Origin of the sequence: Devosia sp. WQ 349K1 (genome assembly GCF_016595685.1) — a bacterium.
Taxonomy (GTDB): domain Bacteria; phylum Pseudomonadota; class Alphaproteobacteria; order Rhizobiales; family Devosiaceae; genus Devosia.
The window spans coordinates 1-113,867 of sequence record NZ_JAENGO010000002.1; the positions used below are offsets into that span (position 1 = coordinate 1).

Genomic DNA, 113,867 nt, shown 5'->3' on the forward strand with positions numbered 1-113,867 from the left:
CCCGCCCCCCCCTCCCCCCCGGGGGGGGGGGGGGGGGGCGGCGCGCGGGCCGGGGGGGGGCCCCCCCCCCTTCCACATCCCCATCCACATCCCCCACAGCAACTCTCCCCCTCGTCTCCGCATTCATCTACGATACATCTTGGCTCCGCCATAAAGAGCGAAACCAAGCACACGAGGATTGCCCATGTTGCGTCGTACTGCCGTTACACTCAGCCTTCTTCTCGCCACTACGTCTCTTGCCGTCGCCCAATCGGACCTCGACGAAGCCATCGCCCAATTTACCGGGGCCAATGGTTTCTCGCTCGTCGACACTGAAACGCTTGAAGCAACTCTCCTCAGCTATTGGCTCGATACCAATGCTGCCACCCCAGGCGGCACCGTCGGCCCGATCGAGAAAGCCCTGCTCATTGCCGATGACGCCATCGAGAGCACGCGCACCCGCACCGAGCTTTCCTATGGCGAAATGATCGACAGCGCAGAGGACGGATCTTCCGCCCCTGTGAGCTTTATTGAAGTTCGCCACTTCAACTTGGGCCCAACCATCCGCGCTGAACTGGCAGCGGACCTCGGGGAAGAAAACGTCGCCGACGCAGCCGAGTTCGGCACTGGCGAACACCGCGCTTGGCGCTTCGTCTTCACCCCGACCATGAACAATCAGGCGATCCTTCTCCAAGCCTCGACCAAGGAAATCTCGGCCAAAGAGGCTTCAAAGCAGGATTGCCAGGGCACCCCCTGCCTCGACAGCTATCGTGACTTCCAAGACATGGCGGATTGGACCGAAGTAGAGGGCGAGCAGCCCGATTGGCCCCTGCTCTATGCGGACGTCGCTGACGAAGTCGCGATCCCTGCCTATGCCGCCGCGCGCCTCGCCACTCTAGGCTATTGGGCCAATGCCGAAAGCGGCGAGTATCAGTGGACCTATGGCGAGCACCCTGAAGGCGTGGAGCGTTACGAAATGTACCGCTTCCTTTCCATGGACCGTAATCTCGGCAATGAAATCGGGCTGGATGCCGTCTGGCACGAAACCAAGCTCAACGACGATGCCGTCACCGACCTCTGGTATCGCTTCGCCGATGTCGCCGGCTTCCACACGGTGTTTACCGCCAGCGCAGGCCGCTAGAAGCGCTGAAACACCATCAATCCGGTCGCGCGCCAAAGGCCAATCGCCAGCGCGAGCGACCGGACTGCCATCGCAATTGCAGCCCCTACCGCGGCGCCGATCAGCCCAAATTGAGGGGTGAGCGCCGCGATAAGCACCACGCTGGCCGTGACGCTAACAAGGTTGACGACGATCCCCGTCCTCTGTTTGCCCAGCACGATCAGCGCCTCTTGCGCCTGACCGCTGAGCGATTTGGCGACCATGCCTGCCCCAAGCACCGCCACCAGCGGCCACCCGGCCTCATAGGCCTCGCCGAACGCGCGCAACAGCAGTGGCGCGGCGATAATCGTCACAGCGACTGCCGCCGTCGTAAGCCCCACCGTCAGCATTGTCCCGCGCGAAATACTGCGCTGAAGTTGCTCGTTCGATGCACCAGCAAAATCGAGCGCATAGCGCCGCCCTGCTACGAGCGTCATCGCATAGGCGACAAATCCCCCCAGCGCCAAACACCGCGCCGCCGCAAAATATACCGCCACCTCTTCCGGTCCCGCCAACAGCGCCAGCATCAGCACGTCGGCATATCCGGTCAAATCCTCGAGCCCCGACAGCACCAACAGCGGCAACGAGGCCGTCAGCCAAACCCGCTTTTGTCGCGCGCTCACCGCGCCCGTCACGCCGAGCCTGCGCACCCGCTGTCCCACCACCAGCGCCAGCGAACCACTGATCACCGCCATAGCCGTGATGAACACGCCGCCCACCACCGGAAGGGTCAATTCAACCCCGCCCCCGTGCAGCAGCAAAACCGCGCCAATAACCAGCAGTGGCCGCACCACATAGACAGGCACCGCTGCCAAGCGGAACCAGCCAAAGCTGCGCGCGACCCCTTCGATGAAATACTCAAGTGCAATAAAGGGCAGCCCCAGCGCCACCAAAACTATGACGAGCCCAGCGCCCCCTTGCGGCCCTAGGCCCATGCCGAGGGCAACGCCCGCTACGCCGAGCGCCACACTGATCCCGCCCACAAGGCGCAAGCCAAACCGCCAATAGCCGAACAGCTTCACCCGCTTATCGCGCAACTGATACCGCGGCAAAAATCGCACACTGGATTCGGCAAAGCCCAGCGCCGCAAAGCTCCCGAGCGCAAGGATCCAGCTCCACAGCGTCACGAACCCGCCGTAGTAATCGGCGGGCATCAGCCGCGCCAAAACCACCTGCATGGCGAACACAAGACCCGCCCCGGCAACGCGAATGGCTATGGCAATCGCCGCATCGGCAAAACTGCTTTGACCGTCAGACATACAGCAGCAAACACACGCTACCTTGTAGGAAGTTCGTCCATTTCTGCATCAGTACGGGCAGCCGTTCATAGTGCCGCTTCACAAACGGCCGAACGGTCGGCAACCAGTATCCGGTATAGACCCGACCCTTCCACGATAGCGGCTTGGCCCGCGTCGCCACGGCATGCGCGCTATTGGTCCAGCTGTTTTTATAATCGGCCGGATTGACCAAGAGATCATAGGCGCGCGCCCCCTGCTCGATCAGCCAGCCCACCGTCATTTCCATCTGCACCTTGCCCGGAGACAGCTCGCGCAAGCTCAAGTCAAAGCTGCCGATATAGGCGTAGTAATGCCGGTAATGCAGAAAACCGAGTTCTAGCGCCACGACCCTGTCGCCGACGCGCAGCACGGAAATACAGGCGCCAGAGCGCTGATCACTATCTCCAGGCAGCCGCTTGAGGAACGCGGCATAGCCCTGGGCCGAAAACCCCACACTCCGCCGCCCTGTCTGCGCCAGCCATTCGCGCTTCCAATTCACCGCCTGCTCAACGAGCCCATCAAAGCCCGCATCGTCTGGAAAGACCATCTCGAAAGACAAGTCGCCCAAACGCGCCAGATGATTGCGCCGCCGATTGCGGTTCCGCTTCTGCAGCTTTCCCAAGCGCTCGAAATAAGCATCAGCGCTCACATAGGGCGTCAGATCGAGGACCGAGCTCTGATTAGGTTCTTCGCGGACCCGAGCAATAGTGGCGATCATACGATCAAGCGCCGACCCTTCGATGACACAACGCTGTACCCAAACGTCAGTCTTCGAGGCGCGCACGGCTAAGCGCAGAGCCTCAACGACCTCAGGGTCACTCGTTGCGCCCGCCAAGGCCAGAGCACCACAATATTGCGCGTGTGCCTCGCCCAGCGTCACGAGCCGCGCGATCCCGCCCCTACGGGTCACCACCAGCGGCACGATGGCCAGCAAGACTTCGTCGCGCCACAGCGTAATCACATAGGGCTCGGTCGCTTCAGTGCAGAATTCCGCAACCCACGACCGGCACCAGTCAAACGATTGGAAATAGCTCATCGGGTCGGAGCATCGCTGCTCCAACGCCCGCCAGTGCTGTTCATTCGCATCAATATCGTGGAGCGACGCAAGAATTCGCGTTGTCACCCCGGATTTTACCGCCCGCAAAATGTGATCTCCCATCGTCACATTCGAACACAATGAGATGACCGACCGAATATGGAAACAGTAAAGTATTCTTACGGTAAATACTTATTAGTCTTTGAAAAACGTATCGACCGCTGAGATGGCGTTTTCAATGTCATCATCGCCGATATCAATATGGGTGACCCAGCGATGCTCCCCATAGCCGCCGCCGAATGCAATACCCATGCTTTCCAGATGCGCTGTCAGCGCTCCAGAGACTTCACGCTCTGCCTTTGCCCAGACGATATTGGTGTCCGGCATGGTCACACTCAATTGCGGATGCCGCGCCAGACCCTCGGCCAAACGCTTGGCGCGCTTATGATCGTCGGCAAGTCGTTCAACATTATGGTCCAGCGCATAGAGTGCCGCCGCCGCCAGAATGCCCGACTGGCGCAATCCGCCACCCACCATTTTGCGATAGCGCCGGGCTTTGCCGATCAGCTCACCGCGCCCAACAAGCACCGAGCCCACGGGCGCACCCAAGCCCTTAGAGAGGCAGATCGAAACCGTATCAAACCTTTTGCCCAGCGTCGCAATATCGATGCCCAATGCCAGCGCCGCGTTGAACCCGCGCGCCCCATCCAGATGCAACCCCAGTCCATGGCGCTCCGCCACATCGGCAACGGCATCCATATAGCCCATCGGCAGCGCCCGCCCACCAAAGGTGTTTTCGAGCGCGATCAGCCGCGTCCGCGCATAATGACTGTCGTCAGGCTTAATGGCGTTTTCAATGTCATCGATGGCCATCGTTCCGTCGGCCTGATGCGCAATAGGCTGCGGCTGGATCGATCCCAGAACCGCCGCGCCACCGGCCTCATGCGCATAGCAATGCGCGTCCTGCCCCGCGATATATTCGTCGCCACGCTCACAATGGGCCAGCAATGCCAAAAGGTTAGACATTGTGCCGGAAGGCACAAACATCGCCGCCTCTTTGTCCATCATGCCGGCAATGCGCTGTTCCAGCAGGTTGACCGTCGGATCGTCGCCGTAAACGTCGTCCCCCACCTCCGCCTCTGCCATTGCTGCCCGCATCCCATCGCTGGGACGCGTGACAGTGTCAGAGCGAAAATCGTGGCGGATGGTATTCATGGTCATCTCCAGAGCTATCGCACCTTTATGACCAAGTTCGGCGAGCGCCGCTAGGCAGCGACGTCACCATCCATGCCGACATCATTGGCGGCCGTCATACTATGTTGCGGCTTTTGCGCCACGACCAAGATCCCGATAATCGGAGCGCCACGATCCATGCGCAATTCGGCGGTTTCATAACGCAAAATGCTGAACCCAGCGGCCACCAGCGCCGTGCGCGTCGCCTCAATGCCATGGGCATAGCGCAGGCTTGGGCGCAAAAACACCGCTTCAGGGCCGTCATGCGCTTCCAGCGAAAAGGCGACGAGCCCCCCCGGCTGCAAAGCGGGCATCATCGCGCTCAGAACTGGCTCTATCGCGCCGCAATAAATCAACACGTCTGCTGCCGTCAGCAGGTCCGTGTCGCGGTCGCACCGATTGAGTGCTTCAACCAGCTCGGCCTTTTCCAGTTTATCGTAAATGCCCTTACGGGCCGTCTCTGCAATCATCGCGGCGGAAATATCAACGCCCTCAAGATGATCAACCTTGCCGCGCAAGCGCTGGCCCATCAAGCCTGTGCCACAGCCCAGATCAATCGCGCGGCCAAACCGCTCAATGCCAAGGCGTGCCATCTCTTGATTGACAATGTCGTCGAGCAGTTCGGGCACTTTATAGCCCAGTTTACCGACCAGAGATTGCTCGAATTTGGCAGCATATTGGTCAAACAGGGCTTCGACATAGCCCACTGCCGTCCCCTGACCTGCAGCACCGGCATTATGCGCTGCCAGTTTTAATCTAGCCCCGAAAACACCGTGGTCATCGAGAGCTTCAAGCCGCCGCCAAGCGCCTATAGCCGCGGAAATATTGCCAGCTTTTTCGTGGTAGTTGCCGAGCAGGTCCCAACCGGCAGCCCATTCGGGGGCCAATTCCAGAGCCTGCTCCATCAGCTCTGAGGCTGCAGCGGGATCACCACTTTGGTCCAGCTGCCGCGCATAGTCGGCACGCCGATCGGCGAATACATCGCCGGAAGAATAAATCGCCTTGCTCAAGACGGTACGCTTTCGAGAGGACACGGCCATGCTGACCGCGACTGCGAATTAGCCGGAAAAACCGTACACGCGCAAGGAGAATACAGGGCACGATTGAGGCACCGACCCGCGTGAAAATTTCGCCCCAGATTCCGCCGAAATCGGCACGAATTTTCACGATAATGCACGCGAAGGGCAATTGCCTTTTCAGAAATTGCTTCCGGCAAACAACTGACCACTCACGAGAACTGTCGTTATTTATCGAAAGCACCCCCATCAACACACGAGATATTGATGCAATCGTTTTTTCAGGTTAGGTTCCGCCCATCGAATACTGCGGCCGACTGACCTAAAGACGCGAATTGCCATTCGCCATTGCTGTCATCATCTTCCGATAGTTCGATATCAACTAGGGGGCCTGATCAGGTGCATGATCAGAACCTCATTTAGCAGAGACGTCACGAGGGATAGCGCATTATGGCAACGGGCACCGTTAAGTGGTTCAACGGCCAAAAAGGTTATGGTTTCATCCAGCCAGACGAGGGTGGCGCAGATGTGTTCGTTCACATTTCTGCTGTCCAGCGTTCGGGCCTGAACGGCTTGGATGAAGGCCAAAAAGTGAACTACGAAATCGTCAAGGACAAGCGCACGGGTAAGTCCGCCGCTGACAATTTGACGACGTCGTAATCACGAACCTGGCTTATTGGATTGGGGCGTGCCCTAGGCGCGCCCTTTTCTCTTGCCCACGCTCTTTGCTACTTTTCAAGTGTCCTTGGGTGTGCGCTGCGCGGTTTGGCCTAGTTTCAACGGCTTGACCGCGAGCGAACCTCCGGGCAAGGTCAAATCTTCCCCAGATCCTTATTCGCGACGCATGAGCCGACCGACCGGCTGGGGTAAACTATTTGGGGCCACGCTGGCTTCAAACCAGATCAACGACTAAGCAGCGCGGCCGGCAAACGTTGGCGGCGCGCTCATTACTATTTTGCCGAGCCGATTGGAGGCAGCAGGAATGGACAAGATCCCAATGACGGTGCAGGGCCAAAAGGACCTAGCCGCAGAATTTGAGCACCGCACAAGCAATGAGCGCCGTCGCATTATCGACGCCATCGCGGAAGCGCGCGCTCACGGTGATCTGTCTGAAAATGCAGAATATTCCGCTGCCAAAGAACAACAGGCACTGAACGAGGGCCGGATCAAGGAACTCGAGACCATTCTCGCCTTGGCCGATGTCATCGACGTCAGCAAGCTTTCCGGGACGACCGTAAAGTTTGGCGCGACCGTCACCTTCATTGATGACGACACCGAAGTCGAAAAGACCTACCAGATCGTTGGCGATCCAGAAGCCGACGCTTCGGGCGGCCGCATCTCGATTTCCTCCCCGATTGCCCGCGCCATGATTGGCAAGGAAGAAGGCGATTCGTTCGAAGTCGCTGCTCCGGGCGGTTCGCGTGGCTACGAAATTCTCAAGATTCGCTATGTGTAATCCGCAAGTCTGCGGATAAATCCACAATAGCTGTGGTTTTCTGTATACTCCCGCGTGGTTTCACTGCGCGGGAGTTTCTTTGCCTTGAAACCACCCCGGTTCGCACCTTAACTAGAGCAAGAGGGAGCATTCCGTCTTTTAGGAGCGACATCGCGATGCACGCAAAAGTCATCATCATTGGCTCGGGTCCAGCTGGCTACAGCGCCGCGATCTATGCTGCACGCGCAATGCTCGAACCGGTCATGATCCAGGGCCTTCAGCCCGGCGGCCAGCTCACCATCACCACCGATGTGGAAAACTATCCCGGCTTTGCTGATGTCATTCAGGGTCCATGGCTCATGGACCAGATGAAGGCGCAGGCCGAGCACGTCGGCACGCGCATGGTCAACGACATCATCACCGATGTGAATTTCGACGTGCGCCCCTTCGTCCTCACCGGCGATAGCGGCGACGTCTACACCGCAGATTCCATCATCATCGCCACTGGCGCTCAGGCCAAATGGCTTGGCCTGCCGTCCGAGCAGAAGTTCCAAGGCTTTGGTGTCTCCGCTTGCGCCACCTGCGATGGTTTCTTCTATCGCGGCAAGGAAGTGCTCGTTGTCGGCGGCGGCAATACCGCTGTTGAAGAAGCGCTCTTCCTCACCAACTTCGCCGAAAAGGTGATCGTTATTCACCGCCGCGACGAATTCCGCGCCGAACGCATTCTTCAGGATCGCCTTTTCAAGAACCCGAAGATTGAAGTGCGCTGGAACACCGAAATTGTCGAAGTTGCTGGCTCCGAAATGCCACCTTCGGTCAATGCCGTCATGCTGCGCAATCGCGCCACCAACGAAGTTTATGAGCAGAAGATCGACGGCGTTTTCGTCGCCATTGGTCACGCTCCAGCCACCTCCATCTTCTCGGGCAAGCTCGACATGAAGGCTGGTGGCTATCTGCAAGTTAAGCCAGGCACCACGCAAACCAATGTTCCGGGCGTCTTCGCTGCGGGCGACGTCACCGACGACGTCTACCGTCAGGCGATCACTGCTGCCGGCATGGGCTGCATGGCCGCGCTCGATGCCGAGCGTTTCCTGGCAGAACACGAATTGGCCGAAGCGGCGGAATGAGGGTGACTGCCGTGAAACTCTTGCCTCACGCTAGAAGGAGCCGCCTCGGTCGGCTTTTCTGCAGCAGCAAGACAAGCGTTCGCCCCGGCTGATCAACATAGAAGGCGTCACGAGAAATGCTCGACTGGGACAAGCTCCGGATATTCCATACCGCCGCAGAGTCGGGCAGCTTCACGCATGCCGCCGAAAAACTAGGGATGAGCCAGTCGGCCGTGAGCCGTCAGATCTCCGCCCTAGAAGATGACCTGGGCTTCAAGCTCTTCATCCGCCACGCTCGTGGCCTCGTGCTCACCGAAGTCGGCGAGCAGCTCTTCCGCACAGCGCACCGCATGCATTGGGAACTCCAGCAAGTGGAGACCCAGATGTCGGAAAGCCAAGACGTGCCAACCGGCCCGCTGGTGGTCACCACCACCGTGGGCATTGGCTCCACCTGGCTCTCATCGCGCCTCGACGAGTTCCTCAAACTCTATCCGCTGATCCAGCTCGAAATCCGCCTCAACGACGCTGAGCTCGATCTGGCCATGCGCGAAGCCGACGTCGCCATTCGTCTGCACCGCCCGAACCAGTCGGAAATGATTCAGCGCAAGCTGTTCACGGTGCACAACCACTTCTATGCCTCGGATGCCTACATCTCCGAATACGGCATGCCCAAGTCGCCCGAAGATTTGGACAATCACCGCATCATCAGCTTCGGCGAACCTGTCCCCTCCTATCTCGGCGACATCAACTATCTCGAACGCATGGGCCGCCCAGACTCCAGCCCGCGCCGCGCCGTACTCAAGGTCAACGCCATCTATGGCATGATGAACGCGGCCCGCGCTGGCATCGGCATCGCCATGCTCCCCGCCTATGTGGTCGAGAAGGCCGACGGCCTGGTGCAGGTGCTGCCCGAAGTCGAGCTGCCAGCCTATGAGGCCTACTTCGTTTATCCACCCGCTCTGAAGAATTCAAAGCGCGTTGGCGTCTTCCGTGACTTCCTCGTCTCTAAAGCCCGCGAGTGGAGTTTCTAGGCGTCGAACCGGCCGAAAGCCAATCGCCCGTATTCTTTCTTACCTCGCCCCTACGGGGAGAGGTCGGCAGGCAGTGCCGGGTGAGGGGGCCTTCCTCCGCTTACGAACGAGGGGGCCTCCTTCCACGCATCGCCCCGCCCCTGCTCGGCCACGTCCAAAAGCCCCAAAACGCCCCTCGCGCGCCCTTGCTAAGGCCCACAAGTGCCAGCAAGATGCCACATAAATGCCCCAGAACGACCCGCCTAGGTGAACCATGGCTCGCATCACCACCATCGCCCTCGATGCTGACGATACCCTCTGGGAAAACGAGCAGTTTTTCCGCCTCACAGAGGAGCGTTTCACCACGCTTTTGCGCGACCACACCGATAGCGCAGACCTCAATGATCGCCTGATCAGCGCCACCATGCGCAATTTGGCCTTCTATGGTTTTGGCGCCAAAGGCTTCACCCTCTCGATGATCGAGACGGCCCTCGAACTCACCGAACACCGCGTCCCCGGCCCCGTCATCGCTGAAATTTTGGCCGCCGGTCGCGAGCTTCTCACCTATCCGGTCGAGACCCTGCCCTATGTCGACGAAGCGCTCGAAGCGCTTGAAAAGAAATATCGTTTGGTCCTCATCACCAAGGGCGATGTGATCGACCAAGAGCGCAAGCTTGCCGCCTCGGGCCTTGCTGAATATTTTGCGGCTGTGGAAATCGTCCAGGATAAAACCACTGCGGTCTACGAGCGCATTTTTGCTCAGCACACCGAAGGCGCAGGCCACACTGTCATGGTCGGCAACTCAATGAAGTCCGATATCTTGCCCGCGCTTGAAGCCGGAGCCTTCGCCGTCTACGTCCCCCATCGCTTAACATGGGTTTCCGAACAGGCCGATGAGCCAAAAAATCATCCGCGATGGGCAAAAATAGAGCATCTCGGTCAGCTCCTGACCGTCCTCGACACCTTCGCCACCCAGGCATCACACCCGTAAAAAACCGAACGTTTCTGGGCGATTCCGTACGGGAGTTTCTGCGCCAACCGTTGATTGTGAACGTTTTTTGGCAGTTACATGCGTACGGCGCATGGCTGACATGCCCATTAACCCATTCCTCATCTTCGAGGATCAACCTATATACCGCGACATCACAGCGGGTGTTTCTCCTCCCTCCCTTGCGCCCGCTGCGTTCCCTCCTTAGTGAGCCGTCAGGCTTACTACTCCTTAGGCTCCGCTCTCCCCTCGAGCGGGGCCTTTCTTTTGTCTGCAATTCTGTGGACCGATGCATAAATGCATGGCTGACATGTGTTTTCCGGGATTGCCTACTAAACCAGTAGAGTACATAAAGGCCTCGTTGCTGAGGCGCGCTCCGATCTCCTCCTCCCTTCGGACCGTGTATCGCAACACTGAGCTGCGGATCGTAACCTCCTCCCTCGATCCAATGTTCTGGCAGAGCAGCATACTCCTCCTCCCTTGCTCCTCTGCCTTTCACTTTCGATTTGGCCTCTGGCCCAGTCATCGGCCCCATCTTCGGATGGGGCCTTTTTTTTCTGCCCACCGCAACCCGGTGAGCCTCCCTCCCCGCGCACGCAGATCGACCTCCCTCCCCTTGAGGGGAAGGGATTGAGGATGGGGTGACGAAGCGCAGGACCAGCAATCCTCTCACGCCAGCCCGCTGGTCATCTCCCACAGAAACGCAAACCCCACCAGCCACTTGCCACGCTGCCGCGCCGCTTCATCCATACAAGCTGCACATTAAATGGACAGTTTGTCGCTGTGCCTAATGCATAGCTGGCATGACGAACCATGCATTGTTGTGGGGGCCAGAAACGCCTAGGTTGTGTGTGTCGACGGGACGCCGCTCCGTATCCTCCTCCCACGGACCCGCGTTGTCGACACCCGGATTGGAACCGTTTCCTCCTCCCTCGGTTCTGGTCCACATGGTCTGACGCATATCCTCCTCCCATGCGCTCAGACCAACACTTTCGATTTGGCTTCGGCCCTATCATCAGGCTCCAACTTCGGTTGGAGCCTCTTTTTTTGCCCGCACAAGACTGCAGCAAGGTGACGCGTAGATTTTGCATGGCAGCATTACGAAATTGGCGCTTTTCTAGGCAGTGCCGCCGATTGATAATGCCCTCAACGCAGCGCTCGTGGTGACGCTGCCCTCCAAGGTCTACGGTCCGCCGTGACCCTTAAGACCCTGCCCCTCCCCTCGGGCAGGGTCTTTTTTTTAGGCAATCAAACGTCGGGCAATTCGCGCAGCGGCGTATCATCATGCAGCGGCACGGTCTGGCGCTCGATCATGCGATGCACCCTCGGCGGTTCTGTCAACTGGTGCAGGGCCCGCAGGGCCAGCGTATTTTCCGCATCAGCCTTTGTCCGGCGCATGTTGTGCCGCAAATAATCATCCCAGGTGGGCACATGGTAGCTTTCCACCCAGAGATCGGGTTCCTGCAAATCGCGGAGCACCGCCCATTGCCGCGCCCCGTCACGAATGCGGATACGGCGGCGATCAGCCATAAGTTCCAAAAACTTAGGGATGTCGTTCTGCGCGATACGATAGTCGATCATCACGAGGATCGGCCCAGAGCGTGGCCGCAGATCGAGCCGCAAAGCGGGCTCATTAAACGTGTCGAGCGGGTTGAGGTCGCGCGAGCTAAAGGCCGGCAACGGCAAGCGTACTCCCACAGCGCCGCAAAACACCAAGACGAGAGCCGCGCACAACAGGGCCAGCTGCGGCCCGCCAATATCCGCGAATAGCCCCCAAACCCAGCTCCCCAGAGCCATGCCGCCAAATGTAGCGGTCTGGTAGAGCGCTAGCGCCCGGCCAACCACCCAACGCGGGGTCGAGAGCTGCACCGACACATTGAACAGCGAAAGCGCGAGCACCCAGCAAGCCCCCGCCGGGATCAACACCGCATGGCTCAGCCACACCTCGCGACTGAGCCCTAAGCCAACGCAGCACAAAGCGAAAATGGCGCAGGCGATCCGAACGATCACCTCATTGCTAAAGCGCTCCCGCACGCGACCATTGAGGAATGCGCCACCAATAGCGCCGAACCCGAAGCAGCCGAGCAATGTGCCATACACAAAGGCCCCACCACCCACATAGTCATTGGCCACCGATGGCAGCAGCGCCAGAATGACGACAGCCGCTAGGCCAAAGAGAAAGCCGCGGAACAACACTGTCGTCAAATGCGGCGACAACGACACATAGCGGATGCCCGCATACATGGCCGAGCCGAATTTTTCGCGCGGCAACTGGCTCTTGACCCGCACCGGCTTCCACCGCCAAAGCGCAAAGATCAGGGCGATATAGGACACCGCATTGAGCGCAAATGCGGCAGCGGCACCGGCTGTGGCCACAATCAGCCCACCAACCGCCGGACCAACGCTGCGCATGAGGTTGAAACCCATAGAGTTGAGCGTCACCGCACCGGGCAGGTCTTCGCGCGGCACCACATCGCCCATCGAGGCCTGCCAGCTTGGATTAAACAGCGCCGTGCCGCACCCAATAAGGAAAGTGAAGCCAAGCAATAGCCAAGGCGTCAACAGGCCGAAAACCGTCAGTATCGCCAGAAGGATAGAGACCACCATCAGACCGATCTGAGCGACCAGCATGACGATACGTCGATCAAAATTGTCAGCGAGAGCCCCGGCCGCGAGCGAAAACAGCATGATGGGAAGCGTCGTCGATGCCTGCACCAGCGCCACCATATTGTGGGAGCTCGACAGCGTGGTCATCATCCACCCGGCACCCACTGATTGCACCAATCCTCCCAGATTGGAAAACAGCGTTGCCAGCCACAGCATTCGGAATGTCTCATGCCGAAAGGGGGCCAACATCGATTTACGCTCAGACATTACAGCTCCGAAGTATAGCACGGCGCAAAAGTGACGCGCCGCGCACCGCTACGATAGGCCGAGTTGGTTCACGCCGTCCTACCGATTCTCACTCTGGACCCAACGAAACTGCAAAGTCTCGAGTTCACACCCAACTGACCAGAATAAGTTCTTGCCCGGCAGTTTTTACCGCCACCCCGAATTGCTCCCAATGCGCGTCTGATTTCATTCAAAAATATCCGGCACGCCCATTGCATGACTTATGGCAGAAGCTCGGGAGACACCCACATGGTCACCGTTACAGCGACTACCCCCTACTCGGCCTATCGCGATTACCGCGCCAGTACTGAACCGCAAGCCACCGCCGCAACAGAGCGTCAAGAGGCCGAAAGCACTGTCGATCGGCCTGCCACGACGATTACCTTATCTGCCGAGGCGCAGGCCGCCCTAGCGGAGCGTGACTACGCCACAATCGTCAAAGACGCCGAGAGTAAACTCCTCACTCTCCTCACCGAGGCTCGCCGCTCCTCTCCCCTTCAAAACGGCAGTCTCGCGCTCGACTTATCCTCGCTCGATAATCGAGAATTATACTCCATGGCCAATGACGACACGTTCAACTCTGAGGAGAAGCAAGCGGCAGGTTTGGAGATGGAGCGGCGCTTTCGGGCCGCACTGGCAGGTCCTGCTGCCATTGCCAAGGTAACGGGCAGTTATTTGGCGCTTTATCAAACCGCTGCCAACTATCTATCCGGTCTAGGCACCGAAGAGAAAAGTTCGGCAGATTGGCAGGCGGGACGCGATGCTGTCCTCAAAGGCATTGAAGGCCTAAAGCTCACGCCCGGCACCCTCCCTGCGCCTGATAGTGCCGATCCGGTGCGCGCCTTTCTCGCCCTCAATGAAACGCCTGAGGCCACCACAACGCCGATTGCCAACCTCGCTTCTAACGCCCGCGCGGCGCTTGATCAGCTCTACGCCCAGGCCGACGCCAATGGCAAGTTTCCGAGCTTTAATCGCCAGACTAAAATCGGACAATATATTGATGTATCAGCGTTTTCTAGCCGAACACTATCGTCAATGGTTATCAATAGGGATGCGCTTTTTACGTCTGAAGAGGCATTCGCCGCTAAAACTGTGCTGACCGCACGGAGCGGCGCGACGCTCTCCGAGAGCTTTTCGAGTGCCAGCAGCTCTGGCGACCCTACCGCCTTCAGCCGCAATATTATTGCCGCTTACTCATCATTGAGCGCCGAAGAGCGGCTGGCAGTCGGCTGGAGCGACAAGCTCTATCAGGCCGCGGTACAAAGCTATGCCTCAACCACAAAGATCATGAACACTTTAAACCAAACGGCCGGCTCTACCGCTTCCGATAGGCCGACCGTTTTGTCATTCTTAGGCCGCTAGTGGCTTATTTGATACCAGCGCAGAAGGTCTGAATACGGCTGACCGCATCGGCCAGCTGTTCGTCGCTTGCGGCATAGGACAGGCGGAAATGCCCGGCGAGACCAAAGGCCGAGCCATGCACTAAAGCCACGCCGGTTTCATCAAGCAGCGCCATGACGAAATCTTCGTCTGTATTCAACACAGTACCGCCCGCCGAGGTCTTGCCCAGGAGACGCGCGCAGGATGGGAACACGTAGAACGCGCCTTCTGGCGTCAGGCAATCGAGCCCGGTGTTAGCGTTGAGCCCAGCGACAACCATGTCACGGCGCTTTTGGAAAACCGCGCGCCATTCAGACAAAAACTCCTGCGGACCATTGAGCGCTTCCACGGCAGCCCACTGCGAAATCGAGGACGGGTTTGTGGTCGACTGCCCCTGCAGCTTGGTCATCGCCGCCAAAAGCGGTTTTGGGCCAGTGCAATAGCCAATACGCCAGCCCGTCATTGCGTGCGACTTGGACACGCCATTCATGGTCAGCGTCCGCGCCTGCAGTGCCGGTTCAACCTGCGCGATCGTCGCAAAGGTCTTGCCGTCATAGACCAGCACTTCATAGATATCGTCGGTCAGAATATGCACATGCGGGTGGCGCAGCAGCACGTCAGCCAAGCCGCGCAATTCTTCTGCCGTATAGGCCGCGCCGGTCGGGTTCGATGGCGTATTGAGCAGCAGCCACTTGGTCTTAGGCGAGATCGCCTTTTCCAAAACCTCCGGCGATAGCTTGAAACCGGTTGTGGCATCGGCCACCGCAAACACCGGCTCTGCGCCGCACAAGCGCACGATTTCCGGGTAGCTCACCCAATAAGGTACTGGCACCACAACCTCGTCGCCGGGGTTGAGTGTCGCCATCAGCGCGTTGAAAATGATCTGCTTGCCGCCCGAGGACACAAAGCAATCGGCTGCGGTAACATCGAGCCCATTGTCGCGCTTGAACTTGGCCGCAACGGCTTGTTTCAGCTCAATAATGCCGTCGACATTGGTGTAACGGGTCTGGCCTTCGTCCATGGCGCGCTTTGCAGCATCGCGCACGTTTTCCGGCGTGTTGAAATCTGGCTCACCCGCAGAAAGCGCGATGATGTCGCGACCTTCCTGCGCCAGAACACGCGCCTTCTGACTGATAGCAACGGTCGCCGACGGCGCAACACGAGAGAGCGCGTCTGACAGAAAACCCATTTGAACCTCCAAGCTTAGCCGCACCCTCTTTAGCGCAGCCCAGTGTTCCTGAGAACCACAACCATCCGCCAATGCGTAAGATTGCCCCTCTGCCAAAACCATTTTTACCAAGAGCACCCGCTCTCGTTCACGACTTCGTTCTCGCCTTTGCCACAGTTTCGCCCCCAACAAATCGCCACTTGCCCCAATCACCCCCTACTCACACCGCAATCTCATGGTGAATTGAGTACAGTTCAGTAAAGTGTAAGACGTCGATCCCATGCAAAAGTCCGCGTCCCCCAAGTCGAAGAACCGTCGTGTTTTCACGCTTACCGGCATCTCCTTGCTCTCCATAGCTGCAGTCGCAGCCATCACTGTCTCGGGTGTATCACCCGCCAATGCCGCCAACTTGGCCCAACAGGCTGACACACAGATCGCTGTGTTCCTCATTCCAGTCGCGCTTCTCATGGCCGTGATGCTTTATGAAGCGGCTCGCTTCGTCATGGCCGGCCCCCTTCCAGCGCGCGTCACCGCCCCCAAGCGTCCAGCGCGACGCACCAATTGGGCCGATAGCGACCGCTAACCCTCTCCCCTGACCTCCCAAGACTTCAAGGCCGGCCCCCCGGCCTTTTTTTTTTATTTGAGTGCAATCAACCCCGCCTCGGTTGGCGCAAACCCGCACGCGGCATAAAAGCTTTTATATTGAAGCTCGAAGTCAACATGCAGCCACGCTGCACCCCGAGCCTCCTCGAACCTTACCAACCTCTCCATATCTTCATCGCACCGCAATGACCGGACAAGATGGTTCACTCTATCGTCCAATCGGTACCAGCCAATGGTACCTCCCATGCAAAGGATGACACGATGAAGACCCTCCCCGCAGCCATTCTCGCAACGTTGATGACGACCACGCTTGCGCTCGGCATCATCGTCCCCACATCGGCCCAAGATGCGCCTGCTTCTGCCCCAATGGCCCAACCCCATCACGGCGGAAAAGACTTTGGGCATTTCGCCCGTCCAATGCAGCGCGGTAATGGCGACTTCCTGAACGTTCAGCGCGGCGCCGAGGCCGTCGAAGTCGGCCTCGTACGTCTCGCACATCGCCTAGATCTCACCGATGACCAAAAGCCCTTGCTTGACGCCCTAAAGGCCGCTGCACTGACGGCAGCCACTGATTTTGAGGCTGTTAGCAAGGATTTGCGCCCTACTCCACCGACACCTCCAACTGATGCCTCCAGCGCTGAAGCCCCACCGGCACCAGACCTCAGCAAAAACCTCGATACCCGCATTGCCATCGGCAAGGCCAATGTCACCGCACTTGAAACGATCAAGCCCAGCTATGATGCTTTCTTCGGCTCTTTGACCGACGACCAAAAGGCCAAGCTGACCGAACGCCCTGATAACGCCCACTCCAGCGGCGACCGCGGCCACCGCCCCGGCTTCGATCGCAAATAAGCGCCTCTCTCCTCTCCCCCTTAAACAAGGGGGAGGCCCCTTTCCCTTACCTCTCCCTTTGGGGGAGAGGTCGGCCCTCTTGGGCCGGGTGAGGGGGCCTTCCTCAATCCCCTTCCTCAAGCCCCTCCCCAACACCGCCCCCTCTCAGGGAGGCCGGGTGGGGGTCCTCACCAACCCCCTATTGCATTTGTATGGCAGTCAATTACCGTCGTCTCACCTCTCACGAACGACATGACTATGACCCAACTGCCACTCGATCCTGCCCGCGTCCGCGCGTTGTTCCCCACCTTCTCCGAGCCTAGCCTGCAAGGTCAGGCCTTCTTTGAAAACGCAGGCGGCTCCTACACCGCCAAACACACGCTCGACCTGCTAGATCGGTACTATCGCCAGACCAAGGTGCAACCCTATGGCACCAGCCCGGCGTCAATCGCCGCGGGCAAGGCCATGGACCATGCCTATGAGCGGATCGCCCAAGCGCTCAATGTTTCCGCCGATTGGATCCATTTCGGTCCATCCACCTCGGCCAACACCTATATGCTCGGCAATACCTTTGGGCAGTTTCTCAATCCCGGCGATGCCATCATCGTCACCAATCAGGACCACGAAGCCAATACGGGCGCATGGCGTCGCCTTGAGACCCGCGGCATCGAAGTGCGCGAATGGGCCGTCGACGAAACCGGTCGCCTCAACCTCTCCGATCTCGACTCGCTACTCGACGGAAAAGTAAAACTCGTCGCCGCGCCGCACTGCTCCAACATTGTTGCGCACATCAATCCTGTCGCAGAGATCGCCGCGCGCGCCCATGCGGTTGGCGCTTATTGCGCCATTGATGGTGTCAGCTACACCCCACACGGCTTACCCGATCTCGCTGCCCTAGGCGCAGACATCTATTTGTTCTCAGCCTACAAGGTTTATGGCCCCCATCAGGGCATCATGGCCATTCGCCCGGCTCTCGCCGAAAAGCTTCCCAACCAAGGCCATTTCTTCAACGATATCAAACCGCGCTATCGCCTGACCCCAGCCGGTCCCGATCACGCCCAAATCGCCGCCTGCGCGGGCGTTGCGGATTACCTCGAAGAAGTCGGCAATATGGTCTCCGGCACAATTGCTGGCGAAAACGCCTTCCGCCGCGCTCATACGGCCATGCGCAATCAGGAAATCGCACTGGCAGCGCCACTGCTCGATTACCTGCGCTCGCGCAATGACATTCGCCTGCTCGGGCCAGACGATCCCGTCGAGCGCGCGCCAACCATCGCCTTCGCCCACACCGACCCTGCCGTCGCCGTTGCCCAGCGCCTGACCAAACATGGCCTCATGGTCGGCGGCAGCCACTTCTACAGCTACCGCCTTCTCAAAGCCTTGGGCATTGATCCCGATCATGGTGTTGTGCGTCTCTCCTTCGTCCACTACACCACGCCCGACGAAATCCAGCAGGCCATCAAAGCGCTCGACGCCGAGCTCTAGGCCGCTGCCGTATGCCCCTTCTAAAAGGGCCATAACTGGCCCTTTTTCTTTGCGAGTAATCATGTCCCGCCCCATCGCTACTCTGATGCTTCTCATCTGCACCATGTTCTGGGGCTTTGCCTTTATTGCGCAAAAATCGGCCATGGACATGATGGGGCCGCTGACCTTCGCAGGCGTGCGCTACATTTTGGGCGGTCTGCTCATCCTGCCGCTGGCGATCTGGGAATATCGCCGCAAAGCCCCAAAGCTCACCACAAAGCACTGGCTTTTTATCCTGACAATGAGCTGCGCCTTCTTCTTCGGCTCATGGCTCCAACAGGCCGGTTTGAGAACCACGACCGCCACTAACGGCGGCTTCCTCACGGGGCTCTACGTTTTCTTCGTGCCGATCTTGGTCTTCGTCCTCTTCCGTACGAAACCCCACCCGATCCTCTATGCCGCTGTTCCGACGGCACTTATCGGCATCTACTTCCTGAACGGTGGCGGCCTCGACAGCTTTAATTCGGGCGATTGGACCATTGTAGGCAGCGCCGTGTTCTGGGCGGTTCATGTGATCCTTCTGGGTCACTGCGCTCGCATCACTGGCCTACCGATCTTTGTTTCGGCCGTCAGCTTCCTCTTCGCAGGCGTCATCGCCTCTGGCATTGCACTCGGCACGGAGGCCCCCTCCCTCGAGGCGATCAGTGCTGGCTGGGTCGAAATCGCCTATGCCGCCATTTGCTCGACAGCCATTGGCTTCACCTTCCAGGCCATCGGCCAGCAGCACGTGCCACCGGCCAATGCTGCCATCATACTCTCGGCCGAAAGTCTGTTCGCGGCCCTGGGCGGCGCTCTGCTCTTGGGCGAGCGCTTGCCGACAGTAGGCTATTTCGGCGCGGCACTGCTCTTCGCCGCGATCATTCTGGTTGAAGCACTCCCCCCGCTCTGGAACCGGCGCAAGGCGCACAGCGAGCGGACGACCAACTAGGCTGCATTCGCTTCCGCTGAACGACCTCCCTCCCCTTGAAAGGGGAGGGATTGAGGGTGGGGTGCCTCATACAGAACAAGACCCTACCCGTTATAACGATACATCTCGTAAGACTTACAGAACACCGCCAGCACGCAGCCTTGCAGCGTGATCTGGTTCTCGTTCACCTGCGTGATCGTGCCTGCCGCCTTGTGGCCATAGAGGTTGAGTTGCCCCTTCCATTCGCCCGGTCGGGTTTGCTTGGCCTCGTTGATAATCAACTGATTGAGATAGGGGATATTTTCCGGCTGCTGCTCAGCGCCATTACCCAGCCAGATCAATCGAACGCAAAGTTGAGTGCCATCGCCACACATCGTCGCCTCATAGCGACTGTCGCGCATTTCAATTTCCCACGTGCCGACCGGCGACGCAAAAGCAGGGGTGGCCGCAGCAAGCGCTAGGCCAACACCCAAGGCGTATCGAGCAAATCGGTTCATCTCACACTCCAAAATCATTGGCTTAGCTCTAGTGCGCCACGGCTGAACTGAAACTGAACATCTGGGAAATTGATCTCGTTCCCCCTCGACCCGCTATTCACTTGGCCGATCCAGCCCCATGGTGATCGTGATACAGGGCGAGCCCATCTCACTGCCCGGCTCATTGTAAAGCTCGACCCAGCCGCGCCGGAGATAGAATTGACGCGCCCTGTCGTTGAATTCGCGGACTTCCAGCCGACGCGCCCCACGCCGTTCGGCATCTGACATCATCAGCCGCCCCACTCCGGTTCCCAGATGGTTGACCGCAACATGGATGGCATGGAGAAACCCGTCCTCAAGGTGATAGACCCCGACCAGCGCCCCGTCCCGCTCAGCCACGGTGAACTTGGTCCAATACTGGCGAGCATAGCTATCCCCCGGACGTCCAAGCAAAAACGTCTGACGCGAGGTCACACTCACATGCGGCCCCCAGTGGGCTATCCACGAGCGGAAGAATAATTTGTACAAGTCCGGAAGGTCATCCTCCCGCGCCGCCCGTAAAATCAGCCTCTCCATCGCTCTCCCACTCACCTGTTGAAGCCAGCACTCTTAGGCTTTCGCCCAGCCGCCCTGAGGTCTATCGCTATCCCAATCAGGGCCGCAGCAGGACTCGAAACATGGCTAAGCTTTATTTCTCCTATGCGGCGATGAACGCGGGCAAGTCTACCCTCCTCTTGCAGGCGGCGTATAACTACCGTGAACGCGGCATGAATCCGCTGCTCTACACATCCGCACTTTACGCCGATGGCGGCGAAGGCTTGATCTCGTCCCGCATCGGCATTTCCGAACCTGCTCAGCTCTACGCGGCGCAGGACGATGTCTACCAATCGGTCAAAGATCAGCACGAAGCGGCCAAAGTCGATTGCGTCTTCGTCGATGAAGCGCAATTCCTGACCCGCGATCAAGTTTGGCAGTTGGCGCGGGTCTCGGACCGGCTGAAAATCCCGGTCATGTGCTATGGCCTGCGCACCGATTTCCAAGGCAAGCTTTTCCCCGGCTCGATGGAGCTGCTCGCCATCGCCGATATCCTGCGCGAAATCCGCACCATTTGCACCTGCGGCGCCAAGGCGACCATGGTCGTGCGCCAGGACATGTCCGGCCGCGTCCTCACCGCAGGCGACCAAGTGTCTATTGAAAAATCTGTCTATCTCTCCTTATGTCGTAAGCATTGGGAGGAAGCCGTCGGCCGTTGGCCGCCTAAAGGTCCTTAAGAATATGAATGACTCTGCCACTCAGCCTACGGGAACGCTCACAATCCGCACTTTGGCCATGCCAGCGGATACTAATCCTGCTGGCGATATTTTCGGCGGATGGGTCATGAGCCAAATGGACATTGCCGGTGCTATCGCTGCGGTCGAACGGGTCCGCGGGCGCGTCGTGACTGTTGCGGTCGAAGCGATGACATTTATTGCGCCAATCAAGGTCGGCGATGTCCTGTGCGTCTACTCCACAGTCGAACGCGTTGGCCGCACCTCGATCACAATCGCGCTGGAAGCATGGGTGCGCCGCGAACGCCACGAAGACCGCCAGAAGGTCACCGAAGCGCGCTTTGTCTATGTCGCACTTGATGAAAATGGCGAGAAGCGCGCCATTCCTGCTGAATAATCAAAGCCATGAAACGCTGCGAAAGTGCCGTTTCATGGTTTCTGGCTTGCGCGCTGGGTTTTGATGGCATGAAACCCATCTCAATCCGGCTCGCTGGCATCCTACCCGCATTTCTTCTCACGCTGCTCGCAAACAGCGCCAATGCAGCAGAGATGGTCGCCGTGCATTCCGGCCCCGGCCGGGACCACGCTATTCTTGAGTTCATCAGCACCAGCGACCGCATAGATGATCGTCAATGCACCCAGCAATGGTGCGCCGTCCGCATTGGCACGCTCGCAGGCTGGATATATGAACCAGATCTGCAGTCTCTCGCCAACGCGCTGAACGATAAAGGCAATCCCGGCGCTCCCCCGGCGCGCATCCCCGCGCCTCACCCGTTGGACCGCCCGACTGCGCCTGAACCTCACGTGCTCGAGGCCCCACCGGAACGGATGTAAGGCGCTTCTCGCCAACAGACGATTGTCTTTGCCGATTCTTGCCGGTCTCTCGAAAAATTCGAGAATTGCTAAGTAAAAATAATAAAGATCTGAATTACGGTGAAACCGCAAAGTTGAACACGGCGTTCAGCTAGCGTTCAGACGCATTACTGTTATCTGTTCCACATAACGAGTCTCCGCAGACTTCGTCACAGCAGTCACAAAATCGTCGGAACCCTCCGAAGGCCGATCCGTTTGGTGACCAAACAATATTAAGCAGAGCCGGACCAATGGGCTTTGTAAGGGGATAGTCACTATGCACAGCAAGACTCGTAAGAGCCTCCTCAACTTCGTCACGGGCATCGCCATTGCCGCCGCAGCCGTCGTTGTCTTCATGCCTGATGCCCAGGCCGCCCCAGGCACTGTCACAACCAATGTAAACGTGCGCAGCGGTCCAGGCACAAACTACGGCGTGGTTGCCGTGGCAGTTCAGGGCCAGCGCGTGGATGTGCAGCAGTGTGAACGCTCGTGGTGCTACATCAATACCGGCCGCACCTCTGGTTGGGTCTCTGCCCAATATTTGCAGCCAACAGGTGGCAACAACACGCCAAACCGCCCGAATAACAATAACCAGCCAGGCTTTAATTTCGACATCACCATTCCTGGCGGTCCATCCATCAGCATTGGCAATGGCAATCAGCGGCCACAGCCGCCGGTCGTTCGCCCAGAACCGCCGCGCCCAATGCCGGTGCCTCCGCCGCGTCCTCCGCGCCCACAGCCGATGCCACAGCCAGTTGCTGACGACATCTGCTTCTTTGATCGCACGCAGTTTCGTGGCGACAGCTTCTGTCTGCAGCCGGGTGATGCGCAGCGCGATCTGCGTGGCTGGACCGATCGGATTTCCTCGATCGACAATCCTGGCCGCTACACGATTGAAGTCTGTTCGGAACGCAATTTCCGGGGCTGCCGCACCTATACGACCAGCGCCTCTTCTCTGGGTGATTTTGACGATTACATCGCCTCAATCCGGATCCGCTGATTTCCCAAATCAAACGCCGTCCCTCGGGGCGGCGTTTCCCTTTTCAGACCAATCGTTTCCAGATAAGGTGACGAAAATCAATCCGGATCTATAGTCCTAATGCGCTCTGTTTACGCTGTTGCATTTGCTGTTTTCGCGAGCTTGCTTGCGGCCACCCCAAGCTCCGCCCACTCACTTTCGGGTAGCCATGCGTGGAGTAAATCAACACTGGAGCTGCGTACTGGTCCGGGTACGAAATACGCCATCACCGGGGAAATCGCCGGTATCGCGCCGATCAAAGTTCTCCGCTGCCAAAAGCACTGGTGCGTGGTCGACGGTCCTTCCGGTCGGGGTTGGACCAACATCGGCAAGATCGATTTCGGCACGACCACACGCGATGTGGCACTCAATGTGCCCGCCAAGGAGCTCTCGGACGGCGAAATGTGCTTTTACGAAGGCGCCAATTACACCGGAGCCTATTTCTGCCTGTCGTCGGGCAACACCGTGCGCGATCTCGCGCTCTCCGGTTGGGACAATCGGGTGACCTCCGTACGCGTCACCCTACCAACCAGCGCCGCACTGTGCCGGGATCGCACATTCCAATCCTATTGTGAGCGCATCACCGAGAGCCAACCGCGTCTTAGCCGCTATCTGGCACGCAACCTCTCCTCGCTCCGCGTCTATTAAGTGCCTCGTTCAGAACCAAACCGATGAGCGCACCGAGGGCGCGCTTTTTTTCTGACCTGAGCGCCCGCACACCCCAAAATATCTCCCCTCCCGTCGTTACCATTTCTAGGGTGGGGCGTTCTGTCCTTACCGCCTTCGCAACTTCGACGTCGCGACGGCCAAACAACACGGAGGATTACGATGGGTTTCTTTGACGCCATTAAAGAGAAGATTTTTGGTGCCCCTAAGACCGAACAAGCCAGCGCACCCCAGGGCCTAGACCCCAAGGCCACGCATCACGGCAGCGTCGTCGGCACCACAGATTCTACACCTGTCGCGCCAACACCAACCCGCGAAAACCTCGCAGCAGGCACCGCCCATGCGAATGCAGCGCCACCAGCATCAGGTGCATCCGCACCAGCGTCCGGCGCAGCTCCGCAGGCCAACGTTGATGTTGCCGCTATTCTCGACGCGGCAGTGGCTAAGTCTGGCCAGCAGCTGAATTGGAAGACGTCCATCGTCGACCTCATGAAGGCCCTTGGCATCGATAGCTCGCTGACCGCTCGTAAGGAGCTTGCCGACGAACTTGGCTACACCGGCGACAAGTCCGACAGCGCCACCATGAACATCTGGCTCCACAAGCAGGTGATCAGCCAGCTCAAGGCCAATGGCGGTACAGTCCCAGCCAATTTGCTGGATTAATCTCTCCATAGGATGCCTGCTACGGCAGGCATTCTCCCAATACCAATCCAGAAATATCCGTATATCCCAGCCCTTTGCGCCGCACTACGCTTGCGCGGCGACGCATCGAACAATCGGGCGTGCACAGGGAGGATATAAATTGCCGTTGGTATCTCAGCATTACTTCCGCATAGCCGTCATATTTCTCATCATTGGCATCTGCTTTGGCCTTTATATGTCGATCAGCACCGACCATCGCTTCACCGGCGCCCACGCGCACTTGAACTTGGTGGGCTGGGTCACTTCAGCACTATTCGGCATCTATTTTGCGCTCAATCCGAGCAAAGCCACTGGCCAACTGGTGCGCGCTCAATTCTGGATCTTCGTCATCGGCGTCGTGATCATGACGTTGGCCCTCGCCCTTTTGCTGGCAGGCAATGCGGCCATGGTCCCACTCGTAGCGGGCGGATCAATGATCACCTTCGTCGGCGTGCTGCTATTCTCATACATCGTCTGGAGGAACTGACGGCGCCAGGACGGTTCGACCAATAGAAAACGGGTACCGATCATTGATCGGTACCCGTTGAAGCTTCTCATTATTGGCGATTAGAACTGCGCTTTAATCTTAGCTGACGCTCCGACGCCACGGGCCCCAGCCGCAGTTGCGTTGCCATCTAGGCCGAGCACCACTTTGAAGCCCCCATCGCTAACCAGTTCGGTGCCAATCCCGCCCTGGATCATCTGGCTCCACGCACCGTTGGTTCCAACCATGCCCAGATCGAGACTTACATGCGGGGTCAGAACCCAATTTTCGCCCGCGTCAAAGCTGTGCTCAATCCGGCCACCGGCACTCGCGGTCAACTGTTGCTGCACGTTTGCATCGACGTTCTGGGTGGTGCCTGCGCCGTTTGAAACGGTGTAACCAGCAATATTCTCGCGCATATAGAACAGCGTAGTGTTCGGACGGAAGCGCGTGCCCTCACCCAATTCGACATTGCCGCGAAGTTCGGCACGGGCAAGCACACGGTCCGTCGAAAAGTCACCGCTGAAATCATCGAATTTGAGCGTGTTCCAGCTCTTCCCATAGAGCGCCGCTACGTCAAAAAAGACGTTTGGCGTAACTTCAGCGGAAGCATAAGGGCCCACGAGGAAGCCGGCCCCTGTCGTGTTCTGGCTATCGGATTTGTCGTGCATCCAGTCGCCGTAGAGCACGCTACCAACCAGAAGGTTTTTGTCGACCAACACGTCAACACCGGCCCCAACAAGCCCGGCCTGACCCCACTGAGCCCCGCCGCCATTGTCACGGGCGTACAGGTTCATATCCCCGTCGATCCAGAAATTAGCGCCCTGATCATCGACAACCATGGTCTGCCCCAGCTCAGTCACCGCCTGCGAAGCCGCAGTCATCGCCAGTGTGCTAGCAGCAAAATTCATTGCCACACCACTGCCTGCAGGATTGATTGAGATTGTGCCGGGTGTCCGCGCTGACGACATTTGTCGGCGCTGCTGCAACATCCCGCTAAACAGCCCAGCGTGAAGCTGACGTCCCCGCGCCTGCACCATGTCCGTGCTGATCTGCTCTGCCGTTTCGGCATTATCTGTGGGGCTTACTGGTCGCTGAAGCACGGTAATGCTAACATCGAACGAACCACCGTCACCATGGGTAAAAGTATAAGTGTAAGAACCAGGATCAGAAACACTTAATGTAAAAGTAATAACACTACTATTACTAGCGCCATCACCTACAACACCGATATCACCGGAAACAGACCACCCATCAAGATCGGCGAAATACACATTATTTGTTGAAGCCGATATAACTGTCGTGCCAGTATAAATCGGATCAGGACTAATAATATCTAAAACCGCTATAGATGCCGCAGCTGGGCCTACGAACATCAAGCCAGAGACCAGTACGCCCAACGTCACTTGAGCGAGACTCCGTGCAAATGCGCGGACCACTTTGTTCTCGCGACGATCGCGAGTTTGGAACTGTGGCATGTGTAAAATCGCTCCCCTCAGCAGGCAAAAAATCGCGAGCTCCCGCAGAAACTGCAGGCACTCACGAGATCAAATCGTTGTTATGAAATAGAAATATCTTTACATTCAACGCGCGAGCGGAACATTTCAGGCGCAGATAACGCGACAAGACTTGGCATCGGATGGTATATACTTCCTCATCCGCACTGCCCCTACTCGCCCCATAACTGCGCCAATTCGTGAACTGTCACCCTGGTGACATGTACTGAGCCATATCCATCTATGGGCTCACCTCCCCCCAGCTTGCTCATGAAATACAAGGCCCGTATGGCCGTGAGGCTTTGGGAGAGGCCAATTGCAAAGACGGCGAGGCAAAGGCAGCCGAGACGGCTGGCGGATCAATGATCACCTTCGTCGGCGTGCTGCTATTCTCATACATCGTCTGGAAGAACTGACGGCGGCACCGCCGTAGCGGGCACCGCCTCACCCAGTCCAATGCGCGAGCTTACACTCGCGCATTGTCATCGTTTTGAGACCTATTGGCCGTTGGACACCGGCTCCCCCAGAACGCTTCGCACGGCCTGCGAAGCCATATCCGCTGTCGCCAGAAGCCGTTCCAACCCATGCCCGTTGCGCGCACTTGCCGATAGACCCGCCAGCGTCGTGGTCATGAAGTCGGTTAATTGCTCAGCTTTGCTAGGAACTGCTTGCTGCAGGTGATCGGCAATTGTCTGGCGCGCAGCAGCTTGCATTTTCTGGGCCGCGTCTCTGGCAGCAACATCGCTGCAATGCATGCCTTCGAGCACCATACAGCCCGCCACACCATGCGTGTCTGCATAGTGTTGTGCTGCACTTTTTAAAATTGCGCCCAATCCGTCGCCAACCGACGGTGCCTCCTCCAGCAGCGCGCCGAATGGCACGCCTTGCGTTTGGGAATATCGGTGCAAGGCGTCTGTATATAGACCTAACTTACTCCCAAAAGCCGCGTAGAGGCTCGGCGGATTGATCTCCAAAACTTTCCCGAGTTCCGCCACGTTCACGGCGTCATAGCCACGCTGATGAAACACAGCCTGCGCCTTTGCAACAGCCTCGTCCCGATCGAATTCGCGCGGCCGCCCTCGGCTTCGCTCTTTTTTTGTAGTGGTCATTACAAAATACCTTTGACAATGCCGTTTGATCTATTATGTAACGATCATTACAAAAACCAGCAAGGTATTGAATATGAGCATTTCAGGGTCCAAAAAAGTTCTCGTCCTCGGGGGTAGCCGCGGCATTGGTGCTGCCATTGTTCGCCGCTTCGCCAAAGAAGGCGCCGACGTTACATTCACTTACGCTAAGTCCCCCGATGCCGCCCTGGCTTTGGCCGCTGAAACAGGCGCCAAAGCGATCCATGCAGACAGCGCTGACCGCCAAGCGGTCATCGAAACCACAGCCAGCATGGGCGCAATCGACGTTCTTGTCGTCAATTCCGCCATCGGCGTTTTCGGCGATGTCTTCGAACTCGCTGCCGACGATATCGACAAGATGCTCCAGATCAACGTCAACACGCCTTATCACGCCTCGGTCGAAGCCGCGCGCCGCATGCCTGCAGGCGGACGCATTATCATCCTCGGATCGGTCAATGGCGATCGCATTCCAGTTCCGGGCATGGCCGCCTATGCGCTGAGTAAATCGGCAATGCAGGGTATGGCACGTGGTCTTGCACGCGACTTCGGCCCGCGCGGCATCACCATTAACGTCGTCCAGCCTGGGCCCATAGATACCGATGCCAATCCGCACGACGGCCCGATGGCCGAGACCCTACACAGCTTCATGGCGATCAAGCGCCACGCCCACCCCGATGAAGTCGCACACATGGTCTCGTGGCTGGCCGGTCCAGAAACCGGATTCATCACCGGTGCGATGCACACGATTGACGGCGGTTTCGCCGCTTAAATTTCAACGGAGGGTTTTCGAGCCCTCCGTCCCCTTTCATCGGAAATCTATCGTGACCAAAGAAACCATTGGCATCATCGGCGCAGGCGAAGTCGGCACTCAGATTGCACGTGCCGCTATTCTCGCTGGCTATTCCATCGTCATTGCCAACTCGCGCGGCCCTGAAACCCTGCGCAGCCTCGTCACGGCGCTTGGCCCCAACGCTCGCGCGTCCACCGCTGCTGGTGCCGCCGCAGCAGGCGATTTTGTCATGATCGCCGCGCCGCTCAAGCTAGACAACAAGCTACCAGTCACTGAGTTGGCGGGTAAAATCGTCCTCGACACCAACAATTACATGCTCTGGCGTGATGGCGATTACCCGCAGGTGACATCCGGCGCTATGACCATCCACGAGTTGCGCCAACAGCAGTTGCCGCTCTCCCGTGTCGCTTCCGCCTTCACGCATGTGCAAGCCCCGCGCCTGCTCGGTCTCGCCAGCCCCGAAGGCACACCCAATCGCCACGCCTTGGCGGTCTCCAGTAACTTCCGTGATGCCGTCAGTCTCGTCACCCGCCTCTATAATGATTTGGGTTTTGATGCTGTCGACAACAGCCCACTGTTCCAATCTTGGCGTGTCGGCCCCGGGCAGCCAGCTTGGGAAGCCCACGCCCATCAAACGCGCACCGAACTGATAGCCAACATTGCCCGCGCCGATAAAGCCAATCAGCGCTAAGTGCGCAGGGGAGCCACAAGCTTCCCCTGCCTCACTCATATTTCATCAAACCCGTTAGAACTGACCAAACAGCCCCGCACGGATCGACTGAGAGAAGCCCGCGCCTGACATCTGCCCAGCATAACTCAGCTGTGCATTCAGCTCCGGCGCCACTTCCCAGCTCACACCCGCATCAAAGGTCAGGCTGCCGCCCGACACACCCGCACCAGCCACCGCAAAACCTTTACCGCCAATGCTTTGTGATGTCGCGGGCGCATCCCCAAAGCTTTGCTGCCAGCCGATGCCACCGCTCAGCCCAAGCTTGGCGCCGTTTTCGAGCGCAATATCCTGCTTGGCCCGCACACCGACACTCGTCACTAGCGCCTCATTACTGCCCGTATTCACACTCAGCGCCGCTGCGCCACCTTGCTCGGAAAATCCAAATGTGTCGTGCCGCACATAGGCCGCGCCGACGTAAGGCGACACAGTCACGTCGCCCAGGTCCACATTAGTGCTCGCCTCGACAAACACCTGCGAGGTTGCGCCATTATAGTCCGAGGTCAAGCGGTCGGAGCCGACACTGCGGTTCACCGAAGTGCCGTGCCAGGAGACACTCGCCCCACCGCGCAGCTTATATCCCGAAAATTCGGTGCCACCATAAAGCCCCGCAGTCACGTCTGCGCTCTTTGCGTCCGCCTTGCGCACGCCGGCATCAAACCCACCCATGCCCGAAGCCAACATGCCGCCAACCCGACCACCACCAACATCACTGTCGAACCCAACAGCAAAACCGCCCGCAGCGGAGCCCAGGCTCGGGCCATTGCCGTCGCCCGCACCATAGCGTGCCTGACCATAGGCATCGGCCCAAAAACCCACTTCGTCCTTCAACAGACGCTCATTCATCATCTGCCGATAAAGGCCAGCATTCTGCATCTGCGCGCCGACGATCCCTGCATGAATATCGCCGGAAAGCTGCTCAAGCCGTACTCGAAGAGCCGCGTCCGTCATCGGTATCAATGAGTCATAGACCGTGTTCCCAATACCCAAGGCATCCAGTACCGCCCCAATAGCTTTCTGATTTGAGGTTACGCCGAGATCAGACAGAACAGCGTTGTTGCGTACCAGCACGATCTTGCCGACGCCATTGGACACGCTAAATCGCGGCATCAGCAGGGCTAGGTTACTGGTGACATTGTCGAAAGCCCCATTAAAGCTCTGCCCCTGCAAAAAGATAATCTCGCTGCCGTGCGCAAGATTAGCGCCCGCATCGACAATAAAGTGCAGCGTTCCGGCGAGCGTGACTGCACCCGTCGCAATCACCTTGTCGAAGTCGGTCGCTGACACAATCTCTATTTCCAGCTTCGACCCAGGCTGGAGCACCAGCGCCCCATCAACGTTCAGCGTGCCGGTCGAATTGCCCGGTGCCAAAATACCGCCACTGGCTATCGTGACTTTGCCTACAGTGCCACTGCCACCAAGCGTCGCGCCCGATTCCACGGTCACCCCGGACGTCGATGCCAAGCTGCCATTCACCGCCAAGCGCCCAGAGCTAACAGTCGTCGCTCCAGAGAAACTACTGTTGCCAGTCAAATTCAGCGTATTAGTCCCCTTATAAACCAAGTTGCCAGCGCCACTGAGCACGCCAGAATAGGTATGCAGGGCACTACCAGAAAAGGCTAAAGTCGCGCCGGAGTTCGTGGTGATATTGCCACTAAGGGTCTGCGCACTCGATGGCGCAAACTCTAGAGATCCTGAGAGCAATTGAATGGTACCGGTGTTGGACGATTGTCCCGTCAGAACCAGTGTTCCAACGCCCAACTTTTCGAAGCTGCCCGCCCCGCTTAGCCCCGAAGCAAGCGTAAAATGACTGTCGTTCGACAGTTTCAGTGAACCTGACGCCAAGTGAATGTTCCCAACAACGCTTGCGCCGCTGTTGAGCGTCAGCGTGTTTGCCCCTCCGGTAAATTCAAATGCATAGGCCCGCCGTATACTATCGGCCTCCAAACCACCGCTCACCGTGTTGTTAAGACTCACGGTCAAGTTCGACCCGAGCACCCCCACCCCGGCTTTGCCATGCACGGCCACACCATTTACGCCTTGCCCCCCACGCCCGGCGTTGCCACCGCCGACAGTCCCATAGATGTTCAGCGTGGTCTCGGGGCCTGCCAAAACGGCAATGACACCCGCGCCACCATCGCCACCATCGCCAGCGTAATAACCGTTACCACCTGAGCCCCCGTTGCCGCCTAGGAAGCTTAAATTGGAGGGCAAGATCCACTGTGCGCTGTGCCCCCTTGCGTCGAGCACCAGCCCGGCTGCACCAGCTCCGCCACCACCGCCGCTACTGGAAACGTAGCCATCGCCGCCATCACCGCCATCGCCACCAATCATATCCTTAATAAATTCAATCGGAACAGTGCTGTCTCGATCTAACGGAGACAAATAGCCAAAAGCGCCGCCGCCGCCGCCGCCGCCGCCGGCGAGTTCCGTATCGGAGCTTGCCCCATTGCCCCCGTGTCTGCCCTCATAGCTGCCGTGAACTCCGCCAACTCCGCCAGCAGAAGCAGTACCACCGCTGGTTTGCCCAACGCCGCCCGCGCCACCGTCGGAACCAGCACCACCACCGCCGGCACCCGTGCCACCGTAGCCGGACCCGCCAGCTATGCCGTCGGTACCGGTCCCACCCGTGCCCTGATACGCTGTATTATCCACACCGGCCGGTGTGCTGCTGCCGCCCCCCCCTCCACCCGCGCCGCCATTTGCTAAAACGATCGGCGCCAAGCACAAGCTGGAGCTAAGGATCGTCGATACAAGCAGGGTCGAGCGCAGGAAAAAGTAACGAGACAAAGGCAAAGATCTAGCTCACAACAATTCTTAAAAAATTTTTAACACCCACCTATAGGAGTTTTTCTTAACTGACTACCATTCATGATAAATTGCCTTTTACTTCCGCCCTCACGGCCCGCTTCCTCTTCCCCGCATCCGCGCTTTCCCTCCCCGCCACAAAACTGCTACAAACCGTGAACTGTCACCCTCCTGACATTTGCTGACGCCATACCCATCTATGGCTTCACATCCCCCAGTTTGTGCAAGAAGACCGTCCGCTATGGCTCCGAAATCTCCTCGCCCCGGTAAAGCTGAATTCTCCATCGATGAGTTTTTCGCCGAGATCGAAAAGGCCGAAGACATTGCCGCCAGCAAGCCGCTTTATGCCGAGCGCATGAAGAACAAGGTCCGCATGGACCGTGAGGCTTTGGCTGAGGCCGACAAAAAGGACGCTGCAGCTAAGGCCGCTGCCAAGGAAGCCGAAAAGGCCGAAAAAGCCGCCGCCAAAAAGCTTACTGCCCTAGAGAAGCGCCGCACCACCAAGGCCAGTCACGACACCGCTACCGGCATGTCGAAAAAGACGTCTAAGACGAAGATCAACGCCGTTGATCGTGTCGACTTCTCGGGGCTTGGGGAAGCCGCACAGGCGGGCTTTAATCACATGCCCGCCAACATGCCCGCGAATGAGGAAGCGACAGAAAATATCCGCGCTCAGCTCAACGCCTCGGTCAAAAAGAACAAGGCCCGCAACAACGAAGACGTCTCCAATGCGACCACCGTCGGCGTCACCGCCACGGTGAAGGCGCTGGAGCAGATCATTCTGCATGGCCGTAAAGAAGTGGAAGGCTCGGCCCCCTGGATGCCGCATCGGCCCGAGCGTCCGGCCAAACGCGGCGCCTCCCTGCCCTTCCGCCTCGACACCACCTATACGCCCTCCGGCGACCAGCCCACGGCGATTGCCGAACTGGTGGAAGGCATTGAGAACGGCGAAACCGATCAGGTTCTGCTCGGCGTCACCGGGTCGGGCAAAACCTTCACGGCTGCTCAGGTCATTGCCCGCACTCAGCGCCCCGCACTGATCCTTGCCCCCAACAAGACCTTGGCCGCCCAGCTCTATTCCGAGTTCAAAGGCTTCTTCCCGGACAACGCCGTCGAGTATTTCGTTTCCTACTACGACTACTACCAGCCGGAAGCCTACGTCCCGCGCACCGACACCTATATCGAAAAAGAGTCGACCATTAACGAGCAGATCGACCGCATGCGCCACTCGGCGACCCGCGCGATCCTCGAACGCGATGACGTGATCATCGTCGCGTCGGTCTCCTGCATCTATGGTATTGGCTCGGTGGAAGACTACACCGCCATGACCATCGACGTGCAGAAGGGCGAACAGATTGACCAGCGCCAGCTGCTCGCCAAGCTCGTCGCCCTTCAATACAAGCGTGGCGACACCGGCTTCGTCCGCGGCACGTTTCGCGTGCGCGGCGATACGGTCGAAATCTTCCCAGCCCACTATGAAGCTGCCGCCTGGCGCGTCTCCCTCTTCGGCAATGAGGTCGAGGCGATCACCGAGTTTGATCCCCTGACGGGCAAAAAATCTGCCGACCTGACCTTCATCCGCGTCTACGCCAATTCCCACCACGTCACCCCGCGCACGACGATGAACATGGCGATCAAGCAGATCAAAGCCGATCTCGCCGCGCGCCTGCAGGAGCTCAACGGCGCCGGCCGCTTCCTCGAAGCGCAACGCCTCGAACAGCGCTCGCTCTTCGATCTCGAAATGATGGAAGCCACTGGCTCCTGCGCAGGCATTGAAAACTATTCGCGCTACTTCTCCGGCCGCAAGCCGGGCGAGCCGCCACCGACCCTCTTCGAATACCTGCCCGATAATTCCCTTGTCTTCGTCGACGAAAGCCACGTCACCATCGGCCAGCTCGGCGCCATGTATCGCGGCGACTTGCGCCGCAAGGCGACCCTTGCCGAATACGGCTTCCGCCTGCCCTCCTGCATGGACAATCGCCCGCTCCGCTTCGAGGAGTGGAACGCCATGCGCCCGCAGTCGGTCTATGTTTCGGCCACCCCAGGCTCCTGGGAAATGGACCAGACCGGCGGCGTTTTCGCCGAACAGGTCATTCGCCCGACGGGCCTCATCGATCCCCCAGTGGAAATCCGTCCGGCGACCCATCAGGTAGACGATGTCATCGACGAAATCCGCAAAACCATCAAAACCGGCTACCGCACACTCTGTACGGTTCTCACCAAGAAGATGGCGGAAGACCTCACCGAGTACATGCACGAGCAGGGCATTCGCGTCCGCTATATGCACTCGGACGTCGACACCATCGAGCGCATTGAAATCATTCGCGATCTCCGTCTTGGTGCCTTTGACGTTCTGGTTGGCATCAACCTGCTCCGCGAAGGTCTCGACATTCCCGAATGCGGTCTCGTCGCCATTCTCGACGCCGATAAAGAAGGCTTCCTCCGCTCGGAAACCTCGCTGATCCAGACCATCGGCCGCGCCGCACGTAACGTCGACGGCCGCGTGGTTCTCTACGCGGATAAGGTGACGGGTTCGATGGAACGGGCCTTGGCCGAAACCAATCGTCGTCGCGAAAAGCAGGTCGCATACAACCTCGCCAACGGCATCACGCCGCAGTCGGTCAAGGCACGCATCAACGACATCACCGACAGCGTCGCCGACCGCGACCACGTCACGATCTCGATTGGCAAGACCAAGGACGGCAAGGAAAAGATCGTCACCGGCGACAACCTCGCGACGGTCATCAAAGACCTCGAAAAAGAAATGCGCGAAGCCGCCACCAACCTCGAATTCGAGAAGGCAGCAAGGCTCCGCGACGAAGTCAAACGCCTGCGTGAAATGGAACTGGACACGCTGGACGGCGAGATCAGCTGACGCCCTAACCCACCTTCGTCATTATCGGGCTCGTCCTGTGGTCGCCACCACTATCGCAACACCCCCGATGCAGTCCCTCCCCCTATCAGTGGGAGGCTAGGTGGGGGTACCAAGCACACGGCACATCACACTGAAGACACCTTCAGGGCTCTCGCAAACCTCAACATTGGTGAACCGCAGCACGGTGAAACCTTGGCGTTCGAGATAAACTGTCCGCGCCGCGTCGTGCGCAAGCTCCGCCTCGGTTGAGTGGCTATCGCCATCAATCTCAACAACCAGCATCATCCGCTTACAGCAGAAATCGACTACATATGGACCGATAGGTGCTTGGCGTCGCCAGTGTATGCCCTGCTCACGCCACGGATAAAGCAGCGCCCAAAACTTGCGTTCAGCGTCGGTCTGGTTGCGCCGTAAAGTTTGCGCAAACTTGATCTGGTCACGCATAGTCTCCCCCACCCAACCTCCCCCGCAAGCGAGGGAGGGGCGCTCCTGCGTTCGTCACGACAATCGCGACAATGACGGCGTATTCCCTCTGATCTCCCCACAGCTAAGAGTGCGGATAAATTACGCACCCAAAGTCGATCAGAATACGTCTGTCACCCCTCCCTTAAAACCTGAGCCATTTGCCGCGTCAGCGCGGCGATATCCGTCGGCCAGGTGGTGCTAAAAATCGCATTGAGCTGTTCCGTCACCCAATCAGGGCGATAGCGCAATTGATCATCGCTGAAGCGGACCACGCGATAGCCGCGCGCCGCGAGCCGGGCATTGCGCACACTGTCCTCGGCCCCGGCATTGGCGTCTCCATCGGAAGCACCGACAATGTCGAACACCACCTTGCCCCGCTTACACACCACGTCTGCCACAAATGGCCCGACCGTGCCCTGACGGCGAAAGTGCCAACCACTCACACGCCAAGGATACAGCAGCGCCCAGAAGCGCCGCTCGGCCATTGTTTGATAGCGCCTCACAACCTGTGCAGGCTTGCCCCCATCACTCATGTCGCCCCCCTGCAACATTGCCCCCCTACCCTCTGCCGTTTGCAAAGATCCGACAAGACAGATTTTTCCGGACAGGCAGCGCGGTATGCACACTGCCATCCCTGTGTGTGGGAACGACGTGCAACCGCTGGAGCACCGAACCGTTGGCCCCTCCTAACGAGGAGACAGAAATGGTCAAAGAACACCACGACAACGAGAAAACCCCTCAGGAAGTCGCTGATCGCATTTGGGAACTGGCAGGCAAGATCGACATCTGCATGTTCACCACTTGGGACGGGGAACGCCAGCGCTCGCGCCCGCTTTCCGCCCGCGTTAAACGCGAGGAAGATGCGATTTATTTCCTCGTCGATGTGAGCGGCGAGAAGAACCACCAGATCGAAAAATACCCGTTTGTGTCTTTGGCTTGGGCCGATAATGGCGGACATCGCTATGCGGTGATGTCCGGCAAAGCCTCGGTGAGCAATGATCGCGCCAAAATCACCGATCTGTGGAGCGATTGGGATAAGGCTTGGTGGGAAGATGCCAATGATCCAAGCATTCGCTTGATCACCGTATCGCCCGAAGATGGCGAGCTCTGGGATAGCCCCAATGCCGCTGTGGCGCTGGTCAAGATGGCGGCCGCTGCCGTCACCGGCAAAGCGCCAGACATGGGTGAAAACCAGAAGGTTGAACTCTAGCCACCTCAGATGCGTTGTTTGACCAGCAAAGGGGAAAGCCAATCTTTTCCCCGCCACAATCTGCGCGCAGAGACTGGTTTTTCTGCGCGCCAGACGGAGTTTGAGAGATGAAGCGGACCATTGTTGGTGTGGCAGCAGCCGTATTGGCGAGCGCCACTTTGATCGCCCCGACTTTCGCCCTGACCATTACCGCCCGCGTCTCGGGCGGCAATATCGCAGTCTACGATCAACCCCGCGAAGGCGCGCGGATCGTTGCGCGCCTGATGGATGGACAGGAAATACCGGTCGACGAATGCACCCAGAACGATAGCGATAGCTATTGGGGCTCATTTGGCGATGCCGGTCACCGACTGCGCGGCAAGTTTGCGCGTCAGTATTGTCACATTCCAGAGCTGGGTTGGGTCGACCGCAGCTGGATCGTCGGCAAGGGTCTCGTCAACGTGACACCCCCCGATTTCCACGGCGCCGGCTGGTAATTCCGCCCTCAAGTCTAGCCAACAAAAAACCCTCCCAGCCTAGGCTGAGAGGGTTTTAATTTGTCTGGCGCTAGGCTTAGAGCCAGCCCATCAATTCGCGGCGAACCATCGCTTCGATCATGTCCATGCCTTCATCCGAAGCATTCAGACATGGGATATAGGCATAGTTCTCGCCGCCCGCTTCAAGGAAGGTTTCCTTGCCGCCGATAGCGATCTCTTCGAGGGTCTCGATACAGTCCGCCGAAAAGGCTGGGGCCAGGATCGCGACCTTCTTGATGCCCTTCTTGGGCAGTTCTTCCAGTGTCGTGTCGGTGTAAGGCTGCAGCCATTCCGTCGGCCCAAATCGGCTCTGGAACGTCACCATCAGCTTCTCTTTTGACCAGCCGAGATATTCGCGCACCAGACGCGTCGTCTTGAAACACTGGCAGTGGTACGGGTCGCCGTTCTTGAGATATTCGACCGGCATGCCGTGATACGACGTGATCACAAGATCCGGCTCAAAATCGAGCTTGGCGACGCCATCGCGGATCGAGTTACCAAGGGTCTCGATATATTTTGGATCTTCAAAATACGCCGGAGCGGTGCGCACAGCTGGCTGCCAGCGCATGGTCTTGAGCGCGTCGAAAGCCTTGTCGTTTGCGGTCGCAGTCGTCGTTGCAGAATATTGCGGGTAGAGCGGCACCAGAAGGATCTTCTGGCAACCAGCGGCCTGCATCTTCTCCAGGACGGACTTGGTCGATGGATTGCCATAGCGCATGGCGTATTCAACCATAACGCCGTCGCCAACCATACGCTCGGCCAGCGCTTCGCTCTGGGCACGCGTGATCACGCGCAGAGGGCTCTCATTGCGCTTCTTGTCCCAAACCATATCATACGCATGCCCGGCCTTTTGCGGGCGGAAGCTGAGGATGACCAGGTTGAGGATCGGCCACCACTTCCACTTCGGCGTTTCGATAACGCGCGGATCGGACAAAAATTCCTTCAGATAACGTCGAACGCTCCAATAATCGGTAGCGTCGGGCGTCCCGAGGTTCAGCAACAGAACCCCAATCTTCTGCTGGGGAACGGTCGGGTGATCTTTGGGCAAAACTTGGGACATGAGAGCCAGTTTAGAAGGGTTCCACTTTTGGACGGAACATAAGGGTTTAATTCAACCTCGCAAGGCGGCGATGGGTCGCGCTTCGATCAAATACTCGCAACCAACAACAATATACCAAATACGAGCACAAAAACGGCCCCCAACAGTTCAGCCCACCACAGCAACGCCACAGCCAACCGACTGTCAGCGCCGCCGATCTTGCCAGCGAAACTCTTGGCCGTCACGGCCAAAGCAGCCAGCGTGCTCACTGTGATTGCCGTACCTGCTGCCATCAAGAGCACAGAAAAGATACCTGCCGCCAGCAAGCCCTGCGACAAGGCGAAAACCATCACCACCAAAGCACCAGAACAGGGGCGAAGTCCGACAGCCAAAACCACACTGAGTTTTTCTGTCCACGACGCGTTTAATTTCTGCGGGCCGACCGCGTGGTGCATGTGCTCTGAATGACTGTGGTCATTGTTGTGATGGTGATCGTGGGAATGACCATGGTCATGATGACCGTGACCATGCGCATGACCGTGATCATGTGCGTGCTCGTGGTGATGGGCATCTGAAGCGTCGTCCCAGCGGATTTTCTGCCTCGGCTCATGCGCGGCGCCGTGGCGATGGTGATGATGCCCCCAGCCAAACACTTTGCGCGCCACGAGCCACAGGCCAAGCAATGCCACCAGCCCGTAGGAAACAACGCCAACCCAATGAGCCGCATCGGACAAGGCCGTGCTCGTGAAATTCAGTATCCCTGCCAGCACCAAAACAAAGGCGATCGCGACCACTGCCTGCATCAGGGCCGAAATCGTGCTCAGAAAAATCCCTTGCCGCAGCTGCTGTTCGTTCGCCAGCATGTAAGACGAGATAACCACCTTGCCATGCCCCGGCCCCGCAGCGTGGAACACGCCGTAGAGGAAGCTCAGCCCCCCAAGAACCCAGAAAGCGGTCCAATCGGTGCGCATGCTGTCGAGCGCCGCAGTCATCGCGCCATAAAAATCGCGCTGGGTGTTCTGCAGCCAGCCGAAAAATCCTGTGCGCGGAAGATTAAGACCAACCTCGGCAGGCGGTCCGGCAAACGGAACCGTTGCGCGCGGCTCGGCCATCTGCTCAGTCGCATCCAGCGCCGTTTCAGGCACTGGGATTGCGCCGCCACTGCACGACACAATGGTTACGCCTTGAGTGCCTCGCATCGCTGCAGCCAAGTCTGGCGGCAGCTCCAGCACTTCCGGTCCCAGCGCATAAATCCGCTCTTCAATGTCCCGCGACATTGCCTTGGGCGGCTCCACCCGCGCTGTGCAACTCGCTGGCGCATTCGAGAGTGTGACGTCCGCCACCGAAGCCGTGGTGATGGCCACGTAATACTCAGGATCGTAGACGCCCAGCTCAAAATGGGGGCCCGGCACCTGCGGGCGAACGGCGGCCAACGTATAATCGAGCGTCACTCGATTATCCTCATAGCGCATGGCTTGGTCCCCTGCCGGAACCCACTCCATGCCCTCCCCTGCGACCGTGTAAAAACCGAACTCAGCGAGACCAATCATGTTCTCGTCGGCCAGCTCTTGCAGCTCAGCGCTGGTGGTCACCCCATCACCATCGGTGTCGAGGCCCTGCACCATCCACACGGAAAATGCGCTGTCGAATGTCCAGCTATGTTTGAGGGTGGCAATGCGCCCCGCCGCATCAAAACCGATGTCGACTTTGGCATCGATGAAGATATGCGGATGCGCCTGTGCCCCATGCGTTAGGCCAAACAAACCGAGTGCTGCACCAAACAGCGGGGCACGCCAATGTTTCAAGAGTTCGTCCTAGTGGATGGGGTGAACGGCGAACCAGTCCACCAGATGGTCGATCAAGGCGCGGACCTTGCCAGCAAGGTGTCGACGATGCGGATACACAGCCTGCAAAGTCTGCCCAGTGGGCAAAAACTCAGCCAACACCGGCACCAGCTCGCCAGTCGCACAACTTGGCTCTGCCAAATAAGAGGGCAATACGACAAAACCGAGACCAGCCTTGGCAGCACTCATCGCTGCCAAAGGAGAATTCACACGGACTGGGCCATTAACCGGGACTGATATGGTTTTACCGTCTTCGGTAAAGCGCCAGTTCGATTGCCCCTGCAGGTTGACGTCCACAATACAGGGCAGATGGCGCAAATCTTCTGGATGCTTCGGCACGCCATGGGCGGCGATAAACTCGGGAGCAGCGCCCACCACCACATGCATATCGGCAATCTTACGGGCGATCAGCGAGCTATCGGCCAAAGTCGAAATGCGCAGGGCAACGTCGATACCTTCGTCGATCAGATCGACATAACGATCCTCAAGGCGCAGATCGAGCTGCACTTTTGGGTGTTGTAGGAGGAAATCAAAAATCGCGGGCGCGAGTGTAGTCTCCCCGAAATTGCGGGGCGCTGAGACGCGCAACAACCCACGGGGTTCGGTCGTCTGTTCAGCAATCGTTGCGTCCAGATCATCCAGTTGCAACAGGAGGCTCGAGGCTTCGCGATAATAGGCCTCGCCCGCCTCTGTCAGACTCAGCTTGCGCGTCGTGCGGTTCATCAAACGAACCCCGAGGTAGTCCTCAAGATCGGTGACATACTTCGATAGCAACGCTTTGGACCGCCCATGCTGACGGGCTGCGGCAGAAAATCCACCCGCGTCGAACACTTGGACGAATGCACGTATGCGGGCAAGATCCTGCGTCATAGCAACCGTTCCATCCGTTTCCGGGTTAAAGCCCACGCATAGCTCATCCGCTGTGAGTGAACAATAAGACCCCTTGGTCGTCTGTAGATTAACGATAGAATGCAAGGTGCATCGACCAAAGAAGGAGTTCGGATTATTTTCCCCCTCATGTCCAAACCTTCTTCCCGTTCAACGCTGTATAAACTCATCGAGGCCGGTCAGCTCGCTCACAAGGCGCTGGTTGTCCCCCTCTATGAAAAAGGCCTCGAAGCGGGAGATGACGCCGTTCTGTTCGCTCTCGGCAAAAAAGGCTCCACTGAGACCAGTATTGCCAATGATTTTGGTATAACCACCGAGATGCTCCAGCCCCGCCTGCAGCGTCTGGTCGACCGCGATATTATCGCGCGCCAGGCTGTCGGGCCCCATTTAGAGCCTGGGATTGTGCTCACGGATCGCGGTCTTCGCCTCCGCAACAGTCTCGCGGATAATTGGGCTCAATTGGAAGAAGCGCTCATGGGTGAGCTCAAGCCAAAGCACCGCAAAAGGCTCGGCGACGCCCTCACCCGCTTTATCAATCTCCTGCGTCTCTAGCGGGCTTTTTGAACGCGAAAAACTTCCTAAACGCACCATTCAGCTTGGGTTCATCCGTAATGGTGTTTGTTGTGATCACAGGCTGCAAAGCCGCCGCAACACACAGGGAGTGTCAAATGACCTTCAAAAAGAAACTGCTCACAGCCGGTATGGCCGCACTGGCCATCTTCGCCACTGCCGGAGCTGCGTCGGCAGCCTCCGCAGTCGCAACCGCAAACGTCAACGTCCGCACCGGTCCCGGTACTGGCTATGGCGTGATCGGGACCCTCTTCCAGGGCGAACGCGTCAATGTCGATCAGTGCCGAGGCTCTTGGTGCTACATTGAACGTCGTGGCCGCGAAGGCTGGGTGTCCTCCAGCTATCTGAGCACTCGCTCAGGCTGGGACAATGGCTGGGATAACGGGTGGGAACGCCCACGTCCTCCGCGCCCGCCACAGTGGAACCCGGCACCACGCCCGCCACACTGGAATCCAGGCCCACCACCACGCCCACCCCATTGGAACCCACGTCCACCGCGTCCAGAACCGATCTACCCGATCAATCCCGGTGGTCCGAACGCAAGCTTCTGCTTTAACGGCCCGAATGGCTACTTCTGCGCCGGAAGCTAAGGTCAAATAACAAACGCCGCCCTCTGGGGCGGCGTTTTCATTACATCACTTGCAATCGATCCACATCGATCCCGCGCTTTTCGAGCGGCGCCTTGGCCGTACGACTGAGGTAAACACTCGTGCCATAGCCGACGAGCGCCCCCACCGCACCACTCGCCAAAAATGCTACCCAGCCTTCTTGGCTCCCAAGAGCCGCCGCAATTATCACGGTCACAAGACCAATCCCGGTCACCGCCAGATTGCGACGCTGCTCGGCAACTTTGAGGTTCGTTGCCCCCGCGTGCAGCAGGTCCCGCAACTCACTGTCGCTCATGGCCGCCAGCTCGGCGTTTTTCCGCTCACGACGAATGGTTTCGATATAGGCGTCCACACGCCGCAAGGTCAGCGCCTCACGCTTGGCATTGCGCTTATTGCGATTGAGATAGGTCCAGCCGCCGCCGACCACCAAAAGCACAATGGCGATTTCGATCAAAATCAGCATGTGGCTAGCCCTCCTAATTCAGAACACATGTAGAGCGTGAGCCCCAAGGTCAAGACCGCTTCATGCTCTCACGCGCCATCACCACCAGTCCGGCCCCCACAACGATGGCCGCGCCGACGAGGGTCAACGGATCAATGTGCTCGCCAAAAACGAAATATCCAATGCAGATCGCCCATGGGATCGCCAGATAATTGAACGGCTGAATGACACTCGCTGGAGCCAGCTTGAGCGCATAGGTCATCAGCCCGTGCCCGGCGATCGTCGTACCCATGATCGTCACGATAATGGCCAGATGCCACCATCCCATCGGCTGCCAGAAAAACACCCCGACGGCACTCGATAGCACCAAGCCAACCACCGCTGTGTAAAGCATAGAGGTCGACGCACTATCGACGCGCGTCACCTTGCGGGTGATGACGATATACACCGCATAGAGCGCGGCACTGGCCAAGAGGAACATCGTGCCCGTGCCGACCGGGACCATGCCCGGACGCACAATGATCAAAGTCCCAATCAACCCCGCTCCCACGGCAAAAAAGCGGAATGGACCAACTTTTTCACCCAAAACCGGGATCGCAATCAGCGTCACCAGCAGCGGGTATATGGATGCAATCGCCTGCGCTTCGGCAATACCAACGGAAACCAACCCGAACGCAAAGCACCAAATATCAGCGATGAGAAACACGCCGCGCGCAATCTGCCATTTCGGCGTTTTCGATTGGAAAGCTTTGCGCAGCGGCGCCTGCCGCGACACCAGCCACAGCGCAAACAAGGCAAAGCCCCAGTAGCGCATCATGGCCACTTGGAAGGGCGAATAGTCCTGCACCATCAGCTTGAAGAGCGCGTCTTGAACCCCGAAAACCAAAACGCAGAAGATCGTCAGGAAGATGCCGCGCCCGATCTGATCGGTGCGCGAAAAGTCTGCAGAAATGGTCATAGTCTGTACGCTCAAGAAAAAGCGTTCTGCCCCGGTCTACCGCAGAACGCTAAACATCATTATCTCAAGCAAGTGACGCAGACCACAGACGAAACCAACTGCCACACGTTGACACACCTGCTCACTATGCACCTGATGCGTTGAACTGAATCGCCGATCCGACCTATTGTGCCGTTGATGTCAAACACACCCGCTGCTTCGCTCTCGCAAAATCCCGTCGCTCTGGTCACCGGTGCCAATGATCGCATTGGCGCGTGTCTGGCCAAGACGCTCGCCGCGTCAGGCTATGCCGTCATCGTGCATTACCGCTCTGATCCGGAGGGAGCCAATCGCGTTAAGTCGGAGATTGTCGCCGCCGGCGGTCGTGCCGAAGTCCTGCAGGCCAATCTCGCCGATCGCGCTCAGCGCAGCCAGGTGATCGCCAAGGCAGGCGAACCCTTTGGCCCGTTGACCCTGCTCATCAACAACGCATCGATTTTCGAGCGCGATAGTATTTTCGATGTGTCCGAAGAGCTTTGGGACAAGCATTTCGCCATCCACGCCGAAGTGCCGGTCTTTCTCTCGCGCGACTTTGCCGCCCAGCTGCCCGCAGGGGCATCGGGCAATATCATCAACATTCTCGATGAGCGCGTACTCCACCCGACCCCGGGCTATTTCAGCTATTACCTTTCCAAAGCTGTTCTCTGGACCGCAACCCAGACCATGGCGCAAAGCTTGGCTCCCGCTATCCGCGTCAACGCCATTGGCCCCGGTCCCGTCCTCCCCAATGCCCGCCAGACGCAAGCGGAGTTCGAAGAATCGCTCTTGCGCCTTCCCCTTCACACCAGTGCTGGCCCCCAAGAAATCGCTGAGGGCGTGCTCGCGATCCTCTCGATGCGCTCCTATACCGGTCAAATGCTGGCTCTCGATGGCGGCGAACACTTAAGCTACTTGCCCGAAAGTGGGCTCACGCGACGCAAATGAGCACCGACCAGACACCTCAGGCGGGCCCGGAAGTCATCAAGGCTTTCGTGCGGACGCTGCCTTCTGCACCCGGCGTCTATCGCATGCTCGATGCCGAAGGCGCTGTCATGTATGTGGGCAAAGCGCGCTCGCTAAAGTCGCGCGTCACCAATTACACGCGGCCTGAGGCCCTGCCCGTTCGTCTGCAGCGCATGATCGCCGCGACCGTCAGCATGGAGTTCGTCCGAACCGAAACCGAGTCTGAGGCCCTTCTGCTTGAAGCCAATATGGTCAAGCGCCTGCGCCCTCGGTACAACGTGCTGCTGCGCGACGACAAGAGCTTCCCCTACATCATGATCGCCACCGATCATGAAGCGCCCGAGCTGACCAAACACCGCGGGGCCAGACGACGGAAGGGGCACTACTTTGGCCCCTTTGCCTCGGCCAGCGCTGTTAACCGCACCATAGCCAGCCTCCAGCGCGCCTTTTTGCTGCGCAATTGCTCTGACAGTTTTTACGCCGGGCGCACACGTCCGTGCCTGCAGTACCAAATCAAGCGCTGCGCCGGTCCCTGCACCCGTGAGATTAGCCTTGAGGGCTATGCCGGTCTCGTTGAAGACGCGCGCCTCTTTCTCACCGGCAAGTCACGCGCCGTGCAGGACCACTTGCAAAAAGACATGGCACAAGCTGCCGAAGACCTCGATTTTGAGCGTGCCGCCGTCATCCGCGACCGCTTATCGGCCTTGGCGCTGATCCAGTCGCAGGGCGACTCAACCGCCCAATCGGTTGAAGAAGCTGACGTCTTTGCCATCCACCATGAAGGTGGTCAGTTCTGCGTGCAGGTGTTCTTCTTCCGCGCCTTCCAAAACTGGGGCAATTATCCCTACCGCCCCAAGGCGGACATCACCCTCACGGACGAGGAAGTCTTGGAAAGCTTCCTCATCCAGTTCTACGAGGACCGCCCGCCGCCGCGACTGATCCTGCTCAGCCACAATTTGGCCGAGACAGAACTGCTCGAAGAAGCTCTCGCCACGCGTGCGGGCCGCAAGGTTCGTATCGAAGTACCTCAACGCGGTGAGAAAAAAGATCTCGTCAATCACGCCCTGCAAAACGCCAAGGAAGCCCTCAGCCGCCAACTCGCCGAGGGTGCCTCAAATCGCAGCCTGCTCGAAGGCGTGGCCGAAGCCTTTGGTCTTGAACGCGTTCCCCGCCGCATCGAAACCTATGACAACTCCCATATTTCGGGCACCAATCAGGTCGGCGCTATGGTCGTTGCAGGTGAAGATGGCTTTTCCAAAAAGCACTATCGCACCTTCAACATCAAATCCGACATCGCGCCGGGCGACGACTTCGGCATGATGCGCGAAGTGCTCACCCGTCGCTTCTCTCGTCTCGCCGCTGAAAGCGAAACGGACGCTGAGGACGATGCCACCGGCATGCCAGATTGGCCCGATGTGGTCTTCATCGACGGTGGTGCGGGCCAGCTGAACGCCGTCAAGGAAGTGATCGCTACGCTCAACCTGCCCAAGGAAGTGACCTTTATTGGCATCGCCAAGGGTGAAGACCGCGACGCTGGACGCGAAAAATTCCACATGGAAGGCCGCGAGGCTTTCATGCTGCCCCACCGCGATCCGGTCCTCTACTATGTGCAGCGTATCCGCGACGAGGCTCACCGCTTCGCCATCGGGACTCACCGCGCCAAGCGCAAGAAAGATCAGATCAAAAATCCGCTCGACGAAATCGACCGCATTGGTCCCACCCGCAAGCGTGCCTTGCTCAATCATTTCGGCTCAGCCAAGGCAGTTTCCCGGGCATCGCTTGCAGATTTACAAGCCGTGCCAACGATTTCCGCAGCCATCGCCCAGCTGGTTTACGACCATTTCAACCAAGCCTAGGCCTTATACCAAAGCCGTAATCCGGCGCGGCGTTTAGGACTCGACAAACCCGCCGCGCCTCATCTACAAATTGTGCCATGATCAACGCAGCAACCTTTTACTGGTACTTTAGCTATCCGCTCCCGGCGGAGGCTATCGCGCGCGCATCCTGATCAGACAAAATCAGTAAGCAAATCGCAAGCCAGCCGCCCGAACCCGAGGCGGCTTTTTTCTTGGCCGCCTTGATACAAAATCAAGAGACGCCAAATGCTTAAATCGACAGACGACCTTCGCATCACCAATATCCAGCCGCTAACCACGCCAATCGAGGTTATGCGCCAGCATCCGCGCACCGACGCGGCGACGCGCACGGTTCTCGCGGCCCGTCACGACTTCCACAACATCCTGACCGGTCAAGACGACCGTTTGGCTGTTGTTGTTGGCCCCTGCTCGATCCATGATCCGAAGGCCGCGATCGAATACGCAAAGCTGCTCGCTCCTCTGCGTGAAAAGCTCGGCGATCGTCTCGAAATCATCATGCGTGTCTATTTCGAAAAGCCGCGTACCACTGTGGGCTGGAAGGGTCTCATCAACGATCCAGACCTCGACGGTAGCTTCAACATCAATCAGGGCCTGCACACCGCCCGCGCGCTGCTTCTCGAAGTAAACAACCTCGGCCTGCCTGCCGCTTGCGAATTCCTCGACATGACCACCCCGCAATACATTGCGGACCTGGTGTCCTGGGCTGCAATCGGTGCACGCACCACAGAAAGCCAGATCCACCGCGAACTGTCGTCCGGCCTCTCCTGCCCCGTCGGCTTCAAGAACGGCACCGATGGCAACGTCAAGATCGCCCTCGATGCAGTTCTCTCCGCCTCCCAGCCACACCATTTCCTGGCCGTGACGAAGGATGGCCGTTCCGCCATCGCAGCAACTGCTGGCAACGAAGACTGCCACATCATTCTACGCGGCGGCAAAACCACCAATTACGATGCTGACAGCGTCAACGCTGCCGCAGAGCTGGCCAAGAAGAACGGCGTCAACCCGGCGATCATGATCGACGCGAGCCACGCCAACTCCTCCAAAAAGCCGGAAAACCAGCCACTGGTTCTCGGCGAGATCGGCACGCAGGTCGCCTCCGGTGACAAGCGCATCATCGGTGTGATGATCGAGTCCAACCTCGTCGCCGGTCGTCAGGATTTGGTTGAAGGTCAGGACCTCGTCTACGGCCAGTCGATCACCGACGGCTGCATTGATTGGGCAACCACCGTCACCACCCTCGAAGCTCTGGCCGAATCCGTCACCCAGCGCCGCGCCCTCAACTCCCAAGCCGTGGCATAAGCGCCTCGTAGAGGCCCCCACCTACCCCTCTTTCTTACCTCTCCCCTTGGGGGAGAGGTCGGCCGCAGGCCGGGTGAGGGGGCCTTCCCCATGAGCCCCGCCCCACCCAAAAAACGCGATCCCATCCCTCCCCCTACCAGGGGGAGGCTAGGTGGGGGTGGCGCAACAGCCCCCACCTCCCCCACATCCCAGTGCCCAAACGCACCTCTCCCCTTGACCCCTGACGCCGAACCCTGTTCTCTCGCGCCATGGCACAGAACCCGCTCTTCCTCGTCCCCAACATCATCACCATTGCCCGCATTCTGGCGATCATTCCCATTGTTGCGCTGGTGATGAGCGGCGACCCGACGCTCCGCTGGGTGGCCCTTGTCCTTTATGTCGTTGCCGCCGCCAGCGATTGGCTGGACGGCTATCTGGCCCGCGCGTGGAACCAGTATTCCGACCTTGGCCGTATGCTCGACCCCATTGCCGACAAGCTCTTGGTCAATATCCTCATTGCAGCTCTGGCATGGGACGGCAGCCTCAGCGGCCTCGACATGATCCCGGCAATTGCCATCATCTTCCGCGAAACCTTCATTCCGGGTCTGCGCGAGTTCTTGGGCAATACCGCGGTCGTTCTGCCCGTCAGCCAGCTCGCCAAGTGGAAAACCACAATACAGCTCGTCGCCCTCGCGGCCATTCTGCTCGCAGGCAACATCCCGCAAGCTGAAATCGTCGCCAGCCTTCTCCTCTGGGCCGCAGGCGTCATCACGCTCATCACCGGCTGGAATTATCTGCGCGCCTCCTGGCCGCATCTATCCGGCATCGGCAAAAAATGAAAATTCTCTACTTTGCTTGGCTGCGCGAGCGCCTCAATCGCGCCAGCGATGAGGTGTCTCCGCCTGCAGAGGTGGTGACTCTCAACGATCTCATCGCTTGGCTCCGCGCCAATGACGAAGTGCTCGACCACGCCATGCAAAACACCAAAATTTTCAAACTCGCCCGCGATGCCAAAATAGCGGCTTGGGATACGCCCATCGGCGATGCCAAAGAAATCGCCATCCTCCCGCCCATGACAGGCGGCTAGCGCCATGATCCGCGTCACCACCGAAGCCTTCGATCAAGGCGCCGAAGCCAATGCCTTCATTGGTCGCCACACTGAGGCGGGCGCACTCGTCACCTTCACCGGCCTAGTTCGCTCTCTGCCCTCAGACCCGATCTCGGCCCTGATCCTAGAGTGCTACGAGGAACTGGCCCTCAACCAACTCACCGCCATTCGTGACGCAGCGATCACCCGCTTTGCTCTCACCGACGCGGCAATCATCCATCGCTACGGACGCTTGGTTCCGGGCGAACCCATCATGATGGTCATGACGCTTGCGCCACATCGCCAAGCCGCATTTGATGGCGCGCAATTTTTGATGGACTACCTCAAAACCGACGCGCCCTTTTGGAAACAGGAAGAAACCGCGTCGGGCCTGCGCTGGGTCGACGCCAAATCAACCGACGACACCGCGCGCGATCGCTGGCAGAGCTAAAGCCCCCTTCGCCCCAAACAAAAACGCCCACCTTGCGGCGGGCGTTTTCAATTTCATTCAGCGCTACTTATTCAGCAGCAGCAGCCTTAGCCGGGTGGCTAGCAGCAGTGTAGAGCTCGATCAGCTCACGGCAGCCATTGCCTGGGGTAAAGCGATATTCGCCAACTTCCGAAACCGGGGTCACTTCTGCAGCCGTACCGGTGAGGAAGCACTCGTCAAACTCAGCCAGTTCTTCCGGCTGCATATGACGTTCGGTGACAGTGTAACCTGCGTCCTTGGCGAGCTGGATAACGGTCTGACGGGTAATGCCGTTCAGAATGCAATCCGGTGTCGGGGTGACGATGTTCTTGCCCTTGATGAAGAACACGTTCGCGCCGGTCGCTTCAGCGACATAACCGCGATAGTCCAGCATCAGCGCGTCAGCATAACCATTGGCCATGGCCGCATCCTTCGAGAGGGTGCAGATCATGTAGAGGCCAGCGGCCTTAGCCGTGTGCGGAATGGTTGCCGGATCAGGACGGCGCCACTTCGACCACTCAAGGCGAATGCCCTTGAGCTTTTCTTCGGTCGAGAAATAGCTCGGCCAAACCCAAGCAGCGATTGCGACGTGAACCTTGTTGTTGCGCGCTGGAACCGAAAGTTCCTCAGAGCCGCGCCAAACAACAGGACGCAGATAAGCGTCGGTCAGGCCGTTCTTGTCCAGAACGAGGCGCTTAGCTGCTTCAATTTCTTCTGCCGAGTATGGCAGCTGCATGTCGAGCGTTGCAGCCGAACGGATAAGACGCTCAGTATGCTCTGCAGACTTGAAGATTTCGCCTCCGTAGCAACGCTCGCCTTCAAACACCGAGCTCGCGTAATGAAGCCCGTGCGTCAGCACGTGAATCTTTGCGTCCTTCCAAGGCTTGAGTTCGCCGTCAAACCAGATCCAGCCTTCGCGCTGGTCCATTGGCACGCCTGCCATAGTTCCTACTCCGCAGATTTATGAGCAGCCATCCTCTTGGGTGGCCATTGCCGCCGATCATGCATAAGGGACATGCCCTTGGCAAACCCGAACACCTTTGGGATAAGACCAAGTGGAAGGCGACAGTGGAGAAACTATGCCTGCGGACGTAAACAATGTCAACAAGGCTGACATAAATTCAGCAACGCTGGAGCATGCTGACCTGCCGCTCGACATCATGGGGCTTTTCTTTTTTGCCTACAGGGACTTCACTGCCGACGCCGATGCGGTCTTGGAGCGTCAGGAATTCGGCCGCGCTCATCACCGCGTGCTTTATTTTGTCAATTTACGTCCAGGCATGTCGGTAGCCGATCTTCTCGACATATTGAAAATCACCAAGCAGAGTCTCGCCCGCGTGCTGCGACAATTGGTGGATAACGGTTATATCGAGCAACGCACCGGACAATCGGATCGTCGCCAACGCCTGCTTTACGCCACGGACAAGGGCCGCGAGTTCTTCGCAGTGCTGTCTTCGACTCAGGCGAGCCGCATTAAATCCTCTATCGCGGCCCTCCCCCCTGACGCTGCCGACATCGTCCGCAAGTTTCTCGTTGGCATGGTCGACACCGAAGATCACCGCAAGCTCGACCAGCTCAGCCTCACGACAAAACTCAAGTAAAATGGCCCCCAAGCACTGTGCTTGGAGGCCATCACTTATCTCTGTCTTTCGCTGGCTGCGGGCTTAGCCGCGGCCCAGCTCCTCGCTGCGCAGCTTAGCCGCTTCCACGGCCCGCTCCATCAGCGGCGTCAGACCATCGTCGGCCATCAGCACATTGAGCGCCGCAAAAGTGGTGCCGTTCGGCGAGGTCACGTTCTGGCGCAACACGCTGGCCGGGGCCGGGTCGGCCTCCATCAACGCTGCCGAACCAATCACGGTCTGGCGTGCCAGTTTCATGGCGATGTGCTCAGGAAGCCCCTGCGCCACACCAGCTGCCGCCATAGCCTCAACCATATTGAACACATAGGCCGGGCCTGAACCCGAAACCGCGGTAACGATGTCGAGGTCGCCTTCCTTGTCGAACCAAAGGACCATGCCTGCAGCCGCCAACAGCGCATCAGCCGCAGCGCGATCCTCAGCGAAAGCGCCCGACCCAGCGACTGCACCCGTCACACCCTTGCCCAACTGAGCCGGGGTATTGGGCATAGTGCGCACCACACGGTCTGTCCCCAAACCTGCCGAAAGCTTTTCAATCGAAATACCGGCGGCAATGGAGAGAACCAGCGTATGCGAGCCAATTACGGGCGCAAGGCTCTCCATCACAGGCCCGATCACCTGCGGTTTAACCGCCAGAACCAACACATTTGGCTGAAGCCCAAAAGCTTCCTTATTGACGACAATGCCATTGTCCGCCGCCAAAGCCAGCGCTTGCTCGCTGGGGTTTGGATCAACCAGCACGAGGTTAGACGCAGGCAATCCAGCCCCAAGCCAGCCTTCAGCCAGTGCCAAGCCCATCTTGCCGGCGCCAACCAGCATGACCGGACCCAAATTTTGCAAATTCGTCATCAGGCTTCGCCTACCGTCTCAAACATCACATGGCTCAGCGCGTCTGCGGCTGATTTGCCGGCCCATACGACGAACTGAAACGCCTGATAATACAGATCGCAGGATTCGCTGGCCGAACGAAGCAGCGCTTCACACTGCTGGGGCGACACATCCGCGCCACCGGTGAGCAGGTGCGAATTTCGGAACAGGACAACGCCTTCCTTGTGCCAGGCGTCGAAGTGGCCAATCCAGAGTTGTTCGTTGATGAGGCTGATCAGTTGTTTGATTTCAGCGCGCCGCGCTTCGGGAACTTTCAAGTCGAAGGCACATGCGATGTGCAGACTTTCCAGATCCTGCATCCAGTTGAACGACACATGATAGTCGCTCCACCCTCCGCGTACTGAAATAGAAATCTCGTCCGCGTCCTGACGTTCAAACGTCCAGTCGTTGATCGAAGCGATGTGCTCGACTAGGTCCACCGGGTGGGACATCCGATCGGGCTCGAATTCAATCAGAGACATGAAGTTCCGTCCTCACAAAGGGCGTTGTCATGGCGCAGCATTTGCTGCGCGTTCTGGATGCGCGTGAAGGAACTTGATCGCCGCAACCGCGACTTACGAATCGTCCTCCTAAGCAAACCCTACACTGAGCATTTGATTCAGGGCACGCGGGCCAACCGCCGAACGCCAATCTCTTGTGGATGATGCTTGGTCTTTAAGTATTAACGAGGGTTTAACAGAAATTGCACGCACCGTTTCATAATGGTGCACTTTCATCGCCCTGGAACAATTCCCAATAAAAAAGGCGCCGCGTTACCGCAGCGCCTTCGCATGATCATCAATCCGCTATTGTTAAGCGGACTTACCGCGCAACTCAGCCAGTTCCTTGCGCAGAGCGTCAATTTCTTCGCCCTGCACGTGAACCAGCTCTCGCAGCGCGTCGAAATCTTCGCGCTTCACCAGGTCCATATCGTTGACGATGCGCTGAGCTTGGGTCTTCACCACGGTTTCGACCTCGCGGCGAACGCCGTCAGCGACGCCAGCAGCTTCGTTCATCACACGACCCAGCCCGTCGAATAGCTTGTTGTTCTGGTTCATACTGTGTCCGTTCCCATTGGGGCATTGTTTGCATTTACTTAAGCCACCTAGGACCTAAAAACCAGAGTACCCAAGCAAAGCCCTTTGACGTGCTCAACGTCACAGGGATTGAATGGCTCCAACCGACGCGCTACCTCAGGCACTCTATTGCCACGATTGCTTGGCAAGTTTCGGTCGAACCTCGGAGAACCATCGGTGCCCTTCCCCAATATCGACCCGATCGCCATTGCTATCGGCCCTATCGCTATCCGTTGGTATGCACTGGCCTATCTCTTTGGTGTTTTCCTTGGCGCGGCCTATGGCTATTCCCTGCTCAAGAACACACGCCTCTGGCACCGCGGCAATCCCCCCTTTGAAGCCAAAGACATTTGGGATTTTGCCTTCTGGGCCATGCTGTCCATCGTTATCGGCGGCCGCGTTGGCTATGTGCTGTTCTACAACTGGGGATATTACAGCCAGAACCCGCTGGAGATGATCAACACGCTCGATGGCGGCATGTCCTACCACGGCGGCATGGCTGGCCTGATGATCGCTGCCATCTTCTTCACGCGCTCCAAAGGCGGCAATTGGCTGTCGAGCCTTGATCTCCTCGGCGCAGTGGCCACCATTGGTATTTTCCTTGGCCGTGTCTCCAACTTCATCAATTCCGAGCTTTATGGCGCGCCCACCAACCTGCCCTGGGGCGTGGTCTTCCCGACCGACCCGATGCAAGTGCCCCGTCACCCAAGCCAGCTTTATGAAGCCCTGCTCGAAGGCCTCCTACTCTTCATCGTCATCCGCGTTGTCACCCATGTCTTGTATGGGTTGCGCAAGCCGGGCCTCGTCGCTGGCATTTTCGCCATTGGCTATGCATTGGCGCGCTCCTTTGTCGAATTCATCCGCTTGCCGGATGCGCAATTGGGCTATCTCAATGGCGAATGGCTCACCATGGGCCAGCTCCTCAGCCTTCCCATTCTCCTCGGCGGCATCGCTCTGGTGGTCTACGCGCTGACCCGGCGCGAAGACCCCATCCGCCCATAATCCTCTTTCTCTAGTGCAAGTGAGACGTTCAACGTGAACCAAGCCCCCACGCTTGAGCAGCAGATCGAATTCCAGATCCGCACCTCCGGTCCCATGTCGGTCGCGACCTATATGGGGCTTTGCCTCACGCACCCGAGCAAAGGCTATTACAAAAACCAAGACCCATTCGGCGCTAAGGGCGACTTCATCACCGCGCCGGAAATCTCGCAGATGTTCGGCGAATTGATCGGCTTCTGGGTGGTCAATCTCTGGCAGCAAATGAATGAGCCCAAGACGTTCACCCTGCTCGAACTGGGCCCCGGTCGCGGCACGCTGATGAGCGACGTCTTGCGCGTTGCTTGCCGCGCCCCCGGTTTCCGCGATGCGCTAGACCTGCGCCTTTTTGAAACCAGCCCTGCCCTTGTGGCCGAACAAAAAGCGCGCCTCGAAGCATACGATCCCAAATGGCTCGAGAATTTTGAAAATGTCGGTACCGGCCCGATCATCATTCTTGCCAATGAGTTTTTTGACGCCTTGCCGATCCGTCAGTTCGTCCGCAAAGAAAACGGCTGGCATGAGCGTCAAATCGGGCTTGATGGCGACAAGCGCGTCTTCGGCCTCTCGCCCACACCCATTCCGCCCATGTCCATGCCGCCCGGCGTGGCCGACGCCGCGATCGATGAAATCCTCGAATTCTGCTTCGGTGGCGCACAGCTCATGAGCCGGTTGAGCCAGCTGGTCAGCCGTCAAGGCGGCGCTATGCTCGCCATCGACTATGGCTACGCCCGCACCCAAACTGGTGAAACACTGCAGGGTGTTCGCCGCCATGCCTATGCCGACGTGCTTGAAGCGCCCGGCGAAGTCGACCTCTCCGCCCACGTCGATTTTGAGGCGCTGGCCAGCGTTGCGCGCCAGTCTGGCCTCGCGGTCCAACCGCTCCAGACCCAAGGCGGGTTCCTCACCGACATGGGCATTAGCCACCGTGCGACGGCCCTTGCCGGGGCCAACCCCAATCTCGCCCAAGACATTCGCGCCGCCGAGCAGCGCCTCGTCGGTGCCGATCAAATGGGTGAGTTGTTCAAAGTTCTCTGCGCCCACAGCCCCGGCCTGCAACCGTCAGGTTTCGGCGCATGACCCTGTCGGCAGAACACTCTCCTTCCCTTGCGTCCATGGATTGGCTCCGTCACGGCTTTTTCGGTCGCCAAGGCGGCGTCTCAATCGCCCCTTACGACAGCCTAAACGTCGGCCTCGCCGTTGACGACAGCGAAGCCAGTGTTCAGGCCAACCGCCAAGCTATCGCGGATTCATTGGGTGGTGCTCCGCTGATCGTTCTCAAGCAGACTCACTCCACCCATGTCGAGACCATCACCGCGCCCCTAACGGGCGTGGTCGAGGGCGACGCCATGGTCACCGCCACCCCCGGATTGCTTCTCGGCATTCAAACCGCGGACTGCACGCCGATCCTTTTCGCCGACCGCCAAGCGCACATCATCGGTGCCGCTCACGCCGGTTGGCGTGGTGCCGTTGATGGCATTATCGGCAATACCATCGCTGCTATGGTTAAGCTTGGTGCGGATCCTGAGCACATTGTTGCGGCATACGGCCCCACCATTTGGGCGCAAAACTACGAAGTTGGCGACCAATTCCAGGCCGATTTCCTAGCCCTGCATCCCACTGGCGAAGACCTGTTTTTCACCCCAACTGGCGGCAAAGCCCACTTCGACCTCCCCGGATTTGTGCAGGCACAACTAAGGGATGCAGGGGTTTCCACCATCGAACAAGTGGGCGGCTGTACCTACGACAACCCAGACCGCTATTTCTCCCATCGCCTGGCGACCCATCAATCGCGCAAGACCGGTCGGCAAATGTCCGTAATTAGCATCTCTCTGCGATAATTTAACGACACTGGCCAAAAGTGTAGTTGTGAGTCCGAAGTTCTGCCGCTAAAGCTGCCCACGAAACTGGTTGGCCCCTGCTCCCGTGGGGCCGGTTGAGACAGGATCGCACCTCATGAAACTGGTGACTGGCAATTCCAATCGTCCATTAGCGGAAGCTGTGGCGAGCTACCTTGAGCTGCCGCTGACCGATTGCACGGTCAAGCGCTTTGCCGACAAGGAAGTCTATGTAGAAGTGCATGAGAATGTGCGCGGTGAAGACGTCTTCATCCTACAGTCGACAAGCTACCCGACCAATGACAACTTGATGGAACTGCTGATCGTGATCGATGCTCTGCGTCGCTCGTCAGCCCGTCGTATCACCGCCGTTATCCCTTATTACGGCTACGCCCGTCAGGACCGTAAATCAGCACCACGCACGCCGATTTCGGCAAAGCTGGTTGCCAACCTCATCACCGAGGCTGGTGCAAACCGCGTCCTAACGCTCGACCTGCATGCCTCGCAGATTCAGGGCTTCTTCGATATCCCAACCGACAACCTCACCGCAGCTCCGGTGATGGTGCGCGATATCAAGGATCACTACGACGTCAGCAATGTGATGATCGTGTCGCCAGACGTTGGCGGCGTGGTTCGTGCGCGCAATGTGGCGAGCCGCATTGGCGTCAACCTCGCCATTGTCGACAAGCGCCGTCCCCGCGCTGGCGTGTCCGAAGTGATGAACATCATCGGCGACGTATCGGGCAAGACCTGCATTCTCATCGACGATATCGTCGATTCTGGCGGCACGCTGGTGAATGCTGCTGAAGCTCTGCTCAATGCGGGCGCCAAGGAAGTCTCCGCCTACATCACACACGGCGTATTGTCCGGCGAAGCTGACAAGCGTATCGCCGCTTCCAAGCTCAAAGAACTGGTCATCACCGACTCGATCTTTGACCCGCAAAACAGCAAGGCGGCGGCCAATATTCGCCGCATGAACATCGCCCCGCTCCTCGGCGAAGCCATTGCCCGCACCGCCAGCGAACAGTCGGTTTCGAGCCTGTTCGACTAAGATTTGAGCCCTTTTCGGTCTCTGTAAAGCCTTCAGACCACCAACATGGTCTGAAGGCTTTTTCTTGCGCTCTTACGAGTTACGCAGCTCGATCGTTCCCGCTTTGGCAGCCGCACGACAATCAGTCGCGTCGTGCATGATGTCGTCCTGAATCAAAGCTGTTTCGGTCATGCCGCTGCCGCTAAAGCGCATGTCATCGCACTCACCGTCATTGGCGAACTCGCCCTCGTCGTCGCCAAAATCAATCTTGCCGTCTTCCGCCACGCCCAGAAGTGAAATCTTGCCGGCGTCATACGCGCTCTGACAGTCGGTGGCATCGGCCAGCAGATCCTCGCTGAGCAGATCGGTTGCCGTCATGCCAGCGCCAGTGAATCGTGGATCGTCGCACTCGCCATCATTAGCGTAGCTGCCACTGTCATCGCCGAAGTCGACTTGGCTCTGCGCCATCGCCGGAGTGACAGCCGCGCAAAGAACCACCGCGCACGCCAAAACTATTGATTTCATTGAACAATCCCGAGATAAATACAAACAGGGCAGACCCTATCTTCGGGATGCGAACCTATCAAATCACTTATGCCGCCCCCGTGCGTTTTCACCCGGCCAAGAGGCCCGCAAAACCACTATATTTCTTGCTCCCCGCCCCCCTTTGCGCTATAGCCGCCCCCATGAAGCGCTCGTCACCCCTGGAGGACGGGCGCGTATGGTGTTGTGTAACACCGTACACCAACCGGAATGGATGATTTCCATGGCCAATAAAGTGCTCAAGGCACAGGCGCGCGACGGAGTGGGCAAGGGGGCAGCTCGCGAAGCACGTCGTCAGGGACTTGTTCCTGCAGTTATCTACGGTGACAAGAAGGCTCCTGTCACTGTTTCCGTCTCGTTCAAGGACGCCTACAAGGCGATCTACGCAGGCGGCTTCAAGTCCCACATCCTCGACCTCGACGTTGACGGCACCATCCACCAGGTAATCCCACGCGATTACCAGCTGGACGTTGTCCGCGATATGCCACTGCATATCGACTTCCTGCGCGTTTCGGCTAAGTCGCTGATCACCGTAGAAGTTGCTGTTAAGTTCATCAACGAAGAAAAGGCTCCTGGCCTTAAGAAGGGCGGCACTCTGAACGTCGTTCGTCACGCTGTTGAACTGACCGTTCTCGCTCACAAGATCCCGGAAGAAATCACCGTTGATCTGACCGGCGCAGAAATCGGCGATTCGATCCACATCTCGGCAGTAACCCTGCCAGCTGGTGCGGTTCCGACCATCACCGACCGCGACTTCACTATCGCGACCATCGTCGCTCCTTCCGCACTGAAGTCGGAAGAAGCTGCTGCTGAATAATTTCAGTTTCTAGCTCGATGCTTTCTGAGGCGGCCTTGCGGCCGCCTCAGTCATTTGTAAGGTTTGGTTTCATGAAACTGCTCGTTGGTCTGGGCAACCCCGGCGCTCAATACTCTGGCAACCGCCACAATATCGGCTTCATGGCGATTGACGCCATTGCCCGCGCCTATGGCATTTCCGCGTGGAAAACCAAGCACTCGGGCCAGTATGCCGAAGGCAATGTTGGCGGCGAGCGCGTGCTCCTCCTCAAGCCTCAAACCTTCATGAACAAGTCCGGCGACAGCGTGCAGCAGATCGCCAAGTTCTTCAAAATTCCCGTTAGCGACGTCTACGTCTTCTATGACGAGCTCGATCTCGCGCCGGGCAAAGTTCGCGTCAAAACCGGTGGCGGCAATGGCGGCCACAACGGCCTGCGCTCCATCGACCCGCAGATCGGCCTCGACTACAAGCGCATCCGCCTCGGCATCGGTCACCCCGGCAAGGAGAACGTCACGCACCACGTTCTCGGCGACTTCGCCAAGGCTGACAAAATCTGGCTCGAGCCGCTGCTCGATGAGCTGGCCCGTCAGACCCCGCTTCTCCTCAACGGCGACGACGCAGGCTTCATGAACAAGCTCGCCCTCGCTCTCAAGCCCGAAGAACCAGCCAAAGAAGCCAAGCCGAAGAAACCTTCGCCAGAAGCGTCTGAGGCACCCAAAGGCCAAAGCCACATCCGCCAAGCCCGCCCAGCGGCGTCCAAGGTCGAACTCCCCAAATCCGGCCCCATGGCCGACATGCTCAAAAAGCTTTTAGGCGGCCAATAACCTCCCTTACCACCTCCCTAGTGGAGCGAATTGAGGGTGACCGCTGCTTTCATCTGAGGCGCAGAAACATCCCCCAACTCAGTCTTCCTCCCTCCCCCTTGAGGGGAGGGATTGAGGGTGGGGGTCTTTAGTTCGGTGCGTACTCAGCCCAAATCTCCCCACACACTTGATCCCATCCCTCCCCCGGTTCCGGGGGAGGCTAGGTGGGGGCAGCGCTGAGCCTTACCCCCGCGCCCACTCGGGCAACATGTCCCCGTGCGCCTTGAGCAGATCATCGACCAGCGACCAGATCTGATCGAGGTCGAGTTCCGCTGCCGTGTGCGGATCAAGCATCGCCGCGTGATAGATATGCTCGCGCTTCTCTTCGATCAGCGCCCGCACAGTAAGCTCCTGCACGTTGATATTGGTGCGCATCAGCGCCGCCAGCTGTGGCGGCAATTCCCCGATATAGGTTGGCTGAATGCCGTTGCTATCGACCAGACACGGCACTTCCACGGCGGCCTGGTTCGGCAGCGAGGTGATCACCCCATTGTTGCGCAGATTGCCGTAGATCACCGAGGGCTCGCCGGTCCAAACCGAATTGACGATGGAAGACGCATATTCGTGCGAAGCCTTCACACTGATCGTGTCGGCATTGCGATACTGCTCAGACGTCTTCTTCCAATTCTCGATCTGCTCAATGCAGCGCTTTGGATATTCATCCAGCGGAATGCCGAACTTTTCGATCAAATCGTCGCGCCCGTCCTTGATGAAATACGGGGTGTATTCGGCAAAGTGCTCGGAGCTTTCGGTAACGAAATAGCCGAGACGCTTCATCATCTCATAGCGCACCTTATTGGGGCAACGCGGGTTCCAACCGGGCTTGGGCGCGCGGCCTTCCGCATAGGCGCGGTGCAGCTCCGGATAGAGGTCCTTATACGACCCATCCGACTGACGATGCTCAAACTTGAGATAGAAGGCCATGTGGTTGATACCGGCCGAGCGGTAGCGGATTTCCTCGTATGGAATGTCGAGGTCATGGGCCAGCTCATGCGCCGTGCCCTGCACCGAATGGCACAGGCCAACCTGCTTGATCTTGGGGAATTTCTCCGCAATCGCCCAGGTGTTGATCGCCATCGGGTTCACATATTGCAGCATCACCGCCTCAGGCGCGACCTGCATCATGTCTTCGCAAATGCTCCAGAGATGCGGCACCGTACGAATGCCGCGCATAATCCCGCCAACGCCCAAGGTGTCGGCAATCGTGTGGCGCAGGCCATACTTTTTGGGCACATCAAAATCGATCACCGTCGACGGCTCAAAGCCACCAATCTGGAAGCAGACGACGACGAAATTGGTCCCCGTCAACGCCTCGCGCTGGTTCGAGTAGGTCGTCACACTCGCTGGCACACCCAGCGTTTTGACCAGCTTCCCGGCGATAATCGCGCTTTCCTCAAGACGCGTCGGATTGATGTCCATCAAGCGAATTTGCGCACCGGCAAGGGCCGGACGCTGCAAAATATCGCCCACGATATTCTTCATGAACACGGACGAGCCAGCGCCGATAAACGTGATGATAGGATTAGCCATTTAGAAAATGCTCCGATAGCGGCCAGGCCGGCCCGCGGCTCCTCCCGCCGCTTTTGTCCATGCTAGCGCGACCGCATCGACTTACAATCCGGGATTAAAAGCGAATATTCCGGCTTTCTAAGCTTTACCCATGAGACACAAAAAAGGCGGGATCGCTCCCGCCCTTCCGATTTTATCCAACGACCTCAACAATGCCCATCATGCCGTGGTCTTCGTGGAAGAGCAGATGGCAATGGTAGACATACTTGCCCGTAAAATCGAGGAAGCGATGACGAATGGTCAGCGACCCGTTTGGCGGGATGCCACGAGTATCTTCCCACGAGAGAACCTCATCAACGGGCTCGCCATTCACCGCCACGACTTGGAAGTCGTTGGTGTGAATGTGGAACGGATGCCATTCGGGCGAGTCGTTGACCAGCTCCCACTCCTCGAAGGCCCCGAGCGGAACCGTCTGGTCCACGCGGTTCATATCCACCTGCTGGCCGTCGATCACAAAGCGTGTGCCGCCCGGCTCGCCGCGGATCACGTCAAAGCGAATTGTCCGCTTCCGATCGACTTCTTTCCCGCGCAGGTCTTCCGATAGCGGCAGCAGCACTTCTGGGATCTGGTGATCGGTGACAGCATCACCCTCTTCAACCACAAGCGTTGCCAGCAGCTCATCCGGCTCATACTGGCGCGGCGAACCCAGCCACAATGTCTTGCGCAATTCAAAAGCGCCACGGAACATGTGCCCCTGCACCAGCACATCGGCGCGCGTACCCGGTTCGATCAGCAGCTGATCATGCTTGACCACACGGGTCATCGCATTACCGTCCTTGGAAATCTGATAGAGCGGATGCCCCTCCAGCCCGATCATGAGATAGGTCTCCGAGGCCGCGTTGACGAACCGCCACCGCTGCACTTCGCCAGAGCGAATGCGCAGCGTCGGATTGATCTGCCCATTCACCGTACGCGTCTGGCGATGCATGTCCTGATCATCCGACGGGATGATGGAGTTATTTTCGTCAAACTGGGTCGACTGGATGACGAGCAGCTGATCGACACGATCTTTGATCCCCTCCACCTCATCAAGCCCGCCCTCGATAATCAGTGCGCCGGCCAATCCGCCCGACACCTGCGAATAGGTCACCCCATGAACATGCGGGTGATACCAATATGTCCCCGCCATATGGTCGGCTGGAATCTTGATCTCGTAGTCGAAGGTCTCACCCGGCTGGATCACGAGCATAACGTTGTCGCTATTGCCCGATGGCGACACGTGCAGACCGTGCGTATGAAGGTTCGTCACATCATCGAGATCATTGACCAGTTTGATCTTGATGGTATCGCCCGGCTTGGCCATGAGCGTTGGGCCTGGATACTGCCCGTCAAAGCTCATCACCGTGGCTGTCTCGCCGTCCACATCGGCAGGCCCATAGGCAAGACGCAAGCTGGTCTCCAGCACGCCATTCACCGACCGGCGCACTTCAGGGACACGGATATCGTCCCCCGTGGCCAGCGCCACAGCGCGGCTCAGAGGCTTTTCGGTCACCCGCACCTCACCGCCATGATGGTGGGCGTGTTGTGCCAAGGCAGGAGCGGCCACACCGGAAGCCGCAAGCGCGCTTCCAGAAACAAGCAACTTTCGACGGCTGATCGAGACAGACATAACGGCTCCGGAAAAGATCTTACTCTGAGCACGTTAGCATAGAGCCCAGATTCGACTGCAATAGTGTTTGCAATCTAAAATCGACCCGGATGTTGCTCTCCAAAACGACCAACAAAAAAGGGGCCGCCGCAGCGACCCCTTCTCAATCTTGTAAAAATCCAAAACCCTTAGGTGTTGAACTTGAACAGCATCACGTCGCCGTCCTTGACGACATATTCCTTGCCTTCGTCGCGTGCCTTGCCCGCTTCCTTGGCGCCAGATTCACCGCCGAGGGCGATGTAGTCTTCATAGCCAATGGTCTGCGCGCGGATGAAGCCGCGTTCAAAGTCCGAGTGAATAACGCCAGCCGCAGCCGGAGCCTTGTCACCCTTATGGATGGTCCAGGCGCGCGTTTCCTTCGGACCTACGGTGAAGTAGGTCTGCAGACCCAAAAGGTCATAGGCTTCGCGGATCAGACGGTTCAGACCGGCTTCCGAAAGGCCGAGGCCTTCAAGATATTCTGCCTGCTCTTCGTCTGGAAGCTGCGCCAACTGGCTTTCGATTTCAGCCGAGATGATGACAACGCCTGCGCCATTGGCAGCAGCATAGTCTTCAACCAGCTTGCTCATCGCATTGCCCTTGTCGGCCGAACCTTCGTCTACGTTACACACGTAGAGCACTGGCTTGGACGTCAGCAGCTGCAGCTCCTGGAAGGCCTTTTCTTCTTCAGCATCGCGCTTAACAAAGCGAGCCGACTTGCCTTCGCGCAGGACAACCAGCGCGCGATCGATCAGATCGAGCGTGACCTTGGCGTCCTTGTCATTGCCCTTGGCCTTCTTTTCCACGCCAGCGCGGCGCTTCTCAAGGCTTTCAAGGTCAGCGAGCATCAACTCGGTTTCGACAACTTCGGCGTCCGCTAGCGGGTCAACCTTATTGGCGACGTGGATGATGTTGCCGTCTTCAAAGCAACGCAGCACATAGGCAATCGCGTCACACTCACGGATGTTCGCGAGGAACTGGTTGCCCAGCCCTTCACCCTTGGATGCACCCTTCACGAGGCCGGCGATATCCACGAAGCTCATGCGTGCTGGCAATACGTTGATGGACTTGCCGATTTCGGCAAGCTTGTGCAGACGCACGTCCGGAACCGGCACATCACCGACGTTCGGCTCGATCGTGCAGAAAGGGAAGTTTGCAGCAGCTGCTGCGGCGGTGCGCGTAAGCGCGTTAAACAGCGTCGACTTGCCCACATTCGGCAGACCGACGATACCCATTTTGAAGCCCATTGGGATCTCCGGAAATCATTGGGTTCCAATTGGGTCGGATTGCCCCAGAAGTCAATGCGTCGGGGTGTACTCCCTGCCTCCCAAGGCCCATCACAGTGCTGAAAATGATCTCAGTGAAGCAAGTCCATCCCCAAACACCTTGCCCGTGCCCCGCACCCTATGGCAGAAGAAAACAATTGACGTATAGGGAAAGCAAATGACCAATCCAGTCATAGCTAATCGTCTCCATTTTGAAGACCTGCGCCTCGGCGAAACTATTGCGCTCGCCCCCTCGACGCTGACACGCGAGATGATCACGACTTTCGCCGCAGAGTTTGATCCTCTACCTTTCCATTTGGATGAAGAAGCAGCTCGCCAGAGCCTACTCGGTGGCCTCGCCTCCAGCGGCTGGCAGACGGGCGCTTTGAGCCTTCGCGCCCTCGTCGACGCCTTCCTCTCCAAAATCGCGTCGGCTGGCGGCCTCGGCTTTTCCGATCTGAAGTGGAAAGCCCCGGTCATGGTCAATGACACCATCTCAGGCACTGTCACGATAGCCGAGCTCCGCCGCTCGCAGTCACACCCCCACTGGGGCATTGTCACTCTCGATTTCGACATTCGAAATCAAAAGAACAAGCAGGTCATGACCATGCGCCTCGCCAATCTGGTTGAGTGCCGCAATCCGGAGGTCGCGGCATGACGCGCTGGTTTGAAGAGATCAATCTGAACGAAGACTTCCCGATGGGAAGCCACACATTCACTCAAGACGAGATCGTGCGGTTCGCCTCGCTCTACGATCCGCAGTATTTCCATACCGACGCCGAAGAGGCCAAGCACAGCCATTTCGGCGGCATCATCGCCTCCGGCTGGCACACTGCATCCGTCGGCCAGCGGCTCATGGTCGATGCGCTCTTTGCCGAAGAAAAGCGCCTGCTCGATGCCGGCCAGTCGCCGGGTGTCTCGGGTCCCTCCCCCGGCATTAGTTCGATGCAATACACCACGCCGGTTCGCCCCGGAGACACCATCACCTATTCGATGTACGTCAAATCCAAGCGCGTCTCCAATTCGCTTCCGGGCTGGGGCGTGCTCATCACCCATGTGTCGAGCACCAACCAGAATGGCGAAGCCGTCTACTCGGCAGAACTCGTCAGCTTCTCGAAATTGCGCGACTACAAGATGCCCCTCAAGCTCAAATTGCTTCTTGGCCTTGCCAAAGTTCCTCTGCTCAAGAGTTTGATCAAGCGCGGGTCTTGAAAGACAGAGGTCGGGTCGGCACTGTGCACTTATGCGCCGATTCGCCCTTGCACTTGCTGTCACCGCCGTAACCGCAATCCCTGCCTTCGCTCAGGCCTATGAAGGCAATTGGAGCTGCAGAGACGAGACCACTGAACGCGTGGGCATTCTCACCATGTATGGTGGCGTATACGGTTGGGCGGGCCGAACCATGGGCGACACGCGCTCCGGCACTGGCACGATTACCGCCTATCAGGACGGCGTTGGCTTCAACGATGGCAATCTGCTGGCCAATGGTTCAGTGCAAGCAGGCCGCATTACCAGCGACGAAAATTTCAATATCGCCCTGCAGCTGGAAACAGCTGAAGCGGTCGTTATGTTCTGCACCGTCCGCTAATCCCGTCTGACGCCCCACAAAAACCTAGCGCACGCGCGCCGTCTCTTGTTCCGCTGCCAATTGGGCACAGCATAATTCTGTGCTTTGCGCGCTGCCTCGCGGCAACACCTTGAAACTTTCCCGTTTCTGGCGCATTTTATACGAGCAGCGCCGGGCCCCTCTGGTCGTAGCTCTTGCTACGGCGATGTCGGAGCTGCTCCACCACGTTACATGGAGAAGGTCCGGCACATGGATATGTTGCTGTCCGCTTTTTCGGGCGAGTTCCTCGGCACCCCCGTTTACTTCTGGGTCGCGTTTATCGCGATCGTTCTTGCTCTGCTTGTCTTCGACCTTGGCATCCTTCACAAGGATGAACACGAGATCGAAGCCAAAGAGAGCCTTATGCTCTATGGCTTCTACGTCATCATCGCGCTTGCGTTTGGTGCTTGGGTCTGGTTCCAGCGCGGCTCTCAGGCCGGGCTTGAGTTCTACACCGGCTATTTGATCGAGCAGTCTCTGGCGATGGACAATATGTTCGTCATCGCCACCATCTTCGGCTTCCTTGGCATCCCACGTCTCTACCAGCACCGCGTGCTGTTCTGGGGCATCTTGGGCGTGATCCTGTTCCGCGCTGTTCTCATCGGCGTTGGCGCTGCTCTGGTTCACCAGTTCAGCTGGATTCTGGCGATCTTCGGTGCCTTCCTCATCTTCACCGGCTTGAAAATGTTCAAGCACGAAGACGAAGAGCCGAACATGGAAGACAACAAGATCTACAAGTTCTTGTCGTCCCGTTTCCGCGTCACCAAGGAACTGCATGGCCGTAACTTCACCGTTAAGGCTCCAGATCCGAAGACCGGTAAGCTCGTCACCTGGCTGACCCCGCTGGCCATCGCGCTGATCATGGTTGAAATCGTCGACCTGATCTTTGCGGTCGACTCGGTTCCAGCCGTGTTCGCGGTCACCCAAGACACCTTCATCGTCTACACCTCGAACATCTTCGCGATCCTTGGCCTGCGCGCGCTCTACTTCGCTCTGGCAGCCGCAATGAACCGCTTCCGTTACCTGCAGGTATCGCTGGCCGTCATTCTGGTTCTCATCGGTATCAAGATCTGTCTGGTGCCATTCGGCATCCATATCGACACCTTGCTCTCGCTCGGCGTCACGATCTCGATCCTTGCTGCTGGCGTCTTCTACTCCCTGTGGAAGACCCGCAACGAGCCAAACATCAGCGCCGAAGACCATCCGGAAACCGGCAAGCTCGAGCCTTAATCTGCTCAGCTCTGAACACGAAAGAGGCCCTCCGGGGCCTCTTTTTTTGGGTTCATCCGCCGTGAACCAGCCCACACAAATGCGTCGGCCAGCCCCGACCTCGCCCTATTCTGTTCAAGCTCTGGCCCCATTCTGCCGTTAACCCTTCGGTAAAGAATGAGGAGAAGCGCCATGGGCGTCATCAATCAAATCGTTTTTGACTGCGAACACCCTGCCGCTCTGGCAAGGTTTTGGGCCAACGCATTGGATGGCTACGCCCTGCGCGAATACGACCAGCTTGAGCTGGTTCGGCTGGCCGTCTTTGGCCTCACCCCCGAAACCGACCCAACGGTTATGGTCGATGGCCCCGGCCCCAGCCTCTGCTTCCAAAACGTCGATGGACAGCGTCACGATAACAATCGCGTCCACCTCGATGTGGAAGTGGCCAATCGGCAGGCCGAGGTGGATCGCCTGAAAGAGCTTGGCGCCAGCATTGATCGGGTACTGCCCACCTATACGGTGATGCGCGATCCTGAGGGCAATCAGCTCTGCCTAATCGACAAGCGTGAAGCCATCGCCGCCTAGTCCTACTGACAGGCTCTGTCAGAACCACTGGTTAGCACTCACTCATAACGAGGAGACTGACCATGGCTTTGACCGCCTCTTGCCACTGCGGCGCTATAAAATTCGAAATTGCCTCTGCCCCAAGCGAGGCACACACCTGCAACTGCAGCTATTGCCAGCGGTCGGGAGCCGTTTGGACCGGCGTAAAGCCTGAGGATTTCAAGCTGCTCTCCAACAGCGCTGAAGGCACCTACAACCCGACAGGGCTGAACGTGCATCACTTCTGCGCGGCCTGCGGCATGCAGACTTGGGGCGACAGCCCCGATTGGAGCGCGATCTACAACGACGACGGTACGCTTAAGCCGGGCGCGACCGAGGGCGTCCCCGAAACCCGCTCAATGTATTTCAATCTCAATTTGATTGATGACTTCGACCGTACCAGCATTCCCATCACCGCCATGGATGGCCGCAACAACTGGTAGAAACGACAAAGGGGCCGAGCTCGGCTCGACCCCTTCACACTCAGCTTAAACCGGCTCAGTGGCCTTCAAAAGCCATCAGCGCGCTGACTTCAACGTTCTGTGCTGCCAGCTTCGCCGCGCCACCCAGATCGGGCAGATCAATGGCAAAGGCTGCATGGTCACACGTCGCGCCCGTGCTGCGCACGAGGCTAACTGCAGCAATAGCAGTGCCGCCCGTGGCGATCAGATCGTCAACGATCAGAACCTTGTGCCCAGCGTTCAGTACGTCAGCATGGATCTCGATCGTGTCGACGCCATACTCAAGCACATAGTTCTGGCCGATAGTTGCGCCAGGCAGCTTGCCGCGCTTACGGACCGGCACAAAGCCCACGCCCATCGCGATGGCAACGCCAGCGCCAAAAATGAAACCACGCGCTTCAATACCAGCGACATGGGTGAACCCCTGATCGCGATATTGAGCCGCGATCTGTTCAACGCTTTGACGGAACCCTTCCGGATGCTCGATCAGGGTGGTGATGTCCCGAAACAGAATCCCTTCCTTGGGATAATTCGGAATCGTACGGACGAGCGACTTCAGGTCGAGCGACATCTGCGGCCTTGAGGCTAGAATTTAAGAATTAGGTTTTGTTGCGGCCCAAAAGATGCCGCGCCAGAACGCCAGCGCTATAGGCGACATTCCGGGATGTGTTGATCGCGACTTCGCGCGTTTTTGGGTTCTGAGCCACTGCCTGAATCCCCGCGCGAACCGCTGGGTGACGGCTGACGGTGATAGCAGTAGTAACGACCGTAACGGCCAGACGTACAGCGGACATCTCAGTCCTTCTCTCAACACAGCGACTTCACGGGAATATCACCATACTTCCACCCGATGGCAAGAGCATGGCGCAAGCGTGAGCGGATTAGTTTACCCGAACCACCAAAAAGAAAGGGGCCCGACGGGCCCCTTAAACATTCAGCGAGCGTGCACTTAGTGCTCGATGCCCTTCCAGAGCTTGCGCTTGGTTGCATAAAGCAGACCGGCGAAGCCGATGAGGAAGATCAGAACCATGAAGCCGGTTTCCTTGCGGCTCACGAGGTGAGGCTCTGCAGCCCACATCATGAAGGCAGAAACGTCATGGGCGTACTGGTCCAGGGTTTCCGGAACGGTTTCACCGTTTGGACCTGGTTCATACGTCACCGAGCCGTCAGACAGCGGAGGTGCCATGCCGATAGCATGACCAGGGAACACGTCGTTGTACGACTTGCCATCTGGGAGCTCGAAGCCTTCTGGTGCTTCATCGCGGTAGCCGGTCAGCAGACCATAGATATAGTCAGCGCCGCCTTCCTGGTAGCCAGTGAAGTAGTTGAAGATCCAGGTCGGGAACTCGTCCTTGACGCCGCGAGCCTTTGCCAGCACCGAGAAGTCAGGTGGGAACGACCCGCCCATTGCTTCGGCTGCTTCAGCGTCGCTCGCGAACGGGCTCGGCCAACGATCCGCTGGAACAGCTGGGCGTACGCCACCTTCTGCGGTTGCATCAGCGACTTCGTACTCAGCAGCAAGTGCCTTGACCTGTTCTTCCGAGAAGGACGGGCCATTCTCTTCCGAAAGGTTACGGAACGAGAGAAGACGCGCACCGTGGCAGCTCGCACAAACTTCACGATAGATCTGGAAGCCACGCTGAAGCTGGTTCTGATCGTAGGTACCGAACAGACCGCCGAACGACCAGTTCTGACGTTCGATTGGAGCACTTTCGCCGGCGGCGAAGGCTGGAGTCGCAGCAAGGCCTGCTGCGACTGCCATTGCGATAGCAATGGTTTTGATTTTTGACATAGGTCTCGCCTCGTTCACGAGTGTACCTTGCCGAGAACACTCTCGGAGATGCTGGTCGGCAGCGGCTTTGGCGTTTCAATCCGCGAAAGCACCGGCAGAATCACAAGGAAGTAGATGAAGTAGTATGCAGTGCAGACTTTTGCCAATGTGGTGTAGACGCCTTCTGCCGGTTGCGCACCGAGGTAAGCCAGACCGATGAAGTTGATCACGAACAGAGCGTAGAACCACTTGAACATCGGACGGAACGAACCCGAACGAACCTTGGAAGTATCGAGCCACGGCAGAACCAACAGCAGGAGCATCGAACCGCCCATGGCGATAACACCGCCAAGCTTGGAGTCGATGAACAGGATGTTGAAGTCAACCGCACGAAGAATGGTGTAGAACGGAAGCAGGTACCACTCTGGAACAATGTGAGCCGGCGTTACCTGGCTATTCGCCATGATGTAGTTGTCGGCATGGCCCAGAATGTCCGGCGCAAAGAAGACGAACCAAGCGAAGGGGATGCAGAACAGCACCATCGCGAACAGGTCTTTCATCGTGTAGTACGGATGGAAAGGCACGGTATCGCGTTTATCCTTCACTTCGACGCCAATTGGGTTGTTATTACCCGGTACGTGAAGCGCCCAAATGTGCAAGCCCACCACCGCAGCGATGATGAACGGCAGCAGGTAGTGCAGCGAGAAGAAGCGGTTCAGGGTTGGGTTGCCAACGGCAAATCCACCCAAAACGAGCTGCTTAATGCTTTCACCAATGCCCGGAATTGCGGTGAACACGTTAGAAATAACGGTAGCACCCCAAAAGCTCATCTGACCCCACGGCAGGATATAGCCCATAAAGGCGGTAGCCATAGTGAGGATGAAGATCAGCACACCCAGAATCCAGATGATTTCACGTGGTGCCTTATACGAGCCATAATACAGCCCACGGAAGATATGAATGTAGAGTGCGACAAAAAACATCGACGCACCCACAGCATGGGTCGCCTGAATGATGCGGCCGCCGTTGACGTCACGACGAATGTGCTCAACCGAGTCGAAAGCCATCGAGACGTTCGGGGTGTAGTGCATGGCCAGGATAATCCCGGTCACGATCTGCACGCCAAGGCACATCACGAGAATAGCGCCGAAGGTCCACCAGTAGTTGAGGTTCTTCGGAGTGGGGAAATCCATCAAGTGCTCTTTAGCGAAGCGCACGACCGGCAGGCGGTCATCGAGCCACTTCTCGACTGAGGATCCCGGAGTATAATTCGAGTGTTCAGAAGCCATCGGGTAAGTCCCCCACTAACCGATCTTAACCAGCGTATCGCTGACAAATTCATAAGGCGGCACGACGAGGTTTGTCGGCGCGGGACCCTTGCGAATGCGGCCTGCGGTATCATAGTGCGAACCATGGCACGGGCAGAACCAGCCGTCGAACTCACCAGCTTCACCAACTGGTACGCAACCAAGATGCGTGCAGTTCGCAACCATAACCAGCCACTGTTCGTGACCTTCCTTGGTGCGCTGCTCATCTGTTTCCGGATCCTTCAGATCCGACAAAGGCACAGCCTTGGCTTCAGCAATTTCAGCAGCCGTACGGTGACGTACGAAAACAGGAAGACCGCGCCAGGTAATGGTTACCGACTGGCCTTCTTCGATTGCGCCTAGGTTGAATTCGATGCTGGCGAGAGCCAGTGTTGAAGCGTCCGGATTGAGCTGATTGATCAGCGGCCAGACCACGGCGGCTGCGCCAACAGCGCCAACAGCGCCCGTGGCGACGTACAAAAAGTCCCGCCGGTTCGTGGATGAATGTTCTACTTCTGTGGCCAAAGTCCGTATCCCCGTACGAATGCACCTTTGACGGAGCCGGCAGCGGCATTATCGATTATGCAAATAGGAGAATATGCAGAATCGACCGCCGTCCGCCCTCAAGCGGTCCGTCAGTTAGGGTCCTTTTTGCACTGTCACGGGCACTTGTCCAGAGTGCGACAACTGACAGCACCCTCCTGCGACACTATACCCGTGGATCATGCGTGCTCCACCCTTGCGAAAGATGAACACTTAGTCATGGCCTTGGATTTTGCACTCTATCAACCTGACATTGCAGCAAATACCGGGACCCTTTTGCGCTTGGGAGCGTGCCTGGGAGTACCAGTTCACGTTATTCATCCAGCCGGCTTTGCCATCACCCAGAAAAATCTCGCAAGATCTGGAATGGATTACCTCGATCACGCCAATCTTGTTGAGCACAACAGCTTTTCAGCCTTTGAAGACTGGCGGATTTCCCAAGGCAGGCGGCTGGTTTTGATGACAACCAAGTCCAGTTCATCACTTTATAAGGCGCAGTTTGTCGCTGGCGACATTTTGCTCCTTGGACGTGAAAGCGCTGGCGTGCCAGATGAGGTCGCAGAACGCGCCGACCTTCGTATCCGTATCCCCATGCGAGAAGGCCTGCGCTCTCTCAATATCGCTATCGCTGGCGCTATGGCTTTAGGAGAAGCCATCCGTCAGACTGGCAGTTACGCTGAAGACATTTGAAACTATCCGCACGGCATCCCCCCATGCTGCTAGGACCCTTTACAGTTTCCGCATAAAGGTACATGTCCCCCGCCATGACACTGCCAATCGATATCGACGACAAGAAAATCGCTGCGCAAGCTTGGTTCCGCACTCTGCGAGACAAGATCGTGGCGGAGCTGGAGGCTATTGAAGCTGAGGTCACCGGACCTCATGCCGATAGGGCGCCCGGCAAGTTTGAAATTTCCCCATGGGATCGCGCCGCTGGCGGCGGCGGCGAAATGGGCATGCTTCACGGCCGCGTCTTTGAAAAGGCAGGCGTGCACATCTCAACTGTGCACGGCACCTTCTCCGAAGACTTCGCCAAGCAGATGCCAGGCACCGAAGCGGGTGCGGGCTTCTGGAGCTCGGGCATTTCGCTCATCATCCACCCTTGGAACCCCCATGTTCCCGCCGTGCATATGAACACGCGCATGATCGTCACGGGCAAGCAGTGGTGGGGCGGCGGCGCCGACCTGACGCCAGTTCTCGACGTTAAGCGCACACAGGACGATACCGACACTATCGATTTCCACGCTGCCATGAAGGCCGCCTGCGAAAACCGTCCGGGCGTCGATTACGATCGCCTCAAGGCATGGTGCGACGAATATTTCTTCCTGCCACACCGCAATGAACATCGCGGTATCGGCGGCATTTTCTACGATCACCTCAATACTGGTGATTGGGATGCCGATTTCGAATTCACCCGCGCTGTCGGCGAAGCCTTCCTCGACATCTATCCCAAGCTCGTTCGCCGCCATTTTGAAAAGAACTGGTCCGAAGCTGAGCGCGACGAACAGCTGGTTCGCCGTGGGCGCTATGTCGAATTCAACCTGCTCTATGATCGCGGCACGACCTTTGGCCTGAAGACCGGTGGCAATATCAATTCCATCCTCTCCTCCATGCCGCCTGCGGTAAAGTGGCCCTGATCGGCTCCTGACCCAACTCACATTTGATCATGGCGCCCTCACTCACCTTCTGATTGACTGGCGCCATGACTGTTTCTGACCTTGAGATCAAAGCCTATCGCTCGGTTCGATCGATCCGCTTCCCCCTGCGCCGCCTCACCGTGCTGACCGGCGGAAATGGCGTGGGCAAAACCAATCTCTATCGCGCCCTCGAACTCCTGCAAGCTGCAGCCAGTGGCACCATTACCCACGCCATCGCACGCGAAGGTGGGCTTGGCTCGGTCCTCTGGGCGGGCGAGCGCGGGGTCAAAGATGTGCCGCGCCTCAGCTTGGAAGTCGGTCTTGAAGCCGACAATGGCTCCGACGTCATCCTGCCGCGCTACGCCGTTGAAGTCGGTTTCGGCGACAGCAAATACGAAGCCGTCTTCTCCGAAGAACCCCAGATCAAATCCGAGAGCCTGATCCTGCCCGGTCGCCGTCCCGTGACGCTGCTGGAGCGCAATCGCTCAGCCGTGTGGTATCGCGATGATAATGGCGCGCGCCGCCAGCTCGATGAGCCGCTCCTGCCGAGCGAAACCGCCCTCTCGTCATTGCGCGGCACCCTCCCCGAGGTCGATGCCGTTCGCCACATGCTCGCAAGCTGGCGATTCTATCATGGCTTCCGCACCGACCCAGATTCTCCTCTGCGCCGACCTTCGCTTGCCATCACCTCGCCCATGCTCGATTCTGACGGCAGCAATCTCGGCGCGGTCTTTGCCACCCTCAAACATATTCGCGGCGATACCGTCGATCTTGATGCAGCAATTGACCGAGCCTTTCCCGGTGCGCGCCTCGACATCCCGCCGCCAGACAAATACGCCAGTTTCACCATGACCTTCCCTGAGGTTCCCAATCGCCCCTTCGGCGCTGCGGAACTCTCCGATGGTACATTGCAGTTTCTCGCCCTGCTCGGCGCACTCCTCGGCTACCGCCCCGCCCCCTTCATCGCTCTCAACGAGCCTGAAGCCTCACTCCACCCCGATCTTCTGCCCGCTCTGGCGCAAGCCATCGCCCGCGCTTCTGAGCGAACCCAAGTCTGGGTCGTCACCCACTCCCAAGCGCTCGCTCAAGCTCTTGAAGACGCCACAGGCGTGGCCCCGCGCACCGTTATCCGTCGCAAGGGTTCAACCTGGCTCGAAGGCCTTTCCGACATGGGCTTCTTCCCCGATGACGAAGATTAGCGGAACCCATACCCCGCCCACTCGTTGGGCCCGGACACGCCCAAGGTCAAACCAAGGAGTTACGTGATGAAGCGATTTGATGCTGGAACACTCATCCCAGGCGCAACCTGGCACGCAGAGGCAGAATCAGAAGCCGAAGTCGTGCGTCGCGCTGTCGAAAATCTCAAATCTTTGCACGGCGAAACGGAAGTGCGCCCCGACATGGTCGAGCGCATCAAAGAGCGGATCGTCGACGTTGGTCCCCGCGCCTAAAGCGCGAGGAGTTCATCCTTTGAGAGCGTAAAACCGCTCTCGACCCAAGCCTTCTCAAGCTTTTTTAGCCGTTGACCCATTTCCGGGCCAGCGGCAAGGCCGTGATGCATCAGGTCTTTGCCCGATACGGGCAGCGGCTGCGCGGGCAGTCGCGCCAATTCTCGTGCCGCTTCCATAAGCCGATCACGTGGCCAGTCATCATTGCTCGCCGCAACAGCCAGCCCTTCAACTGCGTCTTCGCCAAACCGATAGGCGGCCCAGTTCGGCTGGTCCTGGGTCAGCAATTCTGCTGCCTCAGCAATACGCTGCGCCTTAGCCACCAATGCTCCGGAAAGCCGCCACTCGTCCTGACGCAGCGGCAGGCTATCCGCTCCCAGAAGCGCCAAGCGCGCTTCGGCGGAGCGACCGCCAAGGTCCTCATAGGTAACAAGGCTTGCAATCTGCTTTTCGGTCGCCCGGACAAGGCCGATGCCTTGCATGACCGCCAAAGTCCGCACCACTTTCGGCTGCGCCAGCATCCGCATCAGCTCCGAACCAACACGCTCGCGCGAGAGATGGTCCAAGTGCCCCGAGGCCGCGCGACAAGCAGCCAGCCCCTCAGCATCAAACTGCCCGCCACCATGCGTCGTCGAAAATCGGAAGAACCGATAGACCCGCAAACCGTCCTCAGCGATTCTCATCGCCGCATCACCAATAAAGCGCACGCGCTGATTGTGGAGATCGCCCAACCCGCCCAGCGGATCAAATACCGTCCCATCAGCCTCCACATAGAGCGCGTTCATCGTAAAATCGCGCCGCTGAGCGTCCTCCACCCAGTCTGTGCCAAATTCCACCTGCGCGTGCCGACCATCGGTCTCCACGTCCTTGCGCAAGGTCGTCACTTCCACGTTCGTGTCGTCGAGCCGTAGCGTCACTGTCCCGTGGTCTATGCCCGTCGGATAGGTCGCTATGCCCGCAGCTTTCGCGCGCTGCATCACGCTCACCGGCAACAACTCGGTAGCCATATCAATATCGGTATTGGGCCGAAGCGAGCCGAGCAGGCTGTCGCGCACAATCCCACCGACCGCGCGGGTTTTCCCCTCAGCGCCGTCGAGCACCGAAAAAATACTCTGCACAGCCGGGAGAGCGAGCCAATCCGCTTTAAGCTTGGTCGGCGTCATGCAGCATCCTCATCCATCACCAAATCTCGGAATTTCCGCGTGAGATTGGCCGTAATCCCCCAGATCATGTGACCATCATGGTCGATCTGCCAAGTGGTGTGTTCTTTCCCCTGCCGTGAGATTTTAAAGCGCCCATAGGTGGATCGCTCCAATATCCGCGACAGTGGCACTTCAAACACCGAATGCACCTCCCCCGGATTAGGGACAAACGGCCCACTCGGACTGACCAAAGCCACCACCGGGGTAATCAGATAATTCGTGCCCGTGTAATAGGTGGGCAGATAGCCGAGAATTTTTACATCCTCCGCCCGCATTCCCACCTCTTCATTGGCCTCGCGCACCGCCGCCGCCGCCACATCGGCATCGGTCTTGTCGACCTTGCCGCCGGGAAAAGCCACCTGCCCCGAATGCGCCCGCAAATCGGGCGACCGCTCCGTATAGAGCACCGTCAACCCTTCAGGCCGCTCGACCAAAGCAATCATCACTGCCGCCGCAACAGGCGGACGGTCATAGGGTGTCAACGGCGCCCAATCGGGCACCAGCTCTCCGGCGTGTACTGGCGGAACCTGCAACAGGCGGCTGCTCAGTCGAGAAAGGAATGCTTCGTCGCGAATAGTCATAGCGCCAGATTAGGGCAGCCGAACGCAAAGAGCAGCAGAAATCTGCCTACTGACCGGTGCGGAACGCACCGATGCGGCCCGACAGGGTCTTGGCAAGGCCCTTGTCATCCGACAGCAGCAGCACGCGGCTCACATCGACCGGGCCGGGAAACTCGATATTGCCCGGAGTGGTGATTTCCCAGCCAAGCGGGCAGTAATAGTCCTGATCGCCAACCAGCAGCACAAACTTGCCCTCGCCACGCGACAGCGCCAGCTTAGACACTTCCAAAGCCAAAAGCTTGCCCGCACCGCGCTTGCGGAATTTCGGGTGTGTTGCCAGCGGCCCAAGCATGTAGCCGTTCATGTCGCCAACGCTGATCGGGGTCATCCACACCGAACCGGACGGCACGCCATCGACTTCCGAAATCAGGCTCAGGCTCGGATCAATCGGGAAACGCTCACGCACCCGGAAAGCCGTCCGCGCAAAACGTCCCGGACCGAAGGCCAGAGCCTGAAGGTCATCGACGAATGCATCGTCAGCCGGGGTTGCAACACGCAGGGACAGGGTTTCGCCAGCAGGAGTCGTGATGGCAGCGGACGCAAGAGAAGCGGTCATGAGAAAATGGTCCAGTAATGTTCAGACGAGGACAGGGCCACCCGCTCGGGGCACCCGTTAAAAACGACCAACTAGGGTCGTCGGTTCATCTGAAAAACTTTCACCATCCTGGACGCCTCCACGTCTAGAATCCCGATTAGCACCGGTGTGCGATCACGTAAACAAAAATGCGAAGTCGCGAACAGTCTTGTGTTCGCATCGCCCCTTTGTGTTCCAAATGCACAACAGTGCGTTGCCATTGCCTCCCCTTATCTCCGCCCCTCATTCCCCCTAACTTTGCGGCCACAGCAACCTCCACATCCCCTGCCTCATTGAGGACGTGCGATGGCGAACGAAAGGACGAACAATGGGACAGTTGATAGATGGCAAGTGGTCAACCCAGTGGTACGACACTTCCAAGACCGGCGGAAAGTTCGTCCGCTCGCAATCCGGCTTCCGTAATTGGGTCACCGCTGATGGCGCTCCCGGCCCGTCCGGCGAAGGGGGCTTTAAAGCCGAAGCAGGCCGCTATCACCTCTACGTCTCCCTCGCCTGCCCTTGGGCCCACCGCACGCTGATCTTCCGCAAGCTCAAAAACCTTGAAGATTTGATCCCGGTCCACATCGTCTCGCCCAAAATGCCAGACGAAACCGGCTGGTCATTCAAAACCGACGAAGGCTCCTCCGGCGACACGCTGTTAGGCAAAGACTTCCTCTGGCAGGTCTACGCTGCCGCCAAGCCGGACTACACCGGCCGCGTCACCGTTCCAGTTTTGTGGGACACAAAAACCAATTCCATCGTCTCGAACGAAAGCAGCGAAATCATTCGCATGTTCAACTCGGCCTTTAACGAGCTGACCGGCAATGAGGACGACTATTATCCCGAAGCCCTGCGTGCTGACATCGATGCGGTCAACGCCCGCATTTATGACGAGGTCAACAACGGCGTCTACAAGGCTGGCTTTGCCACGACTCAGCCCGCTTACGAAGAAGCCGTAGCAAAACTCTTTGCAGCCCTCGATTGGCTAGAAGGCCTGCTCGGCGAAACCTCATACCTCACCGGCGACACCATCACCGAAGCCGATTGGCGTCTCTTCACCACGCTCGTACGCTTTGATGCGGTCTATGTCGGTCACTTCAAATGCAACATCCGTCGCATCGCCGACTACCCCAACCTCTCGCACTATTTAAAGGCGCTCTACGAGGTCCCCGGCATCAAGGAAACGGTCGACCTCGACCACATCAAAACGCACTATTATTGGAGCCACATCACCATCAACCCAACCCGCGTTGTGCCGGTCGGGCCTGATCTGGAATTTCTGCGTTAACCGTAAAATTCGGCGTGGGGCTTAATAGCCCCACACTTTCCGCTTTTCGACGCCGTCAAAATACTCGTCGATCCGCTGCGATGTCGCTGGCGACACCCCATTTGGCAGCTGCCGACGGTCAAACCAGCCGATCTCTGCGATCTCGCGATCCGGCTTACGCTCGAATTCGTGGCTGAATTTCTTGCAGACGAAGAAGGCGACATGGTCCCGGTTCGTCACCGGACTGGAATTATGGTAAAGACCAAATAACTCCATCGGGCCCTCGACTCGATAGCCCGTTTCCTCCAAGGCCTCGCGCACTCCGGCCTCTTCAAAAGTCTCGCCGGGGTCGACGCCACCGCCCGGAAATTGCCAGCCCGGCACGTAAGTATGCTTAATTAGCAAGACCTTATCGCCATCGACCAGCATAACGCGGGTACCGACAGTCATGCGGAGCATAAAGCCTTTTACGGTTAGAAAGATGCGCGCAATCATGCGCTGTCGGCCATTCATCATCGGCTTTGCTCCAATACTTGCCCCATCGCTAGCAGAGCTTTGAGCGTGACAAAATCGTGTGGAAGCACGATTGAACATTTTCTTGGCCGCTTCATTCTGGCACAACCCCTCTCGATGATCACACTCGCCCACATTTCAGACATCCATCTCTCGCCGCTTCCAGAAGTGGCACCGCGTGACCTTTTGGGCAAACGCCTGACGGGCTACCTGAACTGGAAGCTCAAGCGCCACGGTGAGATGAACACCGAAACCCTGCAGCGACTTGTTGCGCACATGCGCGAGCAAAACGCCGACTTTACGGCGGTCACTGGCGATATGACCAATCTGGCGCTGCCCTTCGAGGTCGAACGCGCTGGTCAGTGGCTGCGCGAGTTGGGGTCTTCGGAAACCACGGCCGTCTGCCCCGGCAATCACGACGCCTATGTCCCCGGCGCGCTTGAGCACGCGCAGCGCGAATGGGGCGATTATCTCAAGGGCGAGACCATCGAAGGCCAGGCCTTCCCCTTCGTGCGCCGTGTGGGCGACGTTGCCATCATCTCTTGCTCAAGCGCTGTCCCGACCGCGCCGTTCTTGGCCGTCGGCAAGTTTGACGATATGCAGGCCGCGCGCCTGTCGCGCCTTCTCAAAATTCTCGGCGATGCGGGTTACTTCCGCGTGGTGATGATCCACCACCCACCCGTCCAAGCGCTTCAGCACCCAAGCTTTGGCCTCAAGGGCCACCGCACCTTCCGCCGCGTCATCGCCGAAGAAGGCGCTGAAATGGTCCTTCACGGCCACACGCACCGCTCATCCATCCACCACATCCCCGGCAAGGGGCATGAGGTTCCGGTGATCGGCGTCGCCGCCGCCAGCGCCGCACAAGGCGGCACGCTCGACGATCCAGCCCGCTACAATCTTTTCCGCATCGAGAAAGCGGGCGAGACTTGGCAGTGCACCATGCGCGAATACGGCTTCCAGCGCATCGGCTCCGACATCGTCATGCGCATGCAAATGCGGATTTACTAAAGAGCACGCAGCTCTTCCCCTCCCCCGAATTCGGGGGAGGCCGGGTGGGGGCTTTATCCTCACCTCACCGACATTTCCCCACCACCCTCAGGCCCTAAGCAATGAGCGCTAACAACCTTGTGTAGCTCAGCCCGTTGCTCCCCTTCTCCGTGGCCCGTACAAGGCCGGTGATGATTTTTCGTGTTCTCGTCATAGTTCTGGTGGTCGTTGGCCTCGTGTTCCCCGTGAACGCCCAGCCGAGTGGTACAGCGACCTGTTTACGCTTGATGCTCGACGCCACGACCGCACACGACGTTTCGGTCGCGTGCACTCCCTTGCAAAAGTCCAGTGAGACATGTTGCTCCAGCAAGGCAATCGCGACCAGTTCTGCACTGCTCGCAGCGCCGAAGCTCGCCGCTGCTCTGCCGTTCGCCGCGAGAGAAATCTTCCTGGCAACCGGAATTGATCGCGGCATAGACCGCCCACCAAAAGCTTTCCTGAGTTAGCGCCCCCAGGCGCCTTCATCACCAAAATTTACGGACGCAATCCTTGTCCCCTACGGACGAGAATTTGCGCGCTGACACCGGAAAGAACTCCCATGTCGAATATCCACGCTCCTATTCCCGAGCGCATTCCCGCGCTCACGCCAATCTACGCGCGCCTTCACACCCTTGCTGAAACGCTGATGCGCGTCATCTGCGGGCTCATTCTCACGGTCCACGGCTACCCCAAGATCATGGACCCGTTCCGGGCCGTACCCATGGTCGAAGGGCTCGGCTTTTACCCCGGCGTCCTCTGGGCACCTCTGCTTGCCGCCACCGAGTTTTTCGGCGGCATCCTGCTTGCCATTGGTCTTTTCACGCGACCCGTTGCGATTGCGGCCAGCGTGATCTTGCTGGTCACTGTTTATGCCCACTGGATCCCGATGGGACAGGGCTACTCTGGCGCTGAAAAGTCCATCCTCTGGCTCGGCATGAGCATCTTCTTTGCAATTCGCGGATCGAACGCCCATTCGATTGACGCCAAGCTCGGGCGTCAATTCTAACGCTCACGACAATGATCCGGCGCAGCCCCTGTGCCGGATCGCATTGGCGAGATGTCGCCCATCACCGGCGACACTTAGCCGAACAGGCGATGGCAGCGCTCACCAGCTTGCCGATCTTGTATTGAGGCTACTGCAAAATGCTCAAACGCCGCCATCATCCTCGACAGCCTCTCCCACCGGCCATCACCCTTGAGCCGAAAGCACACCTCTTCCCCTCCCCCGAATTCGGGGGAGGCCGGGTGGGGGCCCTTTCGCGCGCCGTACGCCCCAAATGCTCAGCCCTTCCTCCCCCTCATCCCCCGCTCGGCCTCCCATGCAGCGCCGACTATACCCGGCTGTGGATGGCCCGCGCCGACACCGCGATAACCACCATGGCCCCGCACAGCAGCAGAAAAGCGGTCTTCAGGCTGGTGGCGTGGGCGATGAGACCGATGGCCGCGGGGCCGGCGATGATACCCACATAGCCAACTGTCAGAACCGAGGCGACCGCCAGATTGGCCGGCATACGCTTGGTCTTGCCAGTGAGGGTAAAGAGGATCGGCGCGATGTTGGAGATACCGGCGCCAACGAGAAGAAACCCGGCCAGTGCTGCGATAGCCGTGGGCAGAAATAGGCTGGCAAGAAAACCGAGCGTTGCAAGGCTCGCGCTGCCAATCAACATTTTCAGGTCGCCAAACGTCGTTCGCAGCCTGTCGCCCATCAGCCTTCCGATGGTCATGGTGATGGCAAAAGCAGTATAGGCAAATCCCGCCAAGCCCAGATCGGCATTGTGGGCCTCGATCATGAACAGGGCCCCCCAGTCCAGCACGCCACCTTCTGCTAGCATAGCCAAGAGGCTGAGGACGCCGATGGCGATAACCACACCCTGCGGAATGACAATGGCCGGCGACTTGGCCCCGCCGTCTTCGCTCCGCTCGAGCAGACCGGGACGCGCGAGGAGCAGCAGCCCCGCCATGACCACCGACACTGCGACTGAAGCGGCGAGCGGGGTCACCCCGAGCGCCAACAGCCCCGCCACTGCCCCCGAGCCGATAATGCCCCCGAGGCTGAACATGGCATGAAAGCCCGACATCAACGCCGTTCCTTCCGCCCGCTCGACCAAAACGGCCTGCAAATTCATGGCGACGGACGTGCACCCCATGACCATGCCGAAACCGACCAGCGTCAACGCCAGCAGCCACACAGTTCCGCCCGTCGCCAACAGCGGCAGGACGAAACACAATCCGGCAGCGGAAACCGAGATCACCTGCCGGCACCCGTAGCGCGACGTCAAATAGGCCGTCAGCGGCATGGCAAGAATGGAACCGACGCCCATGCACAAGAGCAACAGCCCCAGTGTTCCCTCGTCAACGCCGAGGCGCTGCTTGACGACGGGGACGAGCGGCGCCCACGCCCCAAGCACAATGCCCCCAAGAGCGAAAATAAGACGCGTGGCGCTACGCCCACTCGGGCGCCATAAGGAAACAGAGGTCATATTTGTTCTCAAAATGCACCTGTGCTAATGGCAGAATAAGAACAAACCCGCAAGAACGTGCACAATCAGGAAGGCGCACTATGCTGACGGAAGAACGCCTAGAACTGATCCGCGCCCAGCTGGCCCGTCACGGCAAGGTGCTGGCCAATGCGCTGGCGCCCCAGTTCGGCGTGTCGGAAGATACGGTCCGCCGCGATCTGCGGGAATTGGCACGGCAGGGGCATTGCCGCAGGGTCTATGGTGGCGCGCTCTTGCCCTCGCCCGACAGCGGCTCCCTGACGACCCGTGTGGCGTCGCACGAGGATGCAAAGGCCGCGCTGGCGCTGGCGACTGTTGATCTCCTCAAGGATGGCCAGACAATCTTCATTGATGCAGGCCCGACCAATCTGGCTATCGCCCGCGCGCTCCCACCAGAGCTCAAGCTGACAATTGTCACCAACACTCCGGCCGTGGCAGTCGCCCTCACTGGCCATGCCAATCATGCCATCGTTGTTCTCGGCGGACAGTTTGATCACGCCAAGGGCGCCTGCCTTGGTCCGCAGACGATCCGCGAAGCCTCCCAGATTTTCGCCGATATGGTCATACTAGGTGCCTGCGGCGTCGACAGCGCCATCGGCGTCACGGCCCTTGATGCAGCGGAGGCTGAGGTAAAACGAACGCTGGTGGCGCAGAGCAGCCTGCTTGTCATCGCAGCAACATCGGACAAGCTGGGCACAATCGCGCCGTTCAAAGTGGCCGACGCCTCCCGCATCGATCACTTGGTTGTCGAAGCCGACGTCGGCGATCTGTCTGACTTCGCAGCACTCGACATCAAAGTCCTGCGGACGACCGCCTCCACCAAATGACACTGGCATTCTACTGAACGCTATCGCGTCGACAGCCTTCCATCAACGACGTGCAAACACCCCGGCAACACAAATGGCCGGGCAGTCGTCCTGCCACGCCTTGAGTGACTGCCACACACTGATAGATCATCTGAGCAGATACGGATTTTTCCGTATTCAAGTATTGATGAACCGCACAAGAGATTGGTAAGAAAGGCTTTTATTTTATAGATTTTTAGTGAGGTCTTTATGGCGACCGAGCTCGGCAGCGCAAAGATTACACCGGTAATGCTGGCCTTCATGCGCGTCGTACACCCGTTCATCTGCGCAAGCCTGCCTCGAAGCAGGATGAACACACCTCACTTACACTGGCAGCACCTACGGCCAGCAAGCTCCTCCGATAATCCCCGTGTGCGGAGGTCATAATGCGCCTGTTGCGTCGAAATCTGCTCGCCGCCGCAATTTGCGGCGTGTCCATCCTATCAATGAACACTGCGCAAGTGTCAGCGCAAACCCTGTGGGGGCTCGACATGATCGGGCGCCACTATGCCTTTGATCGTGGCTACACGGGAAAAGGGACGATCATCGGCGTCTATGACGAAGCAGCACGTGCGACACATGACCAATACCATGACCGTTTTCTGGGCGGCTATCAGGCCGGCGGCACTTTGCCTTTTGGGCCAGCAGCAACCCACGGGACACACGTCAGCGGTACAATAGCCGGGAAAAACACAGGGGTCGCTCCAGGGGCGCAGATCTACAGCATTCAGGCTGTGGGCGGATATACCGATGCGGAGGGCGCTGACGCATACTCGTGGGCCTATCGACAGGGCATCCGGCTGATCAACAACTCTTGGTCACTGCGCTACAATGGCAGTACCTACAAGATCACCGACTTCGATCGCGCGATGATCGAAACGGTCAGACCGACGGTGGTATCAGCCCTTCGCGAAGGCGCTAGGCTGGGTGTGTTACAAGTCTTCGCCACAGACAATTACGCGCAAAGTCAGCCCAGTGTGCTGGCGGGCCTCCCATATTTTTATCCTGAACTTCAAAATCACTGGCTTGCTGTAACAGCGGTCGGGCCCACTAAAACACTCGCCAGCTACGCAAATGAATGCGGCGTGGCAGCCATGTGGTGTATTACCGCCCCAGGTGGAGAAGGAGTTGGAGCGGATGGCATCTATTCCGCGCACGAAGCTGCTGATGACGCCTACACAGCAATATCTGGCACGTCGATGGCCACACCTCATGTAACCGGCGCAATCGCTGTCGCTGCTGAAATTTTCCCTCAAGCCACGAACGCTGAGCTCGCGAGCCTAATCCTGCGGACGGCAACCGACCTTGGCGTAACCGGCGTGGATTCTGTGTATGGCTGGGGCCTGCTCAATTTGCGCAACGTGGTCGACGCCATCGACCCAACAACTGCGCATGTCTATTCTGGCGCCGCGCAATCGCGCGTTAAGGCTATGGCTGATGTGTCCAACGCCATGCGTGCTCGCGCTGCTGCCGGCCTGACCTACGCAAGCCCTGTCCTGCCGAATGCCTACTCACCAGAGCCTAAGAGCGCTGCGAGTTTGGCAATTGACGATGCCATCGTAACGCCTCCCCCCACTCAACTCTGGTTCAACCCAATCTATAGCTCGGAGTATGCCCCAGGGCACACCAATCAGGTCCTCGGCGGGCTTGTCGGCGTCGATCTCTTCGCAACTGATACCCTCACCCTTGGCATTGGTGCAGGCTACACAAGCGCCAGCACCTATCAGACGGGCTTAGACAATTCGGCCCAGTCGCAAAATCTACACCTAGGGATCTATAGCCACTGGTCTGAGAATGATTGGTTCGCGACCAGCACCGCTCAAATCGCTGGCTTTTCTCAGTCGGTCAGCCGCGGCGCCATCGCGGGCACCAGCGGGACAAGCGCAACTGCACAAGCCAACCTCAATATCGCCGGCTATGGACTAGAAGCCAGCACACAAATCGGTCGTCGGTTTGACATAGCCAATGTGGGTTCAGTGTCTCCCTATGGCTCCTTGCTGGTTCGCCACCACGCAATGGCCGACGCACTGGAAACAGGCGCGGGTGTCTTTAATCTCGATCTCGCGGCCATAAGCCATCAACAAGCTGAGTTGGGTATTGGTGCCCGACTAGAAAGCTTACCCATACTGTTTGACGAGCGCGCGCTCACCACCTCTCTCGATCTGGGGTACACCCATATTGTCGGCGATGCGCAAATGGCCTCAGGGGCCAGCCTACTGGGCCGGGCTATTTCAGACACTGCCGATGCCGATCAGAACCGTTCCCGTTTGAACGCAACCCTTAGCCTCAACGGATCGACTACTTCTGGCGCGTCATGGTCTGCGAGCTACGGCCTACAGCTTCAAGGAGAAGCAATCTCCCACGCAGCGAACGCTGGAATACGTGTCGCTTTCTAAGTGTAAGGAAGCGTCACTCGACATTTTTTACTAGGAAGGACTGGTTTTAGGCGGTCGTCCTCCAATCGCGAACGTCCGAAACCAACCATACCCTCTTACACCGGCGCACTCCCCACCAACCATCAGCCTCGGCCCAGAGCCGAGGGCACTGCACTTCCGGCCCCACACACAGTTCTTCCCCTCCCCCGTATGCGGGGGAGGCCGGGTGGGGGCCCTGCTCCAAACCCGCTCCGCTCCCTCTCAGCTCCCCAACGCCCTCCACCCCGTCATCCCCGGGCCAGCCCCGCGGATCCAGAGTTCTACCGCCGCAACCAAGACGACGAAACTGGGCCGGCTAGTGGACTGCCAGCAATTGGCTAGGGCGTGACGACTATCGACACAGATCACTCGGTCGTTGCGTGTCACAATAGCAACGACTAATGTCGTGTTATGTGCCCGGAACCCCACCGACTGACCTGTTGAGCCCCGCGTAGCGGGGTCCTTGTCTATACCCCGCAGGTCCGACTGCTCGGACCCTTAGCTCACTGTGTCGCGATGCCAGCGATGGCGCCGCAATGACCATGTTTGTTAACTGGGGTTAACAATGAACATTCCGAATATCTGGGGTGATCCCCAGTTCAAAAGCCTCTCTATGGCTTCTGGGTGCTATACCGTGTCCTCTTGGATGCTCACGGCGGCCATTCCCATCCTCGTTGCCATGAAGTTTGGCGCAGGCCCTGAAATGATCGGGAGTATCGCGCTGCGCTTGCTCCCAAGAATTGTGCTGGGCCCGCTATTGGCGGGTTTGATACGCCGTGTTGGCGCAAGGTCATCGGCCATTTTCGGTATCGGCGTCATGGTCGTTTCCGGTGGCACACTGCCGTTTTCTGAAGATCTTTTCGTATTTCAGGTTCTAGTGTTTTTCATCGGAGTAGCGGACGGGATTGTATCCCCTGCTCAGCTGACGCTGCTTGGAGCAGTCGTCCCCTCCGGCAAAAACATGGAAGCCAATACCGTATTTCAGGCCATAGATCGCGGAGCAAAAATCTTCGGCCCACCAATCGCCGGGGGCCTCATTCCAGCGGCAGGTGTGCATGGAACATTTTTCATCATCGCGACGGGGCAGTTGGTCGCGTTGCTTCTCCTAACTTTTTCCTTAGGGCGCATTTCGGGTGACGGCAAAGTACTACGCCAAGAGGAGGCGAATACCTTCGGCGCAGATCTGCTCGCGATGCTCAACGACAGAATGCTTTGGGCTTTGGTTATTCCCGCATTGGGTTACATGATTGCCGTGGGAGCCCTGACGCCATTCTTGTTCTGGCTCAACAAAGATCAGTTCCGCCTCGCTCCCGAACAGTGGACGCTATTATTGGCGGCGCAAGGAGTGGGAGCACTGCTGGGAGCCGTGTTGGCAAGTTTTCTGAGCAAGCGCTTACTTAGCCTTCAGGCTCTGCTGCTCGCGTATCTTCTGGCGAGCCTGTTTGAGGCGCTAAGCACGATGGCGCTAGCATTTATACCTGATCAGAAGTGGGCTATAGCGGTCCTAATCGCTGGCGGAATTCCAGAAATGGTTGCCTTCGCCGCTTACTTTTCGCTCGTGCAGATGCGCATCTCAGTAAGATCTCAGGCTGTGTTCTATGCGGCAACGCTACCGCTGCTTGATGGCTTCGCCGTGCTCGGATTACTGTCGGGTTTCATCTACACGACAGGCGTGCTTGACCTTCACGCATACTGGTTCGGCGCCTGCGCCTTAGGGATCGTCCCTGTCCTTCCATTCTTGCTCATGCGTAAACAGCTGGTGCAGGCAGTAAGGGTGCCCGATACGCCGGGTAACTAATCCGGCAAGGTTCCATTTTATGGATTACCGCAGGCCGACATCTCCAACGGCAGGGCCCATGGACGGCAGCTGTTGGATATTTTGGTCCAAAGTTTTAGTGACCGAAGCGGGGTGGTTTGCAGAATGTCCGGTTCTGGATCGGATTGGGTAAAAGCTGACGTCACACTAGGCGTATTAGCTCTCGCCACCGATTGAACCCGGCTCGTGGCAAGAAATAAGCCTCGTAATAACCACGGCAAGGAGGCGGCCATTGCGAAGCCAGCGAGCAACAAGGCGAGAGCAGCAATGGGCCGTTGTGTCTTGGAGGATGTGGAAGTACGTACTGCTCACAGGCATTAACGTAAATTTTATTGTCAGCAATGGAACACCGGCATGAAGAATCTCAGCGCGCGAAACCCTCTCGGCATCATCGCGTTATTTATCTCGTTGATTTACGGGATTTCGGCTCTCCTTCTCGGTGCATCCGTAGATAAACTTACTCCTGACAATCAAGAGCGCTTGGTGTGGTTTATCATCGGATTTCCCGTCGCAATCCTGTTTGCGTTTCTGTACTTAGTAACGTGGCATCACCGGAAACTATATAGTCCCTCAGATTTCCGGACCGACGAAAGTTTCCTGACGTCAGGTGATCCAGTTGCAATCGGCAAGAAGTACATTGCAGAAGGCCAAACTGCGGAAGACAACTCAGACCCCCTTCTTGGTAAAGAGGGAGATCAGACTGAAAAAGATGTTGCGGAGGGCGTTCTTACAAAATCGGATGAGGTAAACCGGGCAGAAGCCCCCGGCAGCGTGAAGCCGTCACAGCCGCTGTCCATGCCGAGGAAAAATGAATCCAGTCCGTCGGATTTCGCTGCGTATGCCTATATGATCGAAGGTCTTGTGATGCAGGAATTGCAGAACGAGTTTCAGAGCCCAATTCGCAGAGACGCAGCGTTCCCAATGGCAGGCGGCCGCATGGCTCGCGTTGACGGAATAATTGAGGGACCTTCAGGCCCTTTCATTGCAGAGATCAAATTAATTCGTCCGCAGGGCGAATTCATGCGGCGGCTTCGAGACGGGCAAGATCAGTTGCGCTCTTACATTTCCGCCGCGCGCGAGATCATACACCCTAAGACATCTGGCATCCTGGTCCTGGTGTTAGATGGTCGGTTCGCACCGGAACAAATCGATCGCATCATGAACGCAGCCAGAAAGTCTGAGGCAGACGATATTTTGATTCGAGTTCTTAAGTCCGACGATCTTGTGAACAAGTATGGGCTTTCGTCTCCTCATCTTGAACGCCGCTGAAGTCCTCCAAATGGTCGACGCAAGCCCTACCTGACCACAGCCATCAGCGCTTCCGTACTATTCGCAATCATGAGCTTAGAACCATACTGGGGCCATTCTCGCTTGCGCGGAACTCCACCCGTTAATCGGCGCCTTCTGCTCGGTGGATTCCGGCCGCTTTCGAGCTTTGCGTGGTGACCGCCGAAGGACGGAAATGGGGGCGAAACCAGCCCCCCTTACACCGGCGCATTCCCCACCGGCCGTCACCCTCGGCCCTGAGCCGAGGGCACTGTACCTCCGGCCCCACACACATTTCTTCCCCTCCCCCGTATTCGGGCGAGGCCGGGTGGGGGCTTTCCTCCAAACCCGCTCCTACTCACTCCTGAGCACGTTCAGGTATAGTCTGCTTGGGTCATACCCAAGGGGGCCGAGCCACGCGAGCGCACACCTGCGATGACAGAAGTCACCCGTCACCGGTGATCCTCACCACCGCCCAAGCGTGCCAAGAAATCCCCGCCGCCAAAACCACGCCCATCATGGGAGCCCCCTGCCCCTCACTCCGCGCCGAGCGCCTCCCACCAAAAAAGGCCGCCCCCTTGGCGGCGCGATCTTTTCCGCCTTTGCGCCCCTTTCTCGCGCCCCAAACCGCCACCTCCGCGCCCATGCTCGTGCCCATAAAGGCCAGCAGAATGCCCATGATGTGCCAATTGGCGCCCCTAAATCGGCAACACGCGCGAACTCTTCACTGCCCCCAGCGAAAAACTGCTCTCGATCGAGGCGACGCCGTCGAGCTGCGTCAGCCGTTTGCGCAGGAAAGTCTCATAGGCTTCCAGATCGGCGCAAACCACGCGCATGAGAAAGTCGAACTTGCCCGTCATTAGATAGCAGTCCATCACCTCCGGCCACCGACTGATGGCCGCGCCAAAGTCGTCGAGATTTTGCGCCCGCTGCTGTTCGAGTTTAATCGAGATGAACACCGAAACGGGCAGCCCCACCGCCTTGGGATCAATGCTCGCCCCATAGCCGGAGATAATCCCGGCCTCCTCCAGCTGCCGCACCCGCCGCAGACAGGGCGAGGGCGAAATGCCCACCCGCTCGGACAATGCCTGCACTGTAATGCGCCCATCCTCCTGCAACGCACGCAAGATTTTGTTGTCGATTGGATCGATCTCTCGTTTGGCGAATTCTGCCAAGATTATCTCCAGAACTTGCGATTTCCTGCGCTAACAATCGCCTTAGAGGGCGAGATAGGCGGAAACCGTCCATGAACAGAGCATAATGTCAGACATTATGGGAGGACAAGCCAATGACACTAGGTTCGGATCGCATTGCGGCCATTGAAGCACTGAACAAGAAATCTCTCTGGCTTGCCAGTTGGATGGTGCATCACGCCAATCACATCCGGCCCAATGTCGACGGCGTTAAAGTGGGCGGGCATCAGGCCAGCTCGGCTTCCATGGCCATGCTGCTCTCGACCCTCTATTTCGGCGTATTGAAGCCTGAAGATCGTGTCGCCGTAAAACCGCACGCGGCGCCGATCTTTCACGCCATCCAATATTTGATGGGCCGACAGGAAAAGCAAAAGCTCATTGATTTCAGAGCCTTCGGAGGCGCACAGTCCTACCCGTCCCGCACCAAAGACACCGCAGACGTTGATGTTTCCACCGGCTCCGTGGGCCTTGGCGTTGCCTTCACCGCCTTTGCCTCGCTGATCCAAGATTATGTCCGCGCCAAATCTTGGGCCAAGACCGACCGCCCCGAAGGGCGGATGATCGCACTCGCCGGGGATGCCGAACTCGACGAAGGCAATATCTACGAATGCCTGCTCGAAGGCTGGAAGCACGGGCTGCGCAATTGCTGGTGGATCATCGATTACAACCGCCAAAGCCTTGATGGTGTTGTCCGCGAAGGGCTTTACGACCGCATCGAAGCTATCTTCCAGGCCTTCGGCTGGACGGTCGTCACCTTGAAATATGGTGCCCTTCAACGCGCCGCCTTTGCCGAACCCGGCGGCGATAAGCTCAAGTCCTGGATCGATAATTGCCCCAATGATCTCTATTCGGCGCTGATGTTCCGGGGCGGCGCGGCTTGGCGCGAGCGCCTCACCGATGCCATCGGCGATCAGGGCGAAGTCTCCGCCCTCCTCGCTCGCCGTTCTGATGCTGAGCTTGCCGAACTCATGGCCAATCTCGGCGGCCACTGCGCCGAGAGCTTGCTGGAGCAGTTCAACGCCGCAGGCTCGGATACACCCACCGTCTTCATCGCCTATACGGTGAAGGGCTGGGGCACTCCGCTCGCGGGGCATAAGGACAATCACGCAGGGCAGATGACGTCGGCCCAGATTGAGCAGCTCCGCGCTGCGCACAAAATCCGCGACGGGCATGAGTGGGACCGCTTTGAAGGTCTTGAAAATCCTGAAGAACTTCAGTCCTTCTTGGACGCAGTCCCCTTCAACACCAAGGCCTCACGCCGTCTCTCCTCGGCCGCTGTCCCCACCATTGGCCCCCAGTTCCTCGGCACAGGCGCGACCTCCACTCAAGCCGCATTTGCCAAAATTCTCGACGCCTATGCGAAATCTGACAGCGCCTTGTCCGAACGCATTATCACCACCTCGCCTGACGTCACCGTCTCAACTGGCCTTGGCGCTTGGGTCAACCGGCGCAATCTCTTTGCCCCCAAAGAGAAGGTCGACCTCTTCCAAAAAGAGGCCATCCCCTCGACGCAGAAATGGCGCTTCACCCCCTCAGGCCAGCACATGGAACTCGGCATTGCCGAGATGAACCTCTTCCTCATGCTCGGCGCGGCAGGGCTCTCGCATTCGCTCTTTGGCGAACGCCTGCTCCCCGTCGGGACACTCTACGATCCGTTCATTTCGCGCGGCCTCGATGCGCTCAATTATGCCTGCTACCAGGACGCTCGCTTCCTGCTGGTCGCGACGCCTTCCGGCGTTTCCTTGGCGGGTGAAGGCGGCGCCCACCAGTCCATCGCCTCGCCACTGATCGGCATGGCGCAGGATGGTCTCGCCAGCTTTGAGCCAGCCTTTGCCGACGAGCTGGCGATCATCACCGATTGGGCTTTTGACTACATGCAACGCACGGGCGATGCTCGCCCTGACCTCGCAGATTGGCCGCGCGACGTCACCGGCGGCTCGGTCTATCTGCGCCTCTCGACCCGCACGCTCGAGCAGCCACCCCGCCCCGTTACACCAGCCCTCAGCGAAGGCATTATCCGCGGTGCCTATTGGCTCAATCCACCAACGCCGCAATGCGAGGTTGTGCTGGCCTATCAAGGCGTGCTGGCCAGCGAAGCCATTGAAGCGGCGGCACGATTGGGCGGCGACCGACGCAATGTTGCCGTGCTCGCCATCACCTCCGCCGACCGCCTCAACGCGGGCTGGCAGGGCTCAGTGCGCGCCCGCATGCATGGCGACCACACGCCGAGCCATATCGAGCAGCTGCTGGCCCAAGTGCCCAATAAAATCGGCATCGTCACCGCGATTGACGCCCATCCAGCAACGCTCTCGTGGATCGGCAGCGTCTGTGGCCACCGCACCATAGCGCTCGGCGTCGAGCACTTTGGTCAAACCGGCACGGTTCAGGACCTTTACCGCCACTTCGGCATTTCATCCGACGATATTGTTCGTGCAGCAAAGCAGTTCGCCTCATTTTGAGGCGAACTGGCCAGGCAATAAACACGGCCCCTCTATTGCAATCGTTTCCTAGAAATACGCTTGTCAGCGTCGATTTCATTTGTCAGACATATGTCAATTGGTTCGTTTGGAAGGGACAGACGAACCAAGCACGAGCGCAAAGATGCGCCGGACTTCAGGGAACGACATCAAGCTTCGAGAAGGAGGGAGCTCATGCACATTCTACCGAAATTGGTAGGCGCACTGGCCGTCGCAACAGCGTTGACCATGCCGGCCTTGGCCCAAACCACCATTGTGGCACCGGGCCAATCGACCACCGGCACCTACATGGACTACATGAAGACGGTCTATGACCGCGCCACCTTCGCTGAACTCCTGCAAATTCCGATCGCTACTTTCGATAAGGAATTTGAGCTTGTTCCGATGGCAGCGGAAAGCTGGAGCCAATCGGAGGATGGCCTCACCTGGACCTTCAAGCTGCGCCCCGGCCTCGTTTGGTCCGATGGTGAACCTCTGACCTCGGAAGACTTTGTTTTCTCGCTCCAGCGTGCAGCCAATTCGGGCTATGACTTTGCTTGGTATTGGGATTTTGCTGGCGGGATCAAGGGCTGGAAGGAAGTCACCGAAGGCGCTGACGCTTCCGAACTGGCCGTCAAAGCTGTCGATGATCTGACCATCGAGATCACCACCGTCGCACCAAAACCCTATTTCCCATCCGTCACCAGCCTCTGGTATCCGGTGCCAAAGCACCAGCAGGATAAGTTCGGCGACGATTGGGCCCTCAATGTCGAAAACGTTGTGTCCTCCGGTCCGTTCTCGGTCGAGAGCTGGGAGAAGTCGAACAATTCTGTCGTCTTCGTAAAATCCCCGACCTACACCGGTCCATGGCAGGCACAGGTCGATCGCCTCGAAGTGGATCCGACCATTGGCGCGCCAGAAGTTGGCCTGCCGGCCTTCCTCGCGGGCGATGCGGATTACACCTTCCTCAACACCGGACAGGTCCCCGTCGCCACCGCGACCAATCCTGACGGCATCCGCAAGAACGCCGTGTTCGCAACGTCCTACATTTCCTATGATTTGGACGCCGAACCCTTCAACAATGTCGACGTCCGCCGCGCCTTCTACCACGCAGTTGACCGTGCTGAGCTGACGTCCACCGTTCTCAAGGACATCGCCATCCCAGCCGGGTCAATCCTGCCCCCGGGCTATCCTGGCTACAATCCAGACGTCGTCGCACAGGCAACTTTCGACCCCGAAAAGGCCAAAAAGCATCTCGCCGATGCAGGCTTCCCGAACGGAGAAGGCTTCCCCAATGTCGACATCTGGATTCGTGAAGAGGGCGGCTATAACGGCGCTATTGTTCCGGCTATGGCGCAGTACCTTCAGGCTGAATTGAAGGAACACCTCAACATCACCGTCTCAATCCGTCAGCTCCCCGGCGCTGAATGGATGGACGGCCTGCGTGGCAAGAAGAACAACATCTTCATCGCCCCGTATGAATATGACTATCTCGATCCGTCAAACTTCTACGGCATCTTCTACAATGGTGGCCGTCATGGCTACTTCGTGCCGGAATATGACGCGCTCGTCGCCAAGGCTGACGCCGAAAGCGACTGGGATACCCGCTACGATCTCTACGCTCAGGCCGAACAGGTCATGATCGATCAGGGCCTGATCGTGCCGCTGGTGCACCCGATTACCACTGCTGTGATCTCTGGCGATTTGGGCGGCGAAGCCTCGCAGCCAAACTCTCTTGGCTTCACCCCGCTTGACCGCCTTGGCCACTACTTCTTCACGCACCTGACGAAGTAATCCAGCAGCATCCTAGCGTCCCTTGGTTCCTCGTGCCGAGGGACGCTAGCCCAGTTAGGTCAGCCCATGCCCCTCATCGAAATCGAAGACCTGCGCGTCAGTTTCCGTCAATACGGCGGCAAAATTGATGCTGTTCGTGGCGTCAATTTCACGCTCGACGAAGGCGAAAGCCTCGGTATCGTGGGCGAGAGTGGATCAGGGAAATCCGTGAGCTGCAGCGCTCTCATGCGCTTACTACCCGCCACCGCAGAGGTGAGTGCCACAAAACTCATACTCGGCGGCATCGACGTCACCAAAGCCAATAAGGAAGATCTGGCGCGCCTTCGCGGTCACTTTGCCTCCATGATCTTCCAAGATCCGATGACGGCGTTTGACCCCGTTTTCACCATCGGCCACCAGATCGCCGAAACCATTCAGGCCCACCGAAACCTGCCCAAGAAGCAGGCTCTGGCGGAAGCCGAAGACCTCCTGCGCCGCGTCGAAATCAAAAACGCAGCGGATGTCGTCAATTATTACCCCCACCAGCTTTCGGGCGGCATGTTGCAGCGCGCTATGATCGCCATGGCACTCTCTTGCCGACCCAAAGTTCTGATCGCGGACGAGCCCACCACCGCGCTCGACGTCACCATTCAGGCCCAGATCCTCGAACTCATAAAGAAAGTTCAGGCCGAGTTTGGCATGGCCCTGATCATGATCACCCACGATCTGGGCGTCATCGCCGAAACCGTCGATCGTGTGCTGGTCATGTATCGCGGCGAAGTGGTCGAACAAGGCTCCGTGCAGCAGATTTTTGATGCGCCGGAACAAGCGTATACCAAGCAACTCTTAGCCTCGCTTCATTCCAGTTTCGAGCCGTCGCGCGGCAGCGATGATGAGACCCCGGCACTTGAACTAAAGGGCGTTCAGAAAACCTATCGCATCCGCCGCCGCAGCGGGTTTCGCACTGAATATTCCGATTTCAACGCCGTCCAAAAAGTGGACCTCGTCCTGCCGAAAAACCGCATCGTTGCCGTAGTGGGCGAAAGCGGTTCAGGCAAAACCACCACCGGCATGATGGCGCTACGCCTCCTCGATTCCACCGCTGGGCAAATCCTCTTGCACGGCACCGACATCTCTTCGCTCCCCCCCGCCGACCTCAAGGCGTGGCGCAAGAAAATGCAGGTTGTCTTCCAAGACAGCTACTCAGCGCTCGACCCGATGATGACGCTGACGCAGATCATTGCCGAGCCTCTCCATATTCATCAGCTGGGCACCCCAAAAGAACAGGCTGAGAAAGCCATTGCTTGGCTTGAGCGCGTCGGCCTCGACCGGAGCTTTGCCACCCGCTACCCCCATGAGCTTTCCGGCGGCCAACGCCAGCGCGTCGCCATTGCCCGCGCCCTCATCTTGGAGCCGGACGTCCTCGTTGCCGACGAGCCGACATCAGCGCTCGACGTCACCGTCAAAGCCCAGATCATTGGGCTTCTCAAACAGCTGCAAGCGGAGATGGGCCTATCCATCCTCTTCATCAGCCACGACCTCTCGACAGTGAAGTCCCTCACCGACAGCGTGGTCGTTATGTATAAGGGGCGCGTTATCGAAGAGGCACCAACTGAGCGCATTTTTGCCGATGCCCAACATCCCTATACGCAGGCCCTGCTTGACGCCGTCCCGGCCACTAATCCGCGTGACAAACGCAGCCGCACATTCCTAACAGCGGAAGAGATCGCCGCTCGCACCCCACGCTTTACCGTCATTCAAACCGGCGCCGCGCCGAACAAAACCCCGCAACTCGTCACCATCGCGCCCGGCCACCGGGTCGAAGCGATTGTGACGACGTAAAGGAGGAGCGACCATGCTGAGCTATATCCTGCGCCGCCTCGTCTCAGTTGCGTTCACCTTCATCGTGGTGTCGCTGATCATCTTCTTCATGATGCACGCTGTCCCCGGCGGCCCGTTCGACGCCAACGACATGCCGGTCTCCGCCGCCGTCCGCGAAAAGCTTATGGCCCAGCTTGGGCTCGATCAGCCGCTCTACGTGCAATACTTCAAATACATGTGGGGCGTGCTCCATCTCGATTTCGGCGTGCCCTATCAAAGCCCCGGTGAGAGCGTGCTGCAATTGCTCTCCCGCGCTTGGGTCCCCAGCCTTGTCTTGGGGGGCCTCGGCGTTGTGGTCGGCGCGCCCTTGGGCATTCTTTTGGGCATGGCGGCAGCGCTCAATCGCAACACCTGGATCGACTATGTGGCCTCTGCTGTCGCGACCATCGGCCTGACCATTCCGGTGTTCGTCACCTCAATGCTGCTGATTTTGGTGTTTGCAGTATGGCTCAAATGGTTTCCGGCGAGCGGTTGGCCCCATCCCAATCGCTGGGTTCTCCCTGTCATTGCCTATGCCGCAATTCCGCTCGCCACATACGCGCGCTACACCCGCTCTGCCATGCTCGACACCCTGAGTAAGCCCTTCGTCAACGTGTTGCGCGCCAAGGGCCTTTCCGAGCGAAAAATCATCTTCCAGCACGTGCTGCGCAATTCGGCCATTCCACTGGTGACCGTCTTCCTCCCTATGTTCATTGGCACAGCAACAGGCTCGATCTTTGTCGAAGCCATGTTCCGCGTGCCCGGCCTTGGGTCATACTTCGTCTCCTCGATCCAGAACCGCGATTATCCGCTCGAGATGGCGCTCATGCTCATGATCACCTTCATGTACTGCATCGCCTATCTGCTCTCGGACATCGTCTATGCGCTGATCAATCCGCGTATCCGCGTAGGAGGCAGCCAATGACCGACATCCTAACCCCACCGCCAGCGAGCAACCGCAGCCCCCTCTGGTTCGCTTGGATGCGCTTTAGCTCAAACAAAGCCGCCCTCGTCGGTGGCATCGTCATGGTAGTGCTGATCTGGATGGCGATCTTCGCCCCGATCATGACCCCCGTCGAACCCGAAGCGCAGCTCTTTCTCACCCAAGCCCTCGCCTTCCCTTCCCCCGAGCATTGGATGGGAATTGATAATCTCGGGCGCGATTTTTACACCCGCATCGTCTATGGCGCGCGCGTCTCGCTCTCCATCGGCTTTATTGCGGCTGGGTTTTCCGTCCTTATAGGAATTCCCCTTGGCGCTTTGGCAGGCTATTTCGGCGGCAAAGTCGATTGGGTCATCATGCGTATCATCGAGCTCTTCTCGGTTGTTCCGCCGCTGCTCGCCGCCATGCTCTTGGGTGCCCTCACCCGTGGCGGCTATCCCACCATTGTCGCCATCGCGGCGCTCTTTGGCTGGGTGCAAGTCTGCCTACTCGTCCGCGCCCAGGTGAAGGCATCGCGCGAGAAGGAATTTGTCCGCGCCGCCGAGGCCCTCGGAGCTTCCCCTTGGTACATCATCCGTCGCCATCTCATTCCAAATTCCATTAGCCCGATCATTGTCGGTTTCGTGCTTGCGATCCCCCTCGCCATGATGCTCGAAGCCTCATTGAGCTTCCTTGGAATTGGTGTTCCCCCGCCAACCCCCACCTGGGGTCAGATGATCAATGAAGGCATCAACTTCATGTTCTTCTATTGGCACCTCGCCGTGTTCCCCACGGCAGCCCTTGCTATCACCGTTCTCGCCACCTCGCTGTTTGGCGATGGTCTGCGAGACGCCCTCGATCCGACCCTGAAAGGCCGTTAATCGTGTCTGAAAATCTTGCTCGACAGTTCCTCATCCGCGAGGATGTCGTTTTCCTCAACCACGGCTCTTTTGGCGCGTGTCCGCGCCCGGTGTTTGAGACCTACCAAGGCTGGCAGCTCGAATTGGAGCGCGAACCCGTCGAATTCCTCGGCCGCAAGCTCACTGAAAACATGCGCGTGCCGCGTCAGGCCCTCGCTGCCGAACTGAACTGTGACGAACAGGAAGTTGTGGGCGTCATCAACGCCACCACCGGCCTCAACATTGTTGCGCGCTCGCTCGACCTCAAGCCGGGCGATCAGATCCTCACCACTGACCACGAATACTCCGCTCTGGAAAAAACCTGGGCCTTTATCTGCCGCCAAACTGGCGCAGAAATTGTCGTCGTCGATGTGCCCTTGCCGCTCACCAGCGAAGAGCAGTTCACCAAGGCCATCGTGTCCGGCATGACTGAGCGCACCAAAGTGCTCTTCCTTAGCCACATCACATCCGCAACAGCCCTCGTGTTCCCGGTCGAGCCCGCCATTGCTGAGGCCCGTAAGCGCGGCATCTGGTCAGTTATCGACGGTGCCCACGCCCCCGGCCATATCCCGCTCGACATGCAAAAGCTTGGCGCCGATTTCTACTCTGGCAATTGCCACAAGTGGATGATGGCCCCCAAGGGTTCAGCCTTCCTCTATGCCCGCCCCGAGGTTCAATCCCTGCTCGACCCTCTGGTTGTCAGCCACGGCTGGACCGCGCAATCCAAGGACCCCGGCGCCAAGGGGGCATTCGACAACTCCCCCTTTGTCGATGAGATCGAAATGATGGGCACGCGTGACCCTTCGGCTTTCCTCGCCATTCCCGCCGCGCTCAAATTCCGCGACGACAATGATTGGCCCGCTGTTGCCGAACATTGCCGCGCCCTCGCGCAAGACACCGGTGAACGCATTGCCAGACTCACGGGCCTTGAATCCTTCAGCTCGCCCGAGTTTTGCGCCCCGCAAATGGTCGCCATGCCGATCCCGGAATGCGATCCGCTGGCCATCCACACGGCGCTCTTTGAGCAGTACAAAATCGAAATCCCGGTTTTCCGCTGGAAAGAACACTGCGTCGCACGTGTTTCCGTGCAGGGCTACAACTCCAAACCACAGATGGATCGCTTGGTTGAGGCTCTCACGGAGCTTTTGAACTTAAACAAGGCATAGGCTGACAAACGCTCTCAGATGTGGTGAGAGAGAGTAACAAGCCGCCACACCGAGAGGATCGGGCACCCATGGATCGGGAAAATGCCCTTAACTATCTGGAGCCTTTAGAGAACCGTACGCGCAATGTGGCGGTACAGGACGCGCTCGCCGAAATGGTCGAGCGCGCCGGTCTCAAAATCGGCGACCGCCTCCCGCCAGAATTGTCCTTGGCCTCGTCTTTGGGCGTCGGCCGTTCGACAATTCGGGAGGCCCTCAATCGCTGGGAAGGCCTTGGCGTCATCCGTCGCCGTCGTGGCGACGGAACCTATCTCACCGCCAATGTGCAAACCTCGCGCGGGCTCATTCCCACCATGGTCCGCTTGGAAGGCGAAGCCCTGCTCCGCCTTCTCGAAATTCGCCGTACGCTCGAAATCGACGTCGTGCGCAAAGCCACGATCCACGCCAGCGATGCGCAGCGCAAAGAGATCAGTCGACTGGGCGACATTCTTCTCAAGGCAGTCAATGGTGGTCACCCTTGGCGCAAAGAAGACCATGCTTTCCACGACGCCATCTATCATGCCTCCGGCAATCCCATGTATGGCCAGATACTCACCAATCTCGACCACGCCCTCGAACGTGACGTAAACTCGCCGTACAATCGCGATGCCTTCGGTCTGGGGTCTTTCCCCATGCACAAGGATCTGGCCGACGCCATTCTGGCCAGCAATCCAGATCGGGCTGTCCAAGCGATCAGCGAAGTGATCGACAATGTGGAGTTCGAAATCCGCGCAATCTTGGCTGCCACCAAGGACAGTTAGTGCGCGACAAAAAATAGCGCGATCAACTCGCCACCGCCCTACTCCCGCCCAAGCTGCAAATCACCTATATGATGGACAAACGCAGCGAGTAGCCCGTGACTGAATTTTTCCGCATTGAGAGCCCGAGCTTTGATCCCACCACGGGAGAGGCCCGCTTTACCTATACGCTGAACGATCTCAGCTTCACCGAAGTGTTGACCCTGCCGCAAGGCGCGGACAGCGCGGCGGCACAAACCTCTAACTTCGAAAAACTCCTCGGGCTTACCGCGATCACCTTGGGCGTGAGCTACTTTAAGCTCCGCGCCCCGTTTGCCATCGAAGCGCCAAGCATTCCTCTCACCTCTGCCGAACGCGCCTTCGTCATCGACATCTATGAAAACGGCCTCGGCGAATTCTACGCCCGCAATGAGCTGGCTCGCTTCGGTAAGCTCACGCTCACCGCGCCCGAGGACACTGTTGCCCGCAAACCCGAGATCACTCTGCTCGAACGCACCCTGCTGCCCATTGGCGGCGGCAAGGATAGTCTCGTCAGCGTTGATCTCCTGACCCACACGGGTGTGCCATTCACCCCGTTTGCGGTCAATCCTAAGGGCCCGATCGTCTCTTGCGTGGATGCCATCGGCACCGCGCCCGTTTACGTGTCGCGAAAACTCGACGCTGAGATGATCCGCCTCTCCAAGGAACCGGGCTATTACAACGGTCACGTGCCCTCGACCGCGATCAACTCCATGATCGCCTCGCTGTGCGCTGTGCTCTTTGGCTACGATCAGATCGTTCTCTCCAATGAGCGCTCGGCCAGCGAAGGCAATGTCGTGTTCGATGGCCGTGAGACCAATCACCAATATTCAAAGTCCCTCGGCTTTGAGCTGCTGATTGCCGATACGCTCGCCAATGCCACTGGCGGTGCGCTGAAGTATTTCTCGTTGCTCCGTCCCTATTCGGAAGCCCGCATTGCCTCGCTTTTCACCAAGAGCGATAAATTCGACGCGGTCTTTTCGAGCTGCAATCGCAACTTCCGCCTCACGGGCAATGACGGCGCATTGTGGTGCGGCGAATGCCCAAAATGTCACTTCGTCTTCCTGATCTTCGCGCCCTTCATGAAGAAGGAACGGCTACTGCGCATCTTCGGCAATAACCTTCTGGAAGTCGCTGAATACGAACATTCCTTCCGCGAGCTCTCCGGCCTTGCTGGCCAAAAGCCTTGGGAATGCGTTGGCGAAATTCTCGAAGCCGCAGCATGCTTCTACACATTGTCGCGCCACGCCGATTGGTATCAGGACACCATCGTCAAGACCCTCAAGGATGACCTCCTCGCCCAATACGGCGAAGAAAAACTCCAACTCGCCATGGCTGAGTGTCTCACCGACAGTCGCGATCATCACATCCCGCCCGCCCTCTCGGCCAAGGTGCAAGCTTATGCGGTTTGAAGAACCGGTCCTGCTCTACGGCGCAGGCAAGGAAGCCCTGTCGACGCGCGCTTTCCTAAAAGCCCAGCAGCCCAACCTGCCGGTCTTCGTCGCAGTCGATAGCGGCACGGCCGACGTTCCGGACACGGTGCAGATCCCGGCAGATGAGCTGCCGCGCGCCATTGCTGAGCGACGCTTTAGCTACATCATCAAAAGCCCCGGCGTGTCGCGCTACAAGCCGATCTTTGAGATCGCCGCCGATGCTGGCATTTCCGTAACCTCGAACCTCAATCTCTGGGGGTCGAGCTATCGCGCGGGCCGCACCGTGATCGCCATCACCGGAACCAAGGGCAAGTCGACCACAGCCACGCTCACCCATCTCATGCTCACCCGTTCGGGTATTGATGCAGGTCTGGCTGGCAATGTTGGCCTCGCGCCCATCGACATTGCCGACAAACATGCCGTCGTGATTTTTGAGCTCTCGAGCTACCAAACCTCGGACATGAGTTTTCTGCCCGATATTGCGGCCCTCACCAACCTCTACCCCGAACATGTCGATTGGCACGGCTCTGTCGAGCGCTATTACGCCGACAAGCTGCACCTCATCGATCGCGATGGTGATTTCCCGGTAGCGCTCGGTGCCAAAGCCAAGGGCAATGCACTGGTCGCCAAGGCGGTGCGTGATCATCGCCGTCTGGTTCAAGAGCTCACCGCTGACCAAGAACGCGCCATTGAAAACGCTGCGGCGCACTCGCGCCTCAAAGGCGCACACAATCTCGATAATGCCTTCCTCGCGGCCCAGATCGCTCTGGCCACAGGCGGAACTATGGACGGCATCCTTGCCGGAATCGCCGCCTTCCGCCCTCTGCCCCACCGTTTGGAAGAGCACAGCATCGGCGGCGTCACCTTCGTTGACGACAGCATTTCCACCACGCCTGAAGCCACCAAGGCCGCCCTTGCGGCCTATCCTGGCCGCCGTATCGCGCTGATCGCTGGCGGGCACGAGCGCGAACAGGACTATGCCGAGCTCGCCACGCTTCTGGCCCTGCGCGGCGTCACGACTTTGGTCACGCTTCCCGTCACGGGCAAGCGCCTCGCTGATGCCGCCCGCATCGCCGCGCCCGAGATTGTCGTGACCGAAGTGCCTGATCTTGAAGCCGCTATGCACACGCTCCTCGCGCAGCGCGAGCGTTTTGACACCATCATCCTCTCGCCCGGCGCGCCGTCGTACAACCAATTCAAAAACTTTGAAGAGCGCGGTGCCCGCTTTATCGCCTACGCTCAGGCGCTATTTGCGACCGCTTAATACGGGCCGTCGAGCCGATCGTTCGGCACGCCCGCAGCGGACAGGCTCTTGCGAATAACATTGAGAAGCTGCGCGTCGGTGATCCGGCGCGCCAGCTGCGGCATGATCCCGTTTTCGCGAAAGCTACGTGTATCCAAAAGGCGCGGCAAAGACCGATTGAGCTGATTTGAATCGTTCAGCCCGTATCCCGCCAGCACCCCGAACAGTGGCGCCGTCATGTTGTCCGCATTCTGTAGCAACACCGCATAGCGCCCAACCGCTTCCCAGTCTTCCTCAGCCAGTGCCACCATCGCCGGTGTGATGTAATACCAGCCCGGCGGATTGCTCGAACTTTCAAGCGCGATATCAAACAGCTCCATCGCCTCGCGTCGACGTCCCGCAATCGCGAGAGATTGAGAGTAGGCCGCCAGAAGTTCAGAATTGGCCGGGTCAAGCTTCTGCGCCGTCCCATAGGCCATTTCTTCGCTTTCAAAGTCCCCCCGTTCCCGACTAAAGCGGGCGAACTGTGTCCAAACGAAAGCATTCAGGGGTTCGCTGGAGACCGCCACGCGCAGCAGTTCTTCGGCCATCGCCGTGCGCACGCCCATATCGACGTTTTCATAGCCGCTACCGGCCGCTCCCCCCATGATCAGCAGCGCCTGTGCCGCCTGCACTTCCCCGGTCGCCCGCACATCCGGGCTCAGCTGCGCATAGCAGCGATTGCTGCGCGCAGCGGCATCGGGCGAAAGATCAGCGCGATAGCCAGAGTAGATCACTCTGCACAGATAGAGCGAAGGCACGACATTGATCTCTTGATCCGCCAAAATCGCCCGAACAGGCGCTAGCACCGGCCCATTGATATTGCTCAGCGCTGTCGCCAGTCGCAGGCTCACCGCATCGGTTAGGCCCTGAGAACCGCGCCCATCAACATTGGTGGTAATGACCTTGCTCCAGCTCACCTGGCCGGTCGCTGTATCGGTGAGGATCGCACTATACTGCGCCTCGTCACCATCGCGACGCACCGTACCGCTCAAAACAAAGTCAGCATCAACCAGCTGCGTCAGGCTGGTGCCCCCATATTTTGCCATCACCAAGCCTGAGCTATTCAACTTGGACACCAAATCAATGGCGAGACCAGCGGTCAGCGAAACATCGTCACCTGTTTGACTGAGGCGCTGAAACTCCATCACCTTTACCGACAATGGTTGGGTGAGATAACGCGCCTGCTCAGTCCGCTCTTCTTCCATGCCGCGAATAGCAAAAGTAATCGCAACCGCGGCAAACATCAGCGTCGCCAGGGCCAGCACACTCCACGATCGCAAGAGGTGCTGGCGACTCACCAGCGCGGAGCGAGCGGACGATTGTGGCGCGCTCTGCACCGCGTCCACCCCGACTTCGGGGTAAACTCTTGGTGTCGCCGAAGGACTTAAAACAGTAACCGGATCAACAACAACAAACTCCGGTACATATCGACCGGTTGGCAGTTCAATACGAACAGACTCACCTTGCCCGGCGCTGGCATAATACTGGGCGATTAACGCACGCAATCTACGCGCTTGCACGCGAACTATTGGGTCGGCCTGAGGGTCAAAATGGGCCGGACGATCGAACACGTCGACGGCGATGGAGTAAGCTTTTATGCTGCCTTCTTCGCCCCGCAGAGTGGCGCGAACGACATAATCAAGAAAGCGGCTAAGCTGCGTAGAACGCGCAATTTCTGGCCACGACAGCAGGTTTTGCAAGGCCGCAAGAACGTCTTTTTCTGCTGGTCTGTCGCTGGCCACAAAAGTCCCCCCACGCGGTCCGAACTAGCACCGTTTTACATGTAAAACGCAAGCGTTTGTTACCTGCGTTTAACGCCTATTTGCTTCCGGTGCAGAAACAATTCCCGCATACCAGTCCTCGTCGCGGCGCTTTCGTAGCGACGCTGGCCAGCGATTATTTCCCGCTGGATATCCAAAGTGAAATGCACGGGCCCCACCAAACGCCGCGCTAAGTCGGCGAGTGCATGGATCAAGACTACCGATGCTTCGGCATCCACTAAACAGGTAAGCGACAACTGCGTCCACAGGTCGCGTACCTAGGCGGAGAGAGATGCTGCAGAAGGGTCCCCCCGACTTCAACTGCGTTCCCTGCGTCCTCTCCGCCGCCTCAGTTTAGATCAACGGTCTGCACCACTGTTGATCTGATGCGCAGGGCACTCTCAGCTCTGTGCTTGGGCGCGGTTACAGCTCCTCCCTGCTGTGCCGCTCCGGGGGGAGGAATGATCTGCAAAGGCGCTAGTCCCTCAGCGAACTTGCCTCTTCCTCCCCGCGCCCCTCCCGCATATCGCTGCGCTCATGCACTTTCCGACTAAACGTTCGCAACGCCGCCATGATGATCACGGCGAGTAGAGCCACGCCGCCTGCGACCACATAATAGCCCAGTGCTGTTGCCAGCCCCACAGCCCCCGCCAGCCACATCCCGGCGCCGGTTGTCAGCCCTTGCACGCCCGCTCCGGAGCGGAAGATTGCGCCCGCGCCGAGGAACGCTATGCCCGCCGTCACCGCTTCGACCGCGCGGATCGGGTCCGCACGCATTTCGCCGCCTGCAACTGACTCAATTGTGTGGAAGATTTCAAAGGCGAGAATAGTGAACAGCGCGGCAGCGACTGACACCAGCATATGCGTCCTTAGCCCTGCTTCTGCGGTGCTAAGCTCGCGTTCGAGACCGATCAGGGCCCCAAACAGGGCCGCGATGCCAATGCGAATGGCGATGATGTGGAGCGGGAGGTAGGTATCGACCATCCCAAAGCTGTTACCCATGTCCATCTCAACTCATCCCTTGAACAAGACAATAAACAAAACTGTCGACGCCTCAGGGGGTTCCGAGTTGCGTGAGCTTAGCTGGCAGGTGGCTGCATTGCGCCATTGACGAGATAGACAATCGCGAAAAGCACGACGATAGCCACCAGCGACACGATCAAAACACGCGAATTCATCTTGCGCGAATTGCCCTGTCGCACTTCGTTCTCAGATTTATGCGGATCATAGGTCGGCATATCATTCTCCGGTTTCATCAAGTCCCAACGATGGGGGTAAGCCATGGTTCCCAAGTGCCATTGCGCTTGACGTAGAGCCGCGAGAGGTCGACCCTAAAGGCGAATTCAACTTGAGGCGAATATGATCAGCACCGAAGTTTTGACCCGAATGATAATGGCAGGCCAAGGCAAGGAGCCCGCCGATCTGGTCATCAAGAACATCGGTCTGCTCGACATCATCACTGGCCAAGTCACGGTCACCGACATCGCTATTGTTGGTGATCGGATCGTGGGAACCCATGAAACCTACGAGGGCAAAGTCACCATAGACGGCACCGGACGCTTCGCCGTCCCCGGCTTCATCGACACGCATCTGCATATCGAATCTTCCCTTGTCACCCCGCACGAGTTTGATCGCTGCGTTCTGCCCTACGGCGTAACAACCGTGCTCTGCGATCCCCATGAGATCGCCAATGTCCTCGGCAGCGAGGGCATACAATACTTCCTCGACAGTGCCGAACAGACCATCATGGACGTTCGGATCAATCTCTCCTCCTGCGTCCCGGCGACACCGTTTGAAACGGCTGGCGCCCAGCTCGAAATCGAAGATCTCCTCCCCTTCCGTAGCCACCACAAGGTCGTCGGCTTGGCTGAAATGATGAACTTCCCCGGGGTGCTCAATGCCGATCCCGGCATCATGGCCAAGCTCATCGCTTATCAGGACGGCCACATCGACGGTCACGCCCCGCTGCTCCTTGGTCTTGGCCTCAACGGCTATCTGGCGGCCGGCATCCGCACTGACCACGAAGCCACCAGCGCCGCCGAAGCGCGTGAGAAGCTGCGCAAGGGCATGGCCATTCTCATTCGTGAAGGCTCGGTCTCCAAAGACCTCGAAGCCTTGGCGGAAATTCTCGACGAAAACACCTCGAGCTTTGTCGCCCTCTGCACCGATGATCGCAACCCGCTCGACATTGCCGAAGAAGGCCATCTCGACAGCTCCATCCGCCGCCTCATCGCCCGTGGCTGCCCGCTGCACCACGTCTATCGTGCAGCCAGTCATTCGGCCGCCCGCATCTTTGGCCTCAAGGATCGCGGCATCCTCGGCTCCGGCTACCGCGCCGATATCGCCATTCTCGACAGCCTCGAAGACTGCCGCGTCTCCGATGTCATCTCAGCCGGTCGCCTCGTCACCCCCGAACTTTTTGACACGCGCAATCCCGTCGCCCCTGTTGGTCTAACCTCCGTTAAGGCCAAGCCCATTGCCGCAGACGCCTTCATCACCGAACCCAAACCCGGCCAAAACCGCGTTCCTGTCATCGGTGTCAAACCCGGCCTCATCCTCACCTTCCGCGAAGAAGCCGCTCTCGCCTCAACCGATTTCGGCCTTCAACCTGATTTTGAAGAAGACGTCATCAAAGTCGCCGTCATTGAGCGTCACGGCAAAAACGGCAACATCGGCCGCAGCTTCGTGAAGGGCTTTGGCCTCAAGCGCGGCGCCATAGCCTCGTCCGTCGGCCACGACAGCCATAACATCACCGTTGTGGGTGCCACCGACGCCGACATGGCGCTGGCCGTTAATCGCCTCATAGAACTGGGCGGCGGTTTCGTCGTCGCCAATGAGGGCCAGATCACAGCAGAACTGGCCCTACCCATCGCGGGCCTCATGAGCCCAAAACCCTTCGAAGAGGTGGCGCACGACCTCCACATCCTGCGCGAAGCCGCCAAGGTGCTAGATTGCGTTCTCCCCGAACCGTTCTTGCAGGTCGCCTTCCTCGCGCTCCCGGTCATTCCCCATCTCAAGCTCACGGACCGTGGCCTATTCGACGTCGACAAATTCGACTTCGTCGACTAACCGCATATAAGTTGAACTTGCTGGTCATGAAATAATTTAGTCTAGTGCGCCCACTGCGCACTGGACCTGCTATGACTGAAACGCCTCAGACCGTCTCACCCCGCTCCGTTCTCCAAGACACCGATGGCGACGCCATTCGCCGTGCCAAAACGCTGCTGCGCACCTCGCGCTATGGAGCTTTGGCCACGCTGGACCCAACGAGTGGCGCTCCAATCGCCTCCCGCGTTGGTACAGCGAGTGATTTCTATGGCCGCCCTGTCCTGCTCATTTCCGGCCTCACCGCCCATTACAAGGCGCTGCAAGCCGATCCACGTTGCTCTCTGCTCTTAGGCGAGGCCGGCAAGGGCGACCCCTTGGCCCATGCCCGCATCACCATTGCGTCCGAAGCGCGTTTTGTGGATCGCGACAGCGAAGAGCATCAAAGCCTCGCCTGGCGCTATTTGAACCACAATCCCAAAGCCAAGCTCTACGTCGACTTGGGCGATTTCTGCTTTGTCGTGCTTGAGCCTCTATCGGCAAGCCTTAATGCCGGTTTCGGCAAAGCTTATGCCCTCATCGCCAGCGACCTACTTACGCCGGAAAACCCAGACCTCGCCAAAGCCGAGCACCATGCGCTCGAACACATGAATGACGACCATATCGATGCCACAGCCGACTATGCGCGCCACTATTGCGGCGCCGAGCTTGGCAATTGGCTGCTCGCCAGTCTCGATGCCGATGGCATCACCATCGTTCTGGGCGATGACATGCGCCGCATCTATTTTGACGAGCCCGCCACCGTGCCGCAGGATTTTCATCTCAAGCTCGTCGCCATGGCAAAAACCGCCCGCATCGCTCTCAGCGCCGCCTCGGCAAACTGACGGCAAACAAAAGCCCTCGCAGACATTGCTCTGCGAGGGCTTTTTGAGGTCGGATGTAATCGACCAAAAGCTCACTTGGCGTCGCGCGCCTTGACCTTGCGGCGGGCGGCATGGAGCAGCGGCTCGGTATAGCCGCTCGGCTGGTCTGCCCCATGCAGCGCCAGATCAAGCGCCGCAACAAATGAGATCGATTGGAAATTGCCAGACATCGGGCGATAGAGCGGATCGCCCTGGTTCTGATCGTCCACGACTTGTGCCATGCGCTCGAACACCGAAGTCACTTCGTCCCGGCTCACCAGCCCATGACGCAGCCAATTGGCGACGGCTTGCGAAGAAATGCGGCAGGTCGCGCGGTCTTCCATCAAGCCAACGTTGTTGATGTCCGGAACCTTGGAACAGCCAACGCCCTGCTGCACCCAACGCACCACATAGCCCAAAATCCCCTGAGCATTGTTTTCGAGCTCGCGGATAATCTCTTCGCGGCTGAGCGAATACGGCTTCTGGATTGGCATCGAGAAGAGTTCGGAAAGCCCCGGCATCGCCTGGTTATGCCGGCGACGCTGCGCTTCGAACACATCAACCTGATGATAATGCAGCGCATGCAGGGTTGCCGCTGTCGGCGATGGTACCCAAGCGGTATTGGCGCCAGCATTAGGATGACCGATTTTGGCGTCCATCATGGCGGCCATATCGTCTGGCCGCGCCCACATGCCCTTGCCGATCTGCGCCTTGCCGGAAAGCCCACAGGCCAAGCCGATCAGCACATTGCGATCTTCATAGGACGAAATCCAGCGCTCGGACTTGATCTCATCCTTGCGCAACACCGCGCCAGCTTCCATCGAGGTGTGAATTTCATCGCCCGTACGGTCAAGGAAGCCGGTGTTGATGAAGAACACGCGCTCACGCGCCTCATAAATCGCCGCCTTGAGGTTTGCCGACGTGCGGCGCTCCTCATCCATGATGCCGATTTTGATGGTGTTCGGCGCAAGACCAAGGAAGCCTTCGACCGACGCAAAAATTCGGCAGGCAAAGGCGACTTCTTCCGGACCATGCATCTTCGGCTTGACGATATAGATTGAGCCCGTCGCCGAGTTGTTGCCCTGATCATGCATGGCGCACAGCGCGGTGATCGCCGCGTCCATCAGGCCTTCGCCAACGGGCTTGCCGTTCAGCAGCACCGCGTCCGTGGTCATCAAATGCCCGACATTGCGCACCAGCAAGAGCGAGCGGCCCTTGAGCACCAGCTCTTCGCCATTGACGCCGCGATAAACGCGATCCGCCTTGAGGCGACGCGTGACGGTCTTACCGCCCTTATCAAATGTATCTTCCAGATTACCCTGCATCAGGCCGAGCCAGTTGGCGTAAACGCCAACCTTGTCCTCAGCGTCTACAGCGGCAACCGAGTCTTCGCAGTCCTGAATAGTGGTCAGCGCCGACTCAACAATCACATCAGCCAGACCGGCTGCGTGGGTCGCGCCAATCATGTTCGATTTATCGATCAGCAAGATCGCATGCAGACCGTGGTGCTTGAGCACGATCTCCTGCTTATCGCCAACGCCCGAGTATCCCACGAAAGCATCAGCATCTGCGAGAGACACGTCACCCGCAGCGGTTTTGATCACCAGCGTTGCGACGCCACCCTGCTCCACCACGCTATATTGGGTGACAGATGTGTGGCTGCCTGCGGTCAGCGGGAACGAGGCATCGAGAAACTCTGCCGCCCGTGTCACAACGGCCGCGCCGCGTGCCGCGTTAAACGCCTTGCCCGGTGCCAGATCGCCATCCCGGCTGATTACATCAGTGCCGTAGAGCGCGTCATAAAGCGAACCCCAACGGGCATTGGCAGCATTCAGCGCATAACGGGCGTTCGAAACAGGCACCACCAACTGCGGCCCACAGAGCGACGTAATTTCTGGGTCGAGATTGCGGGTCGAAATGGTGAAGTCACCCGGCTCATCAACCAGATAACCGATCTCGCGCAGGAACTGCTCATAGCCCTCAGGATTGTTCGCGACGGGTCCATTCTGATGGTGCCAATCGTCAATCCGGCTCTGCAGCTGGTCGCGCTTTGCGAGGAATTGCGCATTCACTGGCACATGTTCGGCCAACAGCGCTGCAAACCCCGACCAAAACGCGTCTACCGATACGGGAAGTCCTGGAAGGGCCGCTTTTTCTACAAAATCCACCAGCAAGGGGTGAACGGAGAGGCCGGACTTCGTCACGTATTCGGTCATGTTAAAACTCTGCTCGAACAGTTTGGGGTACACTGGTTTATGACAAGAGCGGTTGGTTTCACAACCCGGCTAAAGTCGACTTTGTAGCGGTTCCAGCAACATAAACTTCCACAATGGAGCGATCATCGCCCATGGTTTGGAGTAAGAATAGCTCTTCAACCAAAGATGTCACTGTTCCTTGGCGCATTTGCATAGTTGGCGTCGCTCCAGAATCGAGCACGACCAAGTCAGCATCGCGCCCGGGCGCTATAGATCCGATCTTGTCTTCTAAGCCCAATGCTTCTGCGTTACCCCGCGTTGCCAAATGAAACGATGACAATGGATTGAAGCGCTGCTTGCGCAACTGCAAAATCTTGTAGCCCTCGTCCAAAGTCCGCAGCATGCTCATGCTGGTGCCGCCACCAATGTCCGAGGCAATGCCAATCCGGACCCCGTTGGCCAAAAGGCGTTCGCGGTCAAACAAGCCTGATCCGAGGAACAGGTTTGACGTCGGGCAGAAAACTGCCACCGACGCGGTTTCCGCCAAGACTGAGGTTTCGCGATGATTGAGATGGATCGAGTGACCGAGCAGCGTTTTTCGACCCAATAGGCCGTAGTCCTCATAAATCCCCGTATAGTCCTTTGACGCCGGATAGAGCTCCATCGAGAAGCGAATTTCTTCGTCATTCTCGCTCAAATGCGTCTGCACGTAGCATTCGGGATGCTCGGCGACCAAAGCCTGCGCGGCTTCGAGCTGTGCGGGGGTGGAGGTGATAGCGAAACGGGGGGAAATCGCATATTGGCCGCGACCGCGCCCGTGCCATTTGGCAATGAGCGCCTTGCTGTCGTCATAGCCGGATTGAGCTGTATCGCAGAGCGCTTCAGGCGCATTGCGATCCATCATCACCTTGCCGCCGACCATAAGCATATTGCGCTTCTCGCCCTCGGCAAAGAACGCATCCACCGAGCGGGGATGGCTAGAGCAATAGGCGACGGCTGTGGTCGTGCCGTGCCGGATCAGCGCATCGTAAAAATCAACGGCGACCGCCGCGGCATGCCCCTGCTGGCTGAACTTTTGCTCTTCGATAAAAGTATAGGTATTGAGCCATTCGAGGAGCGACCCTGCATAGGCGGCCATGATGTGGCTCTGCACATAATGCACATGCAGGTCGATAAAGCCGGACATGATCAGGTGAGGCCTGTGGTCCACCACTTCTGCCCCGGTGGTCTCAGCGCTCGCATAATCACCGACTGCGATGACCTTGCCGTTCTCGAGCGTCACGGCACCATCTTCGAGATAGAGATAGCTCTCTGTGTCTCCAATATCTTGCGGGGCCCGGTGGAAGCTGAGAACTCTGCCTCGCAATATGGTTTTCGTCACGAGTTAGAACCCTCTCTATACCACTCAACGAGCAACGCCCGTTCTTGCGCAGTCATTTCTGTCACATTGCCGGGCGGCATAGCGTGGCTCCATCCAGACTGAATGACAATCTCACGAGCGTGGTTGGCAATTGCGATGTCATTATCAAGCACGACATTCTTGGGCGCACGATACACCCCTTCATAGGCCGGCTCAGCCGTGTGGCACATGGCGCAGCGCGTCTGCACCGCAAGGCTAGCGGCCGCAAAATGCTGGCTATCCATATATTGCTGCCCAACCGCGCTAATCTGCGTCTCGGCCCCTTCAGGCAGGCGCGGACCAGTCGAGAGCCAAGCGATAATCAGCATCAGAATAACGGCAACGGCCCAAGTCCAATGCGGATTGCCCTTACGAGCATGGCGTGTGTTGAAATAGTGCCGCACGACCACGCCAACGAGGAAGATCAGCGAAGCGATAATCCAGTTCCACTGCGTGGCGAAGGCCAGCGGATAGTGGGACGATAGCATGAAGAAGATCACCGGCAGGGTGAGGTAATTGTTATGCAGCGAACGCTGCTTGGCGATCTTGCCGTATTTCGCGTCGGGCGTACGCCCGGCCTTGAGATCGGCAACCACAATCTTCTGATTGGGAATAATGATCATCGCGACATTGGCGGTCATAATGGTCGCGGTAAACGCGCCCATATGCAGCATGGCCGCGCGGCCAGTAAACAGCTGCGTGTAGCCCCAGCTCATCGCCACAAGGATGGCGAACAGCACGAGCATCAGGCCCGTGGTCGATTGCCCGATCTTGGACTTGCACAACGTGTCATAGAGCAACCAGCCCAGACCAATCGAGCCGATGGAGAGCGCAATTGCACCCCAGCTCGGAATATCGAGCACGTTACGATCAACGAGATAAAGGTCCGCGCCGATGTAATAAAGCAGCGCCAGCAGCAGCGCGCCTGAGAGCCAGGTCGCATAGCTTTCCCACTTAAACCAAGTGAGGTGCTCGGGCAAAAACTCCGGCGCAACGAGATATTTCTGGATGTGGTAGAAGCCACCACCATGCACTTGCCATTCTTCGCCGTGGGCTAGCGGAGGCAAGCTCGGGGTCTTTCGCAGACCCAAATCGAGAGCGATAAAGTAAAAAGAAGACCCAATCCAAGCGACCGCCGTGACCACGTGCAACCAGCGCGCGACGAACATCGCCCATTCATAGAAAATAACTAAATCGCCCATGTCCCACCCTCATAAAAAGGGGCGGGTAAACCCGCCCCTGATCATCTCGAAATGTCTATCAGGCTGGTGGGATCACGCCTTCAACGTACCAGTCCATGCTGAGCAGTTCAGCGTCGGTCATGGTGACGCCAGCCGCAACGCGTTCAACACCAGTGTGGTCATTGATCGGGCCGGTGAAGATTGCAACCGAACCATCGATCTGGCCGAGACGCATAGCTTCTGCGTCCTTGACGGCAGCTTCTGGAACCTTGGAGTGGTAAGGGGTCATGGTCACGACCTCTTCCTTGAGACCTTCCCAGGTGTTGCCTGGTGCCCAAGAGCCATCGAGAACAGCCTTGGCCGACGCGAGGTAGTGCGGGCCCCAGTTGTCGATGATCGCGGTCAGCTGGGTGTCAGGAGCAAATGCGCTCATGTCTGCGCCCTGGCCGAAGCCGCCGATGATGCCGCGTTCGGCAGCAACCTGCAGAGCCGCTGGACCGTCGGTGTGCTGAGCAATGATGTCCATGCCCTGGTCGATCATAGCGCGGGCAGCGTCAGCTTCCTTGGCTGGGTCGTTCCAGGTCGAGATATAGACCGGGGTCAGGGTGAATTCTGGGTTGATCTTACGCGCAGCGAGCGTGAAGGAGTTGATGCCCATCACAACTTCTGGGATCGGGAACGAGCCGATATAACCAGCCTTACCGGTCTGGGACATGTGACCAGCGATGATACCGCAGATCGCACGGCCTTCATGGAAGCGCGCGTTGTAGAGGCCAACATTCGGGCCGCTCATGTAGCCGGTCGCGTGTTCGAACGCGATATCAGGGAACTCTTCTGCAACCTTGATAACGCTGTCGCCGAAACCAAAGCTGGTTGCGAAGATCAGCTTGCAGCCCTGCTGAGCCAGTTCGCGCAGAACACGTTCGCAATCTGGGCCTTCAGCCACGTTTTCGACGAACATGGTTTCAACCTGTTCACCCAGCTGTTCCTGGATGAAGATACGGCCCTGATTGTGCGCGTAGTTGTAGCCGTTGTCGTTGATCGAGCCCACGTAGATGAAGCCGATCTTCAGTTTTTCTTGACCGAAAGCAGTGCTTCCGAGAAGTGGCAGAGACAAGGCGGCCCCACCAACCTTGATGAAAGTACGACGCGACAGTGTCATCATTTTTCTCCTGATTGACGACATTTTTATGAATTGAGGCGTTCGTTGGCGCCGCCTCAATTACCCGGCATGAACGGCCTGCCAAGGCAGGCCGGAGCATTAGTTGACGCGTCGCGCTTCAGCGAAATTAGCACCAGCACGACGATCGTTGCGAGATAGGGCAAGGCTGCCCACAATTCTGCAGGGATCGCGGAGAAAAGACCGCCACCTGCCTTGATGTACACTTCCATGGTCATGACCAGACCAAAGAGATAGGCGCCGAACAACAGGCGCATTGGACGCCACGAGGCGAACACCACCAGCGCCACAGCAATCCAGCCACGGCCCGCCGTCATGCCTTCGGCCCATTGTGGCGTCAGCAGCAGCGGGAAGCACGCACCGGCGATCCCTGCCATAGCGCCACCAAACATGATCGCGAGGTAGCGGACACCCAATACCGAATAGCCGATCGAGTGCGCCGAATGGTCGTTCTCGCCAACAGCGCGCAGGATCAGGCCGGAACGGGTCTTTTTAAGGAAGAACCATACGGCAAACACCATGAAGAACGCGAAGTAAACCGGCAGCGAATAGCCCAGCAGCACGCGCGCAATGGGATGGTCCGCGATGGTT

The 113,867-nt window shown here is 58.3% G+C and carries 111 protein-coding genes and 2 pseudogenes (1 of these 113 running past the window's edge); 67 read left to right on the forward strand and 46 right to left on the reverse strand.

Translation table 11 applies throughout. The features are described from left to right. Positions 1-184: 184 nt before the first annotated feature. Positions 185-1,120, forward strand: coding sequence for a hypothetical protein (locus JHL21_RS05200; protein ID WP_200212305.1), 936 nt, complete (start codon positions 185-187; stop codon positions 1,118-1,120). Here the strand turns inward: JHL21_RS05200 and JHL21_RS05205 are convergent. The 4 genes from JHL21_RS05205 to JHL21_RS05220 form a co-directional block, all read right to left on the reverse strand. Further along, positions 1,117-2,397: a lipopolysaccharide biosynthesis protein gene (locus JHL21_RS05205; RefSeq protein WP_200212307.1), complete on the reverse strand. Its 1,281-nt coding sequence runs from the start codon at positions 2,395-2,397 to the stop codon at positions 1,117-1,119. The genes JHL21_RS05200 and JHL21_RS05205 overlap by 4 nt on opposite strands. Then, a complete protein-coding gene (locus tag JHL21_RS05210; RefSeq protein ID WP_200212309.1) occupies positions 2,390-3,451 on the reverse strand; it encodes a GNAT family N-acetyltransferase in 1,062 nt (353 codons plus the stop codon). Before JHL21_RS05210 ends, JHL21_RS05205 begins: the two co-directional genes overlap by 8 nt. Positions 3,452-3,646: 195 nt before the next feature. Next, entirely contained in the window at positions 3,647-4,666 is a 1,020-nt protein-coding gene (gene ltaE / locus JHL21_RS05215) for a low-specificity L-threonine aldolase (protein ID WP_200212311.1), read from the reverse strand. Between the two features lie 50 nt (positions 4,667-4,716). Further along, on the reverse strand, positions 4,717-5,724 hold the full coding sequence (locus tag JHL21_RS05220; RefSeq protein ID WP_200212313.1) for a methyltransferase: 1,008 nt from the start codon (positions 5,722-5,724) through the stop codon (positions 4,717-4,719). 426 nt (positions 5,725-6,150) lie between these two features. On the opposite strand from JHL21_RS05220, the gene JHL21_RS05225 reads away from it, so the two are divergent. The 5 genes from JHL21_RS05225 (at position 6,151) to JHL21_RS05245 (ending at position 10,242) form a co-directional block, all read left to right on the forward strand. After that, a complete protein-coding gene (locus JHL21_RS05225; RefSeq protein ID WP_169196483.1) occupies positions 6,151-6,360 on the forward strand; it encodes a cold-shock protein in 210 nt (69 codons plus the stop codon). A 322-nt stretch (positions 6,361-6,682) separates the two neighbouring features. Then, positions 6,683-7,156 carry a transcription elongation factor GreA gene (greA, locus tag JHL21_RS05230; RefSeq protein WP_200212315.1) on the forward strand — a complete coding sequence of 158 codons (474 nt, stop codon included), beginning with the start codon at positions 6,683-6,685 and terminating at the stop codon, positions 7,154-7,156. A 155-nt stretch (positions 7,157-7,311) separates the two neighbouring features. After that, positions 7,312-8,262 carry a thioredoxin-disulfide reductase gene (gene trxB / locus JHL21_RS05235; protein ID WP_169196485.1) on the forward strand — a complete coding sequence of 317 codons (951 nt, stop codon included), beginning with the start codon at positions 7,312-7,314 and terminating at the stop codon, positions 8,260-8,262. A gap of 116 nt (positions 8,263-8,378) precedes the next feature. After that, complete coding sequence (locus JHL21_RS05240) at positions 8,379-9,272, forward strand: LysR family transcriptional regulator (protein WP_169196486.1); 894 nt, start codon at positions 8,379-8,381, stop codon at positions 9,270-9,272. 253 nt (positions 9,273-9,525) lie between these two features. Beyond that, positions 9,526-10,242 (forward strand): HAD family hydrolase, encoded by a 717-nt coding sequence (locus JHL21_RS05245; RefSeq protein WP_200212316.1) that lies wholly within the window; start codon positions 9,526-9,528, stop codon positions 10,240-10,242. Positions 10,243-11,487: 1,245 nt separating this feature from the next. Here the strand turns inward: JHL21_RS05245 and JHL21_RS05250 are convergent. Next, on the reverse strand, positions 11,488-13,113 hold the full coding sequence (locus JHL21_RS05250) for an MFS transporter (RefSeq protein WP_200212317.1): 1,626 nt from the start codon (positions 13,111-13,113) through the stop codon (positions 11,488-11,490). Between the two features lie 267 nt (positions 13,114-13,380). On the opposite strand from JHL21_RS05250, the gene JHL21_RS05255 reads away from it, so the two are divergent. Further along, positions 13,381-14,493, forward strand: a complete 1,113-nt coding sequence (locus JHL21_RS05255; protein ID WP_200212318.1) for a hypothetical protein — start codon at positions 13,381-13,383, stop codon at positions 14,491-14,493. A gap of 4 nt (positions 14,494-14,497) precedes the next feature. Here the strand turns inward: JHL21_RS05255 and JHL21_RS05260 are convergent, their stop codons facing one another. Continuing rightward, positions 14,498-15,700 carry a pyridoxal phosphate-dependent aminotransferase gene (locus JHL21_RS05260; protein ID WP_182394152.1) on the reverse strand — a complete coding sequence of 401 codons (1,203 nt, stop codon included), beginning with the start codon at positions 15,698-15,700 and terminating at the stop codon, positions 14,498-14,500. Positions 15,701-15,959: 259 nt separating this feature from the next. Between JHL21_RS05260 and JHL21_RS05265 the strand changes: the two genes are divergently transcribed. Then, a complete protein-coding gene (locus JHL21_RS05265; RefSeq protein ID WP_200212319.1) occupies positions 15,960-16,262 on the forward strand; it encodes a hypothetical protein in 303 nt (100 codons plus the stop codon). Positions 16,263-16,315: 53 nt separating this feature from the next. Here the strand turns inward: JHL21_RS05265 and JHL21_RS17675 are convergent. Next, positions 16,316-16,420, reverse strand: a pseudogene (locus tag JHL21_RS17675) (GNAT family N-acetyltransferase); the annotation flags it as partial. A 123-nt stretch (positions 16,421-16,543) separates the two neighbouring features. Between JHL21_RS17675 and JHL21_RS05270 the strand changes: the two are divergent. From JHL21_RS05270 to JHL21_RS05280, 3 genes are all read left to right on the forward strand, one after another. Then, positions 16,544-17,134, forward strand: a complete 591-nt coding sequence (locus JHL21_RS05270) for a Spy/CpxP family protein refolding chaperone (RefSeq protein WP_200212320.1) — start codon at positions 16,544-16,546, stop codon at positions 17,132-17,134. 237 nt (positions 17,135-17,371) lie between these two features. Further along, entirely contained in the window at positions 17,372-18,598 is a 1,227-nt protein-coding gene (locus JHL21_RS05275) for an aminotransferase class V-fold PLP-dependent enzyme (protein ID WP_200212321.1), read from the forward strand. A 61-nt stretch (positions 18,599-18,659) separates the two neighbouring features. Further along, the gene (locus JHL21_RS05280; RefSeq protein WP_200212323.1) at positions 18,660-19,565 is read left to right on the forward strand and encodes a DMT family transporter; all 906 of its coding nucleotides are present in this window, start codon (positions 18,660-18,662) and stop codon (positions 19,563-19,565) included. Between the two features lie 83 nt (positions 19,566-19,648). Here the strand turns inward: JHL21_RS05280 and JHL21_RS05285 are convergent, their stop codons facing one another. Beyond that, positions 19,649-20,041, reverse strand: coding sequence for a DUF2147 domain-containing protein (locus JHL21_RS05285; RefSeq protein WP_200212325.1), 393 nt, complete (start codon positions 20,039-20,041; stop codon positions 19,649-19,651). 93 nt (positions 20,042-20,134) lie between these two features. Continuing rightward, positions 20,135-20,500, reverse strand: coding sequence for a GNAT family N-acetyltransferase (locus JHL21_RS05290; RefSeq protein ID WP_200212327.1), 366 nt, complete (start codon positions 20,498-20,500; stop codon positions 20,135-20,137). Between the two features lie 197 nt (positions 20,501-20,697). Here JHL21_RS05290 and JHL21_RS05295 point away from each other — a divergent pair, with 197 nt between their 5' ends. From JHL21_RS05295 to JHL21_RS05325, 7 genes are all read left to right on the forward strand, one after another. Then, positions 20,698-21,291, forward strand: coding sequence for a thymidine kinase (locus JHL21_RS05295; protein ID WP_182394158.1), 594 nt, complete (start codon positions 20,698-20,700; stop codon positions 21,289-21,291). 4 nt (positions 21,292-21,295) lie between these two features. After that, positions 21,296-21,685, forward strand: coding sequence for an acyl-CoA thioesterase (locus tag JHL21_RS05300; protein WP_169196498.1), 390 nt, complete (start codon positions 21,296-21,298; stop codon positions 21,683-21,685). A gap of 68 nt (positions 21,686-21,753) precedes the next feature. Beyond that, complete coding sequence (locus JHL21_RS05305) at positions 21,754-22,122, forward strand: hypothetical protein (protein WP_200212329.1); 369 nt, start codon at positions 21,754-21,756, stop codon at positions 22,120-22,122. Positions 22,123-22,417: 295 nt separating this feature from the next. Continuing rightward, positions 22,418-23,140, forward strand: coding sequence for an SH3 domain-containing protein (locus JHL21_RS05310; protein ID WP_169196500.1), 723 nt, complete (start codon positions 22,418-22,420; stop codon positions 23,138-23,140). 99 nt (positions 23,141-23,239) lie between these two features. After that, positions 23,240-23,806, forward strand: a complete 567-nt coding sequence (locus JHL21_RS05315; protein WP_200212331.1) for a peptidase inhibitor family I36 protein — start codon at positions 23,240-23,242, stop codon at positions 23,804-23,806. 180 nt (positions 23,807-23,986) lie between these two features. Beyond that, positions 23,987-24,487 carry a DUF3597 domain-containing protein gene (locus JHL21_RS05320; protein WP_200212333.1) on the forward strand — a complete coding sequence of 167 codons (501 nt, stop codon included), beginning with the start codon at positions 23,987-23,989 and terminating at the stop codon, positions 24,485-24,487. 139 nt (positions 24,488-24,626) lie between these two features. Then, complete coding sequence (locus JHL21_RS05325) at positions 24,627-24,992, forward strand: hypothetical protein (protein WP_200212335.1); 366 nt, start codon at positions 24,627-24,629, stop codon at positions 24,990-24,992. A gap of 80 nt (positions 24,993-25,072) precedes the next feature. Here JHL21_RS05325 and JHL21_RS05330 read toward each other — a convergent pair whose 3' ends face one another. Next, positions 25,073-25,960, reverse strand: a complete 888-nt coding sequence (locus tag JHL21_RS05330; protein ID WP_210338857.1) for an autotransporter outer membrane beta-barrel domain-containing protein — start codon at positions 25,958-25,960, stop codon at positions 25,073-25,075. 1,022 nt (positions 25,961-26,982) lie between these two features. Beyond that, the gene (locus JHL21_RS05335; RefSeq protein ID WP_200212338.1) at positions 26,983-27,594 is read right to left on the reverse strand and encodes a TetR/AcrR family transcriptional regulator; all 612 of its coding nucleotides are present in this window, start codon (positions 27,592-27,594) and stop codon (positions 26,983-26,985) included. 73 nt (positions 27,595-27,667) lie between these two features. On the opposite strand from JHL21_RS05335, the gene bdcA reads away from it, so the two are divergent. Both bdcA and JHL21_RS05345 read left to right on the forward strand, forming a co-directional pair. Then, the gene (gene bdcA / locus JHL21_RS05340; RefSeq protein ID WP_200212340.1) at positions 27,668-28,381 is read left to right on the forward strand and encodes an SDR family oxidoreductase; all 714 of its coding nucleotides are present in this window, start codon (positions 27,668-27,670) and stop codon (positions 28,379-28,381) included. Positions 28,382-28,433: 52 nt separating this feature from the next. Beyond that, positions 28,434-29,093, forward strand: a complete 660-nt coding sequence (locus JHL21_RS05345) for an NADPH-dependent F420 reductase (RefSeq protein WP_367948158.1) — start codon at positions 28,434-28,436, stop codon at positions 29,091-29,093. A 54-nt stretch (positions 29,094-29,147) separates the two neighbouring features. Here the strand turns inward: JHL21_RS05345 and JHL21_RS05350 are convergent, their stop codons facing one another. After that, positions 29,148-31,784 carry an autotransporter domain-containing protein gene (locus tag JHL21_RS05350; RefSeq protein WP_200212351.1) on the reverse strand — a complete coding sequence of 879 codons (2,637 nt, stop codon included), beginning with the start codon at positions 31,782-31,784 and terminating at the stop codon, positions 29,148-29,150. 526 nt (positions 31,785-32,310) lie between these two features. Between JHL21_RS05350 and uvrB the strand changes: the two are divergent. Beyond that, positions 32,311-34,785: pseudogene (gene uvrB / locus JHL21_RS05355) on the forward strand (excinuclease ABC subunit UvrB); the annotation flags it as partial. Between the two features lie 123 nt (positions 34,786-34,908). Here uvrB and JHL21_RS05360 read toward each other — a convergent pair. Then, complete coding sequence (locus tag JHL21_RS05360; protein ID WP_200212355.1) at positions 34,909-35,256, reverse strand: endonuclease domain-containing protein; 348 nt, start codon at positions 35,254-35,256, stop codon at positions 34,909-34,911. A 152-nt stretch (positions 35,257-35,408) separates the two neighbouring features. After that, positions 35,409-35,810, reverse strand: coding sequence for an endonuclease domain-containing protein (locus JHL21_RS05365; protein ID WP_200212357.1), 402 nt, complete (start codon positions 35,808-35,810; stop codon positions 35,409-35,411). 170 nt (positions 35,811-35,980) lie between these two features. Here JHL21_RS05365 and JHL21_RS05370 point away from each other — a divergent pair, with 170 nt between their 5' ends. Next, positions 35,981-36,487 (forward strand): pyridoxamine 5'-phosphate oxidase family protein, encoded by a 507-nt coding sequence (locus tag JHL21_RS05370; RefSeq protein WP_169195630.1) that lies wholly within the window; start codon positions 35,981-35,983, stop codon positions 36,485-36,487. Between the two features lie 107 nt (positions 36,488-36,594). Then, on the forward strand, positions 36,595-36,963 hold the full coding sequence (locus tag JHL21_RS05375) for a hypothetical protein (RefSeq protein ID WP_169195631.1): 369 nt from the start codon (positions 36,595-36,597) through the stop codon (positions 36,961-36,963). 76 nt (positions 36,964-37,039) lie between these two features. Here the strand turns inward: JHL21_RS05375 and hemH are convergent, their stop codons facing one another. The 3 genes from hemH to JHL21_RS05390 form a co-directional block, all read right to left on the reverse strand. Then, the gene (gene hemH, locus JHL21_RS05380) at positions 37,040-38,062 is read right to left on the reverse strand and encodes a ferrochelatase (protein WP_200212359.1); all 1,023 of its coding nucleotides are present in this window, start codon (positions 38,060-38,062) and stop codon (positions 37,040-37,042) included. Positions 38,063-38,148: 86 nt separating this feature from the next. Then, positions 38,149-39,846, reverse strand: a complete 1,698-nt coding sequence (locus JHL21_RS05385; protein WP_200212361.1) for a DUF1007 family protein — start codon at positions 39,844-39,846, stop codon at positions 38,149-38,151. Between the two features lie 9 nt (positions 39,847-39,855). After that, positions 39,856-40,755 (reverse strand): LysR family transcriptional regulator, encoded by a 900-nt coding sequence (locus JHL21_RS05390; RefSeq protein WP_169195634.1) that lies wholly within the window; start codon positions 40,753-40,755, stop codon positions 39,856-39,858. A 147-nt stretch (positions 40,756-40,902) separates the two neighbouring features. Here JHL21_RS05390 and JHL21_RS05395 point away from each other — a divergent pair, with 147 nt between their 5' ends. Together JHL21_RS05395 and JHL21_RS05400 are read left to right on the forward strand one after the other, a co-directional pair. Beyond that, positions 40,903-41,325, forward strand: a complete 423-nt coding sequence (locus tag JHL21_RS05395; protein WP_182394176.1) for a hypothetical protein — start codon at positions 40,903-40,905, stop codon at positions 41,323-41,325. A gap of 116 nt (positions 41,326-41,441) precedes the next feature. Next, complete coding sequence (locus tag JHL21_RS05400; RefSeq protein ID WP_169195636.1) at positions 41,442-41,933, forward strand: SH3 domain-containing protein; 492 nt, start codon at positions 41,442-41,444, stop codon at positions 41,931-41,933. Between the two features lie 40 nt (positions 41,934-41,973). On the opposite strand, the gene JHL21_RS05405 is transcribed toward JHL21_RS05400, so the two are convergent. Beyond that, positions 41,974-42,414, reverse strand: coding sequence for a hypothetical protein (locus JHL21_RS05405; RefSeq protein ID WP_169195637.1), 441 nt, complete (start codon positions 42,412-42,414; stop codon positions 41,974-41,976). Positions 42,415-42,463: 49 nt separating this feature from the next. After that, entirely contained in the window at positions 42,464-43,351 is an 888-nt protein-coding gene (locus JHL21_RS05410; RefSeq protein WP_169195638.1) for a DMT family transporter, read from the reverse strand. A 177-nt stretch (positions 43,352-43,528) separates the two neighbouring features. Between JHL21_RS05410 and JHL21_RS05415 the strand changes: the two genes are divergently transcribed. From JHL21_RS05415 to JHL21_RS05440, 6 genes are all read left to right on the forward strand, one after another. Continuing rightward, the gene (locus JHL21_RS05415; RefSeq protein ID WP_200212363.1) at positions 43,529-44,314 is read left to right on the forward strand and encodes an SDR family oxidoreductase; all 786 of its coding nucleotides are present in this window, start codon (positions 43,529-43,531) and stop codon (positions 44,312-44,314) included. Continuing rightward, positions 44,311-46,188 carry an excinuclease ABC subunit UvrC gene (gene uvrC, locus JHL21_RS05420; protein ID WP_200212365.1) on the forward strand — a complete coding sequence of 626 codons (1,878 nt, stop codon included), beginning with the start codon at positions 44,311-44,313 and terminating at the stop codon, positions 46,186-46,188. The genes JHL21_RS05415 and uvrC overlap by 4 nt, the downstream gene beginning before the upstream one ends. 246 nt (positions 46,189-46,434) lie before the next feature. Next, on the forward strand, positions 46,435-47,508 hold the full coding sequence (locus JHL21_RS05425) for a 3-deoxy-7-phosphoheptulonate synthase (protein WP_199532326.1): 1,074 nt from the start codon (positions 46,435-46,437) through the stop codon (positions 47,506-47,508). Positions 47,509-47,756: 248 nt separating this feature from the next. Then, positions 47,757-48,326 (forward strand): CDP-diacylglycerol--glycerol-3-phosphate 3-phosphatidyltransferase, encoded by a 570-nt coding sequence (gene pgsA, locus JHL21_RS05430; protein ID WP_200212367.1) that lies wholly within the window; start codon positions 47,757-47,759, stop codon positions 48,324-48,326. Further along, positions 48,323-48,574: a MoaD/ThiS family protein gene (locus JHL21_RS05435; protein WP_169195643.1), complete on the forward strand. Its 252-nt coding sequence runs from the start codon at positions 48,323-48,325 to the stop codon at positions 48,572-48,574. Before pgsA ends, JHL21_RS05435 begins: the two co-directional genes overlap by 4 nt. Positions 48,575-48,578: 4 nt before the next feature. Next, positions 48,579-49,025 (forward strand): molybdenum cofactor biosynthesis protein MoaE, encoded by a 447-nt coding sequence (locus tag JHL21_RS05440; protein ID WP_200212369.1) that lies wholly within the window; start codon positions 48,579-48,581, stop codon positions 49,023-49,025. A 67-nt stretch (positions 49,026-49,092) separates the two neighbouring features. Here the strand turns inward: JHL21_RS05440 and JHL21_RS05445 are convergent, their stop codons facing one another. Further along, positions 49,093-49,986 carry a branched-chain amino acid aminotransferase gene (locus tag JHL21_RS05445; RefSeq protein ID WP_169195645.1) on the reverse strand — a complete coding sequence of 298 codons (894 nt, stop codon included), beginning with the start codon at positions 49,984-49,986 and terminating at the stop codon, positions 49,093-49,095. A 136-nt stretch (positions 49,987-50,122) separates the two neighbouring features. Between JHL21_RS05445 and JHL21_RS05450 the strand changes: the two genes are divergently transcribed. Continuing rightward, on the forward strand, positions 50,123-50,644 hold the full coding sequence (locus JHL21_RS05450; protein WP_349236552.1) for a MarR family transcriptional regulator: 522 nt from the start codon (positions 50,123-50,125) through the stop codon (positions 50,642-50,644). Between the two features lie 63 nt (positions 50,645-50,707). Here the strand turns inward: JHL21_RS05450 and proC are convergent, their stop codons facing one another. The 3 genes from proC to JHL21_RS05465 form a co-directional block, all read right to left on the reverse strand. After that, positions 50,708-51,529, reverse strand: coding sequence for a pyrroline-5-carboxylate reductase (proC, locus tag JHL21_RS05455; RefSeq protein ID WP_200212371.1), 822 nt, complete (start codon positions 51,527-51,529; stop codon positions 50,708-50,710). Beyond that, positions 51,529-52,029 (reverse strand): YbjN domain-containing protein, encoded by a 501-nt coding sequence (locus tag JHL21_RS05460; RefSeq protein ID WP_169195647.1) that lies wholly within the window; start codon positions 52,027-52,029, stop codon positions 51,529-51,531. The genes proC and JHL21_RS05460 overlap by 1 nt, the downstream gene beginning before the upstream one ends. 330 nt (positions 52,030-52,359) lie before the next feature. Continuing rightward, positions 52,360-52,605, reverse strand: a complete 246-nt coding sequence (locus JHL21_RS05465; protein WP_200212373.1) for an accessory factor UbiK family protein — start codon at positions 52,603-52,605, stop codon at positions 52,360-52,362. A gap of 195 nt (positions 52,606-52,800) precedes the next feature. Here JHL21_RS05465 and lgt point away from each other — a divergent pair, with 195 nt between their 5' ends. From lgt to JHL21_RS05485, 4 genes are all read left to right on the forward strand, one after another. Then, entirely contained in the window at positions 52,801-53,625 is an 825-nt protein-coding gene (gene lgt, locus JHL21_RS05470) for a prolipoprotein diacylglyceryl transferase (protein ID WP_200212374.1), read from the forward strand. Between the two features lie 33 nt (positions 53,626-53,658). Then, entirely contained in the window at positions 53,659-54,738 is a 1,080-nt protein-coding gene (locus JHL21_RS05475; protein ID WP_367948159.1) for a class I SAM-dependent methyltransferase, read from the forward strand. After that, the gene (gene pgeF / locus JHL21_RS05480; RefSeq protein ID WP_200212376.1) at positions 54,735-55,499 is read left to right on the forward strand and encodes a peptidoglycan editing factor PgeF; all 765 of its coding nucleotides are present in this window, start codon (positions 54,735-54,737) and stop codon (positions 55,497-55,499) included. The genes JHL21_RS05475 and pgeF overlap by 4 nt, the downstream gene beginning before the upstream one ends. Positions 55,500-55,614: 115 nt before the next feature. Further along, complete coding sequence (locus JHL21_RS05485) at positions 55,615-56,547, forward strand: ribose-phosphate pyrophosphokinase (protein WP_169195650.1); 933 nt, start codon at positions 55,615-55,617, stop codon at positions 56,545-56,547. A gap of 72 nt (positions 56,548-56,619) precedes the next feature. Here the strand turns inward: JHL21_RS05485 and JHL21_RS05490 are convergent, their stop codons facing one another. Further along, the gene (locus JHL21_RS05490; protein WP_200212378.1) at positions 56,620-57,051 is read right to left on the reverse strand and encodes a hypothetical protein; all 432 of its coding nucleotides are present in this window, start codon (positions 57,049-57,051) and stop codon (positions 56,620-56,622) included. 241 nt (positions 57,052-57,292) lie between these two features. On the opposite strand from JHL21_RS05490, the gene JHL21_RS05495 reads away from it, so the two are divergent. Both JHL21_RS05495 and pth read left to right on the forward strand, forming a co-directional pair. Further along, a complete protein-coding gene (locus tag JHL21_RS05495; protein ID WP_169195652.1) occupies positions 57,293-57,886 on the forward strand; it encodes a 50S ribosomal protein L25/general stress protein Ctc in 594 nt (197 codons plus the stop codon). Between the two features lie 71 nt (positions 57,887-57,957). Next, a complete protein-coding gene (gene pth, locus JHL21_RS05500) occupies positions 57,958-58,689 on the forward strand; it encodes an aminoacyl-tRNA hydrolase (protein WP_200212380.1) in 732 nt (243 codons plus the stop codon). 222 nt (positions 58,690-58,911) lie between these two features. Here the strand turns inward: pth and JHL21_RS05505 are convergent, their stop codons facing one another. The 3 genes from JHL21_RS05505 to ychF form a co-directional block, all read right to left on the reverse strand. Next, positions 58,912-60,258: an alpha-glucosidase/alpha-galactosidase gene (locus JHL21_RS05505; RefSeq protein ID WP_200212381.1), complete on the reverse strand. Its 1,347-nt coding sequence runs from the start codon at positions 60,256-60,258 to the stop codon at positions 58,912-58,914. Positions 60,259-60,430: 172 nt separating this feature from the next. Next, positions 60,431-61,906: a multicopper oxidase family protein gene (locus JHL21_RS05510; RefSeq protein WP_200212384.1), complete on the reverse strand. Its 1,476-nt coding sequence runs from the start codon at positions 61,904-61,906 to the stop codon at positions 60,431-60,433. A gap of 167 nt (positions 61,907-62,073) precedes the next feature. After that, positions 62,074-63,171 carry a redox-regulated ATPase YchF gene (ychF, locus tag JHL21_RS05515; RefSeq protein ID WP_169195656.1) on the reverse strand — a complete coding sequence of 366 codons (1,098 nt, stop codon included), beginning with the start codon at positions 63,169-63,171 and terminating at the stop codon, positions 62,074-62,076. A gap of 196 nt (positions 63,172-63,367) precedes the next feature. Here ychF and JHL21_RS05520 point away from each other — a divergent pair, with 196 nt between their 5' ends. The 6 genes from JHL21_RS05520 (at position 63,368) to JHL21_RS05545 (ending at position 67,050) form a co-directional block, all read left to right on the forward strand. Beyond that, entirely contained in the window at positions 63,368-63,847 is a 480-nt protein-coding gene (locus JHL21_RS05520; protein ID WP_182394182.1) for a MaoC family dehydratase, read from the forward strand. Further along, complete coding sequence (locus JHL21_RS05525) at positions 63,844-64,401, forward strand: MaoC family dehydratase (protein WP_182394183.1); 558 nt, start codon at positions 63,844-63,846, stop codon at positions 64,399-64,401. The genes JHL21_RS05520 and JHL21_RS05525 overlap by 4 nt, the downstream gene beginning before the upstream one ends. A gap of 31 nt (positions 64,402-64,432) precedes the next feature. Further along, positions 64,433-64,777: a hypothetical protein gene (locus JHL21_RS05530; RefSeq protein ID WP_182394184.1), complete on the forward strand. Its 345-nt coding sequence runs from the start codon at positions 64,433-64,435 to the stop codon at positions 64,775-64,777. A 228-nt stretch (positions 64,778-65,005) separates the two neighbouring features. After that, positions 65,006-66,025, forward strand: a complete 1,020-nt coding sequence (locus tag JHL21_RS05535; protein WP_200212386.1) for a TerC family protein — start codon at positions 65,006-65,008, stop codon at positions 66,023-66,025. Between the two features lie 171 nt (positions 66,026-66,196). Further along, positions 66,197-66,589 (forward strand): VOC family protein, encoded by a 393-nt coding sequence (locus tag JHL21_RS05540; protein ID WP_200212388.1) that lies wholly within the window; start codon positions 66,197-66,199, stop codon positions 66,587-66,589. A 62-nt stretch (positions 66,590-66,651) separates the two neighbouring features. Further along, complete coding sequence (locus JHL21_RS05545) at positions 66,652-67,050, forward strand: GFA family protein (RefSeq protein WP_200212390.1); 399 nt, start codon at positions 66,652-66,654, stop codon at positions 67,048-67,050. 55 nt (positions 67,051-67,105) lie between these two features. On the opposite strand, the gene JHL21_RS05550 is transcribed toward JHL21_RS05545, so the two are convergent. The 5 genes from JHL21_RS05550 to petA form a co-directional block, all read right to left on the reverse strand. After that, entirely contained in the window at positions 67,106-67,639 is a 534-nt protein-coding gene (locus JHL21_RS05550; RefSeq protein WP_169195663.1) for an adenine phosphoribosyltransferase, read from the reverse strand. Positions 67,640-67,667: 28 nt separating this feature from the next. Beyond that, positions 67,668-67,862, reverse strand: coding sequence for a hypothetical protein (locus JHL21_RS05555; RefSeq protein WP_169195664.1), 195 nt, complete (start codon positions 67,860-67,862; stop codon positions 67,668-67,670). A 155-nt stretch (positions 67,863-68,017) separates the two neighbouring features. Next, a complete protein-coding gene (locus tag JHL21_RS05560; RefSeq protein WP_200212392.1) occupies positions 68,018-68,860 on the reverse strand; it encodes a cytochrome c1 in 843 nt (280 codons plus the stop codon). 14 nt (positions 68,861-68,874) lie between these two features. Beyond that, on the reverse strand, positions 68,875-70,128 hold the full coding sequence (locus JHL21_RS05565) for a cytochrome b N-terminal domain-containing protein (protein ID WP_169195666.1): 1,254 nt from the start codon (positions 70,126-70,128) through the stop codon (positions 68,875-68,877). A gap of 15 nt (positions 70,129-70,143) precedes the next feature. Beyond that, a complete protein-coding gene (gene petA, locus JHL21_RS05570) occupies positions 70,144-70,671 on the reverse strand; it encodes a ubiquinol-cytochrome c reductase iron-sulfur subunit (RefSeq protein WP_169195667.1) in 528 nt (175 codons plus the stop codon). A 237-nt stretch (positions 70,672-70,908) separates the two neighbouring features. On the opposite strand from petA, the gene JHL21_RS05575 reads away from it, so the two are divergent. From JHL21_RS05575 to JHL21_RS05590, 4 genes are all read left to right on the forward strand, one after another. Beyond that, positions 70,909-71,379 carry a tRNA (cytidine(34)-2'-O)-methyltransferase gene (locus JHL21_RS05575; protein ID WP_200212394.1) on the forward strand — a complete coding sequence of 157 codons (471 nt, stop codon included), beginning with the start codon at positions 70,909-70,911 and terminating at the stop codon, positions 71,377-71,379. 74 nt (positions 71,380-71,453) lie between these two features. Next, positions 71,454-72,326, forward strand: coding sequence for an oxygen-dependent coproporphyrinogen oxidase (gene hemF / locus JHL21_RS05580; protein ID WP_248306012.1), 873 nt, complete (start codon positions 71,454-71,456; stop codon positions 72,324-72,326). Positions 72,327-72,391: 65 nt separating this feature from the next. Continuing rightward, on the forward strand, positions 72,392-73,525 hold the full coding sequence (locus JHL21_RS05585) for an AAA family ATPase (protein ID WP_200212395.1): 1,134 nt from the start codon (positions 72,392-72,394) through the stop codon (positions 73,523-73,525). 66 nt (positions 73,526-73,591) lie between these two features. Next, complete coding sequence (locus JHL21_RS05590; RefSeq protein WP_169195670.1) at positions 73,592-73,777, forward strand: DUF1059 domain-containing protein; 186 nt, start codon at positions 73,592-73,594, stop codon at positions 73,775-73,777. Here JHL21_RS05590 and JHL21_RS05595 read toward each other — a convergent pair. The 3 genes from JHL21_RS05595 to JHL21_RS05605 are packed head-to-tail and all read right to left on the reverse strand — an operon-like array spanning position 73,774 to position 76,152. Beyond that, positions 73,774-74,937 (reverse strand): CCA tRNA nucleotidyltransferase, encoded by a 1,164-nt coding sequence (locus tag JHL21_RS05595; protein ID WP_200212397.1) that lies wholly within the window; start codon positions 74,935-74,937, stop codon positions 73,774-73,776. The two genes, JHL21_RS05590 and JHL21_RS05595, sit on opposite strands and share 4 nt — an antisense overlap. Beyond that, positions 74,934-75,557 (reverse strand): CoA pyrophosphatase, encoded by a 624-nt coding sequence (locus JHL21_RS05600; protein WP_169195672.1) that lies wholly within the window; start codon positions 75,555-75,557, stop codon positions 74,934-74,936. Before JHL21_RS05600 ends, JHL21_RS05595 begins: the two co-directional genes overlap by 4 nt. Before the next feature lie 46 nt (positions 75,558-75,603). Continuing rightward, on the reverse strand, positions 75,604-76,152 hold the full coding sequence (locus tag JHL21_RS05605; protein WP_169195673.1) for a GNAT family N-acetyltransferase: 549 nt from the start codon (positions 76,150-76,152) through the stop codon (positions 75,604-75,606). A gap of 346 nt (positions 76,153-76,498) precedes the next feature. Here JHL21_RS05605 and JHL21_RS05610 point away from each other — a divergent pair, with 346 nt between their 5' ends. Next, a complete protein-coding gene (locus JHL21_RS05610) occupies positions 76,499-77,458 on the forward strand; it encodes a glutathione S-transferase family protein (protein WP_169195674.1) in 960 nt (319 codons plus the stop codon). A 21-nt stretch (positions 77,459-77,479) separates the two neighbouring features. Here the strand turns inward: JHL21_RS05610 and JHL21_RS05615 are convergent, their stop codons facing one another. Beyond that, positions 77,480-77,953, reverse strand: coding sequence for an NUDIX domain-containing protein (locus JHL21_RS05615; protein WP_248306013.1), 474 nt, complete (start codon positions 77,951-77,953; stop codon positions 77,480-77,482). 45 nt (positions 77,954-77,998) lie between these two features. On the opposite strand from JHL21_RS05615, the gene JHL21_RS05620 reads away from it, so the two are divergent. The 3 genes from JHL21_RS05620 to JHL21_RS05630 all read left to right on the forward strand — a co-directional run bounded on the left by JHL21_RS05620 (position 77,999) and on the right by JHL21_RS05630 (position 79,982). Further along, on the forward strand, positions 77,999-78,958 hold the full coding sequence (locus JHL21_RS05620; protein WP_169195675.1) for a metallophosphoesterase: 960 nt from the start codon (positions 77,999-78,001) through the stop codon (positions 78,956-78,958). 170 nt (positions 78,959-79,128) lie between these two features. After that, positions 79,129-79,443: a hypothetical protein gene (locus JHL21_RS05625; RefSeq protein WP_200212399.1), complete on the forward strand. Its 315-nt coding sequence runs from the start codon at positions 79,129-79,131 to the stop codon at positions 79,441-79,443. Between the two features lie 92 nt (positions 79,444-79,535). Continuing rightward, positions 79,536-79,982 carry a DoxX family protein gene (locus JHL21_RS05630; protein ID WP_200212400.1) on the forward strand — a complete coding sequence of 149 codons (447 nt, stop codon included), beginning with the start codon at positions 79,536-79,538 and terminating at the stop codon, positions 79,980-79,982. A 325-nt stretch (positions 79,983-80,307) separates the two neighbouring features. On the opposite strand, the gene JHL21_RS05635 is transcribed toward JHL21_RS05630, so the two are convergent. After that, positions 80,308-81,456 carry an MFS transporter gene (locus JHL21_RS05635; RefSeq protein WP_200212402.1) on the reverse strand — a complete coding sequence of 383 codons (1,149 nt, stop codon included), beginning with the start codon at positions 81,454-81,456 and terminating at the stop codon, positions 80,308-80,310. Positions 81,457-81,536: 80 nt separating this feature from the next. Between JHL21_RS05635 and JHL21_RS05640 the strand changes: the two genes are divergently transcribed. From JHL21_RS05640 to JHL21_RS05655, 4 genes are all read left to right on the forward strand, one after another. Then, positions 81,537-82,301 carry a DeoR/GlpR family DNA-binding transcription regulator gene (locus JHL21_RS05640; protein WP_200212404.1) on the forward strand — a complete coding sequence of 255 codons (765 nt, stop codon included), beginning with the start codon at positions 81,537-81,539 and terminating at the stop codon, positions 82,299-82,301. Positions 82,302-82,705: 404 nt separating this feature from the next. Next, positions 82,706-84,715 (forward strand): S8 family serine peptidase, encoded by a 2,010-nt coding sequence (locus tag JHL21_RS05645; protein ID WP_200212406.1) that lies wholly within the window; start codon positions 82,706-82,708, stop codon positions 84,713-84,715. 583 nt (positions 84,716-85,298) lie between these two features. Then, a complete protein-coding gene (locus tag JHL21_RS05650) occupies positions 85,299-86,531 on the forward strand; it encodes an MFS transporter (protein WP_200212408.1) in 1,233 nt (410 codons plus the stop codon). Positions 86,532-86,903: 372 nt separating this feature from the next. Next, positions 86,904-87,818 (forward strand): hypothetical protein, encoded by a 915-nt coding sequence (locus JHL21_RS05655; protein ID WP_200212410.1) that lies wholly within the window; start codon positions 86,904-86,906, stop codon positions 87,816-87,818. Positions 87,819-88,513: 695 nt separating this feature from the next. Here JHL21_RS05655 and JHL21_RS05660 read toward each other — a convergent pair. Beyond that, positions 88,514-88,990 (reverse strand): Lrp/AsnC family transcriptional regulator, encoded by a 477-nt coding sequence (locus JHL21_RS05660; RefSeq protein ID WP_200212412.1) that lies wholly within the window; start codon positions 88,988-88,990, stop codon positions 88,514-88,516. Between the two features lie 113 nt (positions 88,991-89,103). On the opposite strand from JHL21_RS05660, the gene JHL21_RS05665 reads away from it, so the two are divergent. The 9 genes from JHL21_RS05665 to murD all read left to right on the forward strand — a co-directional run bounded on the left by JHL21_RS05665 (position 89,104) and on the right by murD (position 101,593). Then, on the forward strand, positions 89,104-91,467 hold the full coding sequence (locus JHL21_RS05665; protein ID WP_200212414.1) for a transketolase: 2,364 nt from the start codon (positions 89,104-89,106) through the stop codon (positions 91,465-91,467). A 192-nt stretch (positions 91,468-91,659) separates the two neighbouring features. After that, positions 91,660-93,258, forward strand: a complete 1,599-nt coding sequence (locus JHL21_RS05670) for an ABC transporter substrate-binding protein (RefSeq protein WP_200212416.1) — start codon at positions 91,660-91,662, stop codon at positions 93,256-93,258. Positions 93,259-93,324: 66 nt separating this feature from the next. Further along, on the forward strand, positions 93,325-95,079 hold the full coding sequence (locus JHL21_RS05675; RefSeq protein WP_200212418.1) for an ABC transporter ATP-binding protein: 1,755 nt from the start codon (positions 93,325-93,327) through the stop codon (positions 95,077-95,079). Positions 95,080-95,092: 13 nt separating this feature from the next. Continuing rightward, positions 95,093-96,022 (forward strand): ABC transporter permease, encoded by a 930-nt coding sequence (locus tag JHL21_RS05680; RefSeq protein WP_199532294.1) that lies wholly within the window; start codon positions 95,093-95,095, stop codon positions 96,020-96,022. Then, complete coding sequence (locus tag JHL21_RS05685; protein ID WP_199532293.1) at positions 96,019-96,900, forward strand: ABC transporter permease; 882 nt, start codon at positions 96,019-96,021, stop codon at positions 96,898-96,900. The genes JHL21_RS05680 and JHL21_RS05685 overlap by 4 nt, the downstream gene beginning before the upstream one ends. A gap of 2 nt (positions 96,901-96,902) precedes the next feature. Beyond that, entirely contained in the window at positions 96,903-98,084 is a 1,182-nt protein-coding gene (locus JHL21_RS05690) for an aminotransferase class V-fold PLP-dependent enzyme (RefSeq protein ID WP_200212420.1), read from the forward strand. A 68-nt stretch (positions 98,085-98,152) separates the two neighbouring features. After that, positions 98,153-98,881 (forward strand): FadR/GntR family transcriptional regulator, encoded by a 729-nt coding sequence (locus JHL21_RS05695; protein WP_169195684.1) that lies wholly within the window; start codon positions 98,153-98,155, stop codon positions 98,879-98,881. Positions 98,882-98,976: 95 nt separating this feature from the next. Continuing rightward, entirely contained in the window at positions 98,977-100,308 is a 1,332-nt protein-coding gene (locus tag JHL21_RS05700; protein WP_200212422.1) for a hypothetical protein, read from the forward strand. Next, positions 100,298-101,593 (forward strand): UDP-N-acetylmuramoyl-L-alanine--D-glutamate ligase, encoded by a 1,296-nt coding sequence (gene murD, locus JHL21_RS05705; RefSeq protein WP_200212424.1) that lies wholly within the window; start codon positions 100,298-100,300, stop codon positions 101,591-101,593. The genes JHL21_RS05700 and murD overlap by 11 nt, the downstream gene beginning before the upstream one ends. On the opposite strand, the gene JHL21_RS05710 is transcribed toward murD, so the two are convergent. The 3 genes from JHL21_RS05710 to JHL21_RS05720 form a co-directional block, all read right to left on the reverse strand. Then, entirely contained in the window at positions 101,590-103,356 is a 1,767-nt protein-coding gene (locus JHL21_RS05710; RefSeq protein ID WP_200212426.1) for a hypothetical protein, read from the reverse strand. The genes murD and JHL21_RS05710 overlap by 4 nt on opposite strands. A 495-nt stretch (positions 103,357-103,851) precedes the next feature. Then, on the reverse strand, positions 103,852-104,382 hold the full coding sequence (locus JHL21_RS05715; protein WP_200212428.1) for an MgtC/SapB family protein: 531 nt from the start codon (positions 104,380-104,382) through the stop codon (positions 103,852-103,854). A gap of 71 nt (positions 104,383-104,453) precedes the next feature. Beyond that, entirely contained in the window at positions 104,454-104,630 is a 177-nt protein-coding gene (locus JHL21_RS05720; RefSeq protein ID WP_169195689.1) for a hypothetical protein, read from the reverse strand. Between the two features lie 103 nt (positions 104,631-104,733). Between JHL21_RS05720 and ade the strand changes: the two genes are divergently transcribed. Next, entirely contained in the window at positions 104,734-106,443 is a 1,710-nt protein-coding gene (gene ade / locus JHL21_RS05725; RefSeq protein ID WP_200212430.1) for an adenine deaminase, read from the forward strand. 71 nt (positions 106,444-106,514) lie between these two features. Next, entirely contained in the window at positions 106,515-107,303 is a 789-nt protein-coding gene (locus JHL21_RS05730) for a HugZ family protein (protein WP_200212432.1), read from the forward strand. A 71-nt stretch (positions 107,304-107,374) separates the two neighbouring features. Here JHL21_RS05730 and JHL21_RS05735 read toward each other — a convergent pair whose 3' ends face one another. The 5 genes in view from JHL21_RS05735 to JHL21_RS05755 are tightly spaced (at most 58 nt apart) and all read right to left on the reverse strand, a layout consistent with a single transcriptional unit that may run on beyond the window. Then, entirely contained in the window at positions 107,375-109,537 is a 2,163-nt protein-coding gene (locus tag JHL21_RS05735; protein ID WP_200212434.1) for a malate synthase G, read from the reverse strand. A 58-nt stretch (positions 109,538-109,595) separates the two neighbouring features. Beyond that, positions 109,596-110,897, reverse strand: coding sequence for a guanine deaminase (gene guaD, locus JHL21_RS05740; protein WP_200212436.1), 1,302 nt, complete (start codon positions 110,895-110,897; stop codon positions 109,596-109,598). Then, complete coding sequence (locus JHL21_RS05745) at positions 110,894-112,117, reverse strand: urate hydroxylase PuuD (RefSeq protein ID WP_200212438.1); 1,224 nt, start codon at positions 112,115-112,117, stop codon at positions 110,894-110,896. Before JHL21_RS05745 ends, guaD begins: the two co-directional genes overlap by 4 nt. Before the next feature lie 58 nt (positions 112,118-112,175). After that, positions 112,176-113,258: a BMP family ABC transporter substrate-binding protein gene (locus tag JHL21_RS05750; RefSeq protein ID WP_199532283.1), complete on the reverse strand. Its 1,083-nt coding sequence runs from the start codon at positions 113,256-113,258 to the stop codon at positions 112,176-112,178. Between the two features lie 56 nt (positions 113,259-113,314). Next, positions 113,315-113,867: the 3' portion of an ABC transporter permease gene (locus tag JHL21_RS05755; RefSeq protein WP_169195696.1), read on the reverse strand. 371 nt of this gene lie beyond the right edge of the window; 553 of the gene's 924 nt are visible here — the last part of the coding sequence; its start codon lies beyond the right edge, outside the window; the stop codon is at positions 113,315-113,317.

What these genes read in the sequence shown, in the direction of transcription:
- JHL21_RS05200 (WP_200212305.1), top strand. Translation starts at nt 185, where the DNA reads ATGTTGCGTCGTACTGCCGTTACACTCAGCCTTCTTCTCGCCACTACG.
- JHL21_RS05205 (WP_200212307.1), bottom strand. Translation starts at nt 2,397, where the DNA reads ATGTCTGACGGTCAAAGCAGTTTTGCCGATGCGGCGATTGCCATAGCC.
- JHL21_RS05210 (WP_200212309.1), bottom strand. Translation starts at nt 3,451, where the DNA reads ATGAGCTATTTCCAATCGTTTGACTGGTGCCGGTCGTGGGTTGCGGAA.
- ltaE (WP_200212311.1), bottom strand. Translation starts at nt 4,666, where the DNA reads ATGAATACCATCCGCCACGATTTTCGCTCTGACACTGTCACGCGTCCC.
- JHL21_RS05220 (WP_200212313.1), bottom strand. Translation starts at nt 5,724, where the DNA reads ATGGCCGTGTCCTCTCGAAAGCGTACCGTCTTGAGCAAGGCGATTTAT.
- JHL21_RS05225 (WP_169196483.1), top strand. Translation starts at nt 6,151, where the DNA reads ATGGCAACGGGCACCGTTAAGTGGTTCAACGGCCAAAAAGGTTATGGT.
- greA (WP_200212315.1), top strand. Translation starts at nt 6,683, where the DNA reads ATGGACAAGATCCCAATGACGGTGCAGGGCCAAAAGGACCTAGCCGCA.
- trxB (WP_169196485.1), top strand. Translation starts at nt 7,312, where the DNA reads ATGCACGCAAAAGTCATCATCATTGGCTCGGGTCCAGCTGGCTACAGC.
- JHL21_RS05240 (WP_169196486.1), top strand. Translation starts at nt 8,379, where the DNA reads ATGCTCGACTGGGACAAGCTCCGGATATTCCATACCGCCGCAGAGTCG.
- JHL21_RS05245 (WP_200212316.1), top strand. Translation starts at nt 9,526, where the DNA reads ATGGCTCGCATCACCACCATCGCCCTCGATGCTGACGATACCCTCTGG.
- JHL21_RS05250 (WP_200212317.1), bottom strand. Translation starts at nt 13,113, where the DNA reads ATGTCTGAGCGTAAATCGATGTTGGCCCCCTTTCGGCATGAGACATTC.
- JHL21_RS05255 (WP_200212318.1), top strand. Translation starts at nt 13,381, where the DNA reads ATGGTCACCGTTACAGCGACTACCCCCTACTCGGCCTATCGCGATTAC.
- JHL21_RS05260 (WP_182394152.1), bottom strand. Translation starts at nt 15,700, where the DNA reads ATGGGTTTTCTGTCAGACGCGCTCTCTCGTGTTGCGCCGTCGGCGACC.
- JHL21_RS05265 (WP_200212319.1), top strand. Translation starts at nt 15,960, where the DNA reads ATGCAAAAGTCCGCGTCCCCCAAGTCGAAGAACCGTCGTGTTTTCACG.
- JHL21_RS05270 (WP_200212320.1), top strand. Translation starts at nt 16,544, where the DNA reads ATGAAGACCCTCCCCGCAGCCATTCTCGCAACGTTGATGACGACCACG.
- JHL21_RS05275 (WP_200212321.1), top strand. Translation starts at nt 17,372, where the DNA reads ATGACCCAACTGCCACTCGATCCTGCCCGCGTCCGCGCGTTGTTCCCC.
- JHL21_RS05280 (WP_200212323.1), top strand. Translation starts at nt 18,660, where the DNA reads ATGTCCCGCCCCATCGCTACTCTGATGCTTCTCATCTGCACCATGTTC.
- JHL21_RS05285 (WP_200212325.1), bottom strand. Translation starts at nt 20,041, where the DNA reads ATGAACCGATTTGCTCGATACGCCTTGGGTGTTGGCCTAGCGCTTGCT.
- JHL21_RS05295 (WP_182394158.1), top strand. Translation starts at nt 20,698, where the DNA reads ATGGCTAAGCTTTATTTCTCCTATGCGGCGATGAACGCGGGCAAGTCT.
- JHL21_RS05300 (WP_169196498.1), top strand. Translation starts at nt 21,296, where the DNA reads ATGAATGACTCTGCCACTCAGCCTACGGGAACGCTCACAATCCGCACT.
- JHL21_RS05305 (WP_200212329.1), top strand. Translation starts at nt 21,754, where the DNA reads ATGAAACCCATCTCAATCCGGCTCGCTGGCATCCTACCCGCATTTCTT.
- JHL21_RS05310 (WP_169196500.1), top strand. Translation starts at nt 22,418, where the DNA reads ATGCACAGCAAGACTCGTAAGAGCCTCCTCAACTTCGTCACGGGCATC.
- JHL21_RS05315 (WP_200212331.1), top strand. Translation starts at nt 23,240, where the DNA reads ATGCGCTCTGTTTACGCTGTTGCATTTGCTGTTTTCGCGAGCTTGCTT.
- JHL21_RS05320 (WP_200212333.1), top strand. Translation starts at nt 23,987, where the DNA reads ATGGGTTTCTTTGACGCCATTAAAGAGAAGATTTTTGGTGCCCCTAAG.
- JHL21_RS05330 (WP_210338857.1), bottom strand. Translation starts at nt 25,960, where the DNA reads ATGTCGTCAGCGCGGACACCCGGCACAATCTCAATCAATCCTGCAGGC.
- JHL21_RS05335 (WP_200212338.1), bottom strand. Translation starts at nt 27,594, where the DNA reads ATGACCACTACAAAAAAAGAGCGAAGCCGAGGGCGGCCGCGCGAATTC.
- bdcA (WP_200212340.1), top strand. Translation starts at nt 27,668, where the DNA reads ATGAGCATTTCAGGGTCCAAAAAAGTTCTCGTCCTCGGGGGTAGCCGC.
- JHL21_RS05360 (WP_200212355.1), bottom strand. Translation starts at nt 35,256, where the DNA reads ATGCGTGACCAGATCAAGTTTGCGCAAACTTTACGGCGCAACCAGACC.
- JHL21_RS05365 (WP_200212357.1), bottom strand. Translation starts at nt 35,810, where the DNA reads ATGAGTGATGGGGGCAAGCCTGCACAGGTTGTGAGGCGCTATCAAACA.
- JHL21_RS05370 (WP_169195630.1), top strand. Translation starts at nt 35,981, where the DNA reads ATGGTCAAAGAACACCACGACAACGAGAAAACCCCTCAGGAAGTCGCT.
- JHL21_RS05375 (WP_169195631.1), top strand. Translation starts at nt 36,595, where the DNA reads ATGAAGCGGACCATTGTTGGTGTGGCAGCAGCCGTATTGGCGAGCGCC.
- hemH (WP_200212359.1), bottom strand. Translation starts at nt 38,062, where the DNA reads ATGTCCCAAGTTTTGCCCAAAGATCACCCGACCGTTCCCCAGCAGAAG.
- JHL21_RS05390 (WP_169195634.1), bottom strand. Translation starts at nt 40,755, where the DNA reads ATGACGCAGGATCTTGCCCGCATACGTGCATTCGTCCAAGTGTTCGAC.
- JHL21_RS05395 (WP_182394176.1), top strand. Translation starts at nt 40,903, where the DNA reads ATGTCCAAACCTTCTTCCCGTTCAACGCTGTATAAACTCATCGAGGCC.
- JHL21_RS05400 (WP_169195636.1), top strand. Translation starts at nt 41,442, where the DNA reads ATGACCTTCAAAAAGAAACTGCTCACAGCCGGTATGGCCGCACTGGCC.
- JHL21_RS05405 (WP_169195637.1), bottom strand. Translation starts at nt 42,414, where the DNA reads ATGCTGATTTTGATCGAAATCGCCATTGTGCTTTTGGTGGTCGGCGGC.
- JHL21_RS05410 (WP_169195638.1), bottom strand. Translation starts at nt 43,351, where the DNA reads ATGACCATTTCTGCAGACTTTTCGCGCACCGATCAGATCGGGCGCGGC.
- JHL21_RS05415 (WP_200212363.1), top strand. Translation starts at nt 43,529, where the DNA reads ATGTCAAACACACCCGCTGCTTCGCTCTCGCAAAATCCCGTCGCTCTG.
- uvrC (WP_200212365.1), top strand. Translation starts at nt 44,311, where the DNA reads ATGAGCACCGACCAGACACCTCAGGCGGGCCCGGAAGTCATCAAGGCT.
- JHL21_RS05425 (WP_199532326.1), top strand. Translation starts at nt 46,435, where the DNA reads ATGCTTAAATCGACAGACGACCTTCGCATCACCAATATCCAGCCGCTA.
- pgsA (WP_200212367.1), top strand. Translation starts at nt 47,757, where the DNA reads ATGGCACAGAACCCGCTCTTCCTCGTCCCCAACATCATCACCATTGCC.
- JHL21_RS05435 (WP_169195643.1), top strand. Translation starts at nt 48,323, where the DNA reads ATGAAAATTCTCTACTTTGCTTGGCTGCGCGAGCGCCTCAATCGCGCC.
- JHL21_RS05440 (WP_200212369.1), top strand. Translation starts at nt 48,579, where the DNA reads ATGATCCGCGTCACCACCGAAGCCTTCGATCAAGGCGCCGAAGCCAAT.
- JHL21_RS05445 (WP_169195645.1), bottom strand. Translation starts at nt 49,986, where the DNA reads ATGGCAGGCGTGCCAATGGACCAGCGCGAAGGCTGGATCTGGTTTGAC.
- JHL21_RS05450 (WP_349236552.1), top strand. Translation starts at nt 50,123, where the DNA reads ATGCCTGCGGACGTAAACAATGTCAACAAGGCTGACATAAATTCAGCA.
- proC (WP_200212371.1), bottom strand. Translation starts at nt 51,529, where the DNA reads ATGACGAATTTGCAAAATTTGGGTCCGGTCATGCTGGTTGGCGCCGGC.
- JHL21_RS05460 (WP_169195647.1), bottom strand. Translation starts at nt 52,029, where the DNA reads ATGTCTCTGATTGAATTCGAGCCCGATCGGATGTCCCACCCGGTGGAC.
- JHL21_RS05465 (WP_200212373.1), bottom strand. Translation starts at nt 52,605, where the DNA reads ATGAACCAGAACAACAAGCTATTCGACGGGCTGGGTCGTGTGATGAAC.
- pgeF (WP_200212376.1), top strand. Translation starts at nt 54,735, where the DNA reads ATGACCCTGTCGGCAGAACACTCTCCTTCCCTTGCGTCCATGGATTGG.
- JHL21_RS05485 (WP_169195650.1), top strand. Translation starts at nt 55,615, where the DNA reads ATGAAACTGGTGACTGGCAATTCCAATCGTCCATTAGCGGAAGCTGTG.
- JHL21_RS05490 (WP_200212378.1), bottom strand. Translation starts at nt 57,051, where the DNA reads ATGAAATCAATAGTTTTGGCGTGCGCGGTGGTTCTTTGCGCGGCTGTC.
- JHL21_RS05495 (WP_169195652.1), top strand. Translation starts at nt 57,293, where the DNA reads ATGGCCAATAAAGTGCTCAAGGCACAGGCGCGCGACGGAGTGGGCAAG.
- pth (WP_200212380.1), top strand. Translation starts at nt 57,958, where the DNA reads ATGAAACTGCTCGTTGGTCTGGGCAACCCCGGCGCTCAATACTCTGGC.
- JHL21_RS05505 (WP_200212381.1), bottom strand. Translation starts at nt 60,258, where the DNA reads ATGGCTAATCCTATCATCACGTTTATCGGCGCTGGCTCGTCCGTGTTC.
- JHL21_RS05510 (WP_200212384.1), bottom strand. Translation starts at nt 61,906, where the DNA reads ATGTCTGTCTCGATCAGCCGTCGAAAGTTGCTTGTTTCTGGAAGCGCG.
- ychF (WP_169195656.1), bottom strand. Translation starts at nt 63,171, where the DNA reads ATGGGCTTCAAAATGGGTATCGTCGGTCTGCCGAATGTGGGCAAGTCG.
- JHL21_RS05520 (WP_182394182.1), top strand. Translation starts at nt 63,368, where the DNA reads ATGACCAATCCAGTCATAGCTAATCGTCTCCATTTTGAAGACCTGCGC.
- JHL21_RS05525 (WP_182394183.1), top strand. Translation starts at nt 63,844, where the DNA reads ATGACGCGCTGGTTTGAAGAGATCAATCTGAACGAAGACTTCCCGATG.
- JHL21_RS05530 (WP_182394184.1), top strand. Translation starts at nt 64,433, where the DNA reads ATGCGCCGATTCGCCCTTGCACTTGCTGTCACCGCCGTAACCGCAATC.
- JHL21_RS05535 (WP_200212386.1), top strand. Translation starts at nt 65,006, where the DNA reads ATGGATATGTTGCTGTCCGCTTTTTCGGGCGAGTTCCTCGGCACCCCC.
- JHL21_RS05540 (WP_200212388.1), top strand. Translation starts at nt 66,197, where the DNA reads ATGGGCGTCATCAATCAAATCGTTTTTGACTGCGAACACCCTGCCGCT.
- JHL21_RS05545 (WP_200212390.1), top strand. Translation starts at nt 66,652, where the DNA reads ATGGCTTTGACCGCCTCTTGCCACTGCGGCGCTATAAAATTCGAAATT.
- JHL21_RS05550 (WP_169195663.1), bottom strand. Translation starts at nt 67,639, where the DNA reads ATGTCGCTCGACCTGAAGTCGCTCGTCCGTACGATTCCGAATTATCCC.
- JHL21_RS05555 (WP_169195664.1), bottom strand. Translation starts at nt 67,862, where the DNA reads ATGTCCGCTGTACGTCTGGCCGTTACGGTCGTTACTACTGCTATCACC.
- JHL21_RS05560 (WP_200212392.1), bottom strand. Translation starts at nt 68,860, where the DNA reads ATGTCAAAAATCAAAACCATTGCTATCGCAATGGCAGTCGCAGCAGGC.
- JHL21_RS05565 (WP_169195666.1), bottom strand. Translation starts at nt 70,128, where the DNA reads ATGGCTTCTGAACACTCGAATTATACTCCGGGATCCTCAGTCGAGAAG.
- JHL21_RS05575 (WP_200212394.1), top strand. Translation starts at nt 70,909, where the DNA reads ATGGCCTTGGATTTTGCACTCTATCAACCTGACATTGCAGCAAATACC.
- hemF (WP_248306012.1), top strand. Translation starts at nt 71,454, where the DNA reads ATGACACTGCCAATCGATATCGACGACAAGAAAATCGCTGCGCAAGCT.
- JHL21_RS05585 (WP_200212395.1), top strand. Translation starts at nt 72,392, where the DNA reads ATGACTGTTTCTGACCTTGAGATCAAAGCCTATCGCTCGGTTCGATCG.
- JHL21_RS05590 (WP_169195670.1), top strand. Translation starts at nt 73,592, where the DNA reads ATGAAGCGATTTGATGCTGGAACACTCATCCCAGGCGCAACCTGGCAC.
- JHL21_RS05595 (WP_200212397.1), bottom strand. Translation starts at nt 74,937, where the DNA reads ATGACGCCGACCAAGCTTAAAGCGGATTGGCTCGCTCTCCCGGCTGTG.
- JHL21_RS05600 (WP_169195672.1), bottom strand. Translation starts at nt 75,557, where the DNA reads ATGACTATTCGCGACGAAGCATTCCTTTCTCGACTGAGCAGCCGCCTG.
- JHL21_RS05605 (WP_169195673.1), bottom strand. Translation starts at nt 76,152, where the DNA reads ATGACCGCTTCTCTTGCGTCCGCTGCCATCACGACTCCTGCTGGCGAA.
- JHL21_RS05610 (WP_169195674.1), top strand. Translation starts at nt 76,499, where the DNA reads ATGGGACAGTTGATAGATGGCAAGTGGTCAACCCAGTGGTACGACACT.
- JHL21_RS05615 (WP_248306013.1), bottom strand. Translation starts at nt 77,953, where the DNA reads ATGATGAATGGCCGACAGCGCATGATTGCGCGCATCTTTCTAACCGTA.
- JHL21_RS05625 (WP_200212399.1), top strand. Translation starts at nt 79,129, where the DNA reads ATGATTTTTCGTGTTCTCGTCATAGTTCTGGTGGTCGTTGGCCTCGTG.
- JHL21_RS05630 (WP_200212400.1), top strand. Translation starts at nt 79,536, where the DNA reads ATGTCGAATATCCACGCTCCTATTCCCGAGCGCATTCCCGCGCTCACG.
- JHL21_RS05635 (WP_200212402.1), bottom strand. Translation starts at nt 81,456, where the DNA reads ATGACCTCTGTTTCCTTATGGCGCCCGAGTGGGCGTAGCGCCACGCGT.
- JHL21_RS05640 (WP_200212404.1), top strand. Translation starts at nt 81,537, where the DNA reads ATGCTGACGGAAGAACGCCTAGAACTGATCCGCGCCCAGCTGGCCCGT.
- JHL21_RS05645 (WP_200212406.1), top strand. Translation starts at nt 82,706, where the DNA reads ATGCGCCTGTTGCGTCGAAATCTGCTCGCCGCCGCAATTTGCGGCGTG.
- JHL21_RS05650 (WP_200212408.1), top strand. Translation starts at nt 85,299, where the DNA reads ATGAACATTCCGAATATCTGGGGTGATCCCCAGTTCAAAAGCCTCTCT.
- JHL21_RS05655 (WP_200212410.1), top strand. Translation starts at nt 86,904, where the DNA reads ATGAAGAATCTCAGCGCGCGAAACCCTCTCGGCATCATCGCGTTATTT.
- JHL21_RS05665 (WP_200212414.1), top strand. Translation starts at nt 89,104, where the DNA reads ATGACACTAGGTTCGGATCGCATTGCGGCCATTGAAGCACTGAACAAG.
- JHL21_RS05670 (WP_200212416.1), top strand. Translation starts at nt 91,660, where the DNA reads ATGCACATTCTACCGAAATTGGTAGGCGCACTGGCCGTCGCAACAGCG.
- JHL21_RS05675 (WP_200212418.1), top strand. Translation starts at nt 93,325, where the DNA reads ATGCCCCTCATCGAAATCGAAGACCTGCGCGTCAGTTTCCGTCAATAC.
- JHL21_RS05680 (WP_199532294.1), top strand. Translation starts at nt 95,093, where the DNA reads ATGCTGAGCTATATCCTGCGCCGCCTCGTCTCAGTTGCGTTCACCTTC.
- JHL21_RS05685 (WP_199532293.1), top strand. Translation starts at nt 96,019, where the DNA reads ATGACCGACATCCTAACCCCACCGCCAGCGAGCAACCGCAGCCCCCTC.
- JHL21_RS05695 (WP_169195684.1), top strand. Translation starts at nt 98,153, where the DNA reads ATGGATCGGGAAAATGCCCTTAACTATCTGGAGCCTTTAGAGAACCGT.
- murD (WP_200212424.1), top strand. Translation starts at nt 100,298, where the DNA reads ATGCGGTTTGAAGAACCGGTCCTGCTCTACGGCGCAGGCAAGGAAGCC.
- JHL21_RS05715 (WP_200212428.1), bottom strand. Translation starts at nt 104,382, where the DNA reads ATGGACATGGGTAACAGCTTTGGGATGGTCGATACCTACCTCCCGCTC.
- JHL21_RS05720 (WP_169195689.1), bottom strand. Translation starts at nt 104,630, where the DNA reads ATGAAACCGGAGAATGATATGCCGACCTATGATCCGCATAAATCTGAG.
- ade (WP_200212430.1), top strand. Translation starts at nt 104,734, where the DNA reads ATGATCAGCACCGAAGTTTTGACCCGAATGATAATGGCAGGCCAAGGC.
- JHL21_RS05730 (WP_200212432.1), top strand. Translation starts at nt 106,515, where the DNA reads ATGACTGAAACGCCTCAGACCGTCTCACCCCGCTCCGTTCTCCAAGAC.
- JHL21_RS05735 (WP_200212434.1), bottom strand. Translation starts at nt 109,537, where the DNA reads ATGACCGAATACGTGACGAAGTCCGGCCTCTCCGTTCACCCCTTGCTG.
- JHL21_RS05745 (WP_200212438.1), bottom strand. Translation starts at nt 112,117, where the DNA reads ATGGGCGATTTAGTTATTTTCTATGAATGGGCGATGTTCGTCGCGCGC.
- JHL21_RS05750 (WP_199532283.1), bottom strand. Translation starts at nt 113,258, where the DNA reads ATGACACTGTCGCGTCGTACTTTCATCAAGGTTGGTGGGGCCGCCTTG.